Genomic DNA, 94852 nt, shown 5'->3' on the forward strand with positions numbered 1-94852 from the left:
GTACGCCGATCTTGTAGCTCTGCCGATACACGTTGCCTTGACGCCGCACTTCGACGTCGAGTTCGCTCGAGAGCGCGTTCACCACGGAGGATCCCACGCCGTGCAGACCGCCCGAGACCGCGTATCCGCCGCCGCCGAACTTGCCACCGGCGTGCAGGATGGTGAGCACCACCTCGACGGTCGACTTCTTCTCGACCGGGTGGATGTCGACGGGGATACCGCGACCGTTGTCGGTGACCTGGATGCCGCCGTCTTTGCGCATGACCACTTCGATGTGATCGGCATAGCCGGCGAGGGCCTCGTCGACGCTGTTGTCCACGATCTCGTATACCAGGTGGTGCAGGCCGCGGGGACCGGTGGAACCGATGTACATGCCGGGGCGCTTGCGCACCGCCTCGAGGCCTTCCAGAACCTGGATCTGGTCCGCGCCGTACTCGTTGTCAGGGTGGACCTTGTCCGATTCAGACATAGAGAGATGTGCTCCTTGGTGTCGTGCCCACCGGCCGGGCAAGGCGACCCTTAATTCTATCAAACGAAGCCTTGGAAACGACGCTCATATGCCCCGCTGAGCGTTTTATTTCGGGCCCGTGACCACATTTGCCTACTCAGCCGTAGGTATCGCGAGGACCGCGCCCTGGAATCGATCTGGAGCCGCGTTTCCAGCTCGGGGCGTGGGGTGCTTCGAAGCGGATCGACTCGATGCCCGCTTCGGGGAACCGCTGGGCGATCGTGGTCATGATCAGCACGCGCATGTGGCGCAGCTGCGTGGCCCACGCGGTGGAGTCGCACTGCACGGTGAGTACCGCATCCGTGATACCGATCGGTGTGGAGTGCTCGGCGGTGTCGGGGCCGGCGATCTCGGCCCAGGCGAGCAGCAGATCGGACTTGGCCAGCGACGAGCCCCAGCCCAGTTGGCTGGTGAGCGAACCCATCACGTCGCCGAGGCCGTGCGGGTCGCGGCCGCGGCCGTAGGGCTCGCTCTCGTCGTCGTCGCCCCGCTTGCGTGTCTTGCGGGATCGCCAGTTCGCGGCGCGCGAATCCGGGTTGCCGAACGCGGCCTTCAGGCGCAGGTAGACGTTCTGCGACTCGGTCATCGGTACCGCCCCGGCGAAAGCGCGCTCACGAGAACTCCGCCACGATCGTGCCCGCCTGGATGCGCACGGTGTGCGCGGTGAGCGCCTCGGGCACGTCGTCGTAGACGGCAGCCGTGATGAGCACCTGCTGGTAGTCCTTCACCGCATCCGCCAGGCGGCCCCGCCGGCCCTGGTCGAGCTCGGCGAAGACGTCGTCGAGAATCACGATCGGGTCGCCGGTGCTCGACTCGGCCCGCAGCAGTTCGGCGCAGGCCAGCTTCAGGGCGAGCGCGAACGACCAGGACTCGCCATGGCTCGCGTATCCCTTGGCCGGCAGCCCGTTCAGGCGGAAGAGCACGTCGTCGCGGTGCGGCCCGACGAGGGTGATGCCGCGATCGCGCTCGGCACGCGCCACCTTCTCCAGTGCCGCGCGAAAGGAGTCGGCGAGCTCGGTGCGGGTGGGCAGCGCCGCGGCGGCCCCGGCTGATTCGACTCCGTCGGTTCCGGATGCGCGGGTCGCGACATCCTGAGCCCCGGTGTCGTCGTCGTCACCCGGTTTCTCGGCCAGGATGCTCAGCACCAGTTCGAGCGTGGGCTCCTGTTCCGAGCCGGCGACCGCCTGGTAGGCCTCGCGCACGAAGGGGCCGAGGGCCTGCACGATGGCGAGTCGCTCGGCGATGATCTCGGTGCCCAGTTCGACCAGGCGCTCGTTCCAGAGTTCGAGCGTGGAGAGTTTCGCATCCCTCAAGCCGGATGCTCGGGCCGACTTCAGCAGCGCGTTCCGTTGCTTGAGCACCCGGTCGTAATCGGCGAAGACGCCGAGGAGGCGCGGAGCCCGGGTGCCGAGCAGCGCATCCACGAACCGGCGCCGGGTCGAGGGCTCGCCTCGGATCAGGGCGAGGTCTTCGGGAGCGAACAGCACGGTAGAGAGGTACCGCGGGAGTTCGCGCGGCTTGATCGCCGCCCGGTTCACCTGCGCGCGATTGGCCCCGCTGCGGTTCAGCTGCAGTTCGACCAGCAGTTCGCGGCCCTCGTGCTCCAGCCGGGCACGCACGATCGCGGCATCCTGGCCCGCTCTGATCAGCGCCTGATCGGTGGAGACCCGGTGCGAGGAGAGCGTGGCCAGGTAGCCGAGCGACTCGACGAGGTTCGTCTTGCCCTGGCCGTTACGACCGACGAACAGGTTCGGCCCGGGTTCGAGCGCGACCTCCGCGGTGGCGTAGTTGCGGAAGTCGGTGAGGCTCAGGTGACGGACGAACAAGCAGAACCCGGCGCTGGACTAGTCGAGCTCTTTGACCGCGTGGCCGCCGAACTGGTTGCGCAGGGCGGCGACGGCCTTCATGGCCGGCGAGTCGTCTTGGCGCGACACGAAGCGCGCGAAGATCGACGCGCTGATCGCGGGCATCGGCACGGCGTTCTCGATGGCCTCCTCGAGGGTCCAGCGACCCTCGCCGGAGTCGTCGACGTAGCCGTGGATCTGGTCGAACTCGGGATCGGCCTCGAGTGCGCGCACCAGCAGTTCGAGCAGCCAGGAGCGCACGACCGTGCCGCGCTGCCAGGCCTTGAAGGTGCCGGTGACGTCTTTGATGATGTCCTTGCGCGCGTCGAGCAGCTCGTAGCCCTCGGCGTAGCTCTGCATCATGCCGTACTCGATGCCGTTGTGCACCATCTTCGCGTAGTGGCCGGCGCCGACCTCGCCGACGTGCACGAAGCCCTCGTCGCGCGGTCCCTCGGGGCGGAGCGCGTCGAACACGGGCATGGCCCGCTCGACGTTCTCCGCGGTTCCGCCGACCATCAGGCCGTACCCGTTGTCCAGGCCCCAGACGCCGCCGGAGACGCCGGCGTCCATGAACTGGATGCCCTTGGGGGCGAGGAATTCGGAGTGCTTGAAGTCCTCGGTGAACTTGGAGTTGCCACCGTCGATGATGAGGTCGCCCTCCTCCAGCACTTCGGAGAGGTCGTGGATGACGCTGTCGGTGATCTTGCCGGCCGGAACCATCACCCAGACGATGCGCGGGGCGGGCAGCGCGGCGGCGAGGGCCTTGAGGTCGGGAACGTCACTCACGGCGGGGTTCGTGTCGTAGCCGACCACGTCGATGCCCGACTTTTTCAAGCGGGCACGCATGTTGTTGCCCATCTTGCCCAGACCGATGAGTCCGATGTTCATGACAGCTCCTTGCAGGTGGTGGAGAGGGTCAGCGCAGCAGCAGGTTGGGCTGCAGCAGGTACTTGTAGTCGTCGGATCCCGGCTGGTCTTTCGAGGACTGGCTGGTGATCAGCACGGGGCCGGGCTTGTTCGGGTTGTCGGTCTTCGTGAACGAGATCCGCACGAACTCGGAGTGCACGGCGGAGAGACCGTCGAGCAGGAACTGCGGCTTGAGCGACACCACGGTGTCTTGCCCGGTGAGCAGCGCATCGATCGACTCGGATGCCTGCGCCTGCTCCGATCCGATCGCCTCGAGGGTCACGCCGTCGATCGTGAAGGTGAATCGCAGGGCGGCTTCGCGCTCGAGCACCAGCGACACGCGCTTGGTGGCCTCGATCAGCTCGGCGGTGTTGATCACGGCGTAGTTGTCGACCGACTCGGGGAACAGGCGCTTGACCGGAGGGAAGTTGCCCTTGATCAGCAGCGTGGTGACGGTCTTCTTGTCGCTCTTGAACGCGATCAGCTCGCGGTCGTCGGAGTTGGTGATCGCCACCGAGATGGTGCCGGCGTTGCCGAAGGTCTTGCCGACCTCCTGCAGGGTGCGGGCGGGCACCAGAGCGGTCGCGGTGGTGGTTCCCGAGTCGTTCGAGTCCCAGTCGACGTTGCGCACGGCGACGCGATACCGGTCGGTGGCGACCAGCGAGATGCTGTTCTCGGTGACCTCGAGCTGCACGCCCGTAATGACGGGGGTCACGTCGTCTCGCGACGCGGCGACGGCGACCTGGGCGACGGCGGCGGCGAACTGCTCGGCGGGGAGCAGCCCCGACTCGGCGCCGACCTGGGGCAGTGTGGGGTATTCCTCCACCGGCATGCTCAGCAGCGTGAACTTCGCGGTGCCGCAGCTCACGACGATGCGGGAGTCTTCGGTGCTGAAACGCACCGGCGCGTTCGGCAGCCGGTTGGCGATGTCGGACAGGAGCCGGCCGGAGACCAGGATGACGCCCGGCTCCTCGACATCCGCGGTGATCTGCGTCTGTGCAGACACCTCGTAGTCGAACGAGGACAGGGTGAGACCGTCGTCTTTCGCCTCGATCAGCACACCGCTCAGAATCGGCAGTGTGGTGCGCTGGGGCAAGAGCTTCACGGCGAAGGACACTGCTTCGCTGAAGACGTCTCGGTTTACTTGGAACTTCACGAAGTCACCTCTGTCGGCATTAGAGACCCTGGGTCGCTCCATGCTACCGGGTGAGTGCGTCCGGATCGGGAACGGGCTGCGAAGCCGGGGCCACCTCCGAAGAGGTTGTGGGATGTCATTGATTAATTGGGATTCTTAATGGTCTTAACGCCTGTGGATATGTGGATAAGTCTGTTTAAAACCCTTGGTTCCGCTGAACTACAACAGTGTGAGTTGTTGATCCGCTGTGCACCCGGCTTAAAACTCCACATCGTCTAGATGAAGCGGATGTGAACCATTCCACATGTCGAGGCGACTGATCAACATCCGGAGCCGGGTTATCCACAATCCCTTCACAATCTGTGGAATTCGTACCCAGGTCGCACCCAGGGAGGGCGATCAGGCGCTTTTGTAGCGCTGGTTGTGCTTGATCCGGTTCGAGATCTCGGTGACCTGGTTGTAGATCGAGCGCTTCTCGGTCATCAACTTGCCGATCTTGTTGTTGGCGTACATCACCGTGGTGTGGTCCCGGCCGCCGAACAGCTGACCGATCTTGGGCAGCGACAGGCTGGTCATCTCCCGGCACAGGTACATGGCGATCTGGCGTGCCGTGGCGATGGCCTGTGAGCGACTCGAGCCGTAGAGGTCGTCGACCGAGAGCTTGAAGTAGTCGGCGGTGTGGTTGATGATGTCGACCGGCGCGATGATGTTGTCGTCGTCGAGGGTGATGAGGTCTTTCAGCACGGTCTGCACCAGGGCCATGTCGACCGGAGTGCGGTTCAGGCTGGCGAAGGCCGTGACGCGGATGAGGGTTCCCTCGAGCTCGCGCACGTTGCTGGAGACCTTCGTGGCCATGAACTCGAGGATGTCGTCGGGCACTCGCAGGCGCTCGCTCTGCGCCTTCTTTCGCAGGATGGCGATGCGGGTCTCGAGGTCGGGGGTCTGCACATCGGTGATGAGTCCCCACTCGAAGCGGGTGCGCATCCGGTCTTCGAAGCCGGTGAGGTGCTTCGGCGGCAGGTCGGAGGTGATCACGACCTGCTTGTTGTGGTCGTGCAGCGTGTTGAAGGTGTGGAAGAAGGCCTCTTGCGTCTCGGCCTTGCCCTGCAGGAACTGGATGTCGTCGATCAGCAGCAGGTCGATGTCGCGGTACCGGCTGTGGAAGGCCGCGCCGCGGTTGTTGGCGATCGAGTTGATGAAATCGTTCGTGAACTCCTCGGAGCTGACGTATCGCACGCGCACTCCGGGGTAGAGGCTGATGGCGTAGTGGCCGATCGCGTGCAGCAGGTGCGTCTTTCCGAGGCCGGAGTCGCCGTAGATGAACAGCGGGTTGTAGGCCTTGGCCGGCGCCTCGGCCACCGCCACCGCGGCGGCGTGGGCGAAGCGGTTCGAGCCGCCGATCACGAAGTTGTCGAAGCTGTACTTGGGGTTCAGCCGCGTGTCGTTGTTGCGGAGGGGCCCGACGGTCTCCTGCACGGGCGGGGCGACGGATGCCACCGACTCCGCGTAGCTGGATTCGGATGCCGTGCGCTGACCGAGGCCCTGGCCCTGGCCTGGCGCCGGGACCTGGCCGATGGGGCCGGTGGCGCCGGCCGAGGAGGTCGCCTCGGCCGCATCCGACGCCGCGGGATAGCCGCTGATGTCGGGGTTCACCACCACCGAGAAGCTGCTGACGTCCAGGTTCGGATCGAGCGTGCCGAGCGCGGCGAGAAGAGAGGGGCGCACCCGCTGCTCGAGCATGTCGCGGGTGAAGTCGTTGGGAACCTCGAGGTAGAACGAGCCGCCCAGAATCCCCTTCGGGACCACCAGGCCGAGGAACCCTTTGAGTTGCGGAGTGATCCGTTCGTCGGCCGAGAGAACCTGGAGGATCTTCCGCCAGTTCTCCTCTGTCGAACCGGCACCCTCAGCCAATGGAACTCCTGTCGAACGTGTCTAGCGGCGCCGGATCGAAAGCATCCGTCACCAGCCGCGTGCTTGGCCCCCGCCGGCTGTTAGTAACTGTAGGCACCTAAGCTAGTGACTGCCATGCCGGAGGGCAAGTTCGTTGTATTGACGGCCTGCGTGTCCTACACAGATGTTGTCCACAAGCTGTGGATAATTGACTCTTTGGGCAGATCCGGTTTGACCCCAGGCCTCTGAGGTCGTAGGTTTAATCAGTTGACTTGTAGCGGTTTCCCGCTGCCCCCCTCGAATACGACTTCACGACGGTCTTGCTGCCTGCTTGCCCGCCGGACCGGAGAACATCATGAGCAAGAGAACTTTCCAGCCGAACAACCGCCGCCGCGCCAAGGTGCACGGTTTCCGTCTGCGTATGCGCACCCGTGCGGGCCGCTCGATCCTGTCGGCGCGTCGCCGCAAGGGTCGTACCGAGCTCTCCGCCTGAGCCCGACCCCTCGCTGCGGTGCTGGCCAGAGCCAATCGCATCACCCACGGCCGTGACTATCGCGGCACCGTGCGGCGTGGTGCGAAATTCGTGGGCCCGCACACCGTGACCTACATTCGCGCATCCGACTCATCGTCGTCGGATGCGCGTTTCGGGTTCATCGTGGCGAAATCGGTGGGAGTCGCGGTGGTACGCAATCGCGTACGTCGTCGGATGAAGGCTGCTGCTTTCGCGCTGCTGCCGTCGATGGCACCGGGAACCGATGTGGTGGTGCGCGCACTGCCCGAAGCTGCGTCTCAGCCTTACGGCGTACTCTTCGAAGAACTATCGCGTTCTCTCACCAAAGGATTTGTGCTCGCATGATGTCAGTGGTGACGGCGATCCTGCTCCTCCCCCGCAATCTCGCCGTGCTCCTGCTCCGCGGGTATCGAGCGGTGATCTCTCCTTTATATGGGGATGTCTGCCGGTACTACCCGTCGTGCTCCTCCTATACATTGCAGGCCATTCAGCAGCGCGGTCTGGTGGTGGGTTCCGGGATGGGCATCTATCGCATCGCCCGCTGCCATCCCTGGGCGAAGGGCGGCGTCGACGACGTGCCGCCGGTGCGCCGCCAGAAGTACCGGTTGACGCCGTTCGGTTTCGTAGTAGCTAGCCACGGAAAGGGCTAACCCCACACCATGGAAATCCCCCTCCTCGATACGATCCTCTGGCCCATCAAATGGGTGGTGGAGCTGATCCTCGTCGCCTGGCACTGGGTCTGGACCAATGTGTTCCAACTCGACCCCGCGGCCGGCCTCACCTGGGTGCTGTCGATCGTCGGGCTGGTGATCGTGGTGCGTGCCGCCCTCATCCCGATCTTCGTGCGTCAGATCAAGAGTCAGCGCAAGATGCTCGAAGTCGCGCCACAACTCAAGAAGATCCAGGACAAGTACAAGGGCAAGAAGGACCAGTTCTCCCGCGAGGCCATGTCGCGCGAGACCATGGAGCTCTATCGCAAGACCGGTACCAACCCGCTGGCATCCTGCCTCCCCCTGCTTCTGCAGATGCCGATCTTCTTCAGCCTATTCTCGGTGCTCAACAACGCCCAGAAGGGCCAGAGCGGTGTCGGTCCGCTGAACGCAGAACTCGGAAAGCAGTTCGGCGATGCCACGTTGTTCGGAGTGGCGCCTCTGCACGATACCTTCATGAGCGCCTTCAATGCGGGCGGCCCCTGGCAGGTCATGCTGATCGCCGGCCTGATGGTCGTGCTGATGACCGCCTCGCAGTTCTACACGCAGCTGCAGATCATGGCCAAGAACCAGTCCCCCGAGGCCAAGGCCAGCCCGATGTACAAGCAGCAGCGCATCCTGCTCTACATCCTCCCGCTGGTGTTCGTGTTCTCGGGCGTCGCGTTCCCGCTCGGCGTGATGTTCTACTGGCTGACCTCCAACTTCTGGACCATGGGCCAGCAGTTCCTCGTGATCCGCAACATGCCCACGCCCGGCAGCGAGGCGGCGAAGGCCCGTGAGGCGCGCCTCGCCAAGAAGGGCAAACTCGAGCCGACGAAGGGAGCCCCCGAGATCGAGTCGATCCCGGAGGTTCCGAAGACGACGCAGCGCCAGCAGCCCGTGAGCAAGAACCGGGCGAAGAAGCAAGGGGACAAGAAATGACTGATCTGACCGAGACCCAGGCAGGGGCCGCGATCGACACCGACACCGACGTGATCGTGGAGGCGGAGGCCGTCATCGACGAGGGCGATGTCGCCGCCGACTACATCGAAGAGCTGCTCGACATCTGCGATCTCGATGGTGACATCGATATTGAGGTGAACGATGGCCGAGCGTATATCTCGGTGAACGCCTCGGGCGAGAGCAACCTGCGCGTGCTGTCGCGCCCGGACACGGTGGCTGCTCTGCAGGAGCTGACCCGCCTCGCGGTTCAGACGAAGACCGGTGAGTTCTCGCGTCTGATCCTGGATGTGGGCGGGAGCCGCCAGATCCGGCAGCGTGAGCTCGAGAAGCTCGTCGACAGTGCCGTGGCCGAGATCGAGGGTGGCGCGGCAGCGGCGCACCTGGATGCGATGTCCTCCTACGAGCGCAAGCTCGTGCACGACATCGTGGCCGAGCGGGGTGGCTTCACCTCGGAGTCCGAGGGCGAAGGCCGCGACCGCCACACGGTCATCACCCGCGCGTAGTTTCACGTGAAACATTGATGCAGACACAGAGTGGGCCGAATTCGTCCGGGATCGAGCAGGAGCCCGAAACCGCAGCGCGTGTCTTCGGCGATCGGCTCGATTTGGCGCGGCTCTTCACGGATGACCTGATCCGCCGGGGTGAGGAACTGGGCCTGATCGGTCCGCTCGAACTCCCCCGCATCTGGAGCCGCCACATCGTGAACTGCGCCGTTCTCGCGCCGCTGTTGCGTCCCGGAGTGGTGGGCGACATCGGTAGCGGGGCCGGCCTGCCGGGAATCGTCCTCGCCATTGCGCGGCCGGATGTGTCATTCGTTCTGATCGAGCCGATGGAGCGACGTGTCGCCTGGCTGGACGAGCAGAAGCATCTTCTCGGTCTGGACAACGTCACCGTGGTTCGGGCTCGCGCTGAAGAGTATCCGCGCGGTGAACTGGACCAGGTGACGGCGCGTGCGGTGAGCGCGTTCTCGAAGTTGATCCCGTTGACCGCTCCCCTGTTGCGGGCGGGCGGTGAGCTTGTGCTCATGAAAGGTGCCGGCGCGGCGAAGGAGATCGAGGCCGCCGAGAAGGCCATCTGCAAGTATCGACTCAGCGATGTCGAGGTGATCGAGCTCGGCGCAGAGCTGGACGTCGACATCACGCGAGTCATCCGTGCGCGGGTTCCCTGATCTTCGTCAGCTCTGCTTCTGCGTGTCCTCCCCCGCTGGTGAGGCCGGCATCGCTGTCATCCGTCTTTCTCCTGGTTTTCGGTCGGTTACGGGTGAGTACGCCCGCAGTTGATGCCGACACGCGGAGAGTGTCGGCGGAGTTCGATACCATCGAAGACGTCCATCGGTGCGGTGACTCAACCCGTCCATGGATCCACTCCCCCATGTTTCACGTGAAACATATCGACAGGATTGTGTGAATGACCAGTGATGCCACCGCGTTCGACGCGTCGACCCCGCTCGCTCGCGAGCTGGCGGATCTGTCGCAGAGAAGGCGCCTTTTGGCCACGCGCACATATCCCCTCCCCGCGTCGGCGCGCGTACTGACCGTCGCGAATCAGAAGGGTGGCGTGGGCAAGACCACGACCACGGTGAACCTCGCCGCTGCGCTTGCTCGAGAGGGCGCGCGTGTTCTGGTGATCGATCTCGATCCTCAGGGGAATGCCTCCACCGCTCTCGGTGTCGACCACCGCGGTGACAAGCCCAGCGTGTACGACGTGCTGATCCGTGATGAGCCCATGGCCGACATCGTGCAGGAGAGCCCGGAGTCGGGAAACCTGTTCTGCCTGCCGGCCACCATCCACCTCGCCGGCGCTGAGATCGAACTGGTGCCGATGGTCGCGCGCGAGCAGCGGCTTCGGGGGGCCCTCGACCGCTTCCTGGCCGCGATGGAGGAAGCGGGAACTCCCTTCCACTACGTCTTCATCGACTGCCCGCCCTCGCTCGGACTCCTGACCATCAATGCGTTCGTGGCGGCTCGGGAGGTGCTGATCCCGATTCAGTGCGAGTACTACGCGCTTGAGGGGCTCAGTCAGCTGCTCAACAACATCAGCCTGATCGAGCGGCATCTCAACCCCACGCTGGCGGTCTCCACGATCCTGCTCACCATGTATGACGGCCGCACCAGGCTGGCGTTCCAGGTGGCGGAGGATGTGCGGCAGCATTTCCCCGACCAGACCCTCCGCGCCGTGATCCCCCGATCCGTGCGCATCTCGGAGGCTCCCAGTTACGGCCAGACCGTCATCAGCTTCGATCCCAATTCCCCCGGCTCCGTCTCGTACTTGGAGGCGGCCGCCGAAATCGCAGAAAGAGGAGTGCCGCAGCGTGGCAACTAAGAAGAGAACCGGACTCGGTCGCGGTATCGGCGCACTCATTCCCACCGACGAGCCGCGGGTCGAGGGCTCCCGCCCGGTGGACGTCTTCTTCGACGCGCGGCCTGGCGACACGGCGACCGCCGACGACGGTGTGCAGCTGGTCGCCGTTCCGGGTGCGCGTCTGGCGCAGCTGGATCCGAACAGCATCGTTCCCAATGCGAAGCAGCCGCGCAGCGTCTTCGATGCGTCGGACCTGGCCGAGCTGGTGCACTCGGTCAAGGAGATCGGCGTTCTTCAGCCGATCGTGGTGCGCGAGCTGCCGGCGGAAGACGGAAAGCCGCAGCAGTACGAGTTGGTGATGGGTGAGCGCCGCTTGCGTGCCACCAAGGAGGCGGGGCTCGACACGATCCCCGCGGTCATCAAAGACACCGCTGATGAGGACATGCTGCGCGATGCGCTGCTCGAGAACCTGCACCGCTCGCAGCTGAATCCCCTGGAAGAGGCCTCTGCCTACCAGCAGTTGCTGGAGGACTTCGGAATCACGCAGGATCAGCTGGCCGAGCGGATCGGGCGCTCCCGCCCCCAGATCACCAACACCCTTCGCCTGCTGAAGCTCCCGGCTGCGGTACAGAACCGTGTCGCCGCGGGTGTGCTCAGCGCCGGCCACGCGCGGGCCGTTCTGGCCGTCGGAGACGTCGACGCGATGAACAAGCTCGCCGACAAGATCGTGAACGAAGACCTGTCGGTGCGCGCGGCGGAAGCGCTGGCATCCTCGGCTCCGAAGGCGACCCGTGCCAAGACCACGGCCGGCGCCAAGCGCGGGCACCTCGACGAGATCGGTGAACGACTCGGCGATCGGCTGAACACGCGAGTGCGCGTGAGCCTGGGCCGGTCGAAGGGGCAGATCGTGATCGACTTCGCGACGATCCAGGATCTCAACCGTATCCTCGGCGAACTGGGTGAGGAAGGCTTCGGCCACTCCCCCACCAGCCGGGGCCCGCGCTTCAGCTGATCCGAGCGGCAGCGTACCCTCGAGCACCGAATTCAGGATGTTTCACGTGAAACATCCGTGCTCAGGTCGCAGAGGCCAGAAGATCGGAGGCCCGTCTGAAACAGAACGAGCCCGTCACCGCCGTGAGGCAGGTGACGGACTCGCGCTCGTTGGACCGAAATCAGCCGGTGATGGCAACCTCGCTGAGCTTTTCGTAGACCTCGGCCAGCGAGAGGCCGGCGGCGAGGATGCCCTGAGGCACGGTAGACGTCTCGGTGAGGCCGGGCAGCACGTTGGCCTCGAGGAACCAGGGTGTGCCGGCGTCATCGATGATGAGGTCGATCCGCGAGATGTGGCGCAGACCGAGCGCGGCGTGGATGGCCAGTGCGGTGTCCCGCGCAGTCGCGGCGGACTCGGGGTCGAGTCGCGCCGGGGCGTAGAAGCTGGTCTCCCCCGCGTTGTAGCGGGCTTCGAAGCTGTAGACCCCGGATCGGGGCTCGATCTCGACGGCGGGCAGGGCGATCGGCCCCTCCCCCAGATCGACGATGCCGATCGAGATCTCCACCCCGCGGGCACGCTGTTCGATCAGTGCGACCTCGCCGTAGGTATAGGCGTCAACCACGGCCCGCGGAAGGTCATCCGCGGAGCCGAGCACACCGACACCCAGAGCGGATCCGCCCATGGCCGGCTTCACGACCAGCTCGGAGCCGAGCGACGTCAGAACCAGGTCGAGTACCTGGGTGGCCCCGAGCTCGCGGAAGGTGTCACGGGGCAAGGTCACCCAGCGCGGCGTGGCGAACCCGGCACGTTCGACGAGCACCTTGGCGGTCGGCTTCTGCCAGGCCAGGCGGGCGGCCTTCGCCTGCGAGCCCACGTAGGGGACGCCGAGCATGTCCAGCAGTGCGCGCAGCGCGCCGTCTTCACCGCTGGCTCCGTGCAGCGCGGGCCACACGACGTCGGGCCGCGTCTCGGCGAGGAACGGCAACAGGTTCGCATCCGGCTCGCGCACGATCACGGAGTGGCCGCGACCGATCAGCGCATCCGCGACCCGGCGGCCGGTGCGCAGCGACACATCGCGCTCGTGCGAGATGCCGCCGGAGAGGACGACGACGGTACGGGGGGTGGAGTTGTCGCTCATGATGCGGTCTCTCAGTCGAGGTTGGGCGGAGGAGCCGAGAAGGTGCGGTCGCGCACGGTGTCGAGCGGACCGGTGGCGGCGAAGGTCTCGAGCAGGTCGAGCTCGCCGTTGATGACGTTCTGCAGACGGCGGATGCCGACGCGGATCGCCTCGGGAGTCGGGTAGCAGAACGAGAGACGGATGTTGTTGCGGCCCGATCCGTCGGCGTAGAACGCCGTACCGGGCGTGTAGGCCACCAGCTCCTTCACGGCACGGGGCAGCATCTGCTTCGAGTCGAGATGTGGGGGGAGCGTGAGCCAGACGTAGAACCCGCCCTGCGGATCGGTCCACGACAGATTGGGCAGATATTCGGTTAAAGCGCCGATCATCGCCTCTTTTCGCTCCCTGTAGACTCCCCGGAAGCGATCGACCTGAGCGCGCCAGTCGATCGTGTCCAGATACTGCGACACGATCAGCTGGCTGAACGAGGAGGGTGAGAGCACCGCGGCCTCATTGGCCAGGATGAGCTTCTCCCGGATGGCATGCGGGGCGAGGGCCCAGCCCACCCGGAAGCCGGGAGCGAGCGTCTTGGAGAAGGTGCCGAGATAGATCACGCCGTCTTCGTCGAGCGAGCGGATGGCGGGGGGCGGTGGCGCATCGAAGTGCAGCAGCCCGTACGGGTTGTCCTCGAGCACGAGGATGCCGTGCTCCTTCGCGATGGCGAGCACCTCCTGCCGGCGCTCCCAGCTGAGGGTGACGCCCGCCGGGTTCTGGAACGAGGGGATCGTGTAGAGGAACTTGATCTTCTTGCCGTCCGCGTGCACGGCGGCGATCCGCTCGCGCAGGGCTTCGGGGATCATTCCGTGCTCGTCCATCGCCACGTGCTGGGTCTCGGCCTGGAACGACCGGAAGATCACCATCGCGGTGACATAGCTCGGCCCCTCGGCCAGCACCACGTCTCCCGGGTCGATGAAGAGCTTTGTCACCAGCTCGAGCGCATGCTGCGATCCCGTGGTCACCACCACGTCGTCGGCGCTGGCCGAGATGCCCTCCATGGCCATCACGTCCAGGATCTGTTCGCGCAGCTTCGGCACGCCCTGACCGGAGCCGTACTGCAGGGCGACGGATCCCTGCTCGCGCATGACCCGGTTCATCGAGTCGATGACGAGTTCCTGAGGGAGAGCCGAGACCGCCGGCATTCCCCCGGCCAGTGACACCACCTCGGGGCGGGAGGCCACGGCGAAGAGGGCTCGGACTTCGCTGGCGGCGAGACCCGCCGTGCGTGCGGCGTAGTTGTAGTACCACGGATCGAGGTTGTTACCCGACTGCTGTGGGGGGTTCTGGCTGCTCACTGACATACTTCCCGACGTAGACCGAAATTCCATCGTAGGACATGAAAAAGTGGCCCGCTGCACGAAGGCAACGGGCCACCTGGAAGAGACTGGCTGCGCCTTAGATGAAGGCGGCCAGGTCGGCCTCGAGGGCCGCCTTCGGCTTGGCGCCGATGATCGTCTTGACGACCTCGCCGCCCTTGTAGACCTTGAGGGCCGGGATCGAGGTGATCTGGTACTTCGCCGCGGTCTGCGGGTTGTCGTCGACGTTCAGCTTGACGATCTCGATCTTGTCGCCGTGCTCGTCGGCGATCTGGTCGAGGATCGGGGCGACCGCGCGACAGGGGCCGCACCACTCGGCCCAGAAGTCGACCAGGATGGTCTTCTCGGAGTCGAGCACGTCGGCCTGGAAGGTGGCGTCGGAGACGGCCTTGGCGTTGGACATGATTCCTTCTTTCGTGGAACTCGATGAATTCGAGGGGTGGGGATCCGAATGCGGCGGGAGCCGTTCGGAGAACTGCTACTCGGCGGCCACCAGCTCGTCGACGATCTCGGCCACGACTGCGGCGGACTCCTCGTCTCCGGTCTGGTCTAGAGCTGCAAGAAACTGCTCGGCATCCAGGGCCGCCACCGTTCCCGAGGCCGCGGCCGTGACGGCCTGACGGTAGTGCGGGTCGATCACGTCGCCGGCGGCGAAGACACCCGGGAGGTTGGTCTTCGACGTGCGGCCGGCCACCGCGATGGTGCCCTCGGAGGTGAGGTCGAGCTGCCCGTGCACGAAGTGCACGCGCGGGTCGTTTCCGATCGCGACGAACAGACCCTGTACCGGAAGCTCCGAGGTGGTGCCGTCGACGGTGTTGCGGAGGGTGAGGGCCTCGACCGCGTTCTCACCCGAGATGCCCACGACCTCCGAGTTCCAGACGAACTCGATCTTGTCGTTCGCGAAGGCGCGCTCCTGCATGATCTTCGAGGCGCGCAGCGTGTCCTTGCGGTGCACGAGGTACACCTTCTCGGCGAAGCGGGTGAGGAAGGTGGCCTCCTCCATGGCGGAGTCGCCGCCGCCGATGACCGCGATCGTCTTGGTCTTGAAGAAGAAGCCGTCGCAGGTGGCGCACCACGACACACCGCGGCCCGAGAGCCGCTCCTCGTCGGGCAGACCGAGCTTGCGGTAGGCGGATCCGGTGGCGAAGATCACCGAACGGGCCTCGAAGGTGCCGCTGTAGCCGGTCTCGACCGACTTCACGTCGCCCTCGAGCTGCACGCTCGTGACGTCATCGAGGATGACCTCGGTGCCGAACTTCTCGGCCTGCTCCTGCAGCTTCATCATCAGCTCGGGGCCCTGGATGCCCTCGGGGAAACCGGGGAAGTTCTCGACGTCGGTGGTCTTCATCAGCTCGCCGCCGGCTTCGACGCTGGAGGCCAGCAGAAGCGGGGAGAGGCCGGCGCGCGCGGCATAGATCGCCGCGGTGAAGCCGGCGGGGCCGGAGCCGATGATGATGATCTCGCGCATGTGTTTTCTCACTCCTGAGGATGATCGCGGGCGGGCTGCCCGGGCGGTCATTGACCGATACAACACATCATATGCGCGGACTATTCCGCCCATCCGGCGCGGTCAGGGGGCACTCAGGAGGGCGGGTGGTCACCGCCCGAGCCGGGCCCGGATCGGCCCCAGCGCGGTCTTCAGCTCCGGCGATCGCAGGGCGAAGAGCGCCCCCAGATAGACCGCCAGCATCACCGCGCCGACGATCGCCATCGAGAGGATCGCCGGCGCGTACCGGGAGACCGCGAAGCCGTGCTCGACCGTCCCGCCGAGCAGCACCAGCACCCCGAAGCCGGCGGCCGCGGCGGGGACGGCCGCCACCAGATAGCGCACGAAGCTCAGGGTGAGTCGCCGCCCACCCGTTCCGCCGAGCCGGCGACGGATGATGACCGCGGCCACCACGGTCTGGATCGCGGTGGCGAACGAGAGCGAGAACGCCAGGCCGACGGCGATCCACTCGACCGGCAGCAGCGAGCACAGCAGCGCGAGCACCGTGAAGATGACCGCCTGCAGCACCTGCAGGAAGAAGGGCGTCTTGGTGTCGCTGAGTGAGTAGAACACCCGCTGCAGCACGAACAGCACCGTGAATGGGATGAGGCCCACGAGGAACGCGATCAGCACGTTGCCCATGGCCGCCGTGTCGAAGAACGACTTGCTGAACAGGCTGGAGAACGGATAGGCCACCACGATCAGCACGAACATCGCGAGCACCATGAACAGACCGGTGGTGCGGATCGCGGCGGCCACGTCGGTGCGCAGCTGCGGCGTCTCCCCGCGCTCGGCGTGCCCGCTCATCTTGGTGAAGTACGCCGTGACGATCGACACGGTCACCAGCGAATGCGGCAGCATGAAGATCAGCCAGGCGTATTGGATGATGGCGACCGACGCATCCGACCCCGAGGCGATCGAGGCGACGTTGGTCTCCACCAGGCCGGCGGCCTGGGTGACCAGCAGCATGCCGAAGGTCCACCCGGCGAGCTTGCCGGCGGTGCCGAGGCCGACACCGCGCCAGGCGAAGTCGGGACGGTAGCGGATGCCGGCCCGGCGCCAGAACAGGAACAGGATGAGCGCCTGCGCGGCCACGGCGAGGGTCGTGAAGCCGCCGAGCACGGCGATCGAGGTCGGCGTCCACTCCGAGACCAGGCGGCCGCCGGCCGGATCCGAGCCGAACAGCAGCATGAACACGACCAGGCCGATGATCGACACGATGTTGTTCACCGCGGGGGCCCAGGTGAAGGGGCCGAACACGTTCTTGGCGTTCAGCACCTCGCCGAGAACCGTGTACAGGCCGTAGAAGAAGATCTGCGGCAGGCACCAATACGCGAAGGCCGTGGCGAGGGCGAGCTGGTCGGCGCTGAAGCGGGTGGCCGAGATGGTGACGAGCACGGGCGCCAGCAGGGTCGCCAGGATGGTGGCGCCGCCGAGGATGACCATCGTGATGGTGAGCAGCTTGTTTATGTAGCCGCGGCCGCCGTCGGCGTGCAGCAGAGCCCGAACGATCTGCGGCACCAGAACGGCGCTCAGGGTGCCGCCGGCGATGATGACGTAGATGTTGTTCGGCAGCTGGTTCGCGATGGCGAAGGCGTCGGCGCTCACGCCGACCGTGCCGATGGTCTGCGCGAGCACGATCGTGCGCACGAAGCCGATCACGCGCGAGACGATGGTGCCGGAGGCGAGGAAGGCGCTCGAGCGGCCGATGCTGGGGCTACTGCTCACGTGGTGGGTCCACCGATCCGTCCGACTCGGCCCGTCGCTGCTTGCGACGGCGCAGGATGTTGACCACGATCCCGAATCCGAACACGATCACCACGAGGGCCGCGAAGATCACGGTGCCGAGCGTCTCCCAGTCGGCGCTCACGTTCACCAGCACGGGTGAGGGTGTCGACAGCAGCACTCCGGTGGGGCTGAGCAACTGGAAGGTGAGCGTCACGGGGCCGTTGGCCACCCCCGCCACCAGCGGGATCTGTGCGCCCTTGCGCGACGAGGCCTCGATGGTGACCTCGACGTCGCCCTTCTCCACCACGAGCCGCCCGTTCGACGGCGTGACGTGCAGGATGACGGTGACCGGGTAGGGCAGCTCGTTGCTCAGCGTGACCGGCAGATTGGCCTGGTTGGCCACCATGTTGATGTTCGAGCCGTCGACCACCTGCACCGAGCCGAGGGTCTTCGCCGTGGTGTCGCCGAAGGTCTGGGCGGCCACGTTCCACCCGCCCTCGTTCGACACCCAGCTGTTCGAGAGCAGGGCCAGCAGATCGGCACGGTACTCGCCGGTCATCACGGACGGGTCGGCCAGGATCGACGAGAACCCGTCGATGCTCTGCTCGCCCGCCAGCAGGGTGCGGATGGTGGCGAGGCGCTCCTCGGGCTGGGGGGCGTCGATCACCTGCACGACCTGCGTCGGCGTCGCGTCCAGCAGGGGCTGGATCGGGGCGGGATCGGCCCAGGGCAGGCTCTGAATCGTGCTCAGCACCTGGTCGAGGCTGGTGAGGTTCATGGCGCTGCGATCGAGCACGGCGAGCACCTGCGGCACATCCGTCGTCTGCCCGGTCGTGGCCGTGCCGGCGGTGCTGTTCTCGGCCGCCAGGGTGAGCGTGCCGGTGAGCTGGGCGATCGCCTCGCCGCGCCGGGCGTCGGTGGTGGCGGCCAGAGCATCCTGGATCGCGGTGGAGACGCCGTGGTCGGCCACCAGCACGGTCTGCTCGCCCGTGGTCGCCGAGGCGTTCAGGGTGGCGGTGGGATCGGCGGTGCCGCCCGCGTCGACCGCCACGACCTGGGTGGAGTCGAGGATGGTGGTGGTGAGCCCTGACTGGGCGAAGAACGGCAGATCGCCGGCGACCACGCTGCCGCTGCGCGGCCAGGCGATGTCGGTGGCGGTGTAGTCCCAGCTGGTGAGCTGGTCGAGGGTGGGCACGGATGCCGCGGCGTCGGTGGGGGTGGGCGTGGGGCCGGCGGCGCCGTCCCCCGATCCGTCGGCCGTGCCGGACTGCGCGGTGGCCGAGGGCTCGATCAGTTCGTCGACGTCGGTGAAGTTCGCGGCCTTCAGGGCGTAGGCGAACGAGGTGGGCTCCAGCACGGCGCCCGCCCCGGCCTGATGCTCGCCGGAGAGGTCGGAGTCGCCGTAGCTGAGCGGGATGATCGGGTTCGGGGCCGCGTCGAGCCGCTCCAGCCAGCCGACCGCCGAGGCGGGGGCCGAGGAGCCGAGCGAGCGGATGGAGACGATGATGCGTGGGTCGACGGCGATGGTGACGGGCTTGCCGACCACGGCGTCGAGCTCGCGGGTCAGCACGCCGGTGTCGCTCGTGAAGGCCTCGAGGGCGGCGGACTGGATGAGACCGGTCGCGCTCGCGACGCTCGTGATGGGGGCGATGACCGTCACTCCGGCGGTGGCGGGCGCCGGGGTGACACCGTCGTTCCAGACGATCGTGGTGTGGGTCGTGGCGAGGCTGCTGCCGGAGTCGGTCAGCTCGGCCGAGATGCCGTAGACGCCCGAGGCGCCGAACGGCAGTGCCGCTGCGGGGACGGTGAGGGCCACCGTGTGCGAGCCGCCGGGCTGGATGGTGCCGGCGTCGACGGTGGCGACGGCGCTGAGGGCTTCGGCGGTGGCGCTGCTGCTCGCGTCGCCGGCCGCCGCGATCCAGGCGGCGTACTCGGTCGAGCCGTCGAGGGCCGTGTCGCGGATGCCGATCTCGATCGTGCCGCTGATCGCATCCGGGCCCGGGTTGGCGATCTCGACGGAGAGCCCGAGGTCGCCGCCGGCCGTGAGCACGCCGTTGCCGGCCGGTGAGAGGGCGAGGGCCACTCCCCCGGTCGCAGAGGCGGCCGCGGCCGAGGTGGAGGCGGTGCTGTCGGAGACGGCGGCGGTGGAGGTCGGATCCGGTGTCGGGGTGGTCTCGGCCGAGGCGGCCAGCGGGCCGCTGAACACCAGGGTCGCCAACGCGGCACCGGCGATCAGCGCACGGGTGGCGGTCGCGGGCGCAACTCGTGAGAATCGACGCGCTGGAGTGGTCATAGGTAGTCGTGGAGGCGGTCGCGGGCGCTCGCCGTCCTCGACCGATTCTAGGAGACGGGGCCTGGGAGATCCGGGAACCGCCGGGGCCAGCCGCGGGCCCCGGCTAAAATGGGCCGGTGCAGCCGGTTCAGCAGTCCCTCGATTTCCTGGCGAAGCTCGCGGCCGACGGTCCCGTCGCGCAGCTCGCCTCCGCCTTCGCCGACGCCGGGCACGAGCTGGCGCTGGTGGGCGGGCCGGTGCGCGACGCCTTCCTCGGCCGGGCCATCACCGACCTCGACTTCACCACGGATGCCACGCCGGATCAGATCCTGGCCATCGTGACGCCCATCTCGCAGGCCCAGTGGGACGTGGGGCGCGCGTTCGGCACCATCGCCGCACGCATCGACGGCGAGAGCGTGGAGATCACCACCTACCGCTCCGACAGCTACGACGGCGCCAGCCGCAAGCCGGCCGTGGAGTTCGGCGACTCGCTGGAGGGCGACCTTCGCCGCCGTGACTTCACCGTCAACGCCATGGCGCTGCGCGTTCCCGAGCTGAAGCTCGTCGACCCCTCCGGCGGGATGGACGACCTCGTCGCCGGCATCCTGCGCACCCCGGGGGCACCCGAGGTGTCGTTCGGCGACGACCCGCTGCGGATGCTGCGGGCCATCCGTTTCAGTGCCCAGCTCGGTTTCACGCTCGAGGCTGCCACCGCCATCGCGATCGCCGAGATGCGCGAGTCGATCGGCATCATCTCGATCGAGCGCGTGAACGACGAACTCTCCAAGCTGCTGAAGACGGATGCGCCCCGCCGCGGCGTCGAGCTGCTGGTCGAGAGCGGGCTCGCCGAGCTGGTGCTGCCCGAGGTGCCCGCGCTGCAGCTGGAGAGCGACGAGCACCACCACCACAAGGACGTCTACCAGCACAGCCTCACGGTGCTCGATCAGGCGATCGACCTCGAGAAGTCGCGCGCGGCATCCGGAACCAGCATCGCCTCCCCCGACCTCGTGCTGCGCCTGGCCGCCTTGCTGCACGACATCGGCAAGCCCGCCACCAAGCGCAACGAGCCGGGCGGGCAGGTGTCGTTCCACCACCACGACATCGTGGGCGCGAAGCTGGCGAAGAAGCGCCTGCGCGAGCTGCGCTTCGACAACGACACGATCGCCGCCGTGGGCCGGCTGATCGAGCTGCACCTGCGCTTCTTCGGCTACACCGAGGGCGCCTGGACCGACTCGGCGGTGCGCCGTTACGTGCGCGACGCCGGCGACCAGCTCGAACGCCTGCACATCCTGACCCGGGCCGACGTGACGACGCGCAACCGGCGCAAGGCCGATCAGCTCTCGTTCGCCTACGACGACCTCGAGGAGCGCATCGCCGTGCTCGCGGCGCAGGAGGAGATCGATTCGGTGCGACCGGATCTGGACGGCTCGCAGATCATGGCGCTACTCGGTATCGGGCCGGGGCGCGAGGTGGGGCAGGCGCGAGCGTTCCTGCTCGAGCTGCGCCTCGACGAGGGCCCGCTCCCCCCCGAGGAGGCCGAGGCGCGCCTGCGTGCCTGGTGGGCCGAACGCCACCCCTGACCCCCCCGGCGACTTGGCAGAAGTCGCCGGTTCTCGCGCTGACTTGCCACAACTTGTGGCAAGTCGCGGGTGGGGAGTGCTACGCGGTGGGGGTGTTCGCCGTGATGAACTCCTCGAGGCGGGTGCGGGCCACGTCGTCGGGCAGCTGCACGGCCGGCGACTTCATGAAGTAGGCCGAGGCCGACTCGACCGGGCCGCCGAGGCCGGCGTCCAGCGCCAGCTTCGCCGCGCGCACGGCGTCGATGATGACACCGGCCGAGTTGGGCGAGTCCCACACCTCGAGCTTGTACTCCAGGCTCATCGGGGCGCCGCCGAAGCCATGGCCCTCCAGGCGCACGAAGGCGAACTTGCGGTCATCCAGCCACGGCACGTGGTCGCTCGGGCCGATGTGCACGTCGCCCTCGGGCAGGTCGATGTCGATGTTCGAGGTGACCGCGCGCGTCTTCGAGATCTTCTTCGAGTTGAGGCGGCGGCGCTCCAGCATGTTCTTGAAGTCCATGTTGCCGCCGACGTTCAGCTGATAGGTGTGGTCGAGCTGGATGCCGCGGCTCTCCAGCAGGCGCGCGAGCACCCGGTGGGTGATGGTGGCGCCGACCTGGCTCTTGATGTCGTCGCCGACGATCGGCAGTCCCGCGGCCTCGAACTTGGCGGCCCACTCGGGGTCGGAGGCGATGAACACCGGGATGGCGTTCACGAAGGCGACCCCGGCGTCCAGAGCGGCCTGCGCGTAGTGCTTCGCGGCCTTCTCCGAACCGACGGGCAGGTAGCACACGAGCACCTCGGCACCGGATGCGCGCAGCGCTTCGGCCACGTCGACGGGCTCGGCGTCGGACTCGTCGATCATCTCGGTGTAGTACTCGCCCAGACCGTCCAGGGTGGGTCCGCGCAGCACCGTCACGCCGGTGGGGGCGACGTCGGCGAACTTCAGGGTGTTGTTCTCGCTGGCCCAGATCGCGTCGGCGAGGTCGGCTCCGACCTTGGCGGCGTCGACGTCGAACGCGGCCACGAACTGCAGGTCGCCCACGTGGAACGGGCCGAAGCGCGTGTGCATGAGGCCGGGGATGGCCTCCGACTCGTCGGCGTCGGCGTAGTACGTCACGCCCTGGATCAGCGAGTTGGCGCAGTTGCCGACCCCCGCGATTGCGACCTTGATGCTCATTCGGGCAGCCCTCTTCGTCGTTGTCAAAACTTAACGATCCTATCGGGGGTGGGGAAGGTCGCCGGGCCGCTTGACTCAGAGCAGGCGGCGGTACTGCTCGAGGGCGCCAACCGGATGCCGCTGGCCCCCGCTCAGCACGAACCAGGGGGTGCCGTCGGCGGAGTGATCGATGGTGAGCTGCGTGGCGTGGGCCGCCATAGCGGCGACCTTCGCGGCGAGCTGGGGCGTCACATCGAGCCTGAGCACATCCTCGACGGAGGGCGCCGGCCCGGATGCCGACTCCGCCGCGCCGTCGGGCACCCGCGGTTCGACGATCGCGAAGTACGGGAGGGCGCCCTCCCGGGCAGTCCGCAGGCCGAGTTCGTGCATCCGTACATGGTCGGGATGGCCGTACCCGCCCAGGGCGTCGTAGCCTACGACCGCCGTGATGCCGTGCGGGAGCGTGGCGGACAGGTCGGCGAACTCCTCATCGAGGCCGGAGAGACTGAGCGAGTCGTCTGCCGCGTCACCGGCCGCCTCGGCGAAGCCGCTCGCAGCCCAACGCATTCCCGAATCGGCATATTCGCGATCCGGGCGGTTCGCCATGCGTGCCGGCGTGGAACCGAGAAAGTGGTGCGCCGGCCCCCCGAGCGCAGCCAGCGCGATATTCAGCTCGGTCACCCGATGCGGACCGAGTGCGGGCGAGCCTTCGAGTGCGGCGAGCGGGCCGGGAACCACTTCGCCCTGCTCGCCCCGCGTACCGGTGATCACGGTCACGTCGACACCGGCGGCGCGCAGGGCGGCGATGGTGCCGCCGGTCGAGATGGACTCGTCATCGGGATGCGCATGCAGGAAGACCGGATGCGCGCCGAATGCTGACAGGGCCGCGCTGCCGGTGAGGGGGGATTCGGAGGACGTCATGATCAGAGGACTCTCTCATAGAGCCGCTCGAGCTGCGCGGCGGTCTGCGCCCAGGTGTGCCGCCGGGCGTGCGCGGCCGCCGACGCCGAGAGCGCGGCCAGGCGATCCGGGTCGCCGAGCAGGTCGTCGACGGCCTCGGCCCACGCGGCCGGCGAACGATCCTCCAGCAGCACGCCGCTCACCCGGTCGGCCACCGCCTCGGCCAGACCCCCGGCCGAGCGGGCGGCGACGACCGGGGTTCCGCTGGCCGCCGCCTCGAGCGCCACGAGCCCGAAGGTCTCCGAGTGGGAGGGAACCAGAAGAAGGGAGGCCTCGCGCAGCAGTCGAGCGGCTTCGTGGCGCGGGACGGCGGGCAGGAACACGACATCGTCGCCCACCCCCCGCTCGTCGGCGAGGCGACGGAGACCCGAGGCGTACTCGTCCTGCCCGGGGCTGGTGCCACCCGCGATGACCAGGCGTGGCCGCCGGCCGGCCGGGATGCGGGACAGGGCTTCGACGGCCAGCTCGATCCCCTTCAAAGGCTGGATGCGCGCCAGCACCACGAGGAACGGGCGGCCGCGGGACGGGACATCCGGAGCCGACGGGTGGAAGAGCGCCGTGTCGACGCCGGGGGGCACACCGACCACGCGCGCGGGATCGGCATCCGTCGCCCCCAGGATGGCGGTGCGCTCGGCCGCGGTGGCCGCGATCGTGAGGGCCGAGTTCTGCACGAGCATCCGCTCGGCATCGAGTCTCTCGACGGGTTCCGGACGGTCGCCCGGTGCCAGCCGTTCGTTCTTCAGGGCGGCCACCGTGTGCAGGCTCAGGATGTGGGGAGCGGTCCAGGCCGCCGCGGCGTCGAGCCCGGCCAGACCCGAGAGCCAGTAGTGGGAGTGCACGACGTCGAATCGCGGGAGCGCTCGGAGCGCCCGGGTGAACTCCGGCACCAGGGTGGGCAGGGATGCCTTCGGAACCGGAGTGAGTGGTCCCGCCCGCAGGAAACGGACCGGCACTCCCCCGGGGGTCGTGCCGACCCCGGTCGCCCCGGCCGCCGCATCCGTCGCCCGCGTCAGCAGCTCGACCTCGTGGCCCCGAGCGGCCAGCGCCTCGGCCACGCCCACCAGGTAGACGTTCATGCCGCCCGCATCCGCACTGCCCGGCTGCTCGAGCGGGGAGGTGTGCAGGGTGACGAGGGCGATGCGCAGGCTCACCCTCACACCTTCACACATCACAACTCCCCACCACCCGACTGCACCGCTCTGGTAGGGTATGGAAGTTGTCTTGTGCCCGGCGGAAATCGTCCGAAGGGTACGAGACCGATGCATAACCCTCCTGTCGCAGAGATTCTGCGGCCGTTCTAGTCCGAAGGAGGTGGGTTTGTGACGCATCAGTACGAACTCATGGTCATCCTCGATCCCGAGATCGACGAGCGCACCGTGGCTCCCAGCCTCGACAAGTTCCTCAATGTCATCCGCAACGACGGTGGAACCGTCGACAAGGTCGACATCTGGGGCCGCCGTCGCCTGGCCTACGAGATCAACAAGAAGACCGAAGGCATCTACGCCGTCGTCAGCCTCACCGCGAACAGCTCCGCCACGGTCGAGCTCGACCGCCAGCTGAAGCTCTCCGAAGCCGTCATGCGCACCAAGGTGCTGCGGGCCGAAGAAGGCCTCGCGCAGGTCGCCGCCGCGTCCAAGCTCGCCGAGGAGAAGGCCGCCCGCAAGGCCGCCAACCCCAAGGCCGCTGCCGCTGCTCCCGCAGCCGCTGCCAGCTCCGCTGCTCCGGCAGCCGCCGTCAAGGCCGCGTCGGCGAAGCCCGCCGCAGCCGCTGCAGCAGCTCCGGCCGCCGAGTAGTCGTCATGGCGGGCGAAACCGTAATCACAGTGGTGGGCAACCTCACCGCCGACCCCGAGCTGCGTTACACGCAGAACGGGCTGGCGGTCGCGAACTTCACGATCGCATCGACCCCCCGTACGTTCGACCGCGCGTCGAACGACTGGAAAGACGGCGAGGCGCTGTTCCTCCGCGCGAGCGTGTGGCGTGAATTCGCCGAGCACGTGGCCGGATCGCTGACCAAGGGCAGCCGCGTCGTCGCGACCGGTCGCCTGCGCCAGCGCTCCTACGAGACGAAAGAGGGCGAGAAGCGCACCTCGATCGAGCTCGAGGTCGACGAGATCGGCCCCTCGCTCCGTTACGCGACCGCGCAGGTCACCCGAGCCACCAGCGGTGGCGCCGGTGGCGGTGGCGGAAGCTTCGGTGGCAACGGCGGCGGTGGCAACCGCGGTGGCCAGCCCGCCGTCGAGGAGCCCTGGGCCGCATCCGCGCCCTCGTCTTCCGGCGCCGGTGGCGACGTGTGGAACACTCCCGGCAGCTACGCCGACGACACCCCCTTCTAAACTTCTCTTCTTTCAGAACAGGAACCCAAAACAATGGCTGGAAAGTCAAGCGGCGACCGCCGCAAGCCGCTCCGCGGCGCCAAGGGTGCGAAGAACGCCGCACCCGCGAAGTCGATCCGCGTCGGCGTCATCGACTACAAGGACGTTGCGACCCTTCGCAAGTTCATCTCGGAGCGTGGAAAGATCCGCGCCCGCCGTATCACGGGAGTCTCCGTCCAGGAGCAGCGCCTCATCGCCCGTGCCGTCAAGAACGCCCGCGAGATGGCACTTCTGCCCTACGCCGGCTCGGGCCGCTAAGGAGCAGCAGAATGTCGAAAATCATCCTCACCCACGAGGTGACCGGTCTGGGCGCTCCCGGCGATGTCGTCGAGGTCAAGAACGGGTTCGCCCGTAACTACCTCGTTCCCAAGGGCTTCGCCGTGGCGTGGAGCCGCGGTGGCGAGAAGCAGGTCGAGCAGATCAAGGCCGCCCGCGTCGCCCGCGAGCACGCCACGATCGAAGAGGCCCAGCACGTCAAGCAGACGCTCGAGAACGCCACCGTGAAGCTCACGGTCAAGGCGGGCCAGGGCGGACGCCTGTTCGGCTCGGTGAAGACCTCCGACATCGCTGACGCGGTTTCGGAAGCCGGCATCGCCCAGCTCGACAAGCGCAAGATCGAGATCCCGGTCGCCATCAAGGCCACCGGCAACCACGAGGCCACCGTGCGCCTTCGTGACGACATCTCGGCCACGATCACCCTCCAGGTGGTCGCTGCGAAGTAGTCGTACCCGAGAAGGGGTGTCCAGGGCTCTCGGGCCCTGGACACCCCTTTTCTGCGCCCGATTCTCCCCAGTTCTATACACAGGGCTCTGGGGAGAAAGCAAGCTTCAAGTGCAGGTCGAAGGATGTCTCCACTAACAACCTGTGCAATCATAAAAGCCCTGGTCAAGATTCTTTTACACCCGAATCTTCGTGGTTTGTCCACAGGCCAGTCCACAGTTTTCACACATAGCTTCCGGCGTTTCGCGCAGATCATCCACACCTTTATCCACAAGGCTGTTTGGAGGCGGCCGGAAGCCCTTCCTACTCTGGGGCAGCGCCCTCGGGGAAGCCGATGTCGGTGGTCGGTCTTGGAATGGGTACGAGCAGTACGAGCCGCCCAGGGCGGCAGATCAGGAGTCCACGTTGTCGATCGCCCATCTCGGTCTCGCCGGTGAACAGCGCTCGGGTGAGGGGCAGGGGTCCCAGCGCGCCGGCGACCGCACTCCCCCGCACGACCTGCTGGCCGAGCAGAGCGCCCTCGGCGGCATGCTGCTGAGCAAAGACGCCGTGGCCGACGTGGTCGAGGTCATGCGGGGCGTCGACTTCTACATGCCCAAGCACGAGGTCATCTTCGACGCGATCCTCAACCTCTACTCGCACGGTGAGCCCACCGACGTGATCGCCGTCACCGACGAGCTCACCAAGAGCGGCGAGCTCAGCCGGGCCGGCGGCGCCGACTACCTGCACACCCTCACCGGTCTCGTTCCCACGGCCGCCAACGCCGGCTTCTACGCTCAGATCGTCAGCGAGAAAGCGGTGCTTCGTCGTCTGGTCGAGGCCGGCACCCGGATCGTGCAGATGGGCTACGCGAGCGAGGGCGAGGTCACCGACCTGGTCAACAACGCCCAGGCCGAGATCTACGCGGTCAACGGCGGCGTCGAGGCCGAAGACTACGTGCCGCTCACCGTGGCCGTCACCGCCGCCATCGACGAGATCGAGGCAGCGGCCGGCAAAGACGGGTCGATGACCGGCGTGCCCACCGGCTTCGCCGACCTCGACAACCTCACCAACGGATTCCACCCCGGTCAGATGATCATCGTGGCCGCTCGTCCGGCGCTCGGTAAGTCGACGCTGGCGCTCGACTTCTGCCGCGCCGCCTCGATCAAGAACGACATGCCCTCGATCTTCTTCTCGCTCGAGATGGGTCGCTCGGAGATCGCGATGCGCCTGCTCTCGGCCGAAGCATCCGTGCCCCTGCAGAGCATGCGCAAGGGCCGCATCGAGGGTCGCGACTGGACGACGCTCGCCTCCACCCGCGGCCGCATCAACGACGCGCCGTTCTACATCGACGACAGCCCGAACATGACCCTGGTCGAGATCCGCGCCAAATGCCGGCGGCTCAAGCAGAAGGTGGGCCTCAAGCTCGTCGTCATCGACTACCTGCAGCTGATGACCTCGGGCAAGAAGGTCGAGAGCCGCCAGCAGGAGGTGTCGGAGTTCTCCCGGGCGCTCAAGCTGATGGCCAAGGAACTCCAGGTTCCGGTGATCGCGCTCTCGCAGCTGAACCGTGGCCCCGAGCAGCGCTCGGACAAGAAGCCCGCCATCAGCGACCTGCGTGAGTCGGGTTCGCTCGAGCAGGATGCCGACATGGTCATCCTGCTGCACCGCGAGGGCGCCTACGAGAAAGACAACCCGCGTGCGGGCGAGGCCGACTTCATCGTGGCCAAGCACCGCAACGGCCCCACCGCCACCATCACGGTGGGCTTCCACGGCCACTTCTCCCGCTTCGCGGACATGCCCCCGGCGTAGGCCGGCCGCCTGAGGCCCGCGCGGGCCGATCACATCACCAGCGCTCGCCGAATCGCAAACGGTAGGACTATTGTCGGACAGTAGGACAGGCGATGGGAGCGACGATGCTTTTCTCTGGGACGGATGGCCCCGGGGTGCTGGCGAACGCGCCGGCCGCGGGGGATGTGGTGCTGGTGACCGGGGCGGCCGGCGGGGTGGGGGCGGCCGTCGTCGAGGCGGTACGCGCTGCGGGCGGGCGCGTCGTGGCGGAGGACATCAGTGCGGGCCTGGAGGCGCGCCACCGGGGCGACGACGACGTGCACGTGATCACGGGTGACGTGGCCGATCCCGGCACGGCCGAGGCCGCTGTGGCCGCGGCTCTGGAACGGTTCGGGCGGCTGGATGCCCTGGTAAACGTCGCCGCGCGCTTTCATTCGGCGCCCCTGGAGGACATCGGCGCCGAGGACTGGGACGCGCTGATGGCCACGAACATCCGCGGGGTGCACCTGCACGTGCGGGCGGCGGTGGCGGCACTGGCCGAACGTCGCGGGGCGATCGTGAACGTGGCCTCGATCTCGGGCCTGGTCGGGCTGCCGGCCCAGATGGCCTACTCCGCCACCAAGGGCGCCGTGGTGCAGATGACCCGGGCCGCCGCCGTCGAACTGGCGCCACGGGGCATCCGGGTGAACGCCGTCGCGCCGGGTGCGATCGCCACCGGTTTCATGGACGAGGCGCTGGCCGGCGACCCCGATCCGGAGGCGACCTGGCGCGCGATCGCGGTGGGGCATCCGCTCGGCCGGATCGCGACCCCCGAGCAGGTCGCCGCCCCGATCGCTTTCCTGCTCTCGGCCGGCGCCGGCGCCATCACCGGGGCCGTGCTCACCGTGGACGGCGGCTACACGGCGCAATGATCACTCGAGCGGCCGCGCCGCCTCGGTGGCCGTGCGATAGACCTCGGTGACGTCGCGCAGGAAGCGCTCGACGACGGTGCGGTCGTGCGGCCCCAGGCCGTCGACCAGGCCGGAGATGCCGGCGATGATGGGCAGCAGCTCGTCGACGGCGCGGTTCACCGAGGCGCGAGCCGGAACCACCACGATCTTGCGGCGGTCGTGGTCGTGCGGATGCCGCTCCGCGTGCCCGAGCGCGACGAGGCGGTCGACCACCAGCGTGCTGGCCGCGGTGGAGACGCCCAGGCGCCCCGCGAGCTCGCTAGGGCTGAGCGGGCCGTTCTGGATGAGATGCTGCATCGCGGAGAGATCGGTCGGATTCACCGTGAGCACCGTGCCGAGGTGGCGCTCGAAGGCACGCGACCAGACGTCGAGGTCGCGCAGGGCCTCGGTGATGGCGGTCGGGTCGGCGATGCCGGCATCCGCGAGTTCGGCACGCGACCAGGGCTGCTCGCCCGGCGCGTCCGGCTCCGTGCTCGGCGGCGGTTTGCGGATGTCTGCCATGAATGACATGCTAAACCCCTAGGTAGTTAAGTTGCTTAGAAACAGTGGACCACCCCGCGAAGGACTCTGCATGCGCTCGATCTCCCGCTTCGTCACCGGACGCGGATCCGCTTGGATCGCCCTCGGTATCGCCGCCGTCGCCATCGTTCTGCTGTTCGGACTGCTCCCCAAGGGCTCGAGCGACAGCTTCCCGCCCTCGGGCCTGCCCGACTCCAGCGAAGCCGCACAGGTCACGGCGCTTCTGGAGGAGTTCCCCTCGGCCGACAGCACCGCGGCCGTCGTCGTGTACAGCCGGGGCGTGGGCTCCGGCGAGGCGCTGACGGACGCCGATCGCGCGGCCATCACGGCGAACGCGGCGGTGCTCGCCGAGCAGTCGATCTCTCCGCAGGCGGTCGTGCCGCAGTTCAGCGACGACGGACTGGCGGCGATCGTGGCCGTGCCGCTGGACGGGGCGAGCGTGGAGGACGACATCGAGGCGACGGCCGCGGGCCTGCGCGCCGACGCATCCGCCGATCTGCCCGACGGCCTCACCGCGCTGCTGACCGGTCCGGTGGGCTTCCAGGCCGACATCACGAACGCCTTCGCGGGCGCCGACTTCCGGCTGCTGCTGGTGACCGTGATCGTGGTCGCGATCCTGCTGATCGTCACCTACCGCTCCCCCGTGCTGTGGATCGTACCGCTGGCCGTGGTGGGCATCGCCGACGGCCTCGCCCGGGTGGTGGTGACCGCTCTCGCCGATCCGTTCGGCATCACCATCGACGCCTCGATCGGCGGCATCCTCTCGGTGCTCGTGTTCGGCGCGGGCACGAACTACGCCCTGCTGCTGGTGGCGCGCTACCGCGAAGAGCTCACCAAGGTTCAGGATCGGCACACCGCCATGCTGACCGCCGTGCGCAGTGCGGGCCCCGCGATCGCGGCCAGTGGCGGTACGGTCGCCCTCAGCCTGCTCACGCTGCTGCTGGCCCAGCTCGCCGGCAACCGTGCGCTCGGCTTCGCCTGCGCCATCGGAGTGGTGATCGCCATCGCGTTCGCGCTGCTCGTGCTGCCGGCCGCGCTCGTGGTGTGCGGGCGCGGGCTGTTCTGGCCGTTCGTGCCGCGCGTGCAGACCGACGCGGAGCACACCCAGCGCGCCGCTACGAAACCGGGTCTCTGGATGCGTCTCGGCCGCGGTGTGGCCAAGCGCCCCGCAGCGGTCGCCATCGTCGCCACCCTGGGCATCGGCATCCTGGCCCTGGGGCTCTCCGGCTACCGGGTCGGCCTCTCCCAGACCGACCAGCTGATCGGGAACCCCGAGTCGGTGCAGGCCCAAGAGGTGATCGACGCCTCCTTCTCCGCCGGTCTGACGGGCCAGACCATCGTGCTGACCCCGACCGAGGCGGTTCCGGATGCCACGGGCCTCGCCCAGGGCGTGGACGGGGTCGAGTCGGTGCGCCCGGTCGAGGTCTCAGGCGACCTCACCCGCCTGGACGTGACGCTGGCCGCCGAGCCGGAGAGCGATGCCGCCTTCGCCACCATCGAAGCACTGCGGACCGCCTACGCGGACGCGGGCCCCGACAACCCCGTGAGTCAAGCCCTCGTGGGCGGAAGCGATGCGACCGCGCTCGACACGAACACCGCTTCAGCGGCCGATCAGGCGCTGATCATTCCGCTCATCCTGGCGATCGTGTTCGTGATCCTGGCGTTGCTGCTGCGCAGCCTCGTGGCCCCCGTGCTGCTCATCGCCAGCGTGCTCGCCACCTTCTTCGCGAGCCTCGGCGCCTCGAACGTGCTGTTCCAGAACGTGCTCGGCTTCCCCGCCTTCGACTCGAACGTGATCCTGTTCGCATTCCTGTTCCTGGTGGCCCTGGGCGTGGACTACAACATCTTCCTCACCACCAGAGCGCGCGAGGAGTCCGTGCGTCACGGCACCCGGGAGGGGATGGTGCGAGCGCTCTCCTCCACCGGAGGCGTGATCACGAGTGCGGGAATCCTGCTGGCCGCCGTGTTCGCCGTTCTCGGCGTGCTACCCGTGGTGGCGCTCACCCAGATCGGCGTGATCGTCTGCATCGGCGTGCTGCTGGACACCCTGGTGGTGCGCACCGTGCTGGTGCCGGCCCTGGTCTTCTTGACGGGAGACGCCTTCTGGTGGCCGTCCCGCCCGGCGGCGCACGCGCATCCTGAGCTCGCCGGCGATGCTCCGGATGCGACGGCCGGGCGGGCACACGCGAGGCACTCAGGCGCAGCGCAATAAACTAGGAGAACGCGCATGATCTGAATCGAGGACCCCGGAGTGACCGACTCACCCCGTCACCTGCCGCGCTCGCCCTACTGGGGCGTGCCCGTGGCCCGGGCGATCCCGTTCGTGATCACCGCTCTGGTGATCACCTTCCTGTCCAACCACTCCGCCCAGATCGGCCTGCTGAGCTACGGCGTGCTGGCGATCGTGTCGGGCGTGCTGGTGGGCGTGCTCTCCTGGCGCACGCTGACCGAGCGCTCGCTGCGGGTGAACTTCCTCATCCAGGGCATCTCCGGTGTGGTGTTCGGCGTGCTCGCCATCGCCTTCAACGGCGGAGGCCTGGGCTTCCTGCTGTTCTGCGCCACCATGAACTCGGCCGTCACCGGCTTCCTCGAGCTCTACGCCGGCCTCCGCAACACCAAGAATCCCGCATCGCGCGACTGGGCCGTCGTCGGCGGGCTCACCGTGATCTTCGCCCTGGTGCTGATCTTCTTCCCCACTGATCCGGTGTTCGCCGTCGGCATGCTCGGCGCCTACTCCGCCATCGTGGGGCTGTTCTTGATCATCGCCGGTCTGTCGCTGCGCTGGGGCACCCAGCCGGCATCCGGCACCGCGGCATCCGCTGCGGTGCGACCCGGGCAGACGCCGCGAAGTGGAAAGGCATCGTGAACCAACCCTCGAAGCGCGATCGACTGAAGCCGGTCGAACTGCTCGTCCTGTCGGCCGTCCTGTCGCTGTTCGTCGGCCTGACCGTCCTTCTGGCGACCCGGGAGATCGTGCTCTCCCTGATCTTCTTCGGCGTCGCCTTCATCGTGGTGCTCGTGGTGATGGCGATGTTCTCGCTGTCGATCAAGCCCAACGACACCGAGCAGCTCGAGATCGACGATGAAGGCGACCACCCCGCCGGTCACTGAGCCGGGCTCGGCGCGGCGGGGCGACCCGCCTCAGCCGGCGGCGGGCGTCGGCAGGATGTGGTCGACGAGCTGCGAGGCGAGGCCGGTGTAGACGCCCGGCGTGAGCGCCACCAGGCGCGCCTTGGCGTCGGTGCCGATGTCCAGGCCCTCGACGAAGGCCACGAGGTCGGCCTGGCCGATCCGGTGACCGCGGGTGAGCTCTTTCAGCAGGGCGTACGGATCGGCGATCGACGAACGGCCCGCGGTGACCTCGGCCCGCACGACGGTCTGGATCGCCTCGCCGAGCACCTCCCAGTTGGCGTCGAGATCGCGCGCCAGCGCCTCGCGGTTCAGCGAGATGGCGCCGAGGCCGCCCGTGATGTTGTCGAGAGCGAGCAGTGAGTGGCCGAGCGCCACGCCGATGTTGCGCTGCGTGGTGGAGTCGGTGAGGTCGCGCTGCAGGCGCGAGGTGACCAGCGTGGAGGCCAGCGAGTCGAGCAGCGCGCTGGAGAGCTCGAGGTTGGCCTCGGCGTTCTCGAAGCGGATCGGGTTGATCTTGTGCGGCATCGTCGACGAGCCCGTGGCACCGGCGACCGGGATCTGGGTGAAGTAGCCCATCGAGATGTAGGTCCAGACATCCGTGCACAGGTTGTGCAGCACGCGGTTGGCGTGGCTGATGCGCGAGTAGAGCTCGGCCTGCCAGTCGTGCGACTCGATCTGGGTGGTGAGCGGGTTCCATTCCAGGCCCAGCGAGTTCACGAAACCGCGCGAGATCGCCTGCCAGTCGGCCTCCGGATCGGCCACCAGATCGGCGGCGAAGGTTCCGGTGGCGCCCGAGAACTTGCCGAGGTACTCGGTGCCCTCGATCTGCTTCTTGATGCGCTCGAGGCGGTGCACCGTGACCGCGAGCTCCTTGCCCATGGTGGTGGGCGTGGCGGGCTGGCCGTGGGTGAGCGCCAGCATCGCGTCGTCGCGGAGCTCCACGGCGAGACCGCGCAGCTTCTCGATCACACCGCTGAACTTCGGCAGCCACACCTCGGTGACGGCCTGGCGGATGGTGAGCGCGTAGGAGAGGTTGTTGATGTCCTCGCTGGTGCAGCCGAAGTGGGTGAGCTCGGCGATCTGGTTGAGGCCCAGCTCGGCCAGCTTCTCGCGCACGAAGTACTCCACGGCCTTCACGTCGTGGCGGGTGGTGGCCTCGAGCGTGCCGATGCGATCGATCTCGTCCTGGCCGAAGTCCTGCACCACCGAGCGCAGGCGCCGGGCGAGTTCGGGGTCGAGTGGGCTGGAGCCGAACATCGAGTGGTCGGTGAGGTAGAGCAGCCAGTCGATCTCCACGTGCACCCGCGCGCGGTTCAGGCCCGCCTCGGAGAGGAACTCGCCGAGCTCGGAGACGGCGGCGCGGTAGCGGCCGTCGAGGGGGCTGATGGGCTGAGGGGGCAGAGGAGGCATGAGGGTTTCGTGATCTTTCGTGTGGGCGGTGCGGGAGTCGGAGCTAGAGCGCGGGCGAGCGGGGGAACGCCGGCTCGATCTGGCGGAACAGAGCGGCACTGGAGTGCTCGATCATGGCCAGGACCGAGTCGAACATCGCGGCGTCGGAGTAGTAGGGGTCGGGCACGTCGTGGCGGCCGGCGTAGTCGGGGTCGAAACCGAGCAGCAGGCGCACCTTCTGCTTGTCCTCGTCGGTGCGGGCCCAGGATCGGAGCACGCGCTCGTGGCTGCGGTCGAGGGCGATCACCAGATCGAGCTCGTCGAACCACGCCCCCTCGAACTGGCGCGCCCGGTGGGCCGAGCCGTCGTAGCCGCGGGCCCGGAGCGCCTCCACTGTGCGGGGATCGGCGTGCTCGCCCACGTGCCAGTCACCGGTGCCGGCCGAGGTGACGACCACGCGGCCCGAGAGGCCTGCACGGTCGACCAGATCGCGCAGCACGACCTCGGCCATCGGCGAGCGGCAGATGTTGCCCGTGCACACCACGCAGATGCGGAACGCCTCGCTGACGGACTTCTCCGGAGCGGATTCCTCGGCGTGTCGGGGCATGCTGCCTATTCTCGCACTCGGCGTTGCAGCGCCGATAGCGGCGCCGGATGGGGTCAGCGGTTGCGACGGCCGGCCAGCGGGCGCAGGATGGCGCCGATGATGGCCGAGAGGATGGCGAGCACGAGTGCACCGAGCACGGTCCACCAGAAGCTCTCCAGCGTCAGCCCGAAGCCGAACCAGCCGGTGACCACGGCGACCAGCCAGAGCAGCAGGGCGTTCACGAACAGCGAGATGATGCCGAGCGTGAGGATGTAGAGCGGGAACGCCACCACCCGGATGACCGAGCCGACGAAGCCGTTGATGATGCCGAACACCAGCGCCACCAGCAGGTAGGTGATCACGGTCTCGAAGGCCCCGCCGTCGCCGATCGGGTCGATCTTGACCCCCGCGACGATCAGGGTGGTGAGCCACAGGGCGATCGCGTTCGCGATGAGGGAGACCAGGAATCTGCGCATGCCACCACTATCCCATCCAGAAGGGTGCAGAGTCGATGCATGGTCACCGTTCCCTGGGCTCCCGAGTACCCCGTCGTCACCCCCCGTCTGCGCCTGCGGCCGCATCGGCTCGACGATCTCGACGATCTGCTCCGGTTCCACTCCGATATCGAGGTGGTGCGGTACATCCCGTGGCCGGTGCGCACGCGCTCGCAGACCGAGGCGGCGCTCGAGGCGCGCACCCGGCAGGGGGTGGTGTTCGAGCCGGGACAGTGGCTGGTGTTGGCGATGGAACTGGACGGCCGGGTGATCGGCGAGATGCTGCTGAAGTACGACAGCGAGACGGATGCCCGGGGCGAGCTCGGCTACGCGATGGCCGCCGACGTCGAGGGGCACGGCTACGCCACCGAGGCCGCCCGCGCGATGCTCGACCTCGCCTTCGGCCCGTTCGGCCTGCACCGGGTGGTGGCCCGCCTGGACGCCCGGAACGGGGCATCCGCTCGCCTGCTGACCCGCCTCGGGATGCGCCAGGAGGCGCACCTGCGCGAGGACGAGTACTTCAAGGGCGAGTGGACCGACACGCTCGTGTTCGGCATCCTGGCCTCGGAGTGGCCCGCGCGCCCCCCGCGCCCCCCGCACCCCTCAGCGCAGGAAGCGCCGGAGTGACGTCGAGGCGCGGCGCCAGAGGCGCTTCTCGGGGGAGCCGAACGGGTCTTCGGTGACCATGTAGGTCCAGGTGGAGCCGGGGCGGAGGAAGGCGGGCGGATCGCGGCGGATGTCGTGATCTGCGACCGCACGGCCGAGGGCAGCCTCCACCGCGGCGGCGACCTCGGGCAGGAACGACTCGAACTCGCGCTGGGCGATCTTGACGTACTCGTCGAGCGGGTTGTCGCGCGCCAGGGAGCGCAGGTGGATGCCCTCACGGGCGTCGGCCAGGAGGGCGGCGTGCCGGCACCAGGTCGCGTCGAGGTGGTAGAGCGCGGTGCGGGTCGCGAAGCGATCGGTAGCCGCGGTACCGAACTCGCCCTCGAGCGCGGCGAGGTGACGCGAGGTCGCCGCGCTCCGCAGTGGTTCGGCGGTGGGCGCCTGTCGCAGGCCCCGCTCGAGCACCTCGGTGCGCAGCCGCAGCACGGCGGCGCGCTGGCGGGCCGGCGCTTCGGAGAACCGCAGGGTGCTGGCGCGCAGCTGCTCGCGAGAGGCCTCGCCGATCCGCTGGGCGTGGTTCAGGATGCTGGCGGCCCGGTCGAGGCCGCCGGCGTCGATTGCGCGGGAGTACTCGTCCGACACGAGGTCGAGGTGGGTGGCGACCACGGCATCCTCGAGGCTGGCGAAGAAGATGCTGGAACCCGGATCGCCCTGCCGGGATGCCCGGCCGCGCAGCTGATCGTCGAGCCGGCCGTTCTCGTAGCGTTCGGCGCCGATGACGCTGAGGCCGCCCAGCGCCGTGATCCGCTCGCGGTCGCGTTCGTCGCGACCGCCCAGCCTGATGTCGGTGCCCCGGCCGGCCATCTGGGTCGAGATGGTGACTCGGCCGAACTCGCCCGCCCGGGCGACGATGGCCGCCTCCTCGGCATCGTTCTTCGCGTTCAGCACCGCGGCCTCGATGCCGTCGTCGGACAGCGACGTCGCCAGGTGCTCCGACGCGGCGACACTGGCCGTGCCGACGAGGATCGGGCGCCCGGTGGAATGCTCGGTCCGGATGTGCTCCAGCAGGGCGGCGTGCTTCTCGCCGGGCGTGCGGAAGAGGCGGTCGGGATGATCGACCCGCCGGGAAGGCACGCGGGATGCGACCTCGCCCGTGGTGAAGCCGTAGCCCTCGGCCAGCAGCGGCGCGACGGCCAGAGCGGTTCCGCTCATCCCGCACACGGTCGCGTGCAGCTTCATCAGCGAGCCGACGGTGAGGGAATCGAGCACCTCGCTCAGAGCGCTCGCGTGCAGGCCCTCCTTCACCTCGATCGCCTCCTGCAGCCCATCGGGCCAGCGCTGGGCGGTGGACACGCGACCCCGGGCGGCGCTGATCAGCTCGAGCCGGCCGTCGCGCACGAGGTAGTCGACGTCGCGCTGCACCAGGGTGCGGGCGTGCAGGGCGAGGTTCACGGCCGTGAGGTGGTCGTGGGTGCTCGAGTCGAAGAGGTTGGCCACACCGAGGGCGTTCTCCACCGCGGCCGTGCCGGGGTCGGTGAGCGACACGTTGAGGCGGTCGGTGCCGACCTCGAAGTGCTCGCCGTCGCGCAGTGTCTTCACCACGGCCTCGACACGGTGCGAGTCGGCGTCGTGCCGGCCCTCCTCGGTCGCGGCGGCGAGCACCAGAGGGATGCTCGCCTCGTCGATCAGCACGGCATCGACCTCGTCGACGATCGCCACGTCGGGCCGCACCAGCGGGCCGGGAACGGCCTCGGCCCGGAAGCGGTCGCGCAGCACGTCGAAGCCGAGTTCGGAGGCCGAGACGTACACGACGTCGGCGTCGTAGGCGCGACGGCGGGCATCCGGGGTCTGGTCGGCCGCGATCCAGCCGGCCGAGACGCCGAACGCCTCGAACAGCGGGCCCATCCACTCGGCATCGCGCCGGGCGAGGTAGTCGTTGACCGAGATGACGTGGATCCGGCGGCCGTGAAGCGCGTAGCCGACGGCGGCGATCGCGCCGGCGAGCGTCTTGCCCTCACCCGTCGCCAGCTGCACCCCGTGGCCGGCGAGCAGCGCGAGGGCGGTGACCAGCTGGCCGGGGAACGGCCGCTGGCCGAGGGTGCGTTCGGCGGCCCGGCTCGCGACCGCGCAGAAGGTGCGCCGGTCGGCGTCGGTCCAGGATCGGCGGGCGGCCGCGCCCAGGGAGGCGATGGTCGCATCCGCCGTGTCGTCGCTGCGGGCCGGCGGCCGGGCGGGAATCGAATCGACGAGCCCTTCGAGGCGATGGAAGCTCGCTACGCCGCCGATCCCGAGGAAGGCGTTCAGGCGGGAGAGCAGCCGATCGCGCATGATCACCCTCCTCATCCACGCGCTGAACATGAATAAACATCGATATTACCGCCCGCGGAGGGCTTCGGCCTCGCTGCGCCAGCGGGCCAGGAGCTGCCAGGGGTCGTCGCCGGGTGCCGTCAGAGCGTGGACGTGGTCGGCCAGGTCGCCCGTGAGGGCGAACCACTCGCCGGTGAGTCGGTGCTCGGCGAACTCGGCGTGACGGGCCTGCTCGCGGGCACGGCCACCGCGTTCGAAGGCGAGCAGTTCTTCGTAGCGCAGTTGGGCCAGGCGGCTCCGCGGGTTCGCCGAGGTGCCGATCTTCACCCGGTCGCCGAAGCGCAGGTAGTAGACGACCTCGACGACCACGGGCGCCGAGCCGTCTTCCGGATGCTCGCCGTGCCGCCACTCGCACCGCGCGCAGAGCCAGCCGGACGGGTAACGCACGCCCAGGCGCGACCCGCAGGCCACGCAGGGCGACGGCAGCACGTCGGTGACCCCCACCTGGCCGGCCATCCACTCGGTGGCCTCCTGCAGATGGCCTCGGCAGAGCGCCAGCGGGGATTCGGCCGGGCGGCCGTCGGGGCTGCAGGGCGAATCGGGATCAGCGCCCGCCAGGGCGCAGGAGGTCGGCATGGTCGCACGCTACTCGCGGGGTGCGACATCCGGGTGCCGGAGCCGATGTCGGAGGCGGTGACTAGCGTCTCAGGAGACGAGCCACGGAGGGCGACGGATGGCCGGAAAGGAGGAGGAGTGCCCGAGAACGTGACCGCGTGGTGGGAGCGGCGGCAGCGGTCGAAGGGATGCGAGACCCCCTACCCGGTCGGCCGGTACCGGGAGGCCTGGCGCCGGTATCCGGTGCTGGTGCGGCAGTACCATCCGGAGTTCAACGCCGGGCGCACCCTCAGCCAGATCCCGCCGGCGGCCGACGTGTACCTCACCTGGCAGTGCGACGCGGGCCACCTGTTCGTCGCGACGCCGAGCGAGCAACGCAGCCGGCCGAGCGGTGGCCGGCGTCGACGCTCGGTGTGGTGCCCGGTGTGCGCCGAGATGGCGGTGCCCTCGCGGGTGGTCGCCGAGCGCGTTCACCCGCGCGTCGACGAGCCCGATCGCGTTCCCTCCGCCCCCGTTCCGCCCGCGTCCCCCGCTGCACCCGTCCCGGCCGTCGCGCCCGTGGCCGGGCGATCGGCCGCTCCCCGGCGGCCTGGAGCCGCAGGCCGTGCCGCCGTGCCGGCCGGCGAGGGATTGCGTCGTGTTCCCGGCAGCGCCTTCCGGAGCGCCCGGGCACCTCGCCCGGCCTCCGCCGTCGAGGCCGGCCTTCGGCAGCGGCTCGGCGAGCACTTCGCCTTCGACCTCGCACCGAACGCGGTGGCCGTGGGGCGGCCGTTCTTCGGCCGGCACGAAGTGTGGCCCGACTTCGTGATCGACGAGCTGCGGATCGCCGTCGAGTACGACACCGTCGGCCGTTTCGGCCTCGAGCACGTCGGCCCCCGCGAAGAGGCCGATCGGCGGAAGGACCGCCTGCTGCGGGAGGCCGGCTGGGAGGTGGTGCGCATCCGCTGCCGACCGCTGGAGGCGCTCGGCCCGCACGACCTGGTGGTGTCGGGGGTCACCGCGAAGCTCGTCGACGATCTCGCGGCGGTGTTCGGCGCCCTCCGCGGCGAGCTCTTCGTCGAGGCGTACCGGCGCTGATTCCGGCACGATTCCACAGCTCGGCTGAAGGGTTATCCACAGCCGGACATATTCCCGGGCCGCTTTCGCAGCGCGAACTAAGATGAACGAATGAGTTCCGGCCCCCTGGACGCACGTTCCGACGCTGCGGCGACCCCCGTGAAGCTCCGCCCTGAGATCCTGGCGTTGCCCTCCTACAAGCAGGGCAAGGCGGCCCCCGGCGGCTTCAAGCTCTCCTCCAACGAGAACCCCTTCGATCCACTTCCCGGCGTGCTGGAGGCGGTGGATGCCGCCACCCGGCAGCTGCACCGCTACCCGAACGCCGGAGCGCCCGAGATCACCGCCCGGCTCGCCGCCGACTGGGGCGTCGAGCCCGAGGAGGTCATCGTCGCCGCTGGCTCGGTGGCCCTGCTCACCCACTTCACCCAGGCGGCGGCCGGCCCGGGCGACGAGGTCGTCTACTCCTGGCGCTCGTTCGAGGCCTACCCGTGGATGACGGTCATCCCGAGTGCCGTGCAGGTGCCGGTGCCCAACACCCCCGGCCACCGTCATGACCTCGACGCGATGGCCGCCGCGATCACCGACCGCACCCGCCTGGTGATCGTCTGCAGCCCCAACAACCCCACCTCGACGGTCGTCACCGAAGACGAGTTCGAGACCTTCATGGCGAAGGTGCCGAGCCACGTGCTCGTGATCCTCGACGAGGCCTACGCCGAGTTCGTCACCGATCCGGCCGCCGTGAACGGCCGCGAGCTGATCCACCGCTACCCGAACCTCGTCGTGCTGCGCACCTTCTCCAAGGCCTACGGGCTCGCCGGGCTGCGGATCGGCTACGGCATCGGCCCGGCCGCCATCCTGGCCGCCGCCCGCACCACGATCATCCCGCTCAGCCTCACCGATCAGGCCCAGGTGGCCGCCGTCGCCTCGCTCGACCGCAGCGACGAGCTGCGTGCACGCGTCGACGACATCACCGCCCGCCGCGACGCCGTCTACGACGCGCTGGTGGGGCTCGGGCACACCGACATCCCGAGGCCGCACGGCAACTTCGTCTGGTTCCCCGCGGGCGAGCGCAGCCAGGAGGTGGCCGAGACCTTCCTGCGGCACGGCATCGTCGCGCGCGCCTACCTGCCCGACGGTGTGCGGCTCACCATCGGCGAGCAGGAGTCGGTCGAGAACATCCTGTCCGCCGCCGAAGAGATTGCGAGGTAACCGGATGGCCGACACCATCATCGCGAACCCCACCGCCGGGCCCGCCACCGAGACCACGGTGCAGTTCCTGACCCCGGAAGGCGAGTTCGCTCCGAGCGAGAGCGCCGAGGAATACGCCTCGTACCTCGATCGCCTCAGCCACGACGACCTCCAGCAGTTCTACCGCCACATGGCGGTGGTGCGCCGCTTCGACCACGAGGGCACCAACCTGCAGCGCCAGGGCCAGATGGCGCTCTGGGTGCCGAGCCACGGCCAGGAGGCCGCCCAGGTCGGCTCCGCCTTCGCCGCGAAGCCGCAAGACCACATCTTCCCCTCGTACCGCGAGCACGCGGTCGCCCACGTGCGCGGCATCGACCTGCTCTCGATCGTCGAGCTGCTGCGCGGCAACACGCACGGCGGTTGGGACCCGACCGATCCGGCCAACGGCAACTTCCACGGCTACTGCCTCGTCATCGGCTCGCACACGCTGCACGCCACCGGCTACGCCATGGGCATGCAGCGCGATGGCGTGGTGGGCACGGGCGACGACTCCGTAGACGCCGCCGTGCTCGCCTACTTCGGAGACGGCTCCACCTCGCAGGGCGACGTGAGCGAGGCCTTCGTGTTCTCGGCCTCGGCGCAGAGCCCGAACGTGTTCTTCCTGCAGAACAACCACTGGGCCATCTCGGTGCCGGTGTCGGTGCAGTCGCGCATCCCGCTCTACCTGCGCTCGCGCGGCTTCGGGGTGCCCAGCGTGCAGATCGACGGCAACGACGTGCTCGCGAGCTTCGCGGTCACCGCGAAGCACCTCGACGAGGCGCGAGCCGGGAACGGCCCGCAGTTCATCGAGGCGCTCACCTACCGCATCGGCGCGCACACCTCGTCCGACGACCCCAGCAAATACCAGGATCAGGCGCTGTACGACTACTGGGTCGCGCGCGACCCCATCGTCCGCTTCGAGACGTACCTCCGCTCGCTCGGCGAGGGAGACGCGTTCTTCGCCGCGATCGCCGAGGAGGCCGACGACTACGCGGCCGACATCCGTCACCGCACCCTGGCGCTCACCCCGCCGCCCGCCTCGATCATGTTCGACCACGTGTACTCCGAGCCGCACCCCGTGATGCAGGAGCAGAAGCTCTGGCTCGAACGGTACGAGGCTTCGTTCGAAGGGGATCAGGCATGAGCGTCACCGATCTGACCGGCACGGCCACGGAATCCGCCCCCGCCTCGCGCGTCGAAGAGCTGCCGATGGCCAAGGCGCTCAACGCCGGGCTCCGGCAGGCGCTCGCCGACGACCCCAAGGTGCTGCTGATGGGAGAAGACATCGGCCGTCTGGGCGGCGTCTTCCGCGTCACCGAAGGCCTGCAGGCCGAGTTCGGCACCGACCGCGTCGTCGACACGCCGTTGGCCGAGTCCGGCATCATCGGCACGGCCATCGGCCTGGCGCTGCGCGGCTACCGCCCGGTGTGCGAGATCCAGTTCGACGGCTTCATCTACCCCGGCTTCGACCAGATCACCAGCCAGCTGGCCAAGCTGACGAACCGCGGATCGGGCGCCTTCTCGATGCCCGTGGTCATCCGGGTGCCCTACGGCGGGCACATCGGCGCCGTCGAGCACCACCAGGAGAGCCCGGAGACGTACTTCGCGCACACCGCCGGCCTCCGCGTGGTGAGCCCGTCGACGCCGAACGACGCGTACTGGATGATCCAGGAGGCGATCGCCTCGAACGACCCGGTGATGTTCTTCGAGCCCAAGAGCCGCTACTGGCCCAAGGGCCCGGTCGACTTCGCCGGCACCGCGGCGCCGCTGCACGCCTCGCGCGTGGTGCGTACGGGAACGGATGTCACGCTGCTGGCCCACGGCGCGATGGTGAGTGTGCTGATGGCCGCCGCCGAGATCGCCGCCGAGGAGGGGGTGAGCGCCGAGGTCGTCGACCTGCGCTCGCTCAGCCCGATCGACTACGGACCGATCATCGACTCGGTCACCAAGACCGGCCGCCTGGTCGTGGCGCAGGAGGCTCCCGGCTTCGTGAGCCTCGGCTCGGAGATCGCCGCCACCGTGTCGGAGCGTGCGTTCTACTCGCTGCAGGCGCCGGTGCTCCGGGTCTCCGGCTTCGACACCCCGTTCCCACCCGCCAAGCTCGAGACGCTCTACCTCCCTGACGCCGACCGCGTCATGGAGGCCGTCGACCGGGTGATGGCCCACTAGGGCCAGGAGGAGACCTGCCATGACCAGCTCCCAGTTCCACCTCCCGGATGTCGGCGAAGGCCTCACTGAGGCCGAGATCGTCTCGTGGAAGGTCGCTCCCGGCGACACCATCGCGATCAACCAGGTGATCGTCGAGATCGAGACCGCCAAGTCGCTCGTCGAGCTGCCCTCGCCGTTCGCGGGCACCGTCGAGGGCCTGCTCGTCGAAGAGGGCGCCACGGTCGATGTGGGCACGCCGATCATCACGGTCACCGCCACCGATGGCGCGGAAGCGCCGCCGGCCCCCGAGCCCGTCGATCGGCACGAGGCCGCCGGGGCTCCCGTCGCCGGTTCCGCGTCCGCCTCCCCCGATCTCACCGCTGCCGCAACGCTCGCCGCCTCGGCGCAGACGACGGCCGCCGCCGAGGAGAAGCCCGGCGCGGTGCTCGTGGGATACGGCATCAAGGGGCACGTCTCCAGCCGGCGCACGGGTCGAAGCGGCGCCCGCGCCGCCGTCCCGGCCATCGGCGAAGCTCCCGGTGCCGCTCGTCCGTCCACCCGGCCGGCCCGCGTTCCGCAGCCGATTGCCGGTCTGCCGGTCATCGCGAAACCGCCCATCCGCAAGCTCGCCAAAGACCTCGGCGTCGATCTCAACGAGGTCACGCCGACAGGGCTGATCGGCGACATCACGCGGGAGGACGTCATCCGGCACGCCGACCAGGCGAAGGTCTTCCACAACATCGAGACCCCTCAGTGGGCGCCGGTGCGGGAGGAGCGGATCCCGGTCAAGGGCATGCGCAAGCAGATCGCCAAGGCGATGGTGGCCTCGAAGTTCACGGCGCCGCACGTCTCGCTCTTCGTCGACGTGGATGCCACGCGCACCATGGAGTACGTGAAGCGGTTGAAGACCTCGCCCGACTTCGTGGGCGTGAAGATCTCGCCGCTCTTGATCATGGCCAAGGCGATGATCTGGGCCGTGCGACGCAACCCCATGGTCAATTCGGCCTGGACCGACAAAGAGATCATCGTGCGCAACTATGTGAACCTCGGCATCGCCGCGGCCACCCCGCGCGGGCTGATCGTCCCGAACATCAAAGACGCGCACGACATGTCGCTGCGCGAGCTCGCCGGTGCCTTGGAGCAGCTCACCATCACGGCGCGGGAGGGCCGCACCTCCCCCGCCGAGATGTCCGACGGCACCATCACCATCACGAACATCGGCGTCTTCGGGATGGACACGGGCACCCCGATCCTGAACCCCGGCGAGGTGGCGATCGTGGCCCTCGGCACCATCAGGCAGAAGCCCTGGGTGGTCGACGGCGAGGTGCGCCCCCGCTTCGTCACCACGATCGGCGCGAGTTTCGACCACCGCGTGGTCGACGGCGACGTGGCCAGCCGCTTCGTGGCCGACGTGGCTTCGATCATCGAGGAGCCCGCTCTCCTCCTCGACTGAGGCGGCGCTCCGGCACCCCCGGTGGGCTCAACCGGCCGGCGCAGGCGCCGGAGTCGGCGACAGGGAGAGGTCGACCCGGTCGAGGGCGACCAGGCGGAGGCCCGCGTCACCCCAGTAACAGGTCTGAAGCAGGATGTCGGCGTCCAGACCCGCGGTGGCCGTGGCGGCGTCGTCGCCGGCCTGGGCGTCGCGGCTGCCGGAGACCTGGTAGTCGCCGTCGAGATCGGTGCCGGTGATGGTGACGAGATCGAGGGGCTCCAGCTGGAGCACGAGGTCTCCGTCGCAGTAGTTGTGGGCGCCCACGATCGGGGCGACGGCGCCGATGTCCATCCGCACCCACTGGCAGTTGTCGAGTTCCACCTGGAATCCGCGCGTGGCGACCTGGATGGCGTCGTGCCGCTGCGCGCGCGAAGGCGCTTCCTGGCTCGGCGGCGCGGCCTGCTCGGGCTCGTCCCGCGGGGCGTCCTCGCGCACAGCATCGGCCGGTTGGGGCTGATCGCCCTGGGAACCCGCGGCGTCGACGTCGGGTGCGACGGATGGCGCCGGCTGGGCGGTATCGGGCCCGGCCAGGACGGTGCTGGTAGTGGCATCCGTGGTCTGCTGCGAAGGGTGCGCCGCCTGTGCCGCCACAGCCCAGCCGATGCCGCCCAGGAGCGCCGCCGTCGCCAGGGAGGCGACGATCCGCCGGGGCAGGGCGGCGCGGCGCTGCCGGCGGTGGTATTCGGCGAACTCGGGGCGCATCATCCCTCCCGGCCGGACGATAGCAGCCCGACGTGTCGACCTGGAGGCCGGAAGGCGGCCATCGCCCGCGATCGCTGATTTTGAAAATCATTATCAATTAGGTAGCGTTGAAGCGTTCCCGAGATAGACAGGCCTCCCCCGTGAAATCACGCTTCCTCTTCTCCGCTGCTGCCCTCGCCGCTTCCGCGCTCCTGCTGAGCGGATGCGCGGCCGGCTCGTCGGCGGATGCCGGCGCCGGCAGCACCTCCGATGGCGCATCCGACAGCGGCGGCGTGCGCGTCGTCGCCTCCACCAACGTGTACGGCAGCATCGCCGAGCTGGTGGGCGGCGACTTCGTCGACGTCACCTCGCTCATCGACAGCCCCGACCAAGACCCGCACGAGTACCAGGCCGACGCGCGCAACCAGCTCGCGCTCTCGAAGGCGCAGATCGTGATCGAGAACGGCGGCGGCTACGACGACTTCATCGACACGATGCTCGCCGCGGCCGACAACCCCGACGCGGTCGTGCTGAACGCCGCCGATCTCTCCGGCTACGACCAGGAGCCGGCCGAGGGCGAGTTCAACGAGCACGTCTGGTACGACTTCCCCACGGTGTCCAAGGTCGTCGACCAGCTGGTGACCGAGCTCTCGGCGGCCGACCCGGCCGAAGCATCCGTGTTCCAGGCCAACGGCGCGAGCGTGAAGACGCAGCTCGAGACGCTCGAGAGCACCGCGGAAGAGCTCAAGACCACCGCGGCCGGCACCGGTGTCGCCATCACCGAGCCCGTCCCCCTCTACCTGCTCGACTCGGTCGGCCTCGACAACAAGACTCCGGATGCCTTCAGCGAGGCCGTCGAGGAGGACACCGACGCGCCCGCCATCGTGTTGCAGGACACGCTCGCGCTGTTCGACTCCAAGCAGGTCTCCCTGCTGGTCTACAACGCGCAGACCGGCGGACCCCAGACCGACGCCCTGGTCGAGGCGGCGAAGAAGAACGGCATCCCGAGCGTCGCGGTCACGGAGACCCTGCCCGACGGCGACGACTACTTCACCTGGATGACGGGCAACCTCGATGCGATCGCCGAAGCGCTCGCCCAGTAGGGTTTCCCCGTGACCCGCAGCCCTGCGCCCTCGTCGGCCGGTACCCCGTCGGGGCCGGCCGATGCGGTGCTGTCGCTGCGCGACGCCTCGCTCGCGTTCGGGGATCGCACGCTCTGGTCGGGCCTGGATCTCGATGTGCGGCGAGGCGAGTTCATCGCCGTGCTCGGGGCCAACGGATCGGGCAAATCGAGCCTTCTGAAGGTGATCCTCGGCCAGCAGAGGCTCTCCGGCGGCAGCATCCGGTTCCTCGGCGAACCCGGGCGGCGCGGCGACCGGCGGATCGGCTACGTGCCCCAGCAGAAGCTCGCCGACGACGGTACTCCCCTGCGTGCCCGCGACCTGGTCGCGCTCGGCCTGAGCGGCCATCGCTGGGGTGTGCCGCTGCCCTCCACCGCCCGTCGTCGCGAGGTCGACGAGCTGCTCGCCGCGGTCGGCGCCACCGCCTACGCGAACGTCGGCGTCTCCACGCTCTCCGGCGGCGAGCAGCAGCGCATCCGGATCGGCCAGGCGCTGGCCGGCTCACCGCGCCTGCTGCTCTGCGACGAGCCGCTGCTCTCGCTCGACCTCACGCACCAGCGCGCGGTCAGCGAGCTGATCGACCGGCAGCGCCGCGAGCGGGACTTCGGCGTGCTGTTCGTCACGCACGACGTCAACCCGATCCTCGGCATGGTCGACCGGGTGCTCTATCTCGCGGGCGGTGGCTTCCGCATCGGCACGCCCGACGAGGTGCTGCGAACCGAGGTGCTCAGCGAGCTCTACGGATCGCGGGTCGACGTCATCCGCACCCACGGTCGCGTGATCGTGGTGGGCGCGCCCGACCACTCGCACGTGCACGAGGAGCACGAGCCCACTCCCGGTCGGGCGCACGGCCGCGGCGCCGAGGGGCTCGCCTCGTGAGCGGCGACTTCTGGTCGCAGATCTTCGACTTCTCCGACTACGGCGAACTGCTCGTGCTGCTGCAGAACTCCATCATCGCGGGCGCCGTGCTGGGTGTCGTCGGCGGCCTGATCGGCGTCTTCGTGATGTCGCGCGACATGGCGTTCGCCGTGCACGGCATCAGCGAGCTCTCGTTCGCGGGGGCAGCGGCCGGCCTGCTGTTCGGGGTCGGGGTGGTGCAGGGTTCGATCATCGGCTCGCTCGTGGCGGCGCTGATCATCGGCGTGCTCGGCTCCCGGGCCCGGGACCGCAACTCGATCATCGCCGTGCTGATGCCCTTCGGTCTGGGGCTCGGCATCCTGTGCCTGTCGCTGTATCCGGGGCGCTCGGCGAACAAGTTCGGCCTGCTGACCGGCCAGATCGTGGCGGTCGACGACCCCAAGCTCAACTCGCTGATCGCGATCTCGATCGTGGTGGTGCTCGGCCTGCTGCTGATCTGGCGGCCGCTCACCTTCGCGAGCGTGGATGCGGATGTCGCGTCGGCGCGCGGGGTGCCGGTGCGCGCCCTCTCGATCGTCTTCATGCTGCTGCTCGGCCTCGCCGTGGCGGTCTCGGTGCAGATCGTCGGGTCGCTGCTCGTGCTTTCGATCCTCGTGACGCCGGCGGCGGCGGCGCTGCGCATCTCCTCGTCGCCGATCGCGGTGCCGCTGCTCAGCACCCTGTTCGCGGTGGTGTCGCTGGTGGGCGGCATCCTGCTGGCCCTCGGCGCCTCCGTGCCGATCAGCCCCTACGTCACCACCATCTCGTTCCTGATCTACCTGGTCTGCCGGCTCGTGTCGGGGGCCCGGCGTCGTCGCGGAGTCGCCGGACGGCGAACGGATGCGGTGACCGCATGATCCCGGGCAGCATCCAGCCGCTCGCGCTACCGTGGTGGTGTTCGAACCGTTCCGGAAAGGGGTCGGCATGGTCGTGAAGCGCAACACCTGGCAGCGGGAGGCCGTGCGCTCGGCCCTCGGCACCCAGATGGGCTTCGTGAGCGCCCAGGGGCTGCACGCCGCGCTGGCCACCTCCGGTTCCCACATCGGCCTGGCCACGGTCTACCGCGCACTCGCCGACCTGGCGAACGAGGGCGAGGCCGACTCGCTGCAGTCCCCCGAGGGCGAGGCGCTCTACCGCGCCTGCTCGCTGGCGCACCACCACCACCTGATCTGCCGCAGCTGCGGCCTCACGGTCGAGATCGAGGCCGACGAGGTGGAGGAGTGGGCCCACCGCACGGCCACCCAGCACGGCTTCAGCCGCCCCGAGCACGTGGTCGACGTCTTCGGCTTCTGCTCGGCCTGCGTCCCCCCGCAGTAGCGGTCAGCCCCTCTCGACCAGCGGGAGGCCCGCGATCCCCTCGAGGAGACGATCGGCGGTCGCTTCGGCGTCGGCACCCAGGATCCCGAGGTTCTCGCGTGCGCGCTCGAACGCCCCGAGGGCGGCTGTGCGCATCCGGTCGACGATGTCACGCGCTTCGGGCCCGGGGATCCGCAGGCGGGTAGCGGCGCGTACGAAGTCCTCGGTGCCCAGACGGTCGATCCGGTACTCGCCGTTCACATTCATCGCGAGCTGGATGGATTCATTGCCGGCGCGGTAGGCGGCATAGCTCGCCAGATCGTAGAGCGGGGCCAGGCGGACGCGTTCGCCGTCGAGCATGATCGAGTAGTTCTTGGCATGCGCATCCGTTCCTGCGACGACGGCATTGAACACGAAGCCCTCGAAGAAGGCTCGAGCCGCCTCCACCCGGTCACCGATCAAGGGCATGACGTCGAGCAATCCTGCGAACGCTGCAAGGCCGGGACCTCCGTCTCGCCGCTGGTACTTCTTTGCCGGCGAGACGGCGAGTGCCTGGCAGAGGTCTTCCTGATGGAGTCGATGCCAGACTCCGTCGCGGAGCTCGCGGTCATACCGGGTCGAGACGAAGGTGCGGATGCCGCCGAACTCGGCCAGTGTGCTCGCCGCGGTGACGAGCCCCAGTTCGCGGGCCGCACCCATGGTGAGCTGCTCGATCACGTCGATGCCCCGCATCTCACCGCTGACCGGCTTCAGGATGTGGGTGGTGGGGACGGCGTCGTGCGGGAGGCCCCATCCGCCGTCGGCCAGCGCATGCAGCGCGATCTTCGGCTGGGCGCCCGCGAGCGAGAACCTGCCTTCGCGCAGGGAGAGCGGCCTGCCGTGGCGGTACTCTTCGATCGCATCAGCCAGCATCTTCGCGATCTCGGCCTCGGTCACCGCCCGAGCCGTCATCCGCGTGCCGGATGCGTCCGGCGGCGGCGCGCCCGGCGGCAGCAGTTGGAGAGCCCCGGCGACATCCGCGCCGACGTGCTCCAACAGAGCGAAGGGACTGGTGGCGGAAACCCCGTAGGTGCTGCCCATCGCCGACAATGCTTGAGCGTTGTCAGGGAGGAGCCCTTGCAGGAACGGCAGTGCCACACGATTCCTGTGCTCGACACGCTCGAGCGGGATCGACATCGACACCGGCGTCGCGGTCGGGGAGAGCCGGTACCCTTCGTCGTACTCGAAGCTCAGATTGCCCGCTCCCGTCATGGAGAAGACGCCGGTCAAGGTCCCGTCGAGGTAAGCGTGGAGTTCGCGACTCATTGCTCGTTCCCAACCGGAGTGATCGGGACGACGTCGACCTCGTAGCCGAGAGCTTGAAGCACGTCCAGGACCTTGCTCGCATTGACGCTGGTCTTGCCGTTCTCGAACTCGTTGAGCCACTTGCGTGACACCCAGGCTTTCACCGCGAGCTCCTCTTGGCTGAGACCGGCGCGCAGACGGAGCTCTCGCGTCTTGAGACCGAGGCTACGGACGGTCTTCATGATGCCTCCTGGGAGCGTACGGTTACATTCGCTGATGTGAACGTACGGTTACACTACAAGATGTGAGCGTACGGTTACAAGAATCTCCGCGGGTCGCCTCGGAATTGCCTTGAGAGACTGTCTGTCCTAAGCTACTCAGGTTGGGTGGAATCCTCCGCCCATTGCGAGCCTGCCCGGTTCGAGAGAATCGGCGGCGGGCTTGTCGACAAGTCATCTTGGGTGAGGCACTCGTCTCACGGTAACCAATGGAGGAAACAATGGCAGCAGTGTGCCAGGTGACTGGAGCCGTTCCCGGCTTCGGTCACAACATCTCGCACTCGCACCGTCGCACCAAGCGGCGCTTCGACCCGAACGTGCAGAAGAAGACGTACTACGTGCCGTCGCTTCGCCGTAACGTCACCCTGACCCTGTCCGCCAAGGGCATCAAGGTCATCGACGCCCGCGGCATCGAGTCCGTGGTCAAGGACATCCAGGCACGGGGGATCAAGCTCTAATGGCAAAGCAGCAGGACGTCCGTCCCATCATCAAGCTCCGCTCGACGGCGGGCACCGGTTACACCTACGTGACCAAGAAGAACCGTCGCAACGACCCCGACCGCCTCGTGCTGAAGAAGTACGACCCGGTCATCCGCAAGCACGTCGACTTCCGAGAGGAGCGGTAACACATGGCTAAGAAGAGCAAGATCGCCCGTAACGAACAGCGCAAGGTCATCGTGGAGCGCTACGCCGCGAAGCGCCTCGAGCTGAAGAAGGCTCTCGTGAGCCCCACCTCGACCGACGAAGAGCGCGAAGCCGCTCGCCTCGGCCTGCAGAAGCTCCCCCGCAACGCCTCGCCGATCCGCGTTCGCAGCCGCGACGCCGTCGACGGACGCCCCCGCGGTGTGCTGACGAAGTTCGGAATCAGCCGTGTTCGCTTCCGCGACATGGCGCACCGCGGTGAATTGCCGGGCATTACGAAGTCCAGCTGGTAAATTACCCACGGTCGTACGACCAACAGCACTGGCCCTGGTGGCCGGGACCGTTCCTAGTAAACAGCTACAACTCGTAGCGAAAAGGTCCGAGGAGGACACCTTAAATGGCTGACAAGTCACTCAACAAGACCGAGCTCGTCGCAGCCGTCGCCGCCGCTTCCGGCCAGACGCAGGCTTCCGTCAACGAGGTTCTTGACGCTCTCTTCTCCACGCTGGCCGACTCGGTCGCTTCCGACACGAAGGTCACGATCCCGGGCTGGCTCGCTGTCGAGCGCACCTCGCGTGCCGCTCGCACCGGCCGCAACCCCCAGACGGGCGCCACCATCGAGATCCCCGCGGGCCACTCCGTGAAGATCTCGGCCGGCTCCAAGCTGAAGGCTGCCGCCAAGTAGCAGTGCATTTCCGGAAAGGGCGTCGACTTCGGTCGGCGCCCTTTCCGCATCCCGGTTGCCGCGAACGGGCACCGGGCGGGGGCTCAGGATGCGACGCGTAAAGTGGACGGGTGCTGAGAGTCGTGCGTGTCGCCGGGCCCGCCACCCTGGTGGCGGTGTCGGTCGTGGCATTGCTGGTGGCATTGGCGATCGGCGGCGGGGCCGCCCCCCAGCTGCTCGAAGACCCGGGAGCCGTGGTGCGCTTCGGGCTGCCGATCTCGAGCATGCTCGTGAACATCTCCGCAGCCGGCATGATCGGCGCGCTCGGCCTGGTGCTGTTCGCGATCCCGCCGGGCAGCACGGCCTACGGTCGCGCGCTCGACGTGGCCGCCGGATCCGCGGCGCTGTTCACGGTGGCCGCCGCCCTCACCGGCTTCTTCAACTACCTCAGCGTCACCGCCCGCGCGCTCAGCTTCGATGACGCCTTCAGCCAAGGGCTCGGGCAGTTCCTCACCCAGATCGCCCTCGGTCAGGCCTGGCTGCAGACCACGCTGATCGGCGCTGTGCTCACCGTGCTCTGCTTCGCCGTGCGCAACCAGACGACGCTCTTCTTCGTGGGCCTGCTCTCGGTGGTGGCGCTCTTCCCGATGGCCCAGCAGGGCCACGCGGCCGGAACGGATGGCCACGACGTCGCCATCACGGCACTCGGGCTGCACCTCATCTTCGCCGCGGCCTGGTTGGGCGGCCTGCTCGTGATCGTGCTGCTCAGCCGTCAGCTCGACACCCCGCGCCTGGTGGACGTGGTGGCCCGGTATTCGAGCGTCGCGCTCGTGTGTTTCGTGGTGGTCGCAGCATCCGGTTACGTCAGCGCCGAGCTGCGGGTGGGCTCGCTCGACCGGCTGACCACGCCCTACGGGCTGCTCGTGCTGGTGAAGGTGGGCGCGCTGATCGCGCTCGGTGTGTTCGGGGCGTTCCACCGGCGCTTCGTGATCCGGCGCCTTGAAGGCACCGGCCGTCGCCGGCACTTCTGGTGGCTGGTCGTGGCCGAACTCGGCTTCATGGGCATCGCCACCGGCTTCGCGGCGGCGCTCGCCCGCACCGCCACCCCGGTGCCCGAGACCGTCGCGACCACGCAGACGGCCGCGCAGATCCTGACCGGATCGGTGCTGCCACCCGAGCTGACACCCGAGACGTTCCTCACGCAGTGGAACTTCGACCTGATCTGGGTGCTCGTGTGCGCCTTCGCGATCTTCTTCTACCTGGCCGGCGTCATCCGCCTGCATCGGCGTGGCGACAAGTGGCCCTGGTATCGCACCGTGCTCTGGATCGCGGGCATCCTGCTGCTGTTCTACGTGACCAACGGCGGCCTGAACGTGTACGAGAAGTTCTTGTTCAGCGTGCACATGGCCGGGCACATGACGCTCAGCATGATGGTGCCGCTGCTGCTCGTTCCCGCCGGTCCGGTGACACTGGCGCTGCGGGCGATCCGCAAGCGCGACGACGGCACTCGCGGAATCCGGGAATGGATCCTGCTGGGGGTGCACTCGAAGGTCGCCACCGTGATCGCGAACCCGATCGTGGCCGGCGTGCTGTTCGCCACCAGCCTGGTGGCGTTCTACTACACGCCGCTGTTCCGCTGGGCGACCGAGAACCACATCGGGCACGAGTGGATGATCGTGCACTTCTTGATCGTGGGCTACCTGTTCGTGCAGGCGCTGATCGGCATCGATCCGGTGCCGTACAAGCTGCCGTACCCGTTCCGGTTGTTGCTGCTGCTGATCACGATGGCGTTCCATGCCTTTTTCGGGCTCGCGCTGATGGGCGGCAACGGGCTGCTGCTGGCCGATTGGTTCGGCGCCACCGGGCGTGACTGGGGGCCGAGCGCGATCGTCGACCAGCAGACCGGCGGCGGCATCGCCTGGAGCATCGGCGAGGTGCCGACCTTCATCCTCGCGCTGATCGTGGCCGTGCAGTGGAGTCGCAGCGACAAGAAGGAGACGAAGCGCCGCGACCGCAACGCCGACCGCACGAACGAGGCCGAGCTCGGTGAATACAACGCGATGCTCGAGCGCCTCGCCTCCCGCGACAGCAGCGGAGCGCCACCCGCCTCCCGCTGAACCCGGCTCGGTCTCCGCCCCCGTCCAAAACGAAAGGGGGCGGGACGGGCGGGCAGTCGGATGGCGGGGGCGCTCCGAATGCTCTGTGCCGGGCCCGCTTTCGGGCGGGCGGGAGGAGACTGGCGTCATGGGTTCTGAGGGAAAGACGGGCGCGCAGGCCGAATCGGTTCCGGATGCCCGCCCCGGCCGGCTCCTGGTCACGGGCGGCGCCGGTTTCATCGGATCCGAGATCGTGCGCCAGGCTCTCACCGCGGGCTGGGACGTGCGGGTGCTCGACAGCTTCCGCGACGACGTGCACGCCGAGTGGACGGATGCCTCCGCCATCGACCCGAGGGTGGAGGTGGTGCGCGCCGACGTGCGTGACGCCGCAGCCGTGGCATCCGCTCTGCAGGGTGTCGACGCCGTGAGCCACCAGGCCGGCAAGGTGGGGCTCGGAGTCGACTTCTCGGATGCGCCCGACTACGTGGGGTCGAACGAACTCGGCACGGCGGTGCTCCTGAACGAGATGGCGCAGGCCGGCGTCGACCGGCTCGTCTTCGCCTCGTCGATGGTGGTCTACGGCGAGGGACGCTACGTGAGTTCGCGCGGGGCGACCCGCCCGGCTCCGCGGCGACGCGCTGACCTCGACGCCGGGCGCTTCGACCCGCGCGACGAGCTCACCGGCGAGGCCCTGTACCCCGAGTTGATCGGAGAGGACTCGGCGCTGGACCCGCGCAACGTCTACGCCACGAGCAAGCTCGCCCAGGAGTTCCACTCCGCCGCCTGGGCCCGAACCACGGGCGGCCGCGTGGTCGGTCTCCGCTACCACAACGTCTACGGGCCGGGGATGCCGCAGAACACGCCGTACGCCGGTGTCGCCTCGCTGTTCCGCTCGGCTCTGGAGCGCGGTGAGGCCCCGCGCGTGTTCGAAGACGGGCGTCAGCGCCGCGACTTCGTGCACGTGCGCGACGTGGCCTCGGCCAACCTCGCCGCCCTCGCCTGGACCGCGGATGCCGCGCCCGAACGCGTCGAGATGCTCAATGTGGGCAGCGGCGTCGTGCACACGATCGGCGACATGGCCGAAGCGCTCAGCCGGGCGTTCGGCGGCCCGGCGCCCGTGGTGACCGGCGAATACCGCCTCGGCGACGTGCGGCACATCACCGCGTCGTCGGCCCGCATCCGGGATCTTCTGGGCTGGTCGTCCGCCGTCGACTTCGAGGCCGGCGTGCGCGAGTTCGCCGCAGCTCCCCTGCGCGCGGCCGCGGCCGCGTCGTCGTCGCCGTCCTCGCCCAGCGCGGCGCGCTCGCTCGAGAACGCGGTGCCCGCATGAGCGCGCCACTGGTGGACGTGGTGCTGCCCTGCCTGAACGAGGAGGGCGCTCTGCCCTGGGTGATCGGCCGGCTGCCGGAGGGCTACCGGGCGATCGTGGTCGACAACGGCTCGACCGACCGTTCGGCCGAGATCGCCCGTGCGGCCGGAGCCCTGGTGGTGACCGAGCCGAAGCGGGGATTCGGATCGGCGGCCCACGCGGGTCTGCTGGCCGCCACGGCCCCGATCGTGGCCTTCTGCGACGCCGACGCGTCGATGGACCCCGCCGAACTCCCCCGCCTGGTGGCGCCGATCGTCGCCGGGACCGCCGGGATCGTGCTCGGCCGCCGCCGGCCGACCACGCGCGGGGCCTGGCCCCTGCACGCCCGCTTCGCCAACCGGGCGCTCGCCGTTCTGATCCGCCGCCGGGCCGGCATCCGGGTGCACGACCTCGGCCCGATGCGCGCCGCCCGGCGGGAAGACCTGCTCGCGCTCGACCTTCAGGACCGCCGCAGCGGCTACCCGCTCGAGATGCTGCTGAAGGCACACGCCGGGGGCTGGACGGTGCGCGAGTACGACACCGCCTACAACCCGAGGGTGGGCCGTTCGAAGGTGACCGGCACCATCCGGGGCACGATCACGGCCGTGACCGACATGTCACGGCTGCTGCGCGATGTCGAGCAGAACGGTTCCGCCGCGCCCGCGGAAGCGGTACGTTCGCTGAACGTCGTCTGAACAGAGCGATCCGATCCGGCTCCCGCGCCGAATGCCCGGTACGACCTCGAAGTCGCACACAGCAGCACCGAACGAGGGACACCCCATGCTCACCATCGTCGTCATCGCCAAAGAATGCATCCCCGGCAAGGTCAAGACCCGTCTGCACCCGCCGCTGAGCTACGAAGAGGCCGCCGACGTGGCATCCGCGAGTCTCGCCGACACCCTCGAGACGGTGCGTGCTCTGCCTTTCACCCGCCTGGTGCTCGCCTTCGACGGCGAGAACGTGCCCGCCGAGGCGCACGGCTTCGAGGTGCTGCCGCAGATCGCCGGAACCCTCGACCAGCGTCTCGCCGCCATCTTCGACACGATCGAGGGCCCGATGGTGCTGATCGGCATGGACACCCCGCAGGTCAGCCGCGCCTCGCTGGAGAGCGTGCTCACCGGATGGCGGGCCGACGTCGACGCCTGGATGGGGCCGGCATCCGACGGCGGGTTCTGGGCCCTGGGGATGCGCGACCCCGACGGATCGCTCATCCGGGGCGTTCCGATGTCGCGCGACGACACCGGAAAGCTGCAGCTGGAGCGCCTTCACTCCGCGGGCCTGACGGTGCGGCTGCTGCCCACGATCAACGACATCGATACCATCGACGACGCCCTCGAGGTGTCCGAACTCGTGCCCACGAGCCGGTTCGGGCGCGCCTTCCGGGCCGTCAGCCGCCGCCTCGTGGCCGAACACGCCACGAGCTGAGCGGGGCTCGCTCATGCGGCGCCTGCTCTCCGAACTCCAGCGGGTCGTCGCCGCGCCCTCCCGCAACCCACGGATGGCGGTGGTGCTCGGCCGGCTGCTGGCCATCGCCTTCCTGCTCTGCTTCGGCACCGGGCTGTACAGCCACTTCCTGCAGGAGCCGCTGCCCTGGATGCGGTTTCCCACCCGGCCCGAGGGGCTCTACCAGCTCACCCAGGGCATCCACATCACCGCCGGGATCGCCTGCTTCCCGCTGATCCTGGGCAAGCTGTACACCGTCTTCCCCGAGCTGTTCCAGACGCCGCCGCTGAAGGGCTTCGTGCACCTGCTCGAGCGGGCGTCGATCGCGATCTTCGTGGGCGCCTCTCTCGTGCAGATCACCATCGGGCTCCTCAACACCTACCAGTGGTATCCGTGGCCGTTCGGCTTCCGCGAGGTGCACTTCGCGCTCTCGTTCGTGGTGATCGGGTCGCTCGCCATCCACATCGCCGTGAAGCTCCCCGTGATCTCCCGGTTCTGGACGAAGCGCCGGGCCGAGCTCGCCTTCGCGGAAGATACCGCCGAGGCCGAGGCCGAGCTCGAGGCCGAACCGCTCGACGGGAAGACGGCGACGGATGCTCGCCCCGTCGGAGGCGTGACCGGTCGCGTGCTGCGCTGGATCGACGACACCCCCGCCCCCGAGCCCGTCGCCTCACGCCGTGGCTTCCTCGGCGTGATCGGCTTCTCGACCCTGGCCGTGGTCGTGCTGACCGCCGGCCAGTCCTTCGCCTTCCTGCGCCCGTCGAACCTGTTCGCGCCCCGCGCCCAGGGCATCGGCCCGCAGAACCTGCCGGTGAACCGCACGGCCGAGGCCGCCCAGGTGACCGTGTCGGCCGTCGCGCCGAACTGGCGGCTCTCGGTGCGCAACGGCGAGACGCAGATCACCCTCACCCGCGACGAGCTGCTCGCCCTGCCGCAGACCGCGGTCGAGCTGCCGATCGCCTGCGTGGAGGGCTGGAGCCAGACCGCCTCGTGGCGGGGTGTGCGGATCAAGGATCTCGCGGCCGCCGTCGGCGCCTCCCAGGATCGCGCCCTGCGCATCACGAGCCTGGAGAAGGAGGGCGGCTACCGCGTGACCACGATGGGGCCGGAGTACGTGGGCGACGACAGCACCCTCGTGGCTCTCGAACTGAACGGCGAGACCTTGGACATCGACCACGGCTACCCGGCCCGCATCATCGCGCCCGGGCGCCCCGGGGTGCTGCAGACCAAATGGCTGAGCTCGCTGGAGGTGTTGTGATGAGGATCACCCGCATCGTCTTGGTGGTCATCGGCGTGCTCGGCCTGCTGCTCGGCGCGCTGGTGCTGGTGATGAAGCAGGATCCGGCGCAGATCGTGGGCGTGGGCGTGTGGATGATCGGCGCCATCCTGCTGCACGACGCCATCCTGTCGCCGCTCGTGGTGGGGGCGGGCATCCTGGTGCGCAAGACGGGGCGGCGGCTTCCCTACGGAATCCTCGCGATCGTGCAGGCCGGGGTCGTCCTGGCCGCCATCCTGGGCCTGATCGTGGCGCCCGAGATCTACGCCAAGACGCTCGGCGTCGCGAACCCGACCGTGCTCCCGCTCGACTACACGCTCAACCTCGTGCTGACCTGGGCTGCGGTGGCGGTGCTCACCGCCGCCTGCTGTGCGCTGTACCTGGCCCGCGCCCGGCGCCGAGCATCCGGAACCGCTCCCGCGCAGGCCGTGACGCGCGAGGATTAGGCGTGCGCATCATCCTCACCGCCGTGCTCCTGGCGGCGCTCGCCGTGCTGACCTGGCTCGGCGTGACCACCGTCGGCTTTCTCGACCCGGCCGACTCGGGCGGTCTGGTGTGGTTCGCCCTCGCCTCCTGGGCGGTGTTCGCTGTGGCCTTCCTGGCGCTCAGGGGCGTGCGCAGCGGCCGATCCGCCGTGGTGGTGGTGCTGGCCGGCTCCCTCGCCCTGGGCGCGGCCGCCCTCGCGGGGCCGCCCACCACCAGCACCGACTCCGCGCGCTACGCCTGGGACGGCATCGTGCAGAGTGCCGGCCACTCCCCCTACGACCACACCCCGGCCGACCAGGCCTACGAGAACCTGCGCCCCGACTGGCTCTACCCGGCGACGATCCCGGATGCCGAGGGCCGGCCCCAGTGCGTCGACGAGGGCGACCGCATCTCCCGCACCCTGAACGTGCCCGGCTTCACGGTGCTGTGCACCACCATCAACCGCCCGCAGGTGCCCACGATCTATCCGCCCGCCGCCGAGCTGTACTTCGCGGGCGTCCGCGCGGTCGTGCCGGCCGAGGCCGCGTACTGGCCCCTCCAGGCGTCAGGCCTCGTGCTCTCGCTGGGCGTGACCGGTCTGCTGCTGCTCACCCTGCGCCGCCGCGGCCTGGATCCGCGGTGGGCCGCCCTCTGGGGCTGGTGCCCGTTCGTGCTCTCCGAGGCGGTCACCAACTCGCACGTCGACGTGCTGGCGGCCCTCCTGGTGCTCGCGGCGAGCATCCTCGTCGCCACCGGGCGCCGGCTGCGCGGCGGCATCGCGCTCGGCGCCGCCATCGCCGTCAAGCTGATCCCGGTGATCGCCGCCCCGGCGCTGCTGCGCAAGCAACCGTGGAAGGTGGTCGTGGGCGCCGTGCTCACCTTCGCCGTGCTCTACGTGCCGTACGTGCTGCTGAGCGGGGTCGGAGTGATCGGCTATCTACCTGGCTACCTCTCCGAGGAGGGCTACGACGACGGATCGCGCTTCGCGCTCGTGTCGCTGCTGTTCCCGGGCGGTGCCGCACTCTGGGCGTCGGCGGTGCTCCTTCTCGCCGTGGCCGTCGTGGTGTGGCGGCGCACCGATCCCGAGTCGCCGTGGCGCGGGCAGCTGCTCATGATCGGCGCGACCCTGCTGATCGTCACCCCGCACTACTCCTGGTACGCGCTGCTGCTCGTGCCGTTCGTGGTGATGACCGGCCGCTGGGAGTGGCTCGCCGTGCCGCTGGCCCTCACGCTGGGACTGCTGCTGCCGGAATTGTGGATCGCGCGGCTCAGCCTGGTGGGCGCGATCATCGTCATCGCGGGGCTCTGGATGGTGCGTCACCGCCTGCAGATCCGCGGAAACACGCGGAACGACCGGCGAAACCTGAGTTTTTCCTGGCAGCCGTGAAAATCGCACCCACCCAATTGCGGGGGTGCGCCGAACTCTTAGTGTCCAGCAAGCACACCAAACACTAAGGATCACGACCATGCGCAAGATCACGAAAGCAACCCTCGGCCTCGCCACTGCTGGCCTCCTCGCCTTCGGCCTCGGGGCCTGCGCGATGGGAAGCAGCGACAGCGGCTCGTCCAGCTCCGACACCTCCTCGTCGGCCAGCGCCACGCCCGAGCCCATCGCCTCGATCGCCAGCCTGACCGGCGTCGACACCGAGGTCACCGTCGATGCGGGCTTCCTCGACGCACTCACCTCGCTCGGCCTCACCCCCGGCGTGGTCGGCACCGCCACCCTGACCGACGGCGTTCTCGCCTTCCCGATCACCGGCGGCAACGTGGACTACTACGACCCCGAGCAGAGCTACCGCCCGTACGTTCAGGGCAGCATCGAGCACGAGGGTTCCGGCCTGTCGCTGACCGCCGGCGGCACCACCGTCGAGCTGACCAACTTCACCATCGACCCCGGAACCTCCAAGCTGTACGGTGACGTCGCCGCCAACGGCGAGTCCGTCGTGAAGCAGGCCTTCCTGTTCGACCTCGACGGCTCGACCCTGAAGCCGCTGCAGACCGAGGGCGACACCGCCATCCTCGAGGGCACCACGGTTCACATCTCGGCTGACGCTGCCGACCTGCTGAACGCCACCTACAAGACCGACGCGGTCAAGGAAGGCCTCCTCGTGGGCGTCGCCAAGATCACGGTCAACACCAAGTAATACCGGTACCACGCACCACCGCTTCACCTGAAGCGCAGAAGGCCCGGCATCCTCGCGATGCCGGGCCTTCGCCGTGTCCGGGGCCCTGCCGTGACCGCTGCTCTGCGGCCGGCACGGCTGCGGCTACCATCGAGGGATGTCGTCCAGGCTGCTGTCGCTCCGGGTCGAGACGGCTCTCTCGGCGTCCGACGCCTTCACGGCGCTCTACGGCGATCGTGACGACGTGTTCTGGTTCGACGATCCGAGCGGGTGGAGCTACATCGGGGCAGGGTCCCAGTGGGTGCCCCAGGCACCCGTGCTGCCGGAGCTGCGCGACGAACTCATCCGGCAGGCCGGCCGGTACGCGTCCGCCGGCGACGAGGACGAGGCGCCGGGATTCCGGCTGGGACTGGTCGGCTGGCTGGGGTACGGGCTGACCGCCGAGACGATGGCGATTCCGGGGATGCCCCGGTCGAGGCATCCGGATGCCGCGTTCCTCCGCGTCGACCGGGCCGTGGCCTTCGGGCCCGACGGATCCGCGGTACTGCTCGCCACCGGTGACGCCCGCACCGCCGACGGTGTCTGGGGCGCCGAGGCCGTGGCTTGGCGCGCGCACGTGCGGCGGGTGCTCGCCGCCCCGCCTCCGTCGCCGCATCCGCAGCCCGATCGCACGGTGCACACTCCGCGCTCGGCGCGCTGGCACGACGACCGCGACTCGTACCTCGCCAAGGTGCATGCCTGCCAGGAGGCGATCGCGCGCGGCGATGCGTACGTGCTGAACCTCTCGACCGAGATCACCGTGGAGACGGGCCCGGATGCGCTCGACCCGCTCGCGGTGCACCGGCGGCTCCGTGAGCTCTCGCCCAGTCACCACGCGGCCTACCTGCGGATCGGCGGCGTGACACTGGTCAGCTCCTCCCCCGAGACGTTTCTCGAGGTCGATCCCGGGGCGCGCGTGGCCCGCACGCACCCCGTGAAGGGCACCCGGCGGCGGTCGGCCGATCCGCTCGCCGATGCGCGACTGCGCGACGAGCTGCTCGCCAGCGAGAAGGAGCGCGCCGAGAACGTGATGATCGTCGATCTGATGCGCAACGACCTGGCACGGGTGGCCCAGCCGGGCGGCGTGGAGGTGGAGCGCCTGCTCTACACCGAGACCTTTCCGCAGGTGCATCAGCTGGTCAGCAGCGTGCGGGCGCGCTTGCGGCCGGATGCGGACGCGCCCGGCCTGATCGAGGCCGTGTTCCCGGCCGGCTCGATGACCGGTGCCCCGAAACGCAGCGCCGTCGGCATCCTGAACGAGCTCGAACAGCGCCCACGCGGTCTGTACGCCGGAGCCTTCGGGTATTTCGGGCGCGACGGCCGGATCGACCTGGCGATGTCGATCCGGTCGATCGTGATCGATGTCCAGGGCGCCACCATCGGAGTCGGCGGAGGCATCACCGCGCTGTCCATTCCCGACGAGGAATACGACGAGGTGCAGTTGAAAGCCGCCGCTCTGCTGAGTGCGCTGGGCGCAGCATCCGGCCCGGTCGACGACGCTATGTGCGCGGAGCGAAGGTGATCGATCCGTCCGGTTCGATCGTGACGGTGAAGGTGACCGCGTAGGGGATCGACTCGTCGCGGGCCGACACCGTTCCGTCGAAGAGCGAGCGCACCTGCACCGAGACCCGCGCGCTGCCCGAGGCGTTCGGCACCACCCAGCTGTCCTGGCCGGCGATGAGCGTGAGCTGCGGATAGCTCTCGATCGACCACTGCGGTTCGGTGGTGATGCGGTCGTTCACGTCGAGGCCGAAGGGGCAGCCGGGCGGGTAGAGCAGCGGCTGGGCGGCGCAGTCGTTCAGGAAGCCGTCCACCGCATCCTGAACCGCCTTGAGGAACGTGGTCGTGGGCTGCACGTCGATGATGGCCGTGACCGAGCTCGAGGCCGTGGTCGCGGTGAGGTTCACCGGCACGGCGCCGAGGTACTCGGAGGAGTGCGAGAGCTCGGTGAGGCTCGGAACCAGTACCGTGTACGCGCCGCCGGTGTGGAACGCCGAGGGGTCGTCGAGCGCGATCTGCGAGTCGCCCGCCGTGAACGAGGCCGCGTGCGACACCGTCACCGTGGCCGTCGCCGTGGGCGAGCGCTGGAACGACCACTGCGGGAAGACCAGCCAGCTGAAGCCGGTCTGCACCACGTCGAACTCGGACTGGGCGGGCACCTTGAACCCGTTCGCGCCCTCGAGGAGGTAGGAGTAGACGACCCGGTGCCGATCCGATGCGATCTCGGTGTCGCTGACGAGCTGGATGTCACTCAGGTCGCTCATCGCGGCGGTCGAGATCAGCGACGCGGATCCGGTGCCGGCCTCGTCGTCGGTGCCGAGGTCGAGACCCGGGGTCGCCAGCACGGCGCCCAGATCGCGCTGCGCGAGCGCATCCAGGTAGATGCGCACGAAGGCCGGTGCGCTGTAGACCTCGCGGTTCAGGATGCCGACGGCCGAGATGAGCGCGGCGATCGTCAGCAGGAACAGACCCGTCCAGATCACGATCGAACGATGCAGCGCTGTGCGCCTCTCATCGTCGGCCGAGCTCATGTGCACAGTTTAGGCGGGAGGCCGGGAAAGGCCCCGGGCCGCCGGGTACATTGGGGTGGTGCCTCGTCCTCCGCTCTCCGCCGAACAGCAGCGGGTGTTCGAGCTGATCGAGGGCACGCGCAAGCACGTGTTCGTCACCGGCCGGGCCGGAACGGGCAAGTCGACGCTGCTGAACCACCTCTCCTGGAACACCGAGAAGCAGCTCGTCATCTCGGCGCCGACGGGTGTCGCCGCGCTGAACGTGGGCGGGCAGACCATCCACTCCCTCTTCCGGCTGCCGATCGGGGTCATCGCCGACCACGACATCGAGCAGAACGCCGAGGTGCGGAAGCTGCTCAACACCATCGACACGCTCGTGATCGACGAGGTCTCGATGGTGAACGCCGACCTGATGGACGCGATCGACCGCTCGCTGCGCAAGGCGAGGCAGCGGCGGGCCGAGCCCTTCGGCGGTGTGCAGGTGGTGCTGTTCGGCGATCCGTACCAGCTGGCCCCGGTGCCGGGCGACGGCGAGGAGCGCGCCTACTTCGCCGACCACTACCGCTCGATGTGGTTCTTCGACGCGAAGGTGTGGGAGGAGGCGGAGCTCAACATCGTCGAGCTCACCGAGATCCACCGGCAGAGCGACGACCAGTTCAAGTTCATGCTCAACGCGGTGCGCTTCGGCATGGTCACCAAGGAGATCGCCGACGTGCTGAACAGCACGGGCGCCCGCACTCCGCCGGATGACGGCCCGATCACGCTCGCAACCCGCAACGACGCCGTCAACCGCATCAACCAGACGGCCCTCAAGAAGCTGCCGGGTCGGATGCTGAGTGCCAAGGCCGAGATCAGCGGTGACTTCGGCGGGCGGGCCTATCCGGCCGACCTGAACCTCGAGCTGAAGGTGGGGGCGCAGGTGATGTTCCTGCGCAACGACGCCGATCAGCGCTGGGTGAACGGCACCGTCGGCACGGTCACGAAGATCGACTCCACGGTGTTCGTGGAGGTCGACGGCGAGGTGCACGAAGTGGATCCGGTGGCCTGGGAGAAGCACCGCTACTCCTACGCGCCCGAGTCGAAGCAGCTCTCCAAAGAGGTGATCGGCGAGTTCACGCAGTTCCCGCTGCGGCTCGCCTGGGCCGTCACCATCCACAAGTCGCAGGGGCAGACCTACGACTCGGCCGTGGTCGATCTCGGCGCCCGAGTGTTCAGCCCCGGCCAGACCTACGTGGCGCTCAGCCGCCTCACCTCTCTCGAAGGGCTCTACCTCACGCGCCCCCTGCGGCCCTCCGACATGATCGTCGACCAAGACGTGCTGAAGTTCATGAGCTCGCGCCCGCGGCGGGCCGCCGAGCCGCCCCCGACTGCCCCTTAAGGGGGGAACATCCCGCCCGAATGCGGGCGCGCCAGCCGATACCCTTCAACAGGGAAGGGGTGTCATGGCTACGCTGCTGTACCGGATCGGGCGGTTCGCCGCACGGCGGAGCATCGCCGTCATCGTCGGCTGGGTCGTGGTGCTGGGTCTCGCCGTCGCCGGCGCGGGGGCCCTCGGCGGTGTGATGACCTCGTCGTTCACCATCCCGGGCACCGAGTCGCAGCAGGCGATCGACATGCTCGAGCAGCGCTTCCCCGAGGCGTCCGGCGGCACGGCGAAGGTGATCTACGTCGCACCCGAGGGTAAGACGGTCGACGATTTCGAGAATCAGATCGCCGCATCCGTCGCCGCCCTCACGCCCCTGGACCACGTCTCCGGCGTGACCAGCCCGTTCTCGGCCGACGCCACCGCGCAGATCAACGACGACCGCACCATGGCCTACGCCTCGGTTCAATACGACGTGGCCGCGACGACCCTCACCGAGACCGAGAACGAGGCGGTCGTCGCTGCCGGCGACACCGCGGCATCCGACGGTCTCAGCGTGTACTTCTCGGGCGTCACCGATCCGCCCGCGTCGGCCGTCGACTACACCGAGCTGGCCGGCCTGGTGGTGGCGTTCATCGTTCTGCTGATCACGTTCGGCTCGCTGCTGGCGGCCGGGATGCCGCTGATCACCTCGCTGATCGGGGTGGGCGCCACCTCGATGATCATCACGATCGTCTCCGGTTTCGTCACGATCTCGGCCACCGCACCCCTGCTGGCCACCATGCTGGGTCTCGCCGTGGGCATCGATTACGCCCTGTTCATCGTGGCGCGGCACCGCACGCAGCTGATCCACGGCATGGATCCGAAGGAGTCTGCCGCCACCGCCGCCGCCACGGCGGGCAGCGCGGTCGTGTTCGCCGGGCTCACCGTCATCATCGCTCTGCTCGGACTCTCGGTGGTGCAGATCCCGTTCCTGAGCGTGATGGGCATCGGCGCGGCCATCTCGGTGGTGATCGCCGTGCTGGTGGCGCTCACGCTCGTGCCCGCGGTGCTGGGGCTGCTCGGGCGCACGCTCAAACCCAAGCCCACGTCGCGGGCCGCCCGCCGGGAACTCGCTTCGGTCGATCCCACCTCCAGGCGCCGCACCCTCGGGGCGCGCTGGGTGGCGGTGGCCACAGCCAAGCCCGTGATCACCGTCATCGTGGTGGTGATCGGCCTCCTGGTCGTCGCGCTGCCCGCCGCCTCCTCGCGACTGACGCTTCCGGATGCCGGCTACAACCCGCCCGGATCGATGTCGCGTGAGGGCTACGAGCAGCTCACCGACGGGTTCGGGCCGGGCTTCAACGGGCCGCTGCTGGTGACCGCCGACATCTCGAAGATCACCGACCTGCAGCCGGCCCTCACCGCCCTGAAAGACCAGTTCACCGGGCTCGACGACGTGGCCAGCGTGAGCACGGTCATCCCGAACGCGACGCTGGACATGGCGATCGTGTCGATCATCCCGTCCAGCGCGCCCGACAGCGTGCAGACCGAGAACCTCGTGCACACCATCCGCGACGCCGCGCCTGCGTTCGAGGCGGCCAACGGCTTCACGTACCAGGTGACCGGACAGACGGCCGTCGGCATCGACGTGTCGGCCCGGCTGTCGGATGCGCTGGTGCCGTTCGCCGTGGTGGTGGTGGGGCTGTGCATCATCCTGCTGACGATCGTGTTCCGCTCGCTGGCGGTGCCGATCTCGGCCACCGTCGGCTACCTGCTCTCGGTCGGCGCCTCGTACGGCATCGTCACCGCCGTGTTCGAGTGGGGATGGCTGGCCGACGTGTTCGGGGTGGCGAAGGTGGGGCCTGTGATCAGCTTCTTCCCCATCCTCTTGATGGCCGTGCTGTTCGGCCTCGCCATGGACTATCAGGTGTTCTTGGTGTCGCGGATGCGCGAGGAGTTCGTGAAGACCGGTGACCCGCACTACGCGGTGAAGCACGGCTTCATCGGCGCGGCCCGCGTGGTGACGGCGGCCGCCTGCATCATGTTCGCCGTGTTCGCCTCCTTCGTGCCGAGCGGCAACGCCGTGCTGCAGCCGATCGCGCTGGGGCTCGCGGCGGGAGTGTTCATCGACGCGTTCCTGGTGCGGATGACGTTCATCCCGGCCATCATGACGCTGCTCGGCCGACTGGGCTGGGCGATGCCGCGGCGCCTCGAGCGGGCGCTGCCGAACGTCGACCTCGAGGGCGAGGGCGTGCGCGAGATGCTCGACGCGGTGGCCTGGCGGCCGCTGCAGGGCGACGGTCCTGCTGCTCCGGATGCCGTTGACGCTCCGGATGCCGCCTCCGCGGTCTCCCGGCAGAACCCGGACGCCCGCCCCTACGCCGTGGCCGCCGAGCACGCGATCGTGGAGTCGGCCGCCGCAGGTGGCCTGGTGGCGCCGTTCTCGGTGCGGGCCGAGGCGGGATCGCTGGTGCTCGTCACGGGTGCCGCCGACACGCATCCGCAAGCCGTCGTCGCGGCCATCGCGGGCCGCCAGCGCCTGCTCGAAGGGCATCTGCGCGTGCTCGATCAGCCGCTGCCGGTGCACGGCGCCGCGCTCCGCCGCCACACCCTGCTGGTGGCGCGCCCGGTGGAAGCCGACCTGCTCGCCGATCGACTGCCGCTCGGAAAGCTGCCGCCGGGTGCGCTCAGCGTGCAGGAACGCCTGCAGCGCGAGCTCGGCGACGAGCTCACCGAGCTGTGGGGCGGCGAGCTGGCCACGGAGTGGATCCGCCAGGTGGCCATCGCCACGGCGACCGCCGGGATCGTGTCGGGCCGGGGATCGCGCGCGCAGCCGCGGGTGCGGCTGATCGCGCTCGACGGCACCGGCATCCCGACCGCGCACCTGCAGCACGCGCTCGGCGTGATCGACGCGGCGCTGCCCTTGGAGACCACGCTGGTGGTGGCGCATCACGGAGCGAGGCTCGAGGCCGGAACCCGGCCGGTGAGCGTGATCGCGCTCGCCGCGGTGGCGCCGACCCCGCCCACTCCCCCGTCGCCGCCCGGGCGGGTGCCGCCGGCGGTGGCCACGGCACCCGACGACCCGGGCGCGTCCGTCGGCCCTGAGGGGCCCGACGATCCGGACACTCCCGACAACCCGACCGCCCCGAACCCCCGAGAGGACGTGACCGCATGAGCAGCCTCCGCTCCCTCGTCCGCCGCGGTGACAACGGCGGCCTTTCGCCGCTGGCCCGGCGGGTGGCCATCGTGCTGGCCGTGCTCACCCCCCTGCTGATCGCGGGCGTGGCCGTGACTGCGCTCCGTGCGAACGCCGAACCGGTCGCCTCCGGTGGCGGCAGCGGTGATTCCTCCGCGTCGGCTCCGGTGCTGCCGGCCGCCGTGGTGAACCTCGACCAGATCATCTACCTGCAGGATGACGGCACCGTGGTGCCGGCCGATCCGTCGACCCCGAACCAGGCCGGCACGCCGGTCGCCGCCGGCAAGCTGCTGGTCAGCGAGCTCACCTCGGGCGACTCGGGCCAGGGCTTCAGCTGGACGGTGACGGATGCCGACACGGCTTCCGACGGATTGACCGCCGGCCAGTACTCGGCCGTCGTGACCATCCCGAAGGACTTCTCGGCCGCGTACGTCTCCACGGCGACCAGCGCTCCCGTGCAGGCGCAGCTGCAGGTGCAGACCAACGGCGCCAACAGCTACGTCACCGAACTGCTGGCCAGCGCTCTGTCGGCCGATCTGCAGGCCGCGCTCTCGGACAAGGCCACGCAGAGCTTCGTCACCAACACCCTCGGCGCGTTCACGGCGCTGAACACCAACCTGGCCAAGGCCGCCGACGGCGCGGGCCAGCTGGCTGCGGGTGCGACGACCCTCGCGGGGTACCAGGGCGATCTCGCGACCGGGCTCGCCGGTGCGGCCAAGGGCGGCACCGACCTCGACACCGCCGTACAGGGTCTGGCGGTGGGGATGCGGGCGATCGCCGACGGCACCGCCGATCTTCCGACCTATGCGCAGCTGCTGTCGGAGGGCTCGACCGGCGTGACCGATGGGATCGGCGTGCTCAAGTCGCGGCTGGCCGACGAGACCGCGGCGAGCTATGGGATCGACCAGCAGCAGAAAGATCTGGAATCCGCCATCGATGCGCTCAGCGCTCGGGTTCCGGATCTCACTCCGGCCGAAATCCAAACGCAGCTCACGGCCCTGCGCGACCAGGCCGCGGGTATCCGCGTGCAGTCGTTCGGTGTCACGGCGGGAATCGGGCTGGACGCGTTGGGCGTGACCGGGCTAGAGGCTTTCTCAGCCGAGGTCAGCAAAGGCAACGCGGCCTTCGCCGAGGATCTGCCGCTGCTCACCACCACCCTCGCCGGGGTGGCCGACGGCACCGAGAAGCTGGCGGTCGGCACGAGCACGCTGGCCAAGGGTCTCGGCGACCTGTCCACCGGCGCCTCGGGCATCGCCACGGGATCAACCGACCTCGCGACGAACACGGGTGCGCTGGCCACGGGTCTCGGCGAGATCGTCGCCAAGATCCCCACCTACACGACCGACCAGCAGACCACGATGGCGACCGTGGTGTCGCAGCCCATCGTCACCTCGCAGAGCGATGTCGACGCCCTCCCCTCCCCCGCCGCCGCCATCGCCGCGGTGGCCGTGCCGCTGGCGCTGTGGATCGGCGCCTTCGCCATCTACCTGCTGCTGCTGCCGTTCGGCCGCCGCGAGTTGGCCTCGACGGCGTCCACCTTCCGGGTCGTGGTCGGCTCGCTGGTACCGGCGGCGATCCTCGGAGTCGTCCAGGCCGCCGTCGTGGCGATCGTGCTGTTCGCGGTGGGGGCCCAGCCCGCCCATGTGGCCGGCAGCATCCTGTTCTCGCTGGTGATGTCGCTGTCGTTCGTGATGCTGCACCAGGGGCTGGTGGCGCTGTTCGGCCAGGCCGGGCGCCTGATCTCGCTCGCTCTGGTGGTCGTGCAGATCGCCGCAGCGGCCGTGATCGTGCCGAACGGGCTCAGTTCGCCGTTCTACACCGGCCTCGCCTCGCTGCTGCCGCTCTCGCATGCCATCACAGGCATGCAAGCCCTGATCGGCGGTGGGTCGGTCGCGGTGGCGGCTCAGGAGGCCCTGCTGCTGATCGTCTTCGCTCTGATCGGCCTGGCGCTCACCCTGATCGCGGTCACCCGGGCCCGCTCCCGCAGCACGATCCTCGTGCTACCGACCGCCGCATCCGCATCCGCATCCGCCCCCGTTCCGGCCTGAGGGCTGGGGCGTGGTGAGTTCGCGACCGTGGATGGGGCTGGATAGCGACGGACGTGGCTCACACGCCCTGGCGGACGACCTCTAGCGGCCCCTCCTCGGGTGTCGGCGGCTCGAACCGCTAACGTTCCCCGCCGCGACGTGGCGCAGCAAGCGCGATTTCAGGTCTGCGGCCACCTCGGCGACCACGTCGGCGGAGGGCATCGTCGTGATTCCGCGATCCCAGAATTCCACCTCGAACGACAAACGCGTCCAGCCCTCGCGTTCCAGGCGTGTGGCGTACGTGGTCTTGCCGGTGCCACCTGGCCCGCACATCATCACGACCCGAGGTCGCCCTGTCTCGTCCACCGCCACCGGACGGGACCTCAGCGCCCTAGGCGACCTGGGTGGCGGAGGCCTTCGCGTCGGCGAGGTCGAGGAAGAGCTCGGTGTTGAAGCGGTAGGCGACGAGCACCTCGTCGATCACGCGCTCGCGCTCGGCGTCGTCCCAGGTGACGGCGTCGAGCTGGGTGCGGTAGGTCTCCTTGAACTCCTTGGGCTTCGCGATGTCGCCGAAGAGATAGAAGCCCACACCGTTGGTCTCGAAGCCGAACTGGCGCTGCATCAGGGTGCGGATGATCTGGCCGCCCGAGAGGTCGCCGAGGTAGCGGGTGTAGTGGTGGGCGATGAAGCCACCGTTCCAGGTGGCCGCGACCTCGTTGATGCGGCGCACGTAGCGCTCGGTCGTGGGCAGCGGGGTGATCTGGTCTTTCCAGTCCTCCCCGATCAAGAAGCGCAGGTCTTCTTCGATGGCCGGCAGGCGGGTGAGCTTCGGCGAGATGAACTCCGCGGCGACCGGGTCGTTCTTCATGCGGCCGGCGGCCGCCTCGATGGCCTCGTAGATGAAGTAGTGCTGGGCCACCAGGGCGATGTAGTCGTCCTTCGTTCCCTTGCCGCTCATCAGATCGGTCATGAACCCGGCGCCCTCGCTGTCGCTGTGTCCGGTCCAGGTGCGCTCGCGGAGCGCCTGCGAGAAGGGGATTACGGCAGCCATAGGTCATTCCCAGCGGTCGAGTGAGGTTAGTGTTACCTAACTTTAGCGGAGGATGCGCCCGTCGACCCTATGAATTCTTCAGGAGTGCGGGCGCGGCTCGACGCCGAGCACCGCGCACGCACCGTCGTAGAGGGCCACGATCTCGCGCCGTACTTCGGCCCGCTCGGTGATCGGGCCGGCCGGCCAGACGACGGTGGCGGGGCTCGTCACGCCTGCCACCGTCACGTCCCACTGCCCACCGTCGCCGTCGAGCCCGGTCATCACGGAGCCCTCCGCAGACGGATCCACGAAGGCCCGCGCGATGAGCAGGTTGTCGTCGGTGTGGTCGCCGTTCATGTGGCGCAGGATGGCGTCGGTGATGTCGGAGGAGAAAGTCGTCACGGGCACCAACGCTAGCTGACGGCCGCTCAGTCCAGCAGCTGCGCCTGCAGGAAGTAGGTCGAGCGGGCGAAGGCGAGTGCCGCGGCGTTCTTGTCGAGCAGCTCGAGCACCGTGGCGTTGGCGAAGCCGCCGCTCGCGCTCGCGTAGCTGTACTGGGTGACGGGGGTGCCGTGCTCCTTGAGTCGGCCGATGAACTCGTCGACGTCGATTCCGCCCGCCCAGGCCTGGTCGTGCGCCCGGTGCAGCAGCACGGGGCAGGGGATGACGCCGGCGTCGTCGTCGCCGAGCACGGCGTAGTAGGCGACCACGGCATCCGCGGAGCCGCTCTGGGCGAGCTTCAGCGCGAGACGCCCGCCGATGCCGAGCCCGATCACGCCCACCCGCGGGGCGCCGTGCCCGCGGCCCACCGCGACCGCGTCGTCGAGGGCCGCCAGAGCGAAGCCCTCATCCATCCGCTCGACGAGTTCGGCGGCGCCCTCGGCCTGCACGGTCGCGAGGCCGTCGAACAGATCGGGCACCACGACCTGGAAACCCTGGTTCGCCAGCGCCGTGGCGTAGGCCTCGAGGTAGGGGAGGCGACCGTGGTCGTCGTGCACGATCACGATGGCGGGGCGTCCGGGCTCCCCGAACTCCAGGGGCCACCCCGGCGAGGGGATGTCGACGAATTCGGCCACATCACCCTCCGGTCGCTCGGCTCAATTCAACCACGGCGCGCCGGATCCGCCCGGAGGCGGGCGCCGTGCCCGAGCCGAGCCGCGCCGTCAGCCGGCCGAGGCCCGCAGGTACTGCACGTGCATCGCGGTCTGCGCGAGCGCCGAGAACAGGTAGAAGCCGCTGAGGTTGTGCCAGCCGGCGGTCCAGGTGACCTCCGAGGCGATCTGCCAGACCGGGGCATCCGGATGCTCGCGCACGATCGCGGCGATCTCGTCGCTGCGGCGCAGATGGTGGCGTCTGGTCGTCTCGATCCGCCCCACCGGGTCGGCGAAGCGGTAGCCGTGCCCGGGGAACACCTCGTAGCCGCCGTAGCCCTCGAGCAGCTCGAGGGAGCGCAGGTAGTCGCCGATCGGATCGGCCGCCGGCCCGCCCAGCCCGATGCCGGGGAACATGGCGGGCAGCAGCGTGTCCCCGGTGAAGACGATCCGCTGCCGCTCATGCACCAGGCAGACGTGGCCGCGGGTGTGGCCCGGAGTCAGCAGCACCCGCAGGGGATGTCCGGGCAGGTCGATCAGCTGATCGTGCTCGAGCAGCAGATCGGCCCGCACCGGGGGAGTGGAGGCCGCGGAATCGCCGTTCAGCCGCGCCGCGACGGCATCGAGCTCCCCGATCCGTTCGGGCGGCACGCCCCATTCGGCGAAGGGGGTGGCGCGGCCGGCCGCGGCATCCGGAGCGGGGCCGGCTGATCGAACCCGCTCGAGGAGCGCCTCCTGCTCGAGGCGGTGCAGCGCGATCCGTGCGCCCGACTCCCTTCGGAGCCTGTCTGCCATGCCGATGTGATCGGGATGCAGGTGCGTGACGAGGATCGTTGCGAGGTCGCCGAGGGAGGCGCCGATCTGCGCGAACAGTCGGGCGAGGCGCTCATGGTTCTCGTCGGAGTCCCAGCCGGGATCGATCAGGTGCAGGGCGCCGTCGGTGTCGTGCACCAGATAGCTCAGGGTGAAGTGCGGCGGATACTCGGCCGGCATCGGCTGGGGGAGAACCCAGATACCGGGCCGCACCTGCACGGGGCCGGGGAGAATCACGGCGGCGTCCGCGCCCTTCGTCGCGTCGGCACCGGCGAGTTCGGCGCGGTACTCGGCGAGATCGAGCGGCTCGGGGAAGCCTGCGGGCAGGGGCGGGTGCAGCGGCGCGGGACCCGGGGAGCTCACGGCAGCACGGCGATCGTGTCGAGGAACAGGCGGGCGTAGCGGGGCGCATCGACGTCGAGCGCGACATCGATCGGAACGGCCGCCGCGATGCCGCCGGTGGCACCGCCCGCGCCGCTGCCGTGCACGGTGTCTTCGCCGATGCGACCGCGCCGATCCACGATCGTCTGGCCGCGGCCGAAACCCGCGAGGTCGACGCGCACCGGGCGGTGCTCGATCCGCAGGGCGCCGGGGTCGACGAGGGCGCAGAGCGCGCCGGCGTCGCCGATGTGGCCGCCGTAGGCCTGCGGATCGGGCTCCTCGCCGGGATGCTCGGCCTCGTCGGCCATCTGGTGCTGCAGCAGGGCACCGGCCAGCCGCCCCGACGCCGAGGATCCGGCGAGCAGAGCCGCAGCATCCGACTCCTCGATGCTCACCTGATTGAACACGTCGAGCCCGTACATGAAGGCGGGAACGCCCGAGTCGAGCACGATCGCGGCGGCCTCGGGATCGTGCCACACGTTGAACTCGGCGACCGGTGTGGCGTTGCCGCCGCTCGCGGAGCCGCCCATGAACAGGATGCGCTCGATCTTCGGCGCCACCTCGGGACACTGCCGCAGCAGCAGGGCGAGGTTCGTCTGCGGGGCCAGCGCCACGATCGTCACCGGCTCGTCGGAGGCGAGCAGGATGTCGCGCGTGAAGTCGACGGCGTGGCGCGGGTCGACCGGCCGATCGCTTGCGGGCAGGCCCGTGTCACCCAGCCCGTCGGCGCCGTGCACGTGCGAGGAGCGCACCGGTTCGATCAGCGGCCGGCGGGCGCCGGCGGCGACGGGAACCGGGGGAGCGCCGGCGGTGTCGAGCACTTTCAGGGTGTTGGCGACGACGTTCTCGAGCGACGTATTCCCCGCGACGCATGTGATTCCCACGAGCTCGATCTGCGGATGCGCGACCGCGAACAGGATGGCGAGGGCGTCGTCCACCCCGGTGTCGACGTCGAGCAGCACACGATAGGTCATCGCTTCAATCTACCGGCGACGGCGAGCGGGCTTCGGCGGCGAGCGGACGGCGGCGGGCAGCCCGCCGGCGGCCGATGACCCCGCGCTACTTCTTCGGCCTGGTCGACCAGAGCGCCCACGCCACGAGGACGGGCTGGAACAGCAGCCGGACCGCCCGCTTGCGATCGGTGTCGAGCCCGAACGCGTCGCGCTCGTGCAGCCACTGCGAGATGTTGCCCGGGAAGATCGCCGTGAAGAACGCCGCAGCGACCCCGCCGACGGCCTTCTGATGCCCGGGAAGCGCGATCAGTGCGGCCCCCAGGCCGATCTCGGCCACGCCGGAGGCGAGCACCACGGTGTCGTCCTTCAGCGGAACCCAGTCGGGAACCTGCGCCTGGAAATCCTTGCGGGCGAACGTCAGGTGGGAGGTCCCGGCGAACACGAGCGCGGCGCCGAGGGCCACCCGCCCGATGGTGCGGGCGAGGGAGCGAGAGGAATCAGCCATTCCGCCATCCTGCTCCGGATGCGGCCACGGCGAAAGGCCCACCTGGGCGGGATCACCGGGGGTCACCGCATGTTCGGACGGACGCGGCACCTGGCAAGCCCCTGGGCAACCCCTAGCCGGGAATGATCCGTCACCGTAGGTTCAGTGGGTCGGACCCGATGACGTCTACGGTTTGATGGCCGTCAACCCGACAAGCGGTACCCCAATGCCGCGGGAAGACAGGTCCAAGGCTTCCCGTCAGTCCGACCCCAAACGGGCTGGCGGGGGGCTTCCGTCGTTAGGTCGAGGGGGCAGCGGTAAGGCCGAGGGGAGATGCCGGCCCCAACCAGCGCCTCAACCCTCGACCCCAACGGGACAGCGGTGACGTTGCCCCGTTGCTTAGATCTTTGCACCCCGTGGGCCGAACCGCTCGGCACGACTGGAGCGGATGACGGGAATCGAACCCGCGCTATCAGCTTGGGAAGCTGAAGTTCTACCATTGAACTACATCCGCGTATCCGCAAAACCGGACGTCTCGAGGATAGCAGGCCCGCCCTCGCCGGGCGCCCGCGCGGGGAAGCTCCCGCCGTTACACTGACTGCGTGCTCCTCTCCGACCGCGACATCCGCACCCAGATCCGTGAGAACCGCGTCAGCCTCGAGCCCTACGAGCCCGCGATGCTGCAGCCCTCGTCCATCGACGTGCGGCTCGACCGGTACTTCAGGCTGTTCGACAACCACAAGTACCCGTTCATCGACCCGGCCGAGGACCAGCCTGAGCTCACCCGGCTGATCGAGACCAAGCCCGATGAGCCGTTCATCCTGCACCCGGGCGAGTTCGTGCTCGGCAGCACCTTCGAGCGCGTCAGCCTGCCCGACGACATCGCCGCCCGCCTCGAGGGCAAGAGCTCACTCGGCCGGCTGGGGCTGCTGACGCACTCCACCGCCGGCTTCATCGACCCCGGCTTCTCGGGGCACGTCACGCTCGAGCTGTCGAACGTGGCGACGCTGCCGATCAAGCTCTGGCCGGGCATGAAGATCGGGCAGATGTGCTTCTTCCAGCTCTCCAGCCCCACCGAGCGGCCCTACGGATCGAGCGAGTACTCCTCGCGGTACCAGGGTCAGCGCGGCCCGACGGCCTCGCGCTCGCACCTGAACTTCCACCGCAGCGACGTCTCCGCCGTCACCGACGGCGCCACCGACGGCAGCCTCGGCGGCTGATTACGACGCCGAGGCGGGCCGTCAGGCGGTAGCGCCTCCGGGCAGGCCGGCCGCGCCGAGGCGCGTGGCGCCGCGCGAGCGGGCGCGCTGCTCCTCGAGGGCCTCGGTGAACTCCGCCTCCCAGTCGGCGGCCACCTCGATGCCGAGGCGGCGCGCCTCTTCGACCGAGAGCTCCCGCGGGAACCCGTGCGTGTCCGACAGGCGGAACACGTCGATGCCGGTCAGCGTGCGCCCCTGGTACTCGGCCAGTGCCACCAGTCCGCCCTCGAGCGTGCGGCGGAACGAGTTCTCCTCCTTCACCAGCACCGCGATGACCTCGTCACGCGAGGCGGCGACCTCGGGATAGTCGTTCGCGTACAGGTCGGCGATCACGGGCACGATCGACGAGAAGAAGTTCTCGGTCAGCCCGAGCGACAGCGCCAGACGGATCGCGCGCCGCAGCAGCCGCCGCATCACGTAGCCCTGCTCCTTGTTGGAGGGCCGCACGCCGTCGACGGCCAGGAAGGTCGCCCCGCGCAAGTGGTCGGCGATGATCCGCATCGCCTCGGTCTCGTCGTCGTACGAACGACCCGTCAGCTTCTGGAGCGCCTCGACGATCGGCCAGAGCAGCGAGATGCGGAAGACGTCGTCCGAGCCGATCGACGCGGCCGCGATCCGCTCCAGCCCGCCGCCGAAGTCGACGTTCCGCTTCTCGAGCTCCTCGAACGAGCCGTCGGGCAGGCGGTGGTACTGCATGAAAACCTGGTTGCCGATCTCCATGAACTGCCCGCCGTCGCTGGCCGGATGCGCCAGGCCGTACGAGGCATCCTGATGCGCCGGACCGAAGTCGTAGAACACCTCGCTGTCGGGCCCGCAGGGGTCGCCGATCGGCGTCGCCTCGAGCGATCCGCCGCGCGACCACCAGTTCTCGCCGCCGTCGTAGAAGAAGATGCGCTCGCCCTCGCGCACGCCGCGGGCGTCGCCGTCGGCCTGCGAGCCGATCTCGGCGATGCCGTTCGAGACGCCGCGCTCGGCGAAGACGGCGGCCCAGATCGAGGCGGCCTCGTCGTCACGCGGGATGCCGTTGGCCGGGTCGCCGATGAAGCAGGTGACGTAGATGTGCGACGGATCCAGCCCCACGACATCCACCAGGAAAGTGAAGAACTGCCGGATCTGCTCCTCTTTGAAGTAGTCGCCGAGCGACCAGTTGCCGAGCATCTCGAAGAAGGTGGTGTGCCGGTTGTCGCCCACGTCGTCGATGTCCTGCGCCCGCACGCAGGGCTGGCTGTCGGTGAGGCGCTTGCCCGCCGGGTGCTCCTCGCCGAGCAGGTAGGGCAGCAGCGACTGCATCCCGCTGCCGTTGAACAGCGTGCTCGTGTCGCCGCGCGGCACCAGCGGCGCTCGCGGAATGACCGTGTGCCCGTTCGCTTCGAGCAGGGCGAGGTAGGAGTTGCGGATCTCGTGGGCGTCCATGCACTCAGCATGCCAGAGGGGGAGTGCGCCGATCGAGCCCCGTTCGGGGCGGATCGGGCCGAACCCGCGCGCGGCGGACGGATCAGGCCGGCTGCAGCGGCTCCAGCTGCGGCAGTTGCAGGGCCAGCCAGGGGCTGAAGGCCCAGGGCGTCAGCGACACCGCGAGCTGCAGTTCGGCGGCCTCGGCCCAGCGCCACTCCGCCACCTCGTCGGGGTTCGGCTCCACGGGGCCGGCCGCGCGAGCGGTGTAGACCGGGCAGATCTCGTTCTCCACGATCCCGGATGCGTCGACCGCGAGATACCGGAAGTCGGGCAGGGCCAGTGCCACATCCGACAGCTCGAGCCCCAGTTCGGTTGAAGCGCGCCGCCGCACGGCGTCGTGCAGATCTTCGCCGGGAGCGGGATGGCCGCAGAACGAATTGGTCCACACCCCGGGCCAGGTGAGCTTCGACAACGCCCGGCGGGTCACCAGGATGCGGCCGGCCTCGTCGAACACGTGGCAGGAGAAGGCCAGATGAAGGGGAGTGTCCGAGCTGTGCACCGTGCGCTTGTCGGCCACGCCGATCGGATCGCCGGCGTCGGACAGCAGGATCACCTGCTCGCTCAGGAGGGGCTCGGTTCGGGCGCTCATTTCACTATTGTCCTTTATTACTTGGTAACCATGTAAATTGAGGATATGGACACGCACGATCTGGTCGCGGTGTCGGAGCGCCGACAGAAGCACGTCGAGCGGGTGCTCTCGGGGTTCTTCAGCGACTCCCACTATCGTGCGAAAGATCTGGGCGCGCCATACGCCACCCTCTGGAAGACGCTCGAGCGCAACACCACCGGCGGCAAGCGGTTCCGGCCCCGCATGGTGATGGCGGCCTACGAGGCCCTCGGCGGCACCGACATGGACGCCTCCGCCCACGTCGGCGCGGCCTTCGAGCTGCTGCACACCGCGCTGATCGTGCACGACGACGTGATCGACCGCGACTTCGTGCGCCGCGGTGGCCCGAACGTCTCGGGCAGCTACCGCGACATCGCCACCACCGCGGGCATCCCGCTCCCCGTGGCGGAGCACCGCGGGATGTCGGTGGCGATCATCGCCGGCGACCTCGCCCTCTTCAACTCCTACCGCCTGATCGACCGCTCGGGCGTCGAGGGCATCCTGCGCACCCGGCTGCACGACATCCTCGACGAGTCGATGTTCACGGCCGCGGCCGGCGAGCTCTACGACGTCGACTTCTCCATCCGCACCGATCCGCCGACGGTCGACGAGATCGTCGAGATGGAGCGGCTCAAGACCGCGGGTTACTCGTTCGAGGGCCCGCTGATCGCGGGCGCCGTGCTCGCGGGTGCGAGCCAGGCGGCGACGGATGCCCTGGGTGCGTTCGGCCGCAACATCGGCATCGCCTACCAGATCGTCGACGACCTGCTCGGGGTGTTCGGCGACGAAGACGCCACCGGCAAGACCACGCTCGGCGACCTGCGCGAAGGCAAGCGCACGGTGCTGCTGGCGCACGCCGTGACCCAGCCGCAGTGGAGCGAGGTCAGCGCCCTGTTCGGCTCGCCCACCCTCGACGCCGGCGAGGCCGAGCGCATCCGTGCCGTCTTGGAGGCGACCGGATCGCGCCGCTTCGCCGAGGCCCTCGCCCGCGACTTCGCGAACCGCGCCTGGGAGGCGCTCACCAGCGACGCCCTCCCGGAGGCGGCCCGCGAGGAGTTCCGCCCCATCGTCGCCTCGGTGCTCGGGCGGGTGCGATGAGCCGAACGGTGGCCACGAGCCTCTACGACCGGGTGGCGATGGAGGCGGCATCCGTCGTCATCCACCGGTACTCGACCTCCTTCGGCCTCGCCTCCCGACTGCTCGACAAGCCGGTGCGGCAGCACGTCGAGAACATCTACGCCCTGGTGCGCCTGGCCGACGAGGTGGTCGACGGCGTGGCGGCGGATGCCGACCTACCCGAGGCCGCCATCCGCGACCGGATCGACGCCCTCGAGCGCGAGACCTGTGCGGCGATGGAGTGCGGATACAGCACCAACCTGATCGTGCACGCCTTCGGCTGGACGGCTCGGCGCGTGGGCATCACCGACGAGCTGACCACCCCGTTCTTCCGCTCGATGCGCGCCGACCTCTCGGCCACGAAGCACACGCCCGAGTCGTTCGACGACTACGTCTACGGGTCGGCCGAGGTGGTGGGCCTGATGTGCCTGGCGGCCTTCCTGCACGACACCGCCACGAGCGACCGGGCCCGCGAGGGCCTCGCCGATGGTGCCCGGCACCTCGGGGCGGCCTTCCAGAAGATCAACTTCCTGCGCGATCTGGCCGCCGACTTCGGCACGCTCGGCCGCAGCTACTTCCCCGGCATCGAGGTGAGCACCTTCACCGAGGCGGAGAAGGAGCGCATCATCGCCGACATCGACGACGACCTGCGCATCGCCCGCGCCAGCCTGCCCGGCCTCCCCGCCTCCAGCCGCAGGGCCGTCGCGCTCGCCCAGGGACTGTTCGAAGAACTGACGGATCGGCTCCGCGTCACCCCCGCATCCGTGCTCGCCACGGCGCGCGTGCGCGTTCCGAACCCGGTGAAGGCGAGAATAGCTGCGGGGGCCGCACTCGGGCGACTGCCCCGGGCCAGAGTTCGATGACGACCCACACGTCTCGCGCTTCTCGCGCGACCCGCACGCTCAGCACCAACGAGGGAGACCCGATCCAGTGACGGCAGACGCAGCACAGACGCCGACGGCCAAGAAGGCGATCGTCATCGGCGGTGGCATCAGCGGACTGGCGAGTGCCGCCCTGCTGGCGCACGAGGGCTGGTCGGTGACGCTGCTGGAGAAGAACGCCCAGCTCGGCGGCCGGGCGGGGTCGTGGGAGCACTTCGGATTCCGCTTCGACACCGGCCCCTCCTGGTACCTGATGCCCGAGGTGTTCGACCACTTCTTCCGTCTGCTGGGCACGAGCGCGGAGGCCGAGCTCGACCTCGTGAAGCTCGACCCGGGCTACCGCGTCTACTTCGAGGGCGGGTTCACCCCCGTCGACCTGGCCGACAACCGCGACGACAACCTCGAGCTGTTCGAGTCGCTCGAGCCGGGATCCGGCGTGCGGATGGCCGGCTACCTCGACTCCGCGGCCGAGACCTACGAGCTGGCCAAGGAGTACTTCCTCTACTCGACCTTCGAGAAGATCAGCCCACTGCTCGCCGGCCCGGTGCTGAAGCGGCTTCCCCGTCTGGTGCGGCTGCTGACCGAGCCGCTGGCCACCTTCGCGGGGCGCACGGTGAAGGATCCGCGGCTCGTGCAGGTGCTCGGCTACCCGGCGGTCTTCCTGGGATCATCCCCATATTCCGCTCCGAGCATGTATCACCTGATGAGCCACCTCGACCTCGACGAGGGGGTGCTCTACCCGCGCGGAGGCTTCACCTCGGTGATCGCCGCGATCGAGCGGCTGGCTCGCGACGCCGGTGTCGAGATCGTCACCGGCGCGGATGTCGCGCGCATCACCGTCGAGGTGGAGGGCGCCGCCCTCGTGGTGCCTGAACCGGTCGACGTGTACGACTACGAGACCACCGAGTTCGACACGAACGTCATCGACCGCGACGAACTGCGCCGGGTGCTGGCCGGCGAGGTGTCGTCGGCGCCCGTGCCCGAACCCGAGCCCGTCTCGACCCCTCCGAAGGTGAAGCCGCGCGTCGGCGGCGTGCACTACACCGACCCCGCGGGCCGTGCCCACTCGCTCGAGGGCGGCCTGGTCGTCTCGACGGCCGACCTGTGGCACACCGAGACCTCGATGCTGCTGCCCGAACTGCAGACCTACCCCGAGAGCTACTGGGAGAAGAAGGTCGCGGGCCCGAGCGCCTTGCTGATCATGCTCGGTGTGCGCGGCGAGCTGCCCGAGCTGGAGCACCACACCCTGTTCTTCGCCAAGGACTGGAAGACGAACTTCGGCGACATCTTCAGCGCCTCCCCGCGCATCCCGGAGCCCGCCTCGCTCTACGTCTGCAAGCCCAGCGCCACGGATGACGCGGTCGCCCCCGAGGGGCACGAGAACCTCTTCGTGCTGGTGCCGATCCCGGCCGACCCGAGTATCGGTGCGGGCGGCATCGACGGCGCCGGCGATCAGCGGATCGAAGAGCTCGCCGACACGGTGATCGCCCAGATCTCGGAGTGGGCCGGCATCCCCGACCTCGCCGAGCGGATCGTGCTGCGCCGCACGGTCGGTCCCGCCGACTTCGCCTCCGATCTGAACTCGTGGAAGGGCAGCGCGCTCGGGCCGGCGCACACCCTTCGGCAGAGCGCGATGTTCCGCGCGCGCAACGTGAGCGCGAAGGTCGACGGTCTGTACTACGCGGGCGGGTCGACGACACCGGGCATCGGCCTGCCGATGTGCCTGATCAGTGCCGAACTCGTGCTGAAGCGGTTGCGCGGCGACACGAGCACGACCGCGTTGCCCGAGCCACTGGTGGCTCCGGCCGGGGTCGTCGCCGCCTCGGCGGAGGCGGATGCGGGTACGGATGCGGCGTCGACGGATGCCGGGGCCGCCCCCGGCGACACGGACTGACCGCGCATCCCGGCCATGGGCATCCTGTACCTTCTCGCGCTGCTGGTGTCGCTCGGCGGCATGGTGGTGCTCGACCGACGGTTCCGGCTGTTCTTCTTCGACCGGCCGGGGCGAGCGTCCGTCGTTCTCGTGGTGGGGGTGCTGTTCTTTCTGGTGTGGGATGTCTCGGGCATCGGGCTGGGCGTCTTCTTCCGGGGCGAGACCGCCTTCATGACGGGCATCCTGATCGCCCCCGAGCTGCCCCTGGAGGAGGTGTTCTTCTTGACGCTGCTCTGCTACCTCACGATGAACGTCTTCCGGGGCGCGGTGAAGGTGCTCGGGCGGAAGCGGGTCTCGTGACGTATTGGGCGCTGAACGCGATCTTCCTGGCCGTCGTCGCCGCGGTCGTGCTGGTGACCGGGATCGTGCGGGTGCGTCGCCGCCGGCCGGACGGATCCGCGGGCGCGCACCGCCGCCGCATCCTGGGCGCGCTCGGCATCACGATGGCGGTGCTACTCGTGCTGACGGCCGTGTTCGACAACGTGATGATCGCCGTCGGCCTCGTCGGCTACGACCCCGATCTGATCTCCGGGGCGTTCGTGGGAATCGCTCCGCTGGAAGACTTCGCCTACGCGATCGCGGCGGTGCTGCTGCTGCCCTCGCTCTGGTTGCTGCTCGAACGGAGAGAATCGTGATCCGCCAGCTGCTGCTGTCCTCCCGCCCGCTGTCGTGGGTGAACACCGCGTTCCCGTTCGCCGCGGGCTACCTGATGACCACCCGCGAGGTCGATCTGGTGTTCGTGCTCGGCACGCTGTACTTCCTGATCCCGTACAACCTCGCGATGTACGGCATCAACGACGTCTTCGACTACGAGTCGGATCTGCGGAACCCCCGCAAGGGCGGCGTGGAAGGGGCCGTGCTCGACCGGTCGCTGCATCGACCCACCATCATCGCGGTCTTCGTCACGAACATCCCGTTCCTGATCTATCTGGTCGCGGTGGGGTCGCCGCTGTCGTGGCTCGTGCTCGCCATCAGCGTGTTCGCGGTGATCGCCTACAGCGCGCCGAAGCTGCGCTTCAAGGAGCGCCCGTTCGTGGACTCGCTGACTTCGAGCACCCACTTCGTCAGTCCCGCCGTCTACGGCCTGGTGCTGGCGGGCGCCGTCTTCACGCCGGGACTGTACGCGCTGCTCGGAGCGTTCTTCCTCTGGGGCATCGCCAGCCACGCCTTCGGGGCAGTTCAGGACATCGTGGCCGACCGGGAGGGCGGCATCGGCTCGATCGCCACCGTGATCGGCGGCCCGGCCACCGTGCGGTTCTCGTTCGCGGCCTACCTGCTCGCCGGGGTGCTGCTGCTGTTCACGCCCTGGCCGGGCCCGCTCGCCGCCGTGCTCGCCCTGCCCTACGCGCTGAGCGTGCTCCCGTTCTGGTCGGTACGCGACGAGGATGCCGAATCCGCGAACGCCGGCTGGCGCCGCTTCCTCTGGCTCAACTTCGTGGCCGGCTTCCTGATCACCCTCCTCCTCATCTGGACCTGGATCCTGACACCCTAGGAGGAGGGGGCGGCGCACCGCCCCCGCATCACGGGCAGACGGCCAGGTTCTCCACCGCGGGGCTCAGGGTCGCCGTCCCGCCGAGCAGTGTGACCTGACCCACCGAAGGTGCGAGTGCACCCTGAGCGACTCCGGCCGGAATGCAGGTCTGCCGGGACAGGTACATCGGCACCTGTGAGATTCCGGCGGCGACCGCTCCAGACAGGGCATCGGCAAAGGCGGCACCGTTGGCCAAGTAGACCTGGGCCGGGCGGGGGAATTCCTTGGCGTTGAGCCCCTGCGACACCTCGAAGCGGTCTGCGCCACCGTTCCTCTCGACGCCGCGGACGGACTTGATCTGGGCTTCGATCGCCGCGCTCACCGAGTTCGGGCCTCCGACGATCTCGACCGTGCCGTTCTTGCTCACGAGGCTCTGGACGAGGTTGAGCTCCTCTGCGGAGAGCGCCGCCCCAGCCCCGTTCACCAGGAGCACGCCGGCACCGTCGGCGGCGGCGGCCGGCCCGCTGGACAGGGCGTCAGGGAAATTGGCGCCGTTCGTGATGAAGAGCTTCGAGGTGGACCGAGGAGCGAAGGTACCGGTGAGGAGCGCTCGGGAGACCGCATAGCGGTCCGGCCCGTCGATACGCATGATGATCGTCCGTGGTGCGATTGCCTTGATGGCACTCTCGACATCAGCGCCGACGGAGTTGAGTCCGCCCACGATCACAACGCGAACCGGAGCCAACCTGATCAGCTCGGCAGAGACGGAGGGGGGCAGGGCGGCACGCGAGGTCAGGAGGAGAGGGGCGTCGACCTGCGCTGCGAGCGGGGCGACGCTCAGGGCATCCGCGAACCCTTCTCCACTGGCGATGAAAACAGTCGATGCCCCCTCGGAGAATTTCGAGGCCGCCACCTGGGCCGACACTTCGTACCGGTCCGCCCCTCCGATCCGGGAGATGGTTCGCGTTGCCTGGAGGTCAAGGCGGCCCAGCTTGCCGGTGCCGCGGACTGCGGTCCACACATACCGCCCCTCGGTGATGGCGATACCGGAGAGAAGACCCGCCAAGTCGCGGGAGGCGTACTCCGTCAGCGAACCGTCCTTGAAGAACAGAAGCGAGCCCGAGCCCGTGTCCGCCATCCAGACCCCGCCGTCGGACGCCTCCATGGCGGTGAGCGACTTACGGCCGCCGACCAACTCCACCGGAGCCGATCCCACGGTCTGATTGAAGTACAGAAGGGAGGTCTTGGTCGAGGCGATGCCCTCGACCATGCCGCCCATCGAGGCCAGCAGTTGGATATCGGTCACCGCGCCGAGCGAATCGACGCTGCCGATGAGAGCGCCGTCGGTGCCCAGAACCCAGACGCGACCGGCCCCGGGATCGGTGACCCAGACCGTGTGGTGCGATCCGTCGGCATCCGCGATCCCGCTGATGGCCGTGGGAGTGACCGCCCCCGGGATCGGGAAGTCGGTGATGTCTCCCGTGACCTGGTCGATGCGGCCCAGTCGCTTCGCGGCCTGTTCGACGAAGTAGACGTAGCCGCCGCTGTCGTACGCCGCAACGGGCGATCCGTGCGGGGTCGGTGCCGTCCAGGACTGCGCGACGTCATCGCGGGAGATGTGCACCACCTGATTCGACGTGGGCATCGTCGCCCAGACGCCGCCCTCGCCGTCGCCGACCAGGGCATTCGGAACCTCAGACCCGTGGGGAACGTCGATCCCCGTTCCCAGGTGGGTGATCGTCCCCGGGCCGAACCCGCCGGCCGAGGCGATCCAGATCGACCCGGCGTCGCCCTCGGTGACATCGACCGCCACGCCCCGGGTCGCCATCTGCGTCAGTGCGAATCCGGGATCAATCACCACGGGAGTCACCTCCGTGGCCTGAGCGGATCCGCCCGGTACCATTCCGACGGAGACGGCGATCGCTACGAGCACTGTCGCCGCGACCCGCGCTGCTGACGCACCTGCTCGCCTGTGCGGGCGGTGGACGTCTGCGAACGAGCTCGCCCGGGGTCGATGAGGCATGGCGCCCTCTTTCAGTCGTGGGAGCCTTCATTGTCGCCTCGCGCCGGTCAGGGGCGGCCTAGGCACTTTCTACTCAGGAGAGCCCCTACTCAGAGGAGTACGTCGCCGAGGTCGTAGGCGGCGGGGACGTCGAGCTGCTCGAAGGTGCAGGAGAGGGGATCGCGGTCGGGGCGCCAGCGCTCGAACTGCGCGGTGTGGCGAAAGCGCGATCCCTCCATCTGGTCGTAGCGCACCTCGGCCACGCGCTCGGGGCGCAGCCGCACGAAGGAGACGTCCTTCGACGAGGAGAAGCGGTTGCGCTCACCCTCGCCGCGCACGGCGTCGCCCGCGTCGTTGCGCTCGACGAGCGGCTCGAGCTCGTCGACCAGTTCGCGCCGGCGCACGTCGCTGAACGCCGAGATGCCGCCGACCCCGCGCAGTTCGGGCGCACCGGCACCGTCGGTGTCGTACAGACCCACCAGCAGCGAGCCCACCCCGGTGCCGCTCTTGTGCACGCGGTAGCCGAGCAGCACCACGTCGGCCGTGCGGTGGTGCTTGATCTTGAAGAGCGTGCGCTTGCCCGGTGCATACGGCGCCGCGAGCGGTTTCGCCACGACCCCATCGAGCCCCGCCCCCTCGAACTCGTCGAGCCAGCGCCGGGCCTGCTCGACATCGCGCGTGGTGCGCGTGATCTGCAGGGGCGCGCCCAGCGAGCCCGCGAACTGCTCGAGCGCCGTGCGGCGCACCTCGAACGGCTCGTCGAGCAGCTCCCGGTCGCCCAGCCGCAGCAGATCGAAGGCCACGAACAGCGCCGGGGTCTCCTCGGCGAGCTTCCGGATGCGCGACTCGGCCGGGTGGATGCGCTGGGAGAGCGCCTCCCAGTCCAGCCGGCGGCGCCCGTCGACCTCGCGCGGCACCACCACCTCGCCGTCCAGGACGCACGGCTCGGGGAGCAAGCCGGCCAGAGCATCCGTCAGTTCGGGGAAATAGCGGGTGAGCGGCTTCGCTCCGCGGCTGCCGATCTCGACGGTCTCGCCGTCGAACGAGACGATGCCGCGGAAGCCGTCCCACTTGGGCTCATAGGAGAGGCCGCCGTCGACCTTGCCTGGTTCGGGCACGGCGTCGAGCGCCTTGGCGAGCATCGGGGAGGGCAGTTCGGGGTGCACCATGACTAGATCATCCTCCGAACCCCGGCTACGCGCCCGTCACGCTCGCCCGCAGGGCCTCGTAGTCGGCCCGGGACTGATCGGCGTAGGCGAACGACCAGTCCACCACCGCCTCGTCGAACTCGGCCGAGCGACCGAGGTATCCGCTGATCGCGGGCGCCTCGAAGCTCTGCGCGTGCGCCCGGGCGAGAGCCGTGCCGCAGGCCGATCCGTAGCGCGCGAACGGCTTGGGGGAGAGCGTCGCCGTGTCGATCGAACCCTTCATGTCGCGGAACTGGCGCACGTAGAAGTCGCGGCCGCCGAACTGCAGGTGCCCGAGGAAGGGGTCGGAGACGGCCTGCAGGATGCGCTGCTTGTCGACCACCCGCTGCCCCTCCGACACATACGGCCGGGCTGCGGAGGGCGTGCTGCCGGCCCCCATCGGCACCACGCCGCCGAACGTCTCGTACACGGAGGGCTGCGCCTCCTTCACCTGCAGCACGAGCGGTTCGCCCGACGGGCCGGTGAGGATGAGGATGTAGCAGCGCGTGCCGACACTGCCGACGCCGACCACGCGCATGGCCACGTCGGTGAGAGTGAAGTGCGAGAGCAGCTCGGCGATGTCGGCGGGCACCGTGGCGCGGTAGAGCTCGAACAGCTCCTCGATCTCGTCTTCGAGCGAGGTGGCGAGGTGGGTGAGCACCGGCGGATCCTCGACGATCAGCAGCGTGCCGTCGTCGGCCCGGGTGCTGATCTTCTCGACGAAGGCGGCGGAGGTGCGGCGGCGGGCCTGACGCACGGCCTTGTCGAGCACCTTCTGGGCGGCGCTGCCGAGCTCGGCCCGGGGCGCGTCGGTGTCGAGGCGGGTGAAGTAGCGGCCGAGGGCGTCGAGCTGCATCATCTCGCGCAGCCCCTCGCGGTAGGCGGCCGCCGTGGTGAGGGCGAGGTCGCGGGTGGTGCGCTCCTGGAAGCCGGCGTCGCGGGCGCCGATCACCACGCTCGTCACGAGCCGCTTCACGTCCCACTCCCACGGGCCGGTGGCCGCCTCGTCGAAGTCGTTGAGGTCGAACACGAGAGTGCGCTGCGGCGAGGCGAACAGGCCGAAGTTCGAGATGTGGGCGTCGCCGCAGCCCACCACCTGGATGCCGGTCACCGCCTCCCGCGCGAGGTCGGCGGCCATGATGCCCGCGGTGCCGCGATAGAAGGTGAACGGGGTGGCGAGCATCCGCTCGATCCGCAGGGGGACGAGGTGCTCGAGGCGGATCGCGTTCTGCGCCTCGAGCACGGCGAGCGGATCGCGCGACTCGCTGCTGCGCTCGCGGTGGGCGGTGCGCGGCAGCTCGCGGCGGAGGGCCTTGCCGGCGCGGCGGGATTCGTCGAGCGTGGGATGCGGCGCGCGGCCGTGCTGCAGGCGGCTGAGATGGGTGGGCACGGCACCACGCTAGTGCCGGGAGCGTCGTCGTGCGGGCTGGATACGGCGGGCGCGGTTCTGGTGGAAGGGCGCGAGCCGCGCAGAGGGGCTGCGGATGCCGCTGGGCAGGGGTGTGTGGGGCGCCGCACGGTGGCGGCGCCCCACGGATGCGGTCGTCAGCGACGACCGGCGCGGGTCACTCGGCGGAACGGTTCCGTCGGGCGATCAGCAGCATCAGCATCCCGAGCACCAGCAGCAGGGCGAGTCCGCCCACCAGCAGTCCGGGGGTCGCGCCGGTGAGGGCGAGGCTTCCGGATCCGCTGACCGCTCCCGCCGCCGCCGACTGGCCGGCACCGAGGCCGGCCGTCACCGACGTGCCGGTGCTGCCGCCCGTTCCCGGGCCGGCGGGCGTGACCGGCGTGACCGGCGTCCCGGGGTCACCGGGGGTCGGCGGCGTCACCGGGTTCGTCGGCTCAGTGGGATCGATCGGATCCGTCGGGTCGGTGGGATCCGTCGGGTCGATCGGGGTGGTGGGATCGGTCGGATCGGTCGGGTCCGTGGGATCCGTGGGATCGGTCGGATCCGTCGGGGTCACCGTGGAGCCGCCGGTCGTGCAGTCGCCGATCACGCAGACGGCGTTTCCGCCGACCGTGACGGGCAGCCCGATCACCGGGATGATCTGGTTGCCGCCGCCGATGCTCCCATCCCCACCGGTCACCGGATCTCCCGATCCGCCGCCCGTCGTGGTGGTGACCTCGGAGTCGGTGGTCTCGGCGTCGCCGATGACGGCGATTCCGTTGCCGCCGATGGTGATCGGAATGCCGATCACCGGGATCACCTGGTTGCCTCCGGCGACGCTGTCGTCGCCGCTGGTGATGGCGCCGTCGCCGGAGCCGCTCCCGCCGCCGGTGGTGGTGGTGACGTCGGAGTCGGTGGTCTCGGCGTCGCCGATGACGGCGATTCCGTTGCCGCCGACGGTGATCGGGAGGCCGACGACCGGGGCGATCTGGTTTCCGCCGAGGATGCCGTCATCGCCGCTGGTGGTGCCGGGCGCGGTAACGGTTCCCGTGCCGGTCGTGCCGGGGGGAGTGCCGCCCGTGGTCACCTCCGACCCGCTGGAGTCGGCGTCGCCGACCACCGCGATGCCGTTGCCGCCGATCGTAATGGGGGCGTCGACGTCGATCGGCAGCTGGTTGCCGCCGGCGACGCTGTCATCGCCCGAGGTGACGGGGGAGGACGGTGCACTCGAGCCCTGGTCGGCGTCGGCCGATCCGGAACCCTCGGAGGCCCCGACCGAGGAGTCGCTCGACGAGGCGTCACCCACCACCGAGACCGCGTTTCCGCCGATCGTGATGGGGGCGTCGACGTCGATCGGCAGCTGGTTGCCGCCGGCGACACTGTCATCGCCCGAGGTGACGGGAGCAACCGGCTCGGCCGGAGCGGATGCGGGGTCGGCCGCCGTGGCCGTTGCCGAGTCGCTCGACGAGGAGTCGCCGACCACGGAGACGGCGTTCCCGCCGATCGTGATGGGGGCGTCGACGTCGATCACGGCCTGGCCGCCGCCGAGCAGCGAGTCGTCGCCGCCCGTCGTCAGCTCGACAGGAGCGGGAGCGGGCGCCGGAGCTGGTGCCGGATCCGTGGCCGGCTCCTCCGCGGGAGCAGCGGGCTCGCTCTGGGCTCCCGACGACACCGCATCGCCGATCACGGCGACGGCGTTGCCCGAGAGGTCGATCGGCAGCTCCACCTGCACGATCGCCTGGTTGCCGGATGCCGCGCCGTCGTCGCCACTGGTCTCGGCGGCCTGGGCGACGCCCGCACCGAGCACGCACAGGCCCCCGGTGATGAGGACTGTCCACAGTCCTCGTGACACATATCTGTTCATGATGATCTCTCCCGAGAGGAATAGAGGTTGACCGCTCCGCGGGTGCGGGGCGGAAGGATCCGCATGCCCGGCCGGAACGGCGGGCGGGATCCCCTCTAGTCGGGAGAGGTGTCGGTGTCGTAGACCGGCGACGAGGGCAGCTCCTCGTCGGCCGGAGCACCGGTGGAGCCGAGGGAGACGGCGGGCAGGATGCCGGCGCTCGTCACGTTCGTGGTGGCGGCACCGGCCGAGCCGGAACCGCCGTTGCCCGCGCCCGCGCCGGCGCCGCCGGACGAGGCCGGGAGACCGCCACCGCCGGGACCCGCAGGGCCGGAGGGGAAGGGGAAGGGGAGACCGCCGTCGGGCGTGCCGCTGCCGGAGCCGGCCCGTGCGGCCGATCCGGAACCGACTGCGTCGGCCCCGCTGCCGGCGCCCGGAACGGCGCGGCCCGGATCCGCCCCAACGGATCCGGACGCGCCGCCTGACGCCCCCCGGCTCATCGCCCCGGGACTCACGCCGGCACCGGGGGCGACCGCGACCAGGGGGGAGGCCGGGTCGCCGGGGGATGCCGCTTCGGTGCCGGCGTGCCCGGGCGCGGTCCCGTCGACGGGACCGCCGGTCCCGGGGATCACCGGGATCCCGGGAACGCTCGGAGTCGTCCCGTCGACGGCTTCGCCGATCGACGTGACGGGGTCGGTGACCTGCTCGGCGATGGACTCGACGGCCGGGAGCACGACGGCGGCCGCGCCCGCGACGGCCGAGTCGGCGAGATCGGCCACCGGGCTGAGCACTGTGCCGACCCGCGAGGACCCGACCACGCCGGTCACTACGGGCACCTGAGCTCCGATGCCGTCCACGACCTCGTCCACGGCCCCGGCCACCGGATCGACCAGGCCGGCCACGGGCTCGGCCTCCGCGAAGTCGCCCACGGTCTCGACAGCGTTCCCGACCGCGGCATCCGTGGTCTCGGGAATCGCTTCGACGACCGCGCCCACCGCATCCGTCACCGGCTCAGGCAGCACCTCGGCCACCGGCTCGAGCACGTCGCTGACCGGCTCGGCCACCTGGCTGGCGCCCGTGTCGACGACCGGCTGAAGCACGGCATCCGAGACGCTGCCGACGACGTCGTCCAGCGTTCCGGTGACCGTGTCGAGCGCGGGGTCGAGCGACTGCACGGTCGATCCGACCGTTCCCAGCAGCGACGAGGCCCCGCCGTCACCCGAGGGGGCGTCGGATGCCGTGGCAGCCGAGGCGGACGAGGTGCCGAAAACCGCCCCCAGCACGAGCCAGCCGGCCGCGAGACCGATGGCACCGAGGCCGATCCGCGCCGCCCGCGAGCGCAGGAGCGACCGTGCCGGCATCGCCGCGACCGTCGTCTCCACGCTCATCACCACCCCTCACTGGGAAGTCAGGTGAAGCCGACTCTCGTCCTTCCCGGGGCATAAAGCAACGAGGTGCCCCCCACAATGGGGGGCACCTCGGTAGTTTCCCGGTAGCCCGGGTCGCCGTTGCGGCCGTGCTTACGCGATCAGGTAGTCGTGCAGCGACTCGTCGCGCAGCATCCCGAGCGCCCGGCGCTGGATCTGGCGGGCACGCTCCCGCGAGACGCCCAGCACGTCGCCGATCTGGTCGAACGACATGGCGTCTTCGCCGTCGAGCCCGAAGCGCATGCAGATCACGCGCGCCTCGCGGGCCGGCAGGGTGGCCAGCGCCACGGCCAGGTCGTGGTGCTGCAGCGACGAGGCGGCCGCGTCGAAGGGGTTGGGCTGCGTCGAGTCCTCGATCAGGTCGCCGAGCTCGGCGTCGTCATCGCCGACGGGGGTGTGGATCGACACCGTGTCGCGGCCGTGGCGGATGAGCTCTTGCACCTTCTGCACGGGGAGGTCGACGGCCGAGGCCACCTCGTCCATGGAGGGTTCGCGGCCGAGCTCGATCATCAGGCGGCGCTGCATACGCGTGATCGCCGAGATCTTCTCGGACGTGTGCACGGGGATGCGGATGATGCGGCCGCTGTCGGCCAGCGCGCGGTTGATCGACTGCTTGATCCACCACGATCCATAGGTCGAGAACTTGAAGCCGGCCTGGTAGTCGAACTTCTCGACGGCCCGCACGAGGCCGATGTTGCCCTCCTGGATGAGGTCGAGGAAGGGCAGACCGCGCTCGAGGTAGCGCTTGGCGATCGAGACCACCAGGCGCAGGTTGGCCTGGATGAGCTGACGCTTGGCGGCCTGGCCGTCGCGGTTCAGCCACTCGAGCTCGCGGCGCAGGGCGGAATCGAGCACGGCGGTCTCGGCCAGCTTCGCGCCGGCGAGAACACCGACCTCGATGCGGCGGCCGAGGTCGACCTCGTCCTCGGCGGTGAGAAGGGCGGTGCGGCCGATCTGGCGGAGGTAGTCCTTGACCGGATCCTCCGACGCCCCGCGGATCTCGCTGAAGCGGTCCTGCGGTTCGCTCTCGTCGATCTCGGTGGAGACCGTGGCGGTGGCCGTTGCTGCTGCTGATCGTGACATCTTCATCTCCGTTACTACATCGACTTCGTCTATCCCGGTTCCGGCAGGCTATCCCCGCAAGGGGTGTCCCCCATAATGGGGTGACGGGGGGTTGACAACCCCTGCCGGATGGTGCGAGTTCCGCTTTCAGGTGGCTCCCAGGTGGCGGATCGCCGCTTAAGCTGGAGAGGTTCTAGCGGTTCGGAGCGGGCCTGCAGATCGATCGGAGGCGCGGATGGGTACGAGGTGGACGCGCGTCGCACGCGGCCTCGCCGCCGCCGCGATCGCCACCTTCGTCGCCGCGTTCTCGCACGCCGCCGCCGGGGGAGGGGCGCCGGGCGGGGTGGGCCTCGCACTGGCCGCGGCGTTCGCCGTGATGGTCTGCGTGTTGTTCACCCGGCGTTCGCCGTCGTTGCCGCTGCTGTCGGCATCCGTGGTGCTCAGCCAGCTGGCGTTCCACCTGCTCTTCGCCGTGGGGGCGGGGGCGGATGCTGCGGCCGGTGCCGCGCTGGGGTCGGGCTTCGGACAGACGGGCCATGGGGGTCATGGAGCGGAAGCCGGGCATGCGGCTCCGGCGTCTCTCGGGTCGACGGCCGGTTCGAGCCTGCTCTCGACCGTCTCCCCGTCGTCGGGGTCGCTGTCGACGGGAACCGTCCCGGATGCCGTGGCCGGCTCGGGCGCGCACCTGCACGACTCCGGATGGATGTGGCTCGCCCACGCGGTGGCCGCAATCGCCACCATCCTGCTGCTGCGGCGCGGTGAGCTGGTGCTGCGCCGTCTCGTCGAGCTCAGCCGCCTTCGGAGCGCCGAGGTGGCCGCGCACATCACCGTGCGCCTGTCGTCGGCGCTGCGCGCGCTCGCGCTGGTGACCGCCGCGTTCTCCGAGGTCGCGGCCGACACAGCGACCGAGACTGCGCTCGGCCGGCGGGCACGGATGCTGCGCCGGGGCGCGGCTGCGGGGGCGGCATCCGATCGCCTGCGCGATCTGGGTGTGGTGTTCGCCGCGCTGCGGCATCGCGGGCCGCCGCGGGGGCTGCCCGCCGCGTACCTCTTGGCCTGACCGGTTCGATGCCGGCCGGGCGTCGGTGCGCGGCGTGCGCCTGCCTTCGCGGCCCCGCCGGGGCCTGACGAGGGTGGGCGGAACGACCCCTTCGTACCGACCAGGAAAGCCTCATCATGATCTCTCGTTCTTTCGCGCGCACCGCAACCGCCGGTGCCGCCTCTCTGTTCGTCGCCGGTGCGGTGCTGTTCGCCGCCCCGCTGGCCGCGAGCGCGCACGTGCACGTCGAGCCCGGCTCGGCCGAGCCCGGCAGCTACAGCGTGCTCACCTTCCGGGTGCCCAACGAGTCCGCGACCGCCGTGACCACCTCGGTGACCGTGCAGCTGCCCTCGGACACCCCGTTCTCGAGCGTCTCGTACGAGCCCGTTCCCGGCTGGAGCGCCGAAGTCGTGACGGGGGCGCTGCCGTCGCCCGTGGTCGTCGGCGACGCCACGCTCACCGAGGCGCCGCTCTCGGTGGTGTGGACCGCCGAGGCGGGCTCCGGGATCGCCGACGGTCAGGTCCAGGAGTTCCCGATCGTGGCGGGGCCCGTGCCCGCCACCGGCAGCATCGAGCTGCCCGTCAGTCAGGCCTATTCCGACGGCACCGTCGTGGAGTGGGACGAGTCGACCCCGGCGTCGGGGGAGGAGCCGGAGCATCCGGCACCGACGCTGTATGTGGAGGACTCGGCGCCGGCTGACGAGGACGGTGCCTCGGCTGCGGATGCCGGTGTGACCGCATCGCCGGCAGCAGGTTCGGCGGACGACTCGGCCGGTGCCTCGGGTGACACGGCTTCAGCGGCGCTCGGCTTCGGCATCGGCGGGTTCGCGCTCGGCGCGCTCGCGCTCGTGGCGGCCGTGGTGGCGCTGTTCCGCCGCCCCTCCGCGGCCGCAGCGGCTGCGGGCACGGGCTCGGGCACGGGTTCGGGCTCGGCTGCCGACAAGAGCTCGGGCGGTGCCGCGTGAGGCGGCGGCTGGCGTCCGGTCTCGCGGGCCTCTTCGTCACCGCGGCAGCGGCCACGGCGGTGGTTCTCGGAACCGCGGGGGCGGCATCCGCTCACGACTTCCTGGTGTCCACCGACCCGGCAGCCGACTCGACGGTGAGCGAACCGCTCAGCACCGTGTCGCTGGTCTTCAACGAGCCGCCGTTGGCGGAGCTCGGCGCGGGCATCGCGATCGAGGTGCGTGACGCCGACGGCACGAACGTGGCATCCGGAGACGTCTCGATCGTGAACAGCACCTTGAGCATCGCGGTCGCACCGTCGAGCCAGGGCGCCTACACGGTGCTCTGGCAGACGGTCTCGTCAGACGGCCACGCGGTCTCGGGCGAGTACGCGTTCACCTACGCCGGCCCGGTGGCTCAGGCGTCGGCGGTGCCCGAGGCGACGCCGACGCCGACGCAGACGGGGGCTCCGGATGACTCGACCGCGGTGGCCACGGCGCCCCCGGCCGCGACAGCCACCCCGGACGCGACCGATGCCTCCGAAGGCGCATCGGCCGCCCCCTCGCCGGCGATCTTCGTCGGAATCGCCGCGGCGGCCGTGGTCGTGATCGCCGCGGTGGTTCTGGGCGTGCTGCTCAGCCGCCGAGGCCGCCGCTCGGCCTAGGCCGAGGCGCCCTCGGGGTCGCCGCCGCGCGATACGAGTCCGAACGGATGGAGCCCACGGCCTGAGAAGGACTCAGGCTCCATCCGTTCGGGATCGGCGGCCGATCGTCCATAGGTTCGGAACGGATGCCGGGCGTGCGGCGGGGGCCTGCGGGCGTATTCTGGGGGAGGCGGCCCCGGCCGCCACGGTGGTGGGGCTCACCGTTCTCCAACCGCGGCGTGCCGACGACAGTCCCTATCTCGAACGATCGGCGCTCGCGAGCGCCCGGAGATAGGAGTCGGCCATGCCGGACAGCACACCAGACCCGCGCGCACGCGC

General features: G+C 69.4%; 93 protein-coding genes, 1 tRNA gene and 1 pseudogene. 54 read left to right on the forward strand and 41 right to left on the reverse strand.

From position 1 onward, the window contains the following. The 6 genes from Q0D75_RS06715 to dnaA form a co-directional block, all read right to left on the reverse strand. Positions 1-469 (reverse strand): ATP-binding protein (locus Q0D75_RS06715; protein ID WP_291050756.1); only part of this gene is annotated, 469 nt, incomplete at its 3' end. Positions 470-605: 136 nt separating this feature from the next. After that, positions 606-1094 carry a DciA family protein gene (locus Q0D75_RS06720; RefSeq protein WP_291050759.1) on the reverse strand — a complete coding sequence of 163 codons (489 nt, stop codon included), beginning with the start codon at positions 1092-1094 and terminating at the stop codon, positions 606-608. A gap of 25 nt (positions 1095-1119) precedes the next feature. After that, positions 1120-2334: a DNA replication/repair protein RecF gene (recF, locus tag Q0D75_RS06725; RefSeq protein WP_291050763.1), complete on the reverse strand. Its 1215-nt coding sequence runs from the start codon at positions 2332-2334 to the stop codon at positions 1120-1122. A gap of 18 nt (positions 2335-2352) precedes the next feature. Next, positions 2353-3240, reverse strand: a complete 888-nt coding sequence (gnd, locus tag Q0D75_RS06730; protein WP_291050766.1) for a phosphogluconate dehydrogenase (NAD(+)-dependent, decarboxylating) — start codon at positions 3238-3240, stop codon at positions 2353-2355. Between the two features lie 28 nt (positions 3241-3268). Then, entirely contained in the window at positions 3269-4414 is a 1146-nt protein-coding gene (gene dnaN / locus Q0D75_RS06735; protein WP_291050769.1) for a DNA polymerase III subunit beta, read from the reverse strand. A gap of 378 nt (positions 4415-4792) precedes the next feature. Continuing rightward, positions 4793-6304, reverse strand: coding sequence for a chromosomal replication initiator protein DnaA (gene dnaA, locus Q0D75_RS06740; protein ID WP_291050772.1), 1512 nt, complete (start codon positions 6302-6304; stop codon positions 4793-4795). A gap of 334 nt (positions 6305-6638) precedes the next feature. Between dnaA and rpmH the strand changes: the two genes are divergently transcribed. The 8 genes from rpmH (at position 6639) to Q0D75_RS06780 (ending at position 11759) form a co-directional block, all read left to right on the forward strand. Beyond that, complete coding sequence (rpmH, locus tag Q0D75_RS06745) at positions 6639-6776, forward strand: 50S ribosomal protein L34 (protein ID WP_055810406.1); 138 nt, start codon at positions 6639-6641, stop codon at positions 6774-6776. 18 nt (positions 6777-6794) lie between these two features. Then, positions 6795-7139: a ribonuclease P protein component gene (gene rnpA, locus Q0D75_RS06750; protein WP_291050774.1), complete on the forward strand. Its 345-nt coding sequence runs from the start codon at positions 6795-6797 to the stop codon at positions 7137-7139. After that, positions 7136-7444, forward strand: coding sequence for a membrane protein insertion efficiency factor YidD (yidD, locus tag Q0D75_RS06755; protein ID WP_291050777.1), 309 nt, complete (start codon positions 7136-7138; stop codon positions 7442-7444). The genes rnpA and yidD overlap by 4 nt, the downstream gene beginning before the upstream one ends. Positions 7445-7459: 15 nt before the next feature. Next, positions 7460-8425, forward strand: coding sequence for a membrane protein insertase YidC (gene yidC, locus Q0D75_RS06760; protein ID WP_291051054.1), 966 nt, complete (start codon positions 7460-7462; stop codon positions 8423-8425). Next, the gene (locus Q0D75_RS06765) at positions 8422-8949 is read left to right on the forward strand and encodes a R3H domain-containing nucleic acid-binding protein (RefSeq protein ID WP_291050780.1); all 528 of its coding nucleotides are present in this window, start codon (positions 8422-8424) and stop codon (positions 8947-8949) included. Before yidC ends, Q0D75_RS06765 begins: the two co-directional genes overlap by 4 nt. 17 nt (positions 8950-8966) lie before the next feature. Further along, positions 8967-9614: a 16S rRNA (guanine(527)-N(7))-methyltransferase RsmG gene (gene rsmG / locus Q0D75_RS06770; RefSeq protein WP_291050782.1), complete on the forward strand. Its 648-nt coding sequence runs from the start codon at positions 8967-8969 to the stop codon at positions 9612-9614. Positions 9615-9853: 239 nt separating this feature from the next. Continuing rightward, positions 9854-10768, forward strand: a complete 915-nt coding sequence (locus Q0D75_RS06775; RefSeq protein ID WP_291050785.1) for a ParA family protein — start codon at positions 9854-9856, stop codon at positions 10766-10768. Further along, a complete protein-coding gene (locus tag Q0D75_RS06780; RefSeq protein ID WP_291050789.1) occupies positions 10758-11759 on the forward strand; it encodes a ParB/RepB/Spo0J family partition protein in 1002 nt (333 codons plus the stop codon). Before Q0D75_RS06775 ends, Q0D75_RS06780 begins: the two co-directional genes overlap by 11 nt. Before the next feature lie 160 nt (positions 11760-11919). Here Q0D75_RS06780 and Q0D75_RS06785 read toward each other — a convergent pair whose 3' ends face one another. From Q0D75_RS06785 to Q0D75_RS06810, 6 genes are all read right to left on the reverse strand, one after another. Continuing rightward, entirely contained in the window at positions 11920-12876 is a 957-nt protein-coding gene (locus Q0D75_RS06785; protein ID WP_291050791.1) for a D-alanine--D-alanine ligase, read from the reverse strand. 11 nt (positions 12877-12887) lie between these two features. Then, the gene (locus tag Q0D75_RS06790) at positions 12888-14213 is read right to left on the reverse strand and encodes a PLP-dependent aminotransferase family protein (RefSeq protein WP_291050794.1); all 1326 of its coding nucleotides are present in this window, start codon (positions 14211-14213) and stop codon (positions 12888-12890) included. Positions 14214-14307: 94 nt separating this feature from the next. Next, on the reverse strand, positions 14308-14631 hold the full coding sequence (trxA, locus tag Q0D75_RS06795; protein ID WP_291050796.1) for a thioredoxin: 324 nt from the start codon (positions 14629-14631) through the stop codon (positions 14308-14310). 75 nt (positions 14632-14706) lie between these two features. Continuing rightward, positions 14707-15696, reverse strand: coding sequence for a thioredoxin-disulfide reductase (gene trxB / locus Q0D75_RS06800; RefSeq protein WP_291050798.1), 990 nt, complete (start codon positions 15694-15696; stop codon positions 14707-14709). 129 nt (positions 15697-15825) lie between these two features. Then, positions 15826-17442, reverse strand: a complete 1617-nt coding sequence (gene murJ, locus Q0D75_RS06805; RefSeq protein ID WP_291050801.1) for a murein biosynthesis integral membrane protein MurJ — start codon at positions 17440-17442, stop codon at positions 15826-15828. After that, positions 17432-19735, reverse strand: a complete 2304-nt coding sequence (locus Q0D75_RS06810; RefSeq protein ID WP_291050803.1) for a DUF6049 family protein — start codon at positions 19733-19735, stop codon at positions 17432-17434. The genes murJ and Q0D75_RS06810 overlap by 11 nt, the downstream gene beginning before the upstream one ends. A 116-nt stretch (positions 19736-19851) precedes the next feature. Here Q0D75_RS06810 and Q0D75_RS06815 point away from each other — a divergent pair, with 116 nt between their 5' ends. Further along, positions 19852-21294 (forward strand): CCA tRNA nucleotidyltransferase, encoded by a 1443-nt coding sequence (locus Q0D75_RS06815; RefSeq protein WP_291050805.1) that lies wholly within the window; start codon positions 19852-19854, stop codon positions 21292-21294. Positions 21295-21373: 79 nt separating this feature from the next. Here Q0D75_RS06815 and Q0D75_RS06820 read toward each other — a convergent pair whose 3' ends face one another. From Q0D75_RS06820 to Q0D75_RS06830, 3 genes are all read right to left on the reverse strand, one after another. Next, on the reverse strand, positions 21374-22453 hold the full coding sequence (locus Q0D75_RS06820) for an inositol-3-phosphate synthase (protein ID WP_291050807.1): 1080 nt from the start codon (positions 22451-22453) through the stop codon (positions 21374-21376). Between the two features lie 75 nt (positions 22454-22528). Continuing rightward, positions 22529-23353, reverse strand: coding sequence for a PIG-L family deacetylase (locus Q0D75_RS06825; RefSeq protein ID WP_291050809.1), 825 nt, complete (start codon positions 23351-23353; stop codon positions 22529-22531). Positions 23354-23355: 2 nt separating this feature from the next. Next, positions 23356-24543, reverse strand: coding sequence for a glycosyltransferase (locus Q0D75_RS06830; RefSeq protein ID WP_291050811.1), 1188 nt, complete (start codon positions 24541-24543; stop codon positions 23356-23358). Positions 24544-24711: 168 nt separating this feature from the next. Here Q0D75_RS06830 and rpsF point away from each other — a divergent pair. The 6 genes and pseudogenes from rpsF to Q0D75_RS06860 form a co-directional block, all read left to right on the forward strand. Then, positions 24712-25062 (forward strand): annotated as a pseudogene (gene rpsF, locus Q0D75_RS06835) (30S ribosomal protein S6); the annotation flags it as partial. Between the two features lie 128 nt (positions 25063-25190). Further along, positions 25191-25727 (forward strand): single-stranded DNA-binding protein, encoded by a 537-nt coding sequence (locus Q0D75_RS06840; RefSeq protein WP_291050817.1) that lies wholly within the window; start codon positions 25191-25193, stop codon positions 25725-25727. 33 nt (positions 25728-25760) lie between these two features. Further along, positions 25761-26024, forward strand: coding sequence for a 30S ribosomal protein S18 (rpsR, locus tag Q0D75_RS06845; protein ID WP_022895757.1), 264 nt, complete (start codon positions 25761-25763; stop codon positions 26022-26024). A gap of 11 nt (positions 26025-26035) precedes the next feature. After that, positions 26036-26488 carry a 50S ribosomal protein L9 gene (gene rplI / locus Q0D75_RS06850; RefSeq protein ID WP_291050820.1) on the forward strand — a complete coding sequence of 151 codons (453 nt, stop codon included), beginning with the start codon at positions 26036-26038 and terminating at the stop codon, positions 26486-26488. A 403-nt stretch (positions 26489-26891) separates the two neighbouring features. Continuing rightward, on the forward strand, positions 26892-28277 hold the full coding sequence (dnaB, locus tag Q0D75_RS06855; RefSeq protein ID WP_291050822.1) for a replicative DNA helicase: 1386 nt from the start codon (positions 26892-26894) through the stop codon (positions 28275-28277). A gap of 104 nt (positions 28278-28381) precedes the next feature. Then, a complete protein-coding gene (locus tag Q0D75_RS06860; RefSeq protein ID WP_291050825.1) occupies positions 28382-29167 on the forward strand; it encodes an SDR family oxidoreductase in 786 nt (261 codons plus the stop codon). On the opposite strand, the gene Q0D75_RS06865 is transcribed toward Q0D75_RS06860, so the two are convergent. Continuing rightward, a complete protein-coding gene (locus Q0D75_RS06865) occupies positions 29168-29716 on the reverse strand; it encodes a MarR family winged helix-turn-helix transcriptional regulator (protein WP_291050831.1) in 549 nt (182 codons plus the stop codon). Positions 29717-29777: 61 nt separating this feature from the next. Between Q0D75_RS06865 and Q0D75_RS06870 the strand changes: the two genes are divergently transcribed. Genes Q0D75_RS06870 through Q0D75_RS06880 form a run of 3 tightly spaced genes read left to right on the forward strand, consistent with a single transcriptional unit; the run spans position 29778 to position 32836 of the window. Next, complete coding sequence (locus Q0D75_RS06870) at positions 29778-31937, forward strand: MMPL family transporter (RefSeq protein ID WP_291050834.1); 2160 nt, start codon at positions 29778-29780, stop codon at positions 31935-31937. A 39-nt stretch (positions 31938-31976) separates the two neighbouring features. Then, positions 31977-32591 (forward strand): hypothetical protein, encoded by a 615-nt coding sequence (locus tag Q0D75_RS06875; protein ID WP_291050836.1) that lies wholly within the window; start codon positions 31977-31979, stop codon positions 32589-32591. Next, positions 32588-32836: a hypothetical protein gene (locus Q0D75_RS06880; protein WP_291050839.1), complete on the forward strand. Its 249-nt coding sequence runs from the start codon at positions 32588-32590 to the stop codon at positions 32834-32836. The genes Q0D75_RS06875 and Q0D75_RS06880 overlap by 4 nt, the downstream gene beginning before the upstream one ends. Before the next feature lie 30 nt (positions 32837-32866). Here Q0D75_RS06880 and purB read toward each other — a convergent pair whose 3' ends face one another. From purB to Q0D75_RS06895, 3 genes are read right to left on the reverse strand one after another with little or no spacing between them, the layout of a single operon-like run. Beyond that, on the reverse strand, positions 32867-34267 hold the full coding sequence (gene purB, locus Q0D75_RS06885; RefSeq protein ID WP_291050841.1) for an adenylosuccinate lyase: 1401 nt from the start codon (positions 34265-34267) through the stop codon (positions 32867-32869). 43 nt (positions 34268-34310) lie between these two features. Next, positions 34311-34853, reverse strand: coding sequence for a low molecular weight protein-tyrosine-phosphatase (locus Q0D75_RS06890; protein WP_291050844.1), 543 nt, complete (start codon positions 34851-34853; stop codon positions 34311-34313). Positions 34854-34906: 53 nt separating this feature from the next. Continuing rightward, complete coding sequence (locus tag Q0D75_RS06895) at positions 34907-35308, reverse strand: phage holin family protein (RefSeq protein ID WP_291050848.1); 402 nt, start codon at positions 35306-35308, stop codon at positions 34907-34909. Between the two features lie 39 nt (positions 35309-35347). Between Q0D75_RS06895 and Q0D75_RS06900 the strand changes: the two genes are divergently transcribed. Further along, a complete protein-coding gene (locus Q0D75_RS06900; protein ID WP_291050853.1) occupies positions 35348-35953 on the forward strand; it encodes a GNAT family protein in 606 nt (201 codons plus the stop codon). Here Q0D75_RS06900 and secA2 read toward each other — a convergent pair. After that, positions 35930-38260, reverse strand: coding sequence for an accessory Sec system translocase SecA2 (secA2, locus tag Q0D75_RS06905; protein ID WP_291050856.1), 2331 nt, complete (start codon positions 38258-38260; stop codon positions 35930-35932). The two genes, Q0D75_RS06900 and secA2, sit on opposite strands and share 24 nt — an antisense overlap. Positions 38261-38305: 45 nt before the next feature. Beyond that, positions 38306-38875 (reverse strand): GIY-YIG nuclease family protein, encoded by a 570-nt coding sequence (locus Q0D75_RS06910; protein ID WP_291050858.1) that lies wholly within the window; start codon positions 38873-38875, stop codon positions 38306-38308. Between the two features lie 117 nt (positions 38876-38992). Here Q0D75_RS06910 and Q0D75_RS06915 point away from each other — a divergent pair, with 117 nt between their 5' ends. From Q0D75_RS06915 to Q0D75_RS06935, 5 genes are all read left to right on the forward strand, one after another. Then, entirely contained in the window at positions 38993-39931 is a 939-nt protein-coding gene (locus Q0D75_RS06915) for a hypothetical protein (RefSeq protein ID WP_291050861.1), read from the forward strand. Positions 39932-40021: 90 nt separating this feature from the next. Continuing rightward, the gene (locus Q0D75_RS06920; RefSeq protein ID WP_291050865.1) at positions 40022-41119 is read left to right on the forward strand and encodes a histidinol-phosphate transaminase; all 1098 of its coding nucleotides are present in this window, start codon (positions 40022-40024) and stop codon (positions 41117-41119) included. A gap of 4 nt (positions 41120-41123) precedes the next feature. Further along, positions 41124-42281, forward strand: coding sequence for a thiamine pyrophosphate-dependent enzyme (locus Q0D75_RS06925; protein WP_291050869.1), 1158 nt, complete (start codon positions 41124-41126; stop codon positions 42279-42281). After that, positions 42278-43306, forward strand: coding sequence for an alpha-ketoacid dehydrogenase subunit beta (locus Q0D75_RS06930; protein WP_291050872.1), 1029 nt, complete (start codon positions 42278-42280; stop codon positions 43304-43306). The genes Q0D75_RS06925 and Q0D75_RS06930 overlap by 4 nt, the downstream gene beginning before the upstream one ends. Before the next feature lie 19 nt (positions 43307-43325). Continuing rightward, complete coding sequence (locus Q0D75_RS06935; RefSeq protein ID WP_291050875.1) at positions 43326-44738, forward strand: dihydrolipoamide acetyltransferase family protein; 1413 nt, start codon at positions 43326-43328, stop codon at positions 44736-44738. A 27-nt stretch (positions 44739-44765) separates the two neighbouring features. Here the strand turns inward: Q0D75_RS06935 and Q0D75_RS06940 are convergent, their stop codons facing one another. After that, entirely contained in the window at positions 44766-45482 is a 717-nt protein-coding gene (locus Q0D75_RS06940) for a hypothetical protein (protein WP_291050887.1), read from the reverse strand. A gap of 137 nt (positions 45483-45619) precedes the next feature. Between Q0D75_RS06940 and Q0D75_RS06945 the strand changes: the two genes are divergently transcribed. From Q0D75_RS06945 to Q0D75_RS06960, 4 genes are all read left to right on the forward strand, one after another. Continuing rightward, complete coding sequence (locus Q0D75_RS06945) at positions 45620-46561, forward strand: zinc ABC transporter substrate-binding protein (RefSeq protein WP_291050890.1); 942 nt, start codon at positions 45620-45622, stop codon at positions 46559-46561. Between the two features lie 9 nt (positions 46562-46570). Continuing rightward, positions 46571-47458, forward strand: a complete 888-nt coding sequence (locus Q0D75_RS06950; protein ID WP_291050895.1) for a metal ABC transporter ATP-binding protein — start codon at positions 46571-46573, stop codon at positions 47456-47458. Continuing rightward, positions 47455-48333 (forward strand): metal ABC transporter permease, encoded by an 879-nt coding sequence (locus tag Q0D75_RS06955; RefSeq protein WP_291050899.1) that lies wholly within the window; start codon positions 47455-47457, stop codon positions 48331-48333. The genes Q0D75_RS06950 and Q0D75_RS06955 overlap by 4 nt, the downstream gene beginning before the upstream one ends. A gap of 67 nt (positions 48334-48400) precedes the next feature. Then, entirely contained in the window at positions 48401-48793 is a 393-nt protein-coding gene (locus Q0D75_RS06960) for a transcriptional repressor (protein ID WP_291050903.1), read from the forward strand. 3 nt (positions 48794-48796) lie between these two features. Here the strand turns inward: Q0D75_RS06960 and Q0D75_RS06965 are convergent, their stop codons facing one another. Beyond that, entirely contained in the window at positions 48797-50077 is a 1281-nt protein-coding gene (locus tag Q0D75_RS06965) for a HipA domain-containing protein (protein ID WP_291050912.1), read from the reverse strand. Further along, positions 50074-50298, reverse strand: a complete 225-nt coding sequence (locus Q0D75_RS06970) for a helix-turn-helix domain-containing protein (protein ID WP_291050915.1) — start codon at positions 50296-50298, stop codon at positions 50074-50076. The genes Q0D75_RS06965 and Q0D75_RS06970 overlap by 4 nt, the downstream gene beginning before the upstream one ends. A 257-nt stretch (positions 50299-50555) precedes the next feature. On the opposite strand from Q0D75_RS06970, the gene rpmB reads away from it, so the two are divergent. The 13 genes from rpmB (at position 50556) to Q0D75_RS07035 (ending at position 61951) form a co-directional block, all read left to right on the forward strand. Beyond that, a complete protein-coding gene (gene rpmB / locus Q0D75_RS06975) occupies positions 50556-50792 on the forward strand; it encodes a 50S ribosomal protein L28 (protein ID WP_259525652.1) in 237 nt (78 codons plus the stop codon). Next, on the forward strand, positions 50792-50959 hold the full coding sequence (rpmG, locus tag Q0D75_RS06980) for a 50S ribosomal protein L33 (RefSeq protein ID WP_022897487.1): 168 nt from the start codon (positions 50792-50794) through the stop codon (positions 50957-50959). The genes rpmB and rpmG overlap by 1 nt, the downstream gene beginning before the upstream one ends. 3 nt (positions 50960-50962) lie before the next feature. Beyond that, positions 50963-51268: a 30S ribosomal protein S14 gene (gene rpsN / locus Q0D75_RS06985; protein ID WP_290805300.1), complete on the forward strand. Its 306-nt coding sequence runs from the start codon at positions 50963-50965 to the stop codon at positions 51266-51268. Between the two features lie 104 nt (positions 51269-51372). Continuing rightward, on the forward strand, positions 51373-51660 hold the full coding sequence (locus tag Q0D75_RS06990; RefSeq protein WP_066039861.1) for an HU family DNA-binding protein: 288 nt from the start codon (positions 51373-51375) through the stop codon (positions 51658-51660). A gap of 110 nt (positions 51661-51770) precedes the next feature. Beyond that, positions 51771-53756: a cytochrome c oxidase assembly protein gene (locus tag Q0D75_RS06995; RefSeq protein ID WP_291050917.1), complete on the forward strand. Its 1986-nt coding sequence runs from the start codon at positions 51771-51773 to the stop codon at positions 53754-53756. A gap of 127 nt (positions 53757-53883) precedes the next feature. After that, positions 53884-55065: an NAD-dependent epimerase/dehydratase family protein gene (locus tag Q0D75_RS07000; RefSeq protein ID WP_291050918.1), complete on the forward strand. Its 1182-nt coding sequence runs from the start codon at positions 53884-53886 to the stop codon at positions 55063-55065. Further along, a complete protein-coding gene (locus Q0D75_RS07005; protein WP_291050919.1) occupies positions 55062-55778 on the forward strand; it encodes a glycosyltransferase family 2 protein in 717 nt (238 codons plus the stop codon). Before Q0D75_RS07000 ends, Q0D75_RS07005 begins: the two co-directional genes overlap by 4 nt. 85 nt (positions 55779-55863) lie before the next feature. After that, positions 55864-56508, forward strand: coding sequence for a DUF2064 domain-containing protein (locus Q0D75_RS07010; protein ID WP_291050922.1), 645 nt, complete (start codon positions 55864-55866; stop codon positions 56506-56508). A gap of 13 nt (positions 56509-56521) precedes the next feature. Next, complete coding sequence (locus Q0D75_RS07015) at positions 56522-57784, forward strand: molybdopterin-dependent oxidoreductase (protein WP_291050924.1); 1263 nt, start codon at positions 56522-56524, stop codon at positions 57782-57784. Further along, complete coding sequence (locus Q0D75_RS07020) at positions 57784-58248, forward strand: hypothetical protein (protein ID WP_291050929.1); 465 nt, start codon at positions 57784-57786, stop codon at positions 58246-58248. Before Q0D75_RS07015 ends, Q0D75_RS07020 begins: the two co-directional genes overlap by 1 nt. A gap of 2 nt (positions 58249-58250) precedes the next feature. After that, entirely contained in the window at positions 58251-59654 is a 1404-nt protein-coding gene (locus tag Q0D75_RS07025; protein ID WP_291050932.1) for a glycosyltransferase family 87 protein, read from the forward strand. 79 nt (positions 59655-59733) lie between these two features. Continuing rightward, positions 59734-60411 (forward strand): hypothetical protein, encoded by a 678-nt coding sequence (locus Q0D75_RS07030; RefSeq protein ID WP_291050935.1) that lies wholly within the window; start codon positions 59734-59736, stop codon positions 60409-60411. Positions 60412-60547: 136 nt separating this feature from the next. Continuing rightward, entirely contained in the window at positions 60548-61951 is a 1404-nt protein-coding gene (locus Q0D75_RS07035) for an anthranilate synthase component I family protein (protein ID WP_291050938.1), read from the forward strand. Here the strand turns inward: Q0D75_RS07035 and Q0D75_RS07040 are convergent. Next, positions 61929-62960: a hypothetical protein gene (locus Q0D75_RS07040; RefSeq protein ID WP_291050941.1), complete on the reverse strand. Its 1032-nt coding sequence runs from the start codon at positions 62958-62960 to the stop codon at positions 61929-61931. The genes Q0D75_RS07035 and Q0D75_RS07040 overlap by 23 nt on opposite strands. A gap of 58 nt (positions 62961-63018) precedes the next feature. Here Q0D75_RS07040 and Q0D75_RS07045 point away from each other — a divergent pair, with 58 nt between their 5' ends. The 3 genes from Q0D75_RS07045 to Q0D75_RS07055 all read left to right on the forward strand — a co-directional run bounded on the left by Q0D75_RS07045 (position 63019) and on the right by Q0D75_RS07055 (position 69528). Next, on the forward strand, positions 63019-64317 hold the full coding sequence (locus Q0D75_RS07045) for an AAA family ATPase (protein WP_291050944.1): 1299 nt from the start codon (positions 63019-63021) through the stop codon (positions 64315-64317). 64 nt (positions 64318-64381) lie between these two features. Beyond that, a complete protein-coding gene (locus tag Q0D75_RS07050; protein WP_291050947.1) occupies positions 64382-67459 on the forward strand; it encodes an MMPL family transporter in 3078 nt (1025 codons plus the stop codon). Next, entirely contained in the window at positions 67456-69528 is a 2073-nt protein-coding gene (locus tag Q0D75_RS07055; protein WP_291050952.1) for a YhgE/Pip family protein, read from the forward strand. The genes Q0D75_RS07050 and Q0D75_RS07055 overlap by 4 nt, the downstream gene beginning before the upstream one ends. Before the next feature lie 81 nt (positions 69529-69609). Here Q0D75_RS07055 and Q0D75_RS21025 read toward each other — a convergent pair whose 3' ends face one another. From Q0D75_RS21025 to Q0D75_RS07090, 8 genes are all read right to left on the reverse strand, one after another. Continuing rightward, on the reverse strand, positions 69610-69843 hold the full coding sequence (locus tag Q0D75_RS21025) for a hypothetical protein (RefSeq protein WP_366513419.1): 234 nt from the start codon (positions 69841-69843) through the stop codon (positions 69610-69612). Positions 69844-69898: 55 nt separating this feature from the next. Continuing rightward, entirely contained in the window at positions 69899-70558 is a 660-nt protein-coding gene (locus Q0D75_RS07060) for a biliverdin-producing heme oxygenase (protein ID WP_291050956.1), read from the reverse strand. A 78-nt stretch (positions 70559-70636) separates the two neighbouring features. Next, on the reverse strand, positions 70637-70939 hold the full coding sequence (locus Q0D75_RS07065; protein WP_291050959.1) for a DUF2470 domain-containing protein: 303 nt from the start codon (positions 70937-70939) through the stop codon (positions 70637-70639). A gap of 26 nt (positions 70940-70965) precedes the next feature. After that, the gene (locus Q0D75_RS07070; RefSeq protein ID WP_291050964.1) at positions 70966-71613 is read right to left on the reverse strand and encodes a dienelactone hydrolase family protein; all 648 of its coding nucleotides are present in this window, start codon (positions 71611-71613) and stop codon (positions 70966-70968) included. Positions 71614-71700: 87 nt separating this feature from the next. Then, the gene (locus Q0D75_RS07075; protein ID WP_291050967.1) at positions 71701-72804 is read right to left on the reverse strand and encodes an MBL fold metallo-hydrolase; all 1104 of its coding nucleotides are present in this window, start codon (positions 72802-72804) and stop codon (positions 71701-71703) included. After that, positions 72801-73796 carry a nucleoside hydrolase gene (locus Q0D75_RS07080; RefSeq protein WP_291050973.1) on the reverse strand — a complete coding sequence of 332 codons (996 nt, stop codon included), beginning with the start codon at positions 73794-73796 and terminating at the stop codon, positions 72801-72803. Before Q0D75_RS07080 ends, Q0D75_RS07075 begins: the two co-directional genes overlap by 4 nt. 85 nt (positions 73797-73881) lie before the next feature. Beyond that, positions 73882-74280: a hypothetical protein gene (locus tag Q0D75_RS07085; protein ID WP_291050975.1), complete on the reverse strand. Its 399-nt coding sequence runs from the start codon at positions 74278-74280 to the stop codon at positions 73882-73884. A gap of 419 nt (positions 74281-74699) precedes the next feature. Continuing rightward, a tRNA-Gly gene (locus Q0D75_RS07090) sits at positions 74700-74773 on the reverse strand. Positions 74774-74861: 88 nt separating this feature from the next. Between Q0D75_RS07090 and dcd the strand changes: the two genes are divergently transcribed. Next, positions 74862-75479: a dCTP deaminase gene (dcd, locus tag Q0D75_RS07095; protein ID WP_291050977.1), complete on the forward strand. Its 618-nt coding sequence runs from the start codon at positions 74862-74864 to the stop codon at positions 75477-75479. Positions 75480-75500: 21 nt separating this feature from the next. On the opposite strand, the gene Q0D75_RS07100 is transcribed toward dcd, so the two are convergent. Continuing rightward, positions 75501-76931 carry an alanine--tRNA ligase-related protein gene (locus Q0D75_RS07100; protein WP_291050980.1) on the reverse strand — a complete coding sequence of 477 codons (1431 nt, stop codon included), beginning with the start codon at positions 76929-76931 and terminating at the stop codon, positions 75501-75503. Between the two features lie 82 nt (positions 76932-77013). Then, complete coding sequence (gene idi, locus Q0D75_RS07105; protein WP_291050982.1) at positions 77014-77562, reverse strand: isopentenyl-diphosphate Delta-isomerase; 549 nt, start codon at positions 77560-77562, stop codon at positions 77014-77016. Between the two features lie 45 nt (positions 77563-77607). Here idi and Q0D75_RS07110 point away from each other — a divergent pair, with 45 nt between their 5' ends. From Q0D75_RS07110 to Q0D75_RS07135, 6 genes are all read left to right on the forward strand, one after another. Continuing rightward, on the forward strand, positions 77608-78678 hold the full coding sequence (locus Q0D75_RS07110) for a polyprenyl synthetase family protein (RefSeq protein ID WP_291050985.1): 1071 nt from the start codon (positions 77608-77610) through the stop codon (positions 78676-78678). After that, the gene (locus Q0D75_RS07115) at positions 78675-79559 is read left to right on the forward strand and encodes a squalene/phytoene synthase family protein (protein ID WP_291050990.1); all 885 of its coding nucleotides are present in this window, start codon (positions 78675-78677) and stop codon (positions 79557-79559) included. Before Q0D75_RS07110 ends, Q0D75_RS07115 begins: the two co-directional genes overlap by 4 nt. A 67-nt stretch (positions 79560-79626) precedes the next feature. Beyond that, positions 79627-81471, forward strand: coding sequence for a phytoene desaturase family protein (crtI, locus tag Q0D75_RS07120; RefSeq protein ID WP_291050993.1), 1845 nt, complete (start codon positions 79627-79629; stop codon positions 81469-81471). A gap of 15 nt (positions 81472-81486) precedes the next feature. Next, positions 81487-81810 (forward strand): lycopene cyclase domain-containing protein, encoded by a 324-nt coding sequence (locus Q0D75_RS07125; RefSeq protein WP_291050995.1) that lies wholly within the window; start codon positions 81487-81489, stop codon positions 81808-81810. Next, positions 81807-82145: a lycopene cyclase domain-containing protein gene (locus Q0D75_RS07130; RefSeq protein WP_291050999.1), complete on the forward strand. Its 339-nt coding sequence runs from the start codon at positions 81807-81809 to the stop codon at positions 82143-82145. The genes Q0D75_RS07125 and Q0D75_RS07130 overlap by 4 nt, the downstream gene beginning before the upstream one ends. Beyond that, a complete protein-coding gene (locus Q0D75_RS07135; protein WP_291051002.1) occupies positions 82142-83002 on the forward strand; it encodes a prenyltransferase in 861 nt (286 codons plus the stop codon). The genes Q0D75_RS07130 and Q0D75_RS07135 overlap by 4 nt, the downstream gene beginning before the upstream one ends. A gap of 28 nt (positions 83003-83030) precedes the next feature. Here Q0D75_RS07135 and Q0D75_RS07140 read toward each other — a convergent pair whose 3' ends face one another. The 6 genes from Q0D75_RS07140 to Q0D75_RS07165 all read right to left on the reverse strand — a co-directional run bounded on the left by Q0D75_RS07140 (position 83031) and on the right by Q0D75_RS07165 (position 91910). Next, a complete protein-coding gene (locus Q0D75_RS07140) occupies positions 83031-84842 on the reverse strand; it encodes a cell wall-binding repeat-containing protein (protein ID WP_291051006.1) in 1812 nt (603 codons plus the stop codon). A 251-nt stretch (positions 84843-85093) separates the two neighbouring features. Continuing rightward, positions 85094-86152: an ATP-dependent DNA ligase gene (locus tag Q0D75_RS07145; RefSeq protein ID WP_291051012.1), complete on the reverse strand. Its 1059-nt coding sequence runs from the start codon at positions 86150-86152 to the stop codon at positions 85094-85096. 25 nt (positions 86153-86177) lie between these two features. Further along, the gene (locus Q0D75_RS07150) at positions 86178-87560 is read right to left on the reverse strand and encodes a DUF2252 domain-containing protein (protein ID WP_291051015.1); all 1383 of its coding nucleotides are present in this window, start codon (positions 87558-87560) and stop codon (positions 86178-86180) included. Positions 87561-87735: 175 nt separating this feature from the next. Beyond that, the gene (locus tag Q0D75_RS07155; protein ID WP_291051020.1) at positions 87736-89409 is read right to left on the reverse strand and encodes a chaplin family protein; all 1674 of its coding nucleotides are present in this window, start codon (positions 89407-89409) and stop codon (positions 87736-87738) included. Between the two features lie 107 nt (positions 89410-89516). Further along, positions 89517-90788: a hypothetical protein gene (locus Q0D75_RS07160; protein WP_291051024.1), complete on the reverse strand. Its 1272-nt coding sequence runs from the start codon at positions 90786-90788 to the stop codon at positions 89517-89519. Between the two features lie 132 nt (positions 90789-90920). Continuing rightward, a complete protein-coding gene (locus Q0D75_RS07165) occupies positions 90921-91910 on the reverse strand; it encodes a sigma-70 family RNA polymerase sigma factor (RefSeq protein WP_291051033.1) in 990 nt (329 codons plus the stop codon). A 214-nt stretch (positions 91911-92124) separates the two neighbouring features. On the opposite strand from Q0D75_RS07165, the gene Q0D75_RS07170 reads away from it, so the two are divergent. The 3 genes from Q0D75_RS07170 to Q0D75_RS07180 all read left to right on the forward strand — a co-directional run bounded on the left by Q0D75_RS07170 (position 92125) and on the right by Q0D75_RS07180 (position 94534). Further along, positions 92125-92949 (forward strand): hypothetical protein, encoded by an 825-nt coding sequence (locus Q0D75_RS07170; protein WP_291051040.1) that lies wholly within the window; start codon positions 92125-92127, stop codon positions 92947-92949. A 116-nt stretch (positions 92950-93065) separates the two neighbouring features. Next, entirely contained in the window at positions 93066-93893 is an 828-nt protein-coding gene (locus Q0D75_RS07175) for a YcnI family protein (RefSeq protein WP_291051043.1), read from the forward strand. Beyond that, positions 93890-94534, forward strand: coding sequence for a copper resistance protein CopC (locus Q0D75_RS07180; protein ID WP_291051048.1), 645 nt, complete (start codon positions 93890-93892; stop codon positions 94532-94534). Before Q0D75_RS07175 ends, Q0D75_RS07180 begins: the two co-directional genes overlap by 4 nt. The last annotated feature ends 318 nt before the right edge of the window (positions 94535-94852 follow it).

This window comes from Herbiconiux sp. (genome assembly GCF_023264855.1).
Taxonomy (GTDB): domain Bacteria; phylum Actinomycetota; class Actinomycetes; order Actinomycetales; family Microbacteriaceae; genus Herbiconiux.

Coding starts and splice junctions, on each gene's coding strand:
- Q0D75_RS06720 (WP_291050759.1), bottom strand. CDS start 1,094: ATGACCGAGTCGCAGAACGTCTACCTGCGCCTGAAGGCCGCGTTCGGC.
- gnd (WP_291050766.1), bottom strand. CDS start 3,240: ATGAACATCGGACTCATCGGTCTGGGCAAGATGGGCAACAACATGCGT.
- rpmH (WP_055810406.1), top strand. CDS start 6,639: ATGAGCAAGAGAACTTTCCAGCCGAACAACCGCCGCCGCGCCAAGGTG.
- yidD (WP_291050777.1), top strand. CDS start 7,136: ATGATGTCAGTGGTGACGGCGATCCTGCTCCTCCCCCGCAATCTCGCC.
- Q0D75_RS06765 (WP_291050780.1), top strand. CDS start 8,422: ATGACTGATCTGACCGAGACCCAGGCAGGGGCCGCGATCGACACCGAC.
- rsmG (WP_291050782.1), top strand. CDS start 8,967: ATGCAGACACAGAGTGGGCCGAATTCGTCCGGGATCGAGCAGGAGCCC.
- Q0D75_RS06775 (WP_291050785.1), top strand. CDS start 9,854: ATGACCAGTGATGCCACCGCGTTCGACGCGTCGACCCCGCTCGCTCGC.
- Q0D75_RS06785 (WP_291050791.1), bottom strand. CDS start 12,876: ATGAGCGACAACTCCACCCCCCGTACCGTCGTCGTCCTCTCCGGCGGC.
- Q0D75_RS06790 (WP_291050794.1), bottom strand. CDS start 14,213: ATGTCAGTGAGCAGCCAGAACCCCCCACAGCAGTCGGGTAACAACCTC.
- trxA (WP_291050796.1), bottom strand. CDS start 14,631: ATGTCCAACGCCAAGGCCGTCTCCGACGCCACCTTCCAGGCCGACGTG.
- trxB (WP_291050798.1), bottom strand. CDS start 15,696: ATGCGCGAGATCATCATCATCGGCTCCGGCCCCGCCGGCTTCACCGCG.
- Q0D75_RS06810 (WP_291050803.1), bottom strand. CDS start 19,735: ATGACCACTCCAGCGCGTCGATTCTCACGAGTTGCGCCCGCGACCGCC.
- Q0D75_RS06820 (WP_291050807.1), bottom strand. CDS start 22,453: ATGAGCATCAAGGTCGCAATCGCGGGGGTCGGCAACTGCGCCAACTCG.
- Q0D75_RS06825 (WP_291050809.1), bottom strand. CDS start 23,353: ATGACGTCCTCCGAATCCCCCCTCACCGGCAGCGCGGCCCTGTCAGCA.
- Q0D75_RS06840 (WP_291050817.1), top strand. CDS start 25,191: ATGGCGGGCGAAACCGTAATCACAGTGGTGGGCAACCTCACCGCCGAC.
- rpsR (WP_022895757.1), top strand. CDS start 25,761: ATGGCTGGAAAGTCAAGCGGCGACCGCCGCAAGCCGCTCCGCGGCGCC.
- rplI (WP_291050820.1), top strand. CDS start 26,036: ATGTCGAAAATCATCCTCACCCACGAGGTGACCGGTCTGGGCGCTCCC.
- Q0D75_RS06860 (WP_291050825.1), top strand. CDS start 28,382: ATGCTTTTCTCTGGGACGGATGGCCCCGGGGTGCTGGCGAACGCGCCG.
- Q0D75_RS06865 (WP_291050831.1), bottom strand. CDS start 29,716: ATGTCATTCATGGCAGACATCCGCAAACCGCCGCCGAGCACGGAGCCG.
- Q0D75_RS06870 (WP_291050834.1), top strand. CDS start 29,778: ATGCGCTCGATCTCCCGCTTCGTCACCGGACGCGGATCCGCTTGGATC.
- purB (WP_291050841.1), bottom strand. CDS start 34,267: ATGCCTCCTCTGCCCCCTCAGCCCATCAGCCCCCTCGACGGCCGCTAC.
- Q0D75_RS06890 (WP_291050844.1), bottom strand. CDS start 34,853: ATGCCCCGACACGCCGAGGAATCCGCTCCGGAGAAGTCCGTCAGCGAG.
- Q0D75_RS06895 (WP_291050848.1), bottom strand. CDS start 35,308: ATGCGCAGATTCCTGGTCTCCCTCATCGCGAACGCGATCGCCCTGTGG.
- Q0D75_RS06900 (WP_291050853.1), top strand. CDS start 35,348: ATGGTCACCGTTCCCTGGGCTCCCGAGTACCCCGTCGTCACCCCCCGT.
- secA2 (WP_291050856.1), bottom strand. CDS start 38,260: ATGCGCGATCGGCTGCTCTCCCGCCTGAACGCCTTCCTCGGGATCGGC.
- Q0D75_RS06910 (WP_291050858.1), bottom strand. CDS start 38,875: ATGCCGACCTCCTGCGCCCTGGCGGGCGCTGATCCCGATTCGCCCTGC.
- Q0D75_RS06920 (WP_291050865.1), top strand. CDS start 40,022: ATGAGTTCCGGCCCCCTGGACGCACGTTCCGACGCTGCGGCGACCCCC.
- Q0D75_RS06925 (WP_291050869.1), top strand. CDS start 41,124: ATGGCCGACACCATCATCGCGAACCCCACCGCCGGGCCCGCCACCGAG.
- Q0D75_RS06930 (WP_291050872.1), top strand. CDS start 42,278: ATGAGCGTCACCGATCTGACCGGCACGGCCACGGAATCCGCCCCCGCC.
- Q0D75_RS06935 (WP_291050875.1), top strand. CDS start 43,326: ATGACCAGCTCCCAGTTCCACCTCCCGGATGTCGGCGAAGGCCTCACT.
- Q0D75_RS06940 (WP_291050887.1), bottom strand. CDS start 45,482: ATGATGCGCCCCGAGTTCGCCGAATACCACCGCCGGCAGCGCCGCGCC.
- Q0D75_RS06960 (WP_291050903.1), top strand. CDS start 48,401: ATGGTCGTGAAGCGCAACACCTGGCAGCGGGAGGCCGTGCGCTCGGCC.
- Q0D75_RS06965 (WP_291050912.1), bottom strand. CDS start 50,077: ATGAGTCGCGAACTCCACGCTTACCTCGACGGGACCTTGACCGGCGTC.
- Q0D75_RS06970 (WP_291050915.1), bottom strand. CDS start 50,298: ATGAAGACCGTCCGTAGCCTCGGTCTCAAGACGCGAGAGCTCCGTCTG.
- rpmB (WP_259525652.1), top strand. CDS start 50,556: ATGGCAGCAGTGTGCCAGGTGACTGGAGCCGTTCCCGGCTTCGGTCAC.
- rpmG (WP_022897487.1), top strand. CDS start 50,792: ATGGCAAAGCAGCAGGACGTCCGTCCCATCATCAAGCTCCGCTCGACG.
- rpsN (WP_290805300.1), top strand. CDS start 50,963: ATGGCTAAGAAGAGCAAGATCGCCCGTAACGAACAGCGCAAGGTCATC.
- Q0D75_RS06990 (WP_066039861.1), top strand. CDS start 51,373: ATGGCTGACAAGTCACTCAACAAGACCGAGCTCGTCGCAGCCGTCGCC.
- Q0D75_RS07000 (WP_291050918.1), top strand. CDS start 53,884: ATGGGTTCTGAGGGAAAGACGGGCGCGCAGGCCGAATCGGTTCCGGAT.
- Q0D75_RS07005 (WP_291050919.1), top strand. CDS start 55,062: ATGAGCGCGCCACTGGTGGACGTGGTGCTGCCCTGCCTGAACGAGGAG.
- Q0D75_RS07010 (WP_291050922.1), top strand. CDS start 55,864: ATGCTCACCATCGTCGTCATCGCCAAAGAATGCATCCCCGGCAAGGTC.
- Q0D75_RS07015 (WP_291050924.1), top strand. CDS start 56,522: ATGCGGCGCCTGCTCTCCGAACTCCAGCGGGTCGTCGCCGCGCCCTCC.
- Q0D75_RS07020 (WP_291050929.1), top strand. CDS start 57,784: ATGAGGATCACCCGCATCGTCTTGGTGGTCATCGGCGTGCTCGGCCTG.
- Q0D75_RS07030 (WP_291050935.1), top strand. CDS start 59,734: ATGCGCAAGATCACGAAAGCAACCCTCGGCCTCGCCACTGCTGGCCTC.
- Q0D75_RS07035 (WP_291050938.1), top strand. CDS start 60,548: ATGTCGTCCAGGCTGCTGTCGCTCCGGGTCGAGACGGCTCTCTCGGCG.
- Q0D75_RS07040 (WP_291050941.1), bottom strand. CDS start 62,960: ATGAGCTCGGCCGACGATGAGAGGCGCACAGCGCTGCATCGTTCGATC.
- Q0D75_RS07050 (WP_291050947.1), top strand. CDS start 64,382: ATGGCTACGCTGCTGTACCGGATCGGGCGGTTCGCCGCACGGCGGAGC.
- Q0D75_RS07055 (WP_291050952.1), top strand. CDS start 67,456: ATGAGCAGCCTCCGCTCCCTCGTCCGCCGCGGTGACAACGGCGGCCTT.
- Q0D75_RS21025 (WP_366513419.1), bottom strand. CDS start 69,843: ATGATGTGCGGGCCAGGTGGCACCGGCAAGACCACGTACGCCACACGC.
- Q0D75_RS07060 (WP_291050956.1), bottom strand. CDS start 70,558: ATGGCTGCCGTAATCCCCTTCTCGCAGGCGCTCCGCGAGCGCACCTGG.
- Q0D75_RS07080 (WP_291050973.1), bottom strand. CDS start 73,796: ATGACCTATCGTGTGCTGCTCGACGTCGACACCGGGGTGGACGACGCC.
- Q0D75_RS07085 (WP_291050975.1), bottom strand. CDS start 74,280: ATGGCTGATTCCTCTCGCTCCCTCGCCCGCACCATCGGGCGGGTGGCC.
- Q0D75_RS07100 (WP_291050980.1), bottom strand. CDS start 76,931: ATGGACGCCCACGAGATCCGCAACTCCTACCTCGCCCTGCTCGAAGCG.
- idi (WP_291050982.1), bottom strand. CDS start 77,562: ATGAGCGCCCGAACCGAGCCCCTCCTGAGCGAGCAGGTGATCCTGCTG.
- Q0D75_RS07110 (WP_291050985.1), top strand. CDS start 77,608: ATGGACACGCACGATCTGGTCGCGGTGTCGGAGCGCCGACAGAAGCAC.
- Q0D75_RS07115 (WP_291050990.1), top strand. CDS start 78,675: ATGAGCCGAACGGTGGCCACGAGCCTCTACGACCGGGTGGCGATGGAG.
- Q0D75_RS07125 (WP_291050995.1), top strand. CDS start 81,487: ATGGGCATCCTGTACCTTCTCGCGCTGCTGGTGTCGCTCGGCGGCATG.
- Q0D75_RS07145 (WP_291051012.1), bottom strand. CDS start 86,152: ATGGTGCACCCCGAACTGCCCTCCCCGATGCTCGCCAAGGCGCTCGAC.
- Q0D75_RS07160 (WP_291051024.1), bottom strand. CDS start 90,788: ATGAGCGTGGAGACGACGGTCGCGGCGATGCCGGCACGGTCGCTCCTG.
- Q0D75_RS07165 (WP_291051033.1), bottom strand. CDS start 91,910: ATGTCACGATCAGCAGCAGCAACGGCCACCGCCACGGTCTCCACCGAG.
- Q0D75_RS07170 (WP_291051040.1), top strand. CDS start 92,125: ATGGGTACGAGGTGGACGCGCGTCGCACGCGGCCTCGCCGCCGCCGCG.
- Q0D75_RS07175 (WP_291051043.1), top strand. CDS start 93,066: ATGATCTCTCGTTCTTTCGCGCGCACCGCAACCGCCGGTGCCGCCTCT.